At 53.1% G+C, this 115,343-nt stretch carries 101 protein-coding genes, 3 tRNA genes and 1 other annotated feature (2 of these 105 cut by a window edge); of the genes, 66 read left to right on the top strand and 38 right to left on the bottom strand.

The window, feature by feature from the left end; translation table 11 throughout:
* The 27 genes from wbaP to wzzB form a co-directional block, all read left to right on the top strand.
* Positions 1-1,124: the 3' portion of an undecaprenyl-phosphate galactose phosphotransferase WbaP gene (gene wbaP / locus RAC60_RS08430; RefSeq protein WP_039338133.1), read on the top strand. 310 nt of this gene lie to the left of the window's left edge; the window shows 1,124 of its 1,434 coding nt (coding positions 311-1,434); the start codon falls outside the window, past its left edge; the stop codon is at positions 1,122-1,124.
* A gap of 274 nt (positions 1,125-1,398) precedes the next feature.
* The gene (locus RAC60_RS08435; protein WP_033740498.1) at positions 1,399-2,538 is read left to right on the top strand and encodes a polysaccharide export protein; all 1,140 of its coding nucleotides are present in this window, start codon (positions 1,399-1,401) and stop codon (positions 2,536-2,538) included.
* 9 nt (positions 2,539-2,547) lie between these two features.
* Positions 2,548-2,982, top strand: a complete 435-nt coding sequence (locus RAC60_RS08440) for a protein-tyrosine-phosphatase (RefSeq protein WP_006119871.1) — start codon at positions 2,548-2,550, stop codon at positions 2,980-2,982.
* 12 nt (positions 2,983-2,994) lie between these two features.
* Positions 2,995-5,172, top strand: a complete 2,178-nt coding sequence (wzc, locus tag RAC60_RS08445) for a tyrosine-protein kinase Wzc (RefSeq protein ID WP_033740496.1) — start codon at positions 2,995-2,997, stop codon at positions 5,170-5,172.
* Between the two features lie 246 nt (positions 5,173-5,418).
* Positions 5,419-6,555, top strand: coding sequence for an EpsG family protein (locus tag RAC60_RS08450; protein ID WP_006119869.1), 1,137 nt, complete (start codon positions 5,419-5,421; stop codon positions 6,553-6,555).
* Positions 6,556-6,683: 128 nt separating this feature from the next.
* A complete protein-coding gene (locus RAC60_RS08455; RefSeq protein ID WP_033740494.1) occupies positions 6,684-7,601 on the top strand; it encodes a glycosyltransferase in 918 nt (305 codons plus the stop codon).
* Positions 7,602-7,682: 81 nt separating this feature from the next.
* Positions 7,683-8,435, top strand: coding sequence for a glycosyltransferase family 2 protein (locus RAC60_RS08460; RefSeq protein WP_110268230.1), 753 nt, complete (start codon positions 7,683-7,685; stop codon positions 8,433-8,435).
* 46 nt (positions 8,436-8,481) lie between these two features.
* Positions 8,482-9,516 carry a glycosyltransferase family 4 protein gene (locus RAC60_RS08465; RefSeq protein WP_375093326.1) on the top strand — a complete coding sequence of 345 codons (1,035 nt, stop codon included), beginning with the start codon at positions 8,482-8,484 and terminating at the stop codon, positions 9,514-9,516.
* An 88-nt stretch (positions 9,517-9,604) separates the two neighbouring features.
* Positions 9,605-11,815 (top strand): phage tailspike protein, encoded by a 2,211-nt coding sequence (locus RAC60_RS08470; RefSeq protein ID WP_375093328.1) that lies wholly within the window; start codon positions 9,605-9,607, stop codon positions 11,813-11,815.
* A gap of 150 nt (positions 11,816-11,965) precedes the next feature.
* Positions 11,966-13,228: a colanic acid biosynthesis pyruvyl transferase WcaK gene (wcaK, locus tag RAC60_RS08475; RefSeq protein WP_375093329.1), complete on the top strand. Its 1,263-nt coding sequence runs from the start codon at positions 11,966-11,968 to the stop codon at positions 13,226-13,228.
* Positions 13,229-13,232: 4 nt separating this feature from the next.
* Positions 13,233-14,456, top strand: a complete 1,224-nt coding sequence (locus RAC60_RS08480) for a glycosyltransferase (RefSeq protein WP_039338129.1) — start codon at positions 13,233-13,235, stop codon at positions 14,454-14,456.
* Entirely contained in the window at positions 14,453-15,793 is a 1,341-nt protein-coding gene (locus tag RAC60_RS08485) for a lipopolysaccharide biosynthesis protein (RefSeq protein ID WP_033740483.1), read from the top strand. The genes RAC60_RS08480 and RAC60_RS08485 overlap by 4 nt, the downstream gene beginning before the upstream one ends.
* A gap of 268 nt (positions 15,794-16,061) precedes the next feature.
* Complete coding sequence (gene galF, locus RAC60_RS08490) at positions 16,062-16,958, top strand: UTP--glucose-1-phosphate uridylyltransferase GalF (protein ID WP_006119858.1); 897 nt, start codon at positions 16,062-16,064, stop codon at positions 16,956-16,958.
* Positions 16,959-17,007: 49 nt separating this feature from the next.
* Complete coding sequence (gene galE / locus RAC60_RS08495; protein WP_033740479.1) at positions 17,008-18,021, top strand: UDP-glucose 4-epimerase GalE; 1,014 nt, start codon at positions 17,008-17,010, stop codon at positions 18,019-18,021.
* A gap of 483 nt (positions 18,022-18,504) precedes the next feature.
* Positions 18,505-19,581, top strand: coding sequence for a UDP-N-acetylglucosamine--undecaprenyl-phosphate N-acetylglucosaminephosphotransferase (gene wecA / locus RAC60_RS08500; protein WP_375093332.1), 1,077 nt, complete (start codon positions 18,505-18,507; stop codon positions 19,579-19,581).
* A gap of 143 nt (positions 19,582-19,724) precedes the next feature.
* Entirely contained in the window at positions 19,725-20,810 is a 1,086-nt protein-coding gene (rfbB, locus tag RAC60_RS08505; RefSeq protein WP_375093334.1) for a dTDP-glucose 4,6-dehydratase, read from the top strand.
* A complete protein-coding gene (gene rfbD / locus RAC60_RS08510; RefSeq protein ID WP_375093336.1) occupies positions 20,810-21,697 on the top strand; it encodes a dTDP-4-dehydrorhamnose reductase in 888 nt (295 codons plus the stop codon). The genes rfbB and rfbD overlap by 1 nt, the downstream gene beginning before the upstream one ends.
* A gap of 59 nt (positions 21,698-21,756) precedes the next feature.
* Positions 21,757-22,635, top strand: coding sequence for a glucose-1-phosphate thymidylyltransferase RfbA (gene rfbA, locus RAC60_RS08515; protein ID WP_375093337.1), 879 nt, complete (start codon positions 21,757-21,759; stop codon positions 22,633-22,635).
* Positions 22,636-22,637: 2 nt separating this feature from the next.
* Entirely contained in the window at positions 22,638-23,177 is a 540-nt protein-coding gene (gene rfbC, locus RAC60_RS08520; protein ID WP_375093339.1) for a dTDP-4-dehydrorhamnose 3,5-epimerase, read from the top strand.
* 118 nt (positions 23,178-23,295) lie between these two features.
* Complete coding sequence (locus RAC60_RS08525; RefSeq protein WP_375093340.1) at positions 23,296-24,510, top strand: oligosaccharide flippase family protein; 1,215 nt, start codon at positions 23,296-23,298, stop codon at positions 24,508-24,510.
* Positions 24,498-26,357 carry an asparagine synthase (glutamine-hydrolyzing) gene (asnB, locus tag RAC60_RS08530; protein WP_375093342.1) on the top strand — a complete coding sequence of 620 codons (1,860 nt, stop codon included), beginning with the start codon at positions 24,498-24,500 and terminating at the stop codon, positions 26,355-26,357. The genes RAC60_RS08525 and asnB overlap by 13 nt, the downstream gene beginning before the upstream one ends.
* The gene (locus RAC60_RS08535; protein ID WP_375093344.1) at positions 26,354-27,103 is read left to right on the top strand and encodes a glycosyltransferase domain-containing protein; all 750 of its coding nucleotides are present in this window, start codon (positions 26,354-26,356) and stop codon (positions 27,101-27,103) included. Before asnB ends, RAC60_RS08535 begins: the two co-directional genes overlap by 4 nt.
* Positions 27,104-27,970, top strand: a complete 867-nt coding sequence (locus RAC60_RS08540) for a glycosyltransferase family 2 protein (RefSeq protein ID WP_375093345.1) — start codon at positions 27,104-27,106, stop codon at positions 27,968-27,970.
* On the top strand, positions 27,967-28,992 hold the full coding sequence (locus RAC60_RS08545) for an EpsG family protein (protein WP_375093346.1): 1,026 nt from the start codon (positions 27,967-27,969) through the stop codon (positions 28,990-28,992). Before RAC60_RS08540 ends, RAC60_RS08545 begins: the two co-directional genes overlap by 4 nt.
* A gap of 11 nt (positions 28,993-29,003) precedes the next feature.
* Positions 29,004-29,789 (top strand): galactosyltransferase-related protein, encoded by a 786-nt coding sequence (locus tag RAC60_RS08550; protein ID WP_375093347.1) that lies wholly within the window; start codon positions 29,004-29,006, stop codon positions 29,787-29,789.
* Positions 29,790-29,922: 133 nt separating this feature from the next.
* The gene (gene gndA / locus RAC60_RS08555; protein WP_375093349.1) at positions 29,923-31,332 is read left to right on the top strand and encodes an NADP-dependent phosphogluconate dehydrogenase; all 1,410 of its coding nucleotides are present in this window, start codon (positions 29,923-29,925) and stop codon (positions 31,330-31,332) included.
* A 104-nt stretch (positions 31,333-31,436) separates the two neighbouring features.
* Positions 31,437-32,453, top strand: coding sequence for an LPS O-antigen chain length determinant protein WzzB (gene wzzB / locus RAC60_RS08560; RefSeq protein ID WP_375093350.1), 1,017 nt, complete (start codon positions 31,437-31,439; stop codon positions 32,451-32,453).
* Positions 32,454-32,585: 132 nt separating this feature from the next.
* Here the strand turns inward: wzzB and RAC60_RS08565 are convergent, their stop codons facing one another.
* The 12 genes from RAC60_RS08565 to hisL form a co-directional block, all read right to left on the bottom strand.
* A complete protein-coding gene (locus RAC60_RS08565; protein WP_375093352.1) occupies positions 32,586-33,881 on the bottom strand; it encodes a succinylglutamate desuccinylase/aspartoacylase family protein in 1,296 nt (431 codons plus the stop codon).
* 106 nt (positions 33,882-33,987) lie between these two features.
* Positions 33,988-34,785, bottom strand: a complete 798-nt coding sequence (locus tag RAC60_RS08570; RefSeq protein ID WP_058708396.1) for an ABC transporter substrate-binding protein — start codon at positions 34,783-34,785, stop codon at positions 33,988-33,990.
* Between the two features lie 67 nt (positions 34,786-34,852).
* On the bottom strand, positions 34,853-35,329 hold the full coding sequence (locus tag RAC60_RS08575) for a YbaK/prolyl-tRNA synthetase associated domain-containing protein (protein ID WP_375093353.1): 477 nt from the start codon (positions 35,327-35,329) through the stop codon (positions 34,853-34,855).
* A gap of 73 nt (positions 35,330-35,402) precedes the next feature.
* The gene (hisIE, locus tag RAC60_RS08580; RefSeq protein WP_006119834.1) at positions 35,403-36,014 is read right to left on the bottom strand and encodes a bifunctional phosphoribosyl-AMP cyclohydrolase/phosphoribosyl-ATP diphosphatase HisIE; all 612 of its coding nucleotides are present in this window, start codon (positions 36,012-36,014) and stop codon (positions 35,403-35,405) included.
* The gene (gene hisF / locus RAC60_RS08585) at positions 36,008-36,784 is read right to left on the bottom strand and encodes an imidazole glycerol phosphate synthase subunit HisF (RefSeq protein WP_006119833.1); all 777 of its coding nucleotides are present in this window, start codon (positions 36,782-36,784) and stop codon (positions 36,008-36,010) included. The genes hisIE and hisF overlap by 7 nt, the downstream gene beginning before the upstream one ends.
* Complete coding sequence (hisA, locus tag RAC60_RS08590; RefSeq protein WP_033740446.1) at positions 36,766-37,503, bottom strand: 1-(5-phosphoribosyl)-5-[(5-phosphoribosylamino)methylideneamino]imidazole-4-carboxamide isomerase; 738 nt, start codon at positions 37,501-37,503, stop codon at positions 36,766-36,768. The genes hisF and hisA overlap by 19 nt, the downstream gene beginning before the upstream one ends.
* Entirely contained in the window at positions 37,503-38,093 is a 591-nt protein-coding gene (hisH, locus tag RAC60_RS08595; RefSeq protein WP_006119831.1) for an imidazole glycerol phosphate synthase subunit HisH, read from the bottom strand. Before hisH ends, hisA begins: the two co-directional genes overlap by 1 nt.
* Positions 38,093-39,160, bottom strand: coding sequence for a bifunctional histidinol-phosphatase/imidazoleglycerol-phosphate dehydratase HisB (gene hisB, locus RAC60_RS08600; RefSeq protein WP_324021243.1), 1,068 nt, complete (start codon positions 39,158-39,160; stop codon positions 38,093-38,095). The genes hisH and hisB overlap by 1 nt, the downstream gene beginning before the upstream one ends.
* Before the next feature lie 2 nt (positions 39,161-39,162).
* On the bottom strand, positions 39,163-40,233 hold the full coding sequence (gene hisC / locus RAC60_RS08605; protein ID WP_033740442.1) for a histidinol-phosphate transaminase: 1,071 nt from the start codon (positions 40,231-40,233) through the stop codon (positions 39,163-39,165).
* Positions 40,230-41,537, bottom strand: a complete 1,308-nt coding sequence (gene hisD, locus RAC60_RS08610) for a histidinol dehydrogenase (RefSeq protein WP_006119828.1) — start codon at positions 41,535-41,537, stop codon at positions 40,230-40,232. The genes hisC and hisD overlap by 4 nt, the downstream gene beginning before the upstream one ends.
* 3 nt (positions 41,538-41,540) lie before the next feature.
* The gene (gene hisG / locus RAC60_RS08615; protein WP_006119827.1) at positions 41,541-42,440 is read right to left on the bottom strand and encodes an ATP phosphoribosyltransferase; all 900 of its coding nucleotides are present in this window, start codon (positions 42,438-42,440) and stop codon (positions 41,541-41,543) included.
* A gap of 52 nt (positions 42,441-42,492) precedes the next feature.
* Positions 42,493-42,613 (bottom strand) — a sequence feature (His leader region).
* Positions 42,589-42,636 (bottom strand): his operon leader peptide, encoded by a 48-nt coding sequence (gene hisL, locus RAC60_RS08620; protein WP_100396937.1) that lies wholly within the window; start codon positions 42,634-42,636, stop codon positions 42,589-42,591. Its footprint overlaps the feature before it by 25 nt.
* 178 nt (positions 42,637-42,814) lie before the next feature.
* Here hisL and RAC60_RS08625 point away from each other — a divergent pair, with 178 nt between their 5' ends.
* Positions 42,815-43,642, top strand: a complete 828-nt coding sequence (locus RAC60_RS08625; RefSeq protein ID WP_006119826.1) for an SDR family oxidoreductase — start codon at positions 42,815-42,817, stop codon at positions 43,640-43,642.
* A gap of 46 nt (positions 43,643-43,688) precedes the next feature.
* Here RAC60_RS08625 and RAC60_RS08630 read toward each other — a convergent pair whose 3' ends face one another.
* From RAC60_RS08630 to puuD, 3 genes are read right to left on the bottom strand one after another with little or no spacing between them, the layout of a single operon-like run.
* Positions 43,689-44,966: an NAD(P)/FAD-dependent oxidoreductase gene (locus tag RAC60_RS08630; protein WP_375093357.1), complete on the bottom strand. Its 1,278-nt coding sequence runs from the start codon at positions 44,964-44,966 to the stop codon at positions 43,689-43,691.
* Between the two features lie 27 nt (positions 44,967-44,993).
* Complete coding sequence (puuR, locus tag RAC60_RS08635) at positions 44,994-45,551, bottom strand: HTH-type transcriptional regulator PuuR (protein WP_054633493.1); 558 nt, start codon at positions 45,549-45,551, stop codon at positions 44,994-44,996.
* Complete coding sequence (puuD, locus tag RAC60_RS08640; RefSeq protein WP_058701597.1) at positions 45,548-46,309, bottom strand: gamma-glutamyl-gamma-aminobutyrate hydrolase; 762 nt, start codon at positions 46,307-46,309, stop codon at positions 45,548-45,550. The genes puuR and puuD overlap by 4 nt, the downstream gene beginning before the upstream one ends.
* Before the next feature lie 210 nt (positions 46,310-46,519).
* Here puuD and RAC60_RS08645 point away from each other — a divergent pair, with 210 nt between their 5' ends.
* The 3 genes from RAC60_RS08645 to RAC60_RS08655 all read left to right on the top strand — a co-directional run bounded on the left by RAC60_RS08645 (position 46,520) and on the right by RAC60_RS08655 (position 49,675).
* Complete coding sequence (locus RAC60_RS08645) at positions 46,520-47,938, top strand: glutamine synthetase family protein (protein ID WP_172677646.1); 1,419 nt, start codon at positions 46,520-46,522, stop codon at positions 47,936-47,938.
* 224 nt (positions 47,939-48,162) lie between these two features.
* Positions 48,163-48,327, top strand: a complete 165-nt coding sequence (locus RAC60_RS08650; protein ID WP_006119821.1) for a hypothetical protein — start codon at positions 48,163-48,165, stop codon at positions 48,325-48,327.
* The gene (locus RAC60_RS08655; protein ID WP_375093359.1) at positions 48,317-49,675 is read left to right on the top strand and encodes an APC family permease; all 1,359 of its coding nucleotides are present in this window, start codon (positions 48,317-48,319) and stop codon (positions 49,673-49,675) included. Before RAC60_RS08650 ends, RAC60_RS08655 begins: the two co-directional genes overlap by 11 nt.
* Before the next feature lie 41 nt (positions 49,676-49,716).
* On the opposite strand, the gene ygbI is transcribed toward RAC60_RS08655, so the two are convergent.
* Positions 49,717-50,484, bottom strand: coding sequence for a DNA-binding transcriptional repressor YgbI (ygbI, locus tag RAC60_RS08660; RefSeq protein ID WP_375093361.1), 768 nt, complete (start codon positions 50,482-50,484; stop codon positions 49,717-49,719).
* A gap of 264 nt (positions 50,485-50,748) precedes the next feature.
* Here ygbI and ltnD point away from each other — a divergent pair, with 264 nt between their 5' ends.
* From ltnD to RAC60_RS08685, 5 genes are all read left to right on the top strand, one after another.
* Positions 50,749-51,654: an L-threonate dehydrogenase gene (gene ltnD / locus RAC60_RS08665; RefSeq protein ID WP_033740433.1), complete on the top strand. Its 906-nt coding sequence runs from the start codon at positions 50,749-50,751 to the stop codon at positions 51,652-51,654.
* A complete protein-coding gene (gene otnK / locus RAC60_RS08670; RefSeq protein ID WP_324030608.1) occupies positions 51,654-52,916 on the top strand; it encodes a 3-oxo-tetronate kinase in 1,263 nt (420 codons plus the stop codon). The genes ltnD and otnK overlap by 1 nt, the downstream gene beginning before the upstream one ends.
* Positions 52,909-53,535, top strand: a complete 627-nt coding sequence (locus RAC60_RS08675) for an aldolase (RefSeq protein ID WP_006119816.1) — start codon at positions 52,909-52,911, stop codon at positions 53,533-53,535. The genes otnK and RAC60_RS08675 overlap by 8 nt, the downstream gene beginning before the upstream one ends.
* Positions 53,535-54,320, top strand: a complete 786-nt coding sequence (locus RAC60_RS08680; protein WP_039338095.1) for an HPr family phosphocarrier protein — start codon at positions 53,535-53,537, stop codon at positions 54,318-54,320. Before RAC60_RS08675 ends, RAC60_RS08680 begins: the two co-directional genes overlap by 1 nt.
* A gap of 128 nt (positions 54,321-54,448) precedes the next feature.
* Complete coding sequence (locus tag RAC60_RS08685; protein WP_054633499.1) at positions 54,449-55,804, top strand: GntP family transporter; 1,356 nt, start codon at positions 54,449-54,451, stop codon at positions 55,802-55,804.
* A gap of 45 nt (positions 55,805-55,849) precedes the next feature.
* Here RAC60_RS08685 and sbcB read toward each other — a convergent pair whose 3' ends face one another.
* Complete coding sequence (gene sbcB / locus RAC60_RS08690) at positions 55,850-57,271, bottom strand: exodeoxyribonuclease I (RefSeq protein WP_375093364.1); 1,422 nt, start codon at positions 57,269-57,271, stop codon at positions 55,850-55,852.
* A 197-nt stretch (positions 57,272-57,468) separates the two neighbouring features.
* Here sbcB and dacD point away from each other — a divergent pair, with 197 nt between their 5' ends.
* The 3 genes from dacD to tmaR all read left to right on the top strand — a co-directional run bounded on the left by dacD (position 57,469) and on the right by tmaR (position 60,378).
* Positions 57,469-58,626, top strand: a complete 1,158-nt coding sequence (dacD, locus tag RAC60_RS08695; RefSeq protein WP_172913000.1) for a serine-type D-Ala-D-Ala carboxypeptidase DacD — start codon at positions 57,469-57,471, stop codon at positions 58,624-58,626.
* 209 nt (positions 58,627-58,835) lie between these two features.
* Positions 58,836-59,891 carry an FUSC family protein gene (locus RAC60_RS08700; RefSeq protein ID WP_033740425.1) on the top strand — a complete coding sequence of 352 codons (1,056 nt, stop codon included), beginning with the start codon at positions 58,836-58,838 and terminating at the stop codon, positions 59,889-59,891.
* Positions 59,892-60,051: 160 nt separating this feature from the next.
* Entirely contained in the window at positions 60,052-60,378 is a 327-nt protein-coding gene (tmaR, locus tag RAC60_RS08705) for a PTS system regulator TmaR (protein WP_033740422.1), read from the top strand.
* Positions 60,379-60,450: 72 nt separating this feature from the next.
* Here tmaR and RAC60_RS08710 read toward each other — a convergent pair whose 3' ends face one another.
* Complete coding sequence (locus RAC60_RS08710; RefSeq protein WP_324030366.1) at positions 60,451-61,509, bottom strand: LacI family DNA-binding transcriptional regulator; 1,059 nt, start codon at positions 61,507-61,509, stop codon at positions 60,451-60,453.
* A 92-nt stretch (positions 61,510-61,601) separates the two neighbouring features.
* Positions 61,602-62,516: a ketopantoate reductase family protein gene (locus tag RAC60_RS08715; protein WP_324030368.1), complete on the bottom strand. Its 915-nt coding sequence runs from the start codon at positions 62,514-62,516 to the stop codon at positions 61,602-61,604.
* Between the two features lie 269 nt (positions 62,517-62,785).
* Here RAC60_RS08715 and RAC60_RS08720 point away from each other — a divergent pair, with 269 nt between their 5' ends.
* The 6 genes from RAC60_RS08720 (at position 62,786) to RAC60_RS08745 (ending at position 67,391) form a co-directional block, all read left to right on the top strand.
* Positions 62,786-63,808, top strand: a complete 1,023-nt coding sequence (locus RAC60_RS08720; protein ID WP_054633503.1) for an LLM class flavin-dependent oxidoreductase — start codon at positions 62,786-62,788, stop codon at positions 63,806-63,808.
* 460 nt (positions 63,809-64,268) lie between these two features.
* Complete coding sequence (locus RAC60_RS08725) at positions 64,269-64,751, top strand: type VI secretion system tube protein Hcp (protein WP_039338087.1); 483 nt, start codon at positions 64,269-64,271, stop codon at positions 64,749-64,751.
* 31 nt (positions 64,752-64,782) lie between these two features.
* A complete protein-coding gene (locus RAC60_RS08730; RefSeq protein ID WP_375093367.1) occupies positions 64,783-65,265 on the top strand; it encodes an Hcp family type VI secretion system effector in 483 nt (160 codons plus the stop codon).
* A 36-nt stretch (positions 65,266-65,301) separates the two neighbouring features.
* Positions 65,302-66,138 (top strand): hypothetical protein, encoded by an 837-nt coding sequence (locus RAC60_RS08735; RefSeq protein ID WP_324030372.1) that lies wholly within the window; start codon positions 65,302-65,304, stop codon positions 66,136-66,138.
* Positions 66,139-66,804: 666 nt separating this feature from the next.
* Positions 66,805-67,056 (top strand): SymE family type I addiction module toxin, encoded by a 252-nt coding sequence (locus RAC60_RS08740; protein WP_033740409.1) that lies wholly within the window; start codon positions 66,805-66,807, stop codon positions 67,054-67,056.
* 65 nt (positions 67,057-67,121) lie between these two features.
* Positions 67,122-67,391, top strand: a complete 270-nt coding sequence (locus tag RAC60_RS08745) for a hypothetical protein (protein ID WP_033740406.1) — start codon at positions 67,122-67,124, stop codon at positions 67,389-67,391.
* A 125-nt stretch (positions 67,392-67,516) separates the two neighbouring features.
* On the opposite strand, the gene RAC60_RS08750 is transcribed toward RAC60_RS08745, so the two are convergent.
* Positions 67,517-67,592, bottom strand: a tRNA-Asn gene (locus RAC60_RS08750).
* A gap of 305 nt (positions 67,593-67,897) precedes the next feature.
* Here RAC60_RS08750 and RAC60_RS08755 point away from each other — a divergent pair.
* Positions 67,898-69,019 (top strand): Gfo/Idh/MocA family oxidoreductase, encoded by a 1,122-nt coding sequence (locus tag RAC60_RS08755; protein ID WP_324030373.1) that lies wholly within the window; start codon positions 67,898-67,900, stop codon positions 69,017-69,019.
* A 72-nt stretch (positions 69,020-69,091) separates the two neighbouring features.
* Here RAC60_RS08755 and RAC60_RS08760 read toward each other — a convergent pair whose 3' ends face one another.
* From RAC60_RS08760 to RAC60_RS08775, 4 genes are all read right to left on the bottom strand, one after another.
* Complete coding sequence (locus tag RAC60_RS08760; RefSeq protein ID WP_039338083.1) at positions 69,092-69,922, bottom strand: glycosyltransferase family 8 protein; 831 nt, start codon at positions 69,920-69,922, stop codon at positions 69,092-69,094.
* Positions 69,923-69,939: 17 nt separating this feature from the next.
* Positions 69,940-71,322, bottom strand: coding sequence for a D-arabinono-1,4-lactone oxidase (locus RAC60_RS08765; protein WP_375093371.1), 1,383 nt, complete (start codon positions 71,320-71,322; stop codon positions 69,940-69,942).
* A 64-nt stretch (positions 71,323-71,386) separates the two neighbouring features.
* A complete protein-coding gene (locus RAC60_RS08770; RefSeq protein ID WP_039338080.1) occupies positions 71,387-72,034 on the bottom strand; it encodes a TetR family transcriptional regulator in 648 nt (215 codons plus the stop codon).
* Positions 72,035-72,181: 147 nt separating this feature from the next.
* Positions 72,182-72,808: a LysE family translocator gene (locus tag RAC60_RS08775; protein WP_289367368.1), complete on the bottom strand. Its 627-nt coding sequence runs from the start codon at positions 72,806-72,808 to the stop codon at positions 72,182-72,184.
* A 261-nt stretch (positions 72,809-73,069) separates the two neighbouring features.
* Here RAC60_RS08775 and RAC60_RS08780 point away from each other — a divergent pair, with 261 nt between their 5' ends.
* Complete coding sequence (locus RAC60_RS08780) at positions 73,070-73,540, top strand: Lrp/AsnC family transcriptional regulator (RefSeq protein WP_324030379.1); 471 nt, start codon at positions 73,070-73,072, stop codon at positions 73,538-73,540.
* Positions 73,541-73,810: 270 nt separating this feature from the next.
* Here the strand turns inward: RAC60_RS08780 and RAC60_RS08785 are convergent, their stop codons facing one another.
* Together RAC60_RS08785 and RAC60_RS08790 are read right to left on the bottom strand one after the other, a co-directional pair.
* Complete coding sequence (locus tag RAC60_RS08785; RefSeq protein WP_324030381.1) at positions 73,811-74,212, bottom strand: hypothetical protein; 402 nt, start codon at positions 74,210-74,212, stop codon at positions 73,811-73,813.
* 249 nt (positions 74,213-74,461) lie between these two features.
* Positions 74,462-74,537 (bottom strand) — tRNA-Asn (locus RAC60_RS08790).
* A 203-nt stretch (positions 74,538-74,740) separates the two neighbouring features.
* On the opposite strand from RAC60_RS08790, the gene RAC60_RS08795 reads away from it, so the two are divergent.
* The 3 genes from RAC60_RS08795 to RAC60_RS08805 all read left to right on the top strand — a co-directional run bounded on the left by RAC60_RS08795 (position 74,741) and on the right by RAC60_RS08805 (position 77,446).
* Entirely contained in the window at positions 74,741-74,989 is a 249-nt protein-coding gene (locus tag RAC60_RS08795) for a hypothetical protein (protein ID WP_152607496.1), read from the top strand.
* 37 nt (positions 74,990-75,026) lie between these two features.
* Positions 75,027-75,374, top strand: coding sequence for an HNH nuclease YajD (gene yajD / locus RAC60_RS08800; RefSeq protein WP_033740398.1), 348 nt, complete (start codon positions 75,027-75,029; stop codon positions 75,372-75,374).
* 272 nt (positions 75,375-75,646) lie between these two features.
* Positions 75,647-77,446, top strand: coding sequence for a DNA/RNA non-specific endonuclease (locus tag RAC60_RS08805; RefSeq protein WP_133745348.1), 1,800 nt, complete (start codon positions 75,647-75,649; stop codon positions 77,444-77,446).
* 302 nt (positions 77,447-77,748) lie between these two features.
* Here the strand turns inward: RAC60_RS08805 and fdhA are convergent, their stop codons facing one another.
* Positions 77,749-78,936, bottom strand: a complete 1,188-nt coding sequence (fdhA, locus tag RAC60_RS08810) for a formaldehyde dehydrogenase, glutathione-independent (protein WP_058708382.1) — start codon at positions 78,934-78,936, stop codon at positions 77,749-77,751.
* A gap of 581 nt (positions 78,937-79,517) precedes the next feature.
* Between fdhA and RAC60_RS08815 the strand changes: the two genes are divergently transcribed.
* Positions 79,518-80,882 (top strand): MFS transporter, encoded by a 1,365-nt coding sequence (locus tag RAC60_RS08815; protein WP_033740394.1) that lies wholly within the window; start codon positions 79,518-79,520, stop codon positions 80,880-80,882.
* A gap of 201 nt (positions 80,883-81,083) precedes the next feature.
* Here RAC60_RS08815 and RAC60_RS08820 read toward each other — a convergent pair whose 3' ends face one another.
* From RAC60_RS08820 to glyA, 9 genes are all read right to left on the bottom strand, one after another.
* The gene (locus tag RAC60_RS08820; RefSeq protein WP_033740392.1) at positions 81,084-81,842 is read right to left on the bottom strand and encodes a 3'-5' exonuclease; all 759 of its coding nucleotides are present in this window, start codon (positions 81,840-81,842) and stop codon (positions 81,084-81,086) included.
* A complete protein-coding gene (locus tag RAC60_RS08825) occupies positions 81,842-83,725 on the bottom strand; it encodes a DUF294 nucleotidyltransferase-like domain-containing protein (protein ID WP_324030387.1) in 1,884 nt (627 codons plus the stop codon). Before RAC60_RS08825 ends, RAC60_RS08820 begins: the two co-directional genes overlap by 1 nt.
* Before the next feature lie 60 nt (positions 83,726-83,785).
* A complete protein-coding gene (locus tag RAC60_RS08830; protein WP_375093374.1) occupies positions 83,786-85,444 on the bottom strand; it encodes a BCCT family transporter in 1,659 nt (552 codons plus the stop codon).
* Between the two features lie 155 nt (positions 85,445-85,599).
* Positions 85,600-86,460 (bottom strand): formyltetrahydrofolate deformylase, encoded by an 861-nt coding sequence (gene purU / locus RAC60_RS08835; protein WP_033740385.1) that lies wholly within the window; start codon positions 86,458-86,460, stop codon positions 85,600-85,602.
* A gap of 66 nt (positions 86,461-86,526) precedes the next feature.
* On the bottom strand, positions 86,527-87,201 hold the full coding sequence (locus RAC60_RS08840; RefSeq protein WP_033740383.1) for a sarcosine oxidase subunit gamma: 675 nt from the start codon (positions 87,199-87,201) through the stop codon (positions 86,527-86,529).
* The gene (locus RAC60_RS08845) at positions 87,194-90,214 is read right to left on the bottom strand and encodes a sarcosine oxidase subunit alpha family protein (RefSeq protein ID WP_324030391.1); all 3,021 of its coding nucleotides are present in this window, start codon (positions 90,212-90,214) and stop codon (positions 87,194-87,196) included. Before RAC60_RS08845 ends, RAC60_RS08840 begins: the two co-directional genes overlap by 8 nt.
* Before the next feature lie 12 nt (positions 90,215-90,226).
* Positions 90,227-90,514, bottom strand: a complete 288-nt coding sequence (locus RAC60_RS08850; protein WP_033740381.1) for a sarcosine oxidase subunit delta — start codon at positions 90,512-90,514, stop codon at positions 90,227-90,229.
* Between the two features lie 11 nt (positions 90,515-90,525).
* Entirely contained in the window at positions 90,526-91,779 is a 1,254-nt protein-coding gene (locus RAC60_RS08855; RefSeq protein WP_375093465.1) for a sarcosine oxidase subunit beta family protein, read from the bottom strand.
* 85 nt (positions 91,780-91,864) lie between these two features.
* Entirely contained in the window at positions 91,865-93,130 is a 1,266-nt protein-coding gene (gene glyA / locus RAC60_RS08860; RefSeq protein WP_324030393.1) for a serine hydroxymethyltransferase, read from the bottom strand.
* A 313-nt stretch (positions 93,131-93,443) separates the two neighbouring features.
* Here glyA and RAC60_RS08865 point away from each other — a divergent pair, with 313 nt between their 5' ends.
* From RAC60_RS08865 to RAC60_RS08900, 8 genes are all read left to right on the top strand, one after another.
* The gene (locus RAC60_RS08865) at positions 93,444-94,820 is read left to right on the top strand and encodes an L-serine ammonia-lyase (RefSeq protein ID WP_054633517.1); all 1,377 of its coding nucleotides are present in this window, start codon (positions 93,444-93,446) and stop codon (positions 94,818-94,820) included.
* A 335-nt stretch (positions 94,821-95,155) separates the two neighbouring features.
* Positions 95,156-96,304, top strand: a complete 1,149-nt coding sequence (locus RAC60_RS08870; protein ID WP_324030395.1) for a GlxA family transcriptional regulator — start codon at positions 95,156-95,158, stop codon at positions 96,302-96,304.
* A gap of 209 nt (positions 96,305-96,513) precedes the next feature.
* A complete protein-coding gene (locus RAC60_RS08875; RefSeq protein WP_033740378.1) occupies positions 96,514-97,491 on the top strand; it encodes a dipeptidase in 978 nt (325 codons plus the stop codon).
* A gap of 38 nt (positions 97,492-97,529) precedes the next feature.
* Positions 97,530-98,057, top strand: a complete 528-nt coding sequence (locus tag RAC60_RS08880; protein WP_033740376.1) for a DUF5943 domain-containing protein — start codon at positions 97,530-97,532, stop codon at positions 98,055-98,057.
* 93 nt (positions 98,058-98,150) lie between these two features.
* Positions 98,151-100,214 (top strand): dimethylglycine demethylation protein DgcA, encoded by a 2,064-nt coding sequence (gene dgcA, locus RAC60_RS08885; RefSeq protein ID WP_375093379.1) that lies wholly within the window; start codon positions 98,151-98,153, stop codon positions 100,212-100,214.
* 65 nt (positions 100,215-100,279) lie between these two features.
* On the top strand, positions 100,280-102,238 hold the full coding sequence (locus RAC60_RS08890; RefSeq protein ID WP_324030399.1) for a (Fe-S)-binding protein: 1,959 nt from the start codon (positions 100,280-100,282) through the stop codon (positions 102,236-102,238).
* Positions 102,238-103,473, top strand: a complete 1,236-nt coding sequence (locus RAC60_RS08895) for an electron transfer flavoprotein subunit alpha/FixB family protein (protein ID WP_324030400.1) — start codon at positions 102,238-102,240, stop codon at positions 103,471-103,473. The genes RAC60_RS08890 and RAC60_RS08895 overlap by 1 nt, the downstream gene beginning before the upstream one ends.
* Positions 103,463-104,254: an electron transfer flavoprotein subunit beta gene (locus RAC60_RS08900; RefSeq protein WP_033740372.1), complete on the top strand. Its 792-nt coding sequence runs from the start codon at positions 103,463-103,465 to the stop codon at positions 104,252-104,254. The genes RAC60_RS08895 and RAC60_RS08900 overlap by 11 nt, the downstream gene beginning before the upstream one ends.
* Before the next feature lie 48 nt (positions 104,255-104,302).
* Here the strand turns inward: RAC60_RS08900 and RAC60_RS08905 are convergent, their stop codons facing one another.
* Positions 104,303-105,568 carry an aromatic ring-hydroxylating dioxygenase subunit alpha gene (locus tag RAC60_RS08905; RefSeq protein ID WP_054633523.1) on the bottom strand — a complete coding sequence of 422 codons (1,266 nt, stop codon included), beginning with the start codon at positions 105,566-105,568 and terminating at the stop codon, positions 104,303-104,305.
* A gap of 361 nt (positions 105,569-105,929) precedes the next feature.
* Here RAC60_RS08905 and RAC60_RS08910 point away from each other — a divergent pair, with 361 nt between their 5' ends.
* Entirely contained in the window at positions 105,930-107,057 is a 1,128-nt protein-coding gene (locus tag RAC60_RS08910; RefSeq protein ID WP_375093381.1) for a 2Fe-2S iron-sulfur cluster-binding protein, read from the top strand.
* 290 nt (positions 107,058-107,347) lie between these two features.
* On the opposite strand, the gene RAC60_RS08915 is transcribed toward RAC60_RS08910, so the two are convergent.
* Positions 107,348-107,423, bottom strand: a tRNA-Asn gene (locus tag RAC60_RS08915).
* Positions 107,424-107,926: 503 nt separating this feature from the next.
* Here RAC60_RS08915 and RAC60_RS08920 point away from each other — a divergent pair.
* The 6 genes from RAC60_RS08920 to RAC60_RS08945 form a co-directional block, all read left to right on the top strand.
* Positions 107,927-108,850: a sugar ABC transporter substrate-binding protein gene (locus tag RAC60_RS08920; RefSeq protein ID WP_033740368.1), complete on the top strand. Its 924-nt coding sequence runs from the start codon at positions 107,927-107,929 to the stop codon at positions 108,848-108,850.
* A 31-nt stretch (positions 108,851-108,881) separates the two neighbouring features.
* Positions 108,882-110,366, top strand: coding sequence for a sugar ABC transporter ATP-binding protein (locus RAC60_RS08925; protein WP_375093383.1), 1,485 nt, complete (start codon positions 108,882-108,884; stop codon positions 110,364-110,366).
* A gap of 23 nt (positions 110,367-110,389) precedes the next feature.
* Positions 110,390-111,415, top strand: coding sequence for an ABC transporter permease (locus tag RAC60_RS08930; protein WP_369974382.1), 1,026 nt, complete (start codon positions 110,390-110,392; stop codon positions 111,413-111,415).
* Between the two features lie 603 nt (positions 111,416-112,018).
* Entirely contained in the window at positions 112,019-112,936 is a 918-nt protein-coding gene (gene nac, locus RAC60_RS08935) for a nitrogen assimilation transcriptional regulator NAC (protein WP_006119661.1), read from the top strand.
* Positions 112,937-113,139: 203 nt separating this feature from the next.
* On the top strand, positions 113,140-114,099 hold the full coding sequence (cbl, locus tag RAC60_RS08940) for an HTH-type transcriptional regulator Cbl (protein ID WP_006119660.1): 960 nt from the start codon (positions 113,140-113,142) through the stop codon (positions 114,097-114,099).
* A gap of 137 nt (positions 114,100-114,236) precedes the next feature.
* Positions 114,237-115,343 carry the 5' portion of an NAD-dependent succinate-semialdehyde dehydrogenase gene (locus RAC60_RS08945; protein ID WP_375093386.1) on the top strand. It continues 351 nt past the right edge of the window, so 1,107 of the gene's 1,458 nt are visible here — the first part of the coding sequence; its start codon is at positions 114,237-114,239; its stop codon lies off the right edge, out of view.

Consider the following 115,343-nt stretch of genomic DNA (forward strand, 5'->3'; position numbering starts at 1 on the left):
TCACGGCACTGTCTCAGTGGCAGATGTCCCGTTTTGTCTGGCTGCTGACCTGGCTTATCACGCTGGTGATTATTCCTGTCTGTCGCTCCGTTTTTAAACGCGTCTTAAATAATTATGGCCTGTGGAAAAAACAGACCATCATTATCGGCAGCAGTAAAAATGCCCAAGAAGCGTGGGAAGCGCTGCAAAGTGAAGAAGTCATGGGATTCGATGTCATTGCCTTCTACGACGTTGATGGGACCTGCCCTCAGGATGTCATGTCGGGCGTTCCTGTTCTGCGCGACGAACAGGACGTATGGAAGCTGACCAATGCGGACACCCAGTTCATCGTGGCGGTGGAATTCGAGCAAAGCCAGTACCGTGATATGTGGCTGAAATCACTGGCTATGCACAACTGTCGCTCCGTTTCTGTCATTCCGACGCTGCGCGGCGTACCGCTGTACGGTACCGATATGGCCTACATCTTCAGCCATGAAGTCATGATCCTGCGCGTGCAGAATAACCTGGCTAAGCGTACGTCACGCTTCCTGAAGCGCGTATTCGATATTGTTGGCGCACTATCTATCATCGTCATGCTGCTCCCCGCGCTGCTGGTGCTGGGTTTTCTGGTCGGCCGGGATGGCGGTCCACCGATTTATGGTCATGAGCGCGTGGGCATGAATGGCCGTAAATTCAAATGTCTGAAATTCCGTTCGATGGTGATCAACTCCAAAGAAGTGCTTGAGGAAGTGCTGCGTACCGATCCGGTCGCCCGTGCTGAGTGGGATAAAGATTTCAAACTTAAAAACGATCCACGCATTACCAAAGTCGGCCACTTCATTCGTAAAACCAGCCTGGATGAGCTGCCGCAACTGTGGAACGTCGTTCGGGGTGATATGAGTCTGGTAGGACCGCGTCCTGTCATCGAAGACGAGCTGGCACGCTACGCCGGTGACGTGGATTACTACCTGATGGCCAAACCCGGCATGACCGGACTGTGGCAGGTCAGTGGTCGTAACGACGTAGATTATGAAACGCGCGTCTATTTCGATTCCTGGTACGTGAAAAACTGGTCGTTGTGGAACGATATCGCCATTTTGTTCAAAACCGTCGGTGTCGTGCTTAAGCGTGATGGTGCTTATTAACCGCAGGAAAAAGGTGCCAGCCTCTCTCTGACAGCACACGACAGGGGAGCGGGTTGGTACATTTTTCTAAAAAAAAGCGGTACGGCATTGATAAACAGCCATGTTCTGCTTTGCTTTATTTCTTTCTGGGTAAAGCGCGTGATCGGTAAAAGACAGGAGCTAAGAATAATGAACGACATGTTCAGTGCCTGAGTCAGGATAGTTTACTTTTTTTGAGCGCTTACACAGCGGCGTACTTGCCTCTATCAAACATTAACTGATAGCGAAGATCTAAATGATTACAATGAAAATGAAGATGATACCTGTTTTGGTATCTGCCACGTTTATGGCCGGCTGTACCGTCGTGCCGGGGCAAAATTTATCCACTTCGGGAAAAGATGTCATTGAGCAGCAGGACAATAACTTTGACATCGACAAGTACGTTAACGTGTATCCGTTAACGCCGAGCCTGGTGGAAAGAATGCGTCCTAAGCCACTGGTAGCACAAGCCAACCCGTCACTGCAAAATGAGATTCAGAACTATGAATACCGTATCGGCATTGGTGATGTGCTCACCGTGACCGTATGGGATCACCCTGAACTCACCACGCCCGCTGGTCAGTACCGCAGTGCAAGCGACACCGGTAACTGGGTCCATTCAGATGGCACCATTTTCTACCCTTATATTGGTCGGGTCCGTGTCGCAGGCCGGACCGTAGGGGAAGTGCGTAATGAGATCGCGCGTCGCCTGGCACAGTACATCGAAAGTCCTCAGGTTGACGTCAGCATTGCTTCCTTTAAGTCACAGAAAACTTACGTAACCGGTGCGGTGACCACCTCAGGTCAACAGCCTATTACCAACGTTCCGCTTACTATCCTGGACGCAATTAACGCCGCGGGCGGACTGGCTGCGGACGCCGACTGGCGCAACGTGGTTCTGACGCATAATGGCCGCGAACAGCGCGTGTCATTGCAGGCGTTGATGCAGAATGGCGATCTGAGCCAAAACCATCTGCTTTATCCGGGTGACATTCTGTATGTGCCGCGCAACGACGATCTGAAAGTCTTCGTTATGGGTGAAGTGAAACAGCAGGCCACCCTGAAGATGGATCGCAGTGGCATGACGCTGGCGGAAGCGCTGGGCAATGCGGCGGGCATGGATCAGACCACGTCGGATGCGACCGGTGTCTTTGTTATCCGTCCGACACGCGGCACAGACCGCAACAAGATCGCCAATATTTACCAGTTGAACACCAAAGATGCTGCATCAATGGTGATGGGTACCGAATTCCAACTCGAACCTTACGATATCGTCTACGTGACCTCGACGCCGCTGACGCGTTGGAACCGCGTGATATCGCAGTTGATACCAACCATAGCCGGTGTTAACGATGCGACGCAGGCCGCACAACGCATCCGCAACTGGTCGAACTAAGGTTTCGCCATGATTAAGTCTGTGTTAGTCGTCTGCGTAGGCAACATCTGCCGCTCTCCTACCGGAGAGCGCCTGTTCAAACGTGCGCTGCCGCAACTCTCTGTCGCCTCAGCCGGTCTGGGTGCCCTCGTCGGGCACGCGGCGGATAAAACCGCCTCTGACGTCGCGGCCGATAACGGGTTGTCACTGGAAGGGCACGAGGCCCAACAGTTAACGGCCAACCTGTGTCGGGAATATGACCTGATTCTGGTGATGGAAAAGCGCCACATTGAACAGGTTAACCGCATTGACCCGGCAGCGCGTGGCAAAACGATGCTGCTTGGGCACTGGCTCGATCAGAAGGAAATTGCGGATCCGTACAGAAAAAGCCGTGAGGCCTTTGAAGAGGTTTACGGGTTACTGGAACACGCCACTCAGAAATGGGTCAGCGTTTTAAGCCGATAGTTGGGATTATCCATGAATAGTAAAAATAAAGTCATGACCGCGCCACGCGAGGAATCGAATGGATGGGATCTGGCACACCTTGTGGGACAGCTGATTGATCACCGGTGGGTGATCGTCGCTGTGACCGCTTTTTTCATGCTGGTGGCAACCCTTTACACCTTGTTTGCAACACCCATTTACAGCGCCGATGCGATGGTTCAGGTCGAGCAAAAGAACACCAGCACCGTTCTGAATGAACTGCAAACGCTGATGCCGACCACGCCTGCTTCTGACACTGAGATTCAGATTCTGGAATCACGCATGGTGCTGGGCAAAACCGTTCAGGACCTCGGTCTGGACGCGGTGGTCTCACAGAACTATTTCCCGGTTATCGGTAAAGGTCTGTCGCGCCTGATGGGCAATAAACCGGGCGAGGTCGCGGTTTCCCGTCTGGAGATCCCACGCACTATCGACAAACGCAGCGTTAAGCTGGAAGTGACCGGAAAAGACAGCTACACCGTTTCGGCTGACGGGGATGAGCTGTTTAAAGGAAAAGTCGGGCAGTTTGAAAAACACGGTGATGTCAGCATGCTGGTCAGCGATATCAATGCTGAACCCGGCACCACATTTACCGTCACCAAACTGAACGAGTTGCAGGCGATTAACAGCATCCTGTCTAACCTGACCGTCGCGGATAAAGGAAAAGATACTGGCGTGCTGGGCCTGCAGTATGTGGGTGAAGACCCGGATCAGATCAGTAAGGTGCTGAACCAGATCGTCAACAACTACCTGTTGCAGAACGTTCAGCGTAAATCTGAGCAGGCGGAGAAAAGCCTGGAGTTCCTGAAAACGCAACTGCCTGAAGTCCGTGCCAAACTGGATCAGGCTGAAGATAAGCTGAACGCCTTCCGCCGCGCGAATGAATCCGTTGACCTCTCACTGGAAGCGAAATCGGCACTGGATTCTTCCGTCAGCGTACAGAGCCAGCTTAACGAGCTGACCTTCCGTGAAGCCGAAGTGTCGCAGCTGTTTACCAAAGATCACCCGACCTATCGTGCGCTGCTTGAGAAGCGCAAAACGCTGGAAGATGAGCAGGCTGAGTTAAACAAGAAAATTGCGCAGATGCCGAAAACCCAGCAAGAGATTCTGCGTCTGACCCGCGATGTGCAGTCAGGCCAGGAAATCTACATGCAGCTGCTTAACCGTCAGCAAGAGCTGAGCATCAGCAAGGCCAGTACCGTGGGTGATGTTCGCATCATCGACCAGGCGGCCACCGCTAACGCACCGGTAGCACCGAAGAAGCTGTTGATTATCGCCGCCAGCTTTATCCTGGGCCTGATGGTTTCCGTGGGCGTGGTTCTGCTTAAAGCCCTGTTGCATCACGGCATCGAAAATCCAGAACAGCTGGAAGAGCTGGGCATGAACGTCTATGCCAGCGTACCGCTCTCCGACTGGCAGCGTAAGAAAGACACCGAAGCGCTGGCACGTCGTGGCCACAAGGTGAAAACCGATCCGCATGACACGCTGCTGGCGCTGGGTAACCCGACCGATCTGTCCATTGAAGCGATTCGTAGCCTGCGTACCAGCCTGCACTTCGCCATGATGGAGGCGAAAAACAACATCCTGATGATTACCGGGGCCAGCCCGGGCATTGGTAAAACCTTTATCTGTGTCAACCTGGCGACGCTGGTGGCCAAAGCCGGTCAGAAAGTGCTGTTTATCGACGGTGACATGCGCCGGGGTTATACCCACGAACTGCTGGGTGCTGATAACAAATCCGGGCTGTCAAACGTCCTGTCCGGCAAAACGGAGTTTAGCCCGGCCATGATTCAGCAGGGCGCGTACGGATTTGATTTCCTGCCACGTGGTCAGGTGCCGCCGAACCCGTCGGAGCTGTTAATGCATCGCCGTATGAGTGAACTGCTGGACTGGGCAAGCAAAAACTACGATCTGGTCCTGATTGATACACCGCCGATTCTGGCCGTTACCGACGCCTCCATTATCGGCAAACTGGCCGGTACGTCGTTGATGGTGGCGCGTTTCGAAACTAACACCACGAAAGAAGTGGATGTCAGCTTCAAACGCTTTGCCCAGAACGGTATCGAAATTAAAGGGGTGATTCTGAACGCCGTGGTACGCAAAGCCGCTAACTCTTATGGTTACGGCTACGACTACTACGACTACGAATACGGTAAACCCACGAAAAGCTAAGCGCTAAGTGAGAAGGGGCGGGTTTCACCGCCCCTTTTGATCGCTGGCTTGCGATGACGACACGCAACGATTTGCACAGATGATTCTGGATAGAACGCACAATAAGCGACGATCTCACGTCAATCATCAGAATTCATCATCAACATGCCCTGGTCTTTCACGCAGACCCGCTGAGACAGCCCCCTGGAAGGGCATCAGCGCTGGCCACTGTTGGCATGTGAACTTGTGGATTTAAGGAATCATACCATGGCTCCATATTGGTCAATATCAGGGTTTTTGCTGCTGCTTTCGCTGTTCGAAATCCTGGTTAAAAAAGACGAACGCACAAATTATGCTTTAACCTGGCTGCTCTGTATTGCTGCCATGATTTTGATTGTTTTCGGCGGTATTCGCGGTCTGGGCACCGGCATGGATGACTTTCAGTACCGGAGTTTCTTCGAGGACTTCGTACGACGCATTCAGATTAACGGCTTTTTTAATACCGTCGCTTTTTTCCGTTACGAACCGCTGATTTTCGCCATGGCCTGGCTGACCAGCCTGTTTTCGCACAATGCCAGCGTCTTTCTGTTTGTGTTTTGTGCCATTGCAGTTTCCATAAATACTTACTTCTTTAAGAAGATGTCACCCTATCCGGTGCTGGCGCTGGCGCTGTATTCCGCGCACATCTTTATTAACAAAGACATAAACCAGATTCGCTTTGGCCTGAGCTCCGCGCTGTTCCTGGGTGTGCTGTGGTCCATTTACCTCAAGCGTTACTGGTGGGCATTTACCTTTTTTATTCTGTCATTTATGAGCCACAATACCGCCGTTATGGTGGTGACGCTGGTGCCGTTCCTGTTTATTCGTGACTGGCGCTGGTGGCCGGTGGTTATCATTCTCTTCAGTCTGCCGCTCTCCGTTGTCGGCGGTTCCAGCTTTATCGCGCTGATTGCCGGTCATCTGGGGTCGCTGGGTGAAAGGGCATCGGGCTATAACAATGACCCGTCCTACGCAATGGATGGCAGTATCCTGTCAGTCTCGAACCTGAAAAACATCATGCTGGTGTTTATCTTCTTCTATTTCATGCTGACGGAAGAGCTGAAGCGCGAAAATTACGCCCAGTACCGTCTTAACTATCTGCTGATTTTAAGTTTTGCTATCGGCGGGGCGATCAGGATCTTCCTGTACAACTTCCCGTCGGGTTCACGTCTGTCCAACTATTTGCAACAGGTCGAGCCGATTATCCTGACCTCGCTCATCTTTCAGGCCAGGCGCGTCTGGAAGCCCGCACTGTTTGGCATGCTGGTTTTCTTCCTGCTCTATTACCTCTACTACAACACCATTTCCACCAAACAGGCGGTTGTCGGCTACGAAGTGGCGCAGGAGTTTTGGTTGACTCGCTAATCAACCCGGCGATCGTCCTCCCGTGAAAGGCGTCACGCAGGGGCGGTTGCCAGTCAGAACACAGGTTTTTCTTCGACCTTTGTCGATTGAATTGTTTATTTTTGAACTATTTTAATGAGGTGCTGGCAATGAAGGACATTCGTTTCTCCATCGTAATTCCGGCTTATAACGCGTCAGAATCGATTGTCACGACGCTGGATTGCGTTAAAGCACAGACGTATCGTCATTTCGAGGTCATCATCGTTGATGACAAATCGGCGGATGCCGCCGCGCTCGCCGAGGTGGTTCGCAGCGAGCGTTACCAGGACCTGGACATCAACCTGGTGTTGTCAGAGGTCAAGCTGAATGGCGCAGGTGCGCGTAACAAAGGCATTGAACTGGCCACGGGCGACTATGTCAGTTTCCTGGATGCCGACGATGAATGGCACGCCGATAAGCTGCTGCAGGTCACAAAAAAAATTGCCGAACTTGAGGCGCAGGGCAAAGACAAGACCATTATCTTCAGTCAGGTGAATATCTATCAGGACGGCGCGTTCCTGAAAGTCATGCCAATGCAGCCGCCTGCTGAAAATGAAACGGTGGCGGAATATCTGTTCGGTTGTTATGGCTTCATTCAAACCAGCACGATTGTGCTGAAGCGTGAAGATGCCGCCAAAATTCAGTTCGATGCGCGCTTTATTCGCCATCAGGATTATGACTTCTGTATCCGTGCCGATCGGATGGGTTACCGGTTCGAGATGATTGACGCGCCGCTGGCTAACTATCATCTGGTGACCTCGTTCGGTTCAAAGCACAAAGGGGAATCGGTCAAATACTCCCTGTTCTGGCTGGATACCATGAAGCCGCACCTTACCGCACGTGATATTCACACCTATAAAGCCTTTAAGCTGCCGCTGCGCTACAAAATGGACGGCAACGCCCTGATGGCGAGCGTGAGTTTTGCCCGCTATTTCTTGCTCACTAATAAAGACAATCGCACCTACTTCCTCAACCGCGTGAAAGACAAGCTGAAAGCGCGTTTTGGCGGTGAAAAGGCACTTTCCTGATTCTCTTAAATGTTGTGACGTTTCTGTGCTGCCGGAAGCCTCTCCCGGTCGCTCCGTCTTTTTATTTATTCAGGTATGAAAATGACTAATCACTCTGGTACCGTTGGCATCGTGATGCCTATGTATAATGCCCGCCAGACGGTATTACGCGCCGTGCAGTCCGTGTTAAATCAAACCTATCAGGACTGGCACCTCTATCTGATCAACGATAAATCCACCGATGACTCCCTCGCCTGGGTAACAGAACAGTGCCAGGATCCGCGTATTACGATTCTGGACAATGCCGTGAACATGGGCGCAGCCGAAACCCGCAATGTCGGCTTGCGCACGGCCAAAGAAGAGATCATTGCTTTTCTGGACAGCGATGATGAATGGCACAGTGATAAACTGCGTCAGCAGATGCAGGCGATAGCCGATGGGGATAATCTGGTTATTACCGAATATCATTATAAAACCCGCAAAGCTGACCACGATATCCGCTACTCGAAGCCGTATTTACAGCAGGACAACTTCGTAAAAAAACAGTACCGTGTCTGCTTCTCTTCCGTGTGCTTTCGCCGTCCACCAGGCGGTATTTTTTTCCAGCGCAAAGGTCATGAAGACTTCCTTTTCCTCTACGAACTGTTTAGCCGTTATAAACAGGCCAGGATAATTCAGACAATTCTGGTGAATTATTATGAGCTGGGCGATTCTCTGTCGCGTAATAAAAATAAAGCCGCGAAATGGCACCTCGAACTATTAAGAATTATCTATAAAAACAATCCGTTAAAAATCTATTACTATTACGCTTGGTATATGGTGAACGGTGTGCTTTTTAGCCTGAAACACCGTTAAGCCGATCGGCAGGATTGTCTGTAAACTTTGAGGTGGATAACGTTTCATGAAAAAAATCGTCCTGGTGATCAAAGACGCTTACTCGTATGCCGGCACCGAGAATATCTGTAACTTTATGTCGGAATGCCTCGGTGATGAGCACGACGTCACCATTTACTCGCTGGAAGGGCACGGTCAGCCGTTTTACCCGTTTGAAAAGGTTAAGCGCATCGTCAGCTTTGAAGGGGAAAGTAACCCGATTAAAAGTGCGGTGGCACGTATCCAGCAGGAAGGCTTTGATACCGTGTTTTTGATCAGCATGGGCCGCCTGAGCGTGATGTTTGCGTTCTGGAATCTGATGACGTTTAAAAAGAAACGTTTCAAAGCCTATGCCTGTGAGCACGTGGCCATCAACTCCTTTAACAAGCCCATTAAATTCCTCAAATTCCTGCTTCTGCGCTACTACGACCGCGTGATTGTGTTGACGGATAAAGATCATCAGGTCTTTCAGCGCTGGCACATTCCCAGCCAGACCATCCCCAACCCGGTCGTATACAAAGCCTGGCAACGCACCTCGCGTCATCGCCAGGCACTCGCAGTCGGCCGTCTGGACAATCAAAAGGGTTTTGACCTGCTACTGGATATCTGGCGCGACTTTGCCAAAGCCCATCCAGACTGGACCCTGGTCATTGCCGGTGACGGCGAGCTGCGCCAGCAGCTGCACGATCAGGCTGCCGTGCTGGGCATCACCTCCAGCGTGAAGTTCGTCGGCAAAGTCAGCAACATCAACGACTACTATCGCGACAGCGATATGGCGCTGATGACCTCGCGTTATGAAGGTTTACCGCTGGTTTTGCTGGAAGCCAAATCGTGGTCGTTGCCGGTGGTGGCGTATGACTGCCCGACGGGTCCTCAGGAGATCATCAATCACGGTGAAGACGGCTTCCTGGTGCCAATGAACAAGAAAAGCGAATTTCTGGCGCGGATGGAGCAACTGGCGAGCGATGATGCCTTGTTCTACGCCATGAGCGAAAAAACCCAACACACTGCGCTGAAATTTGACGGCAAACAGATTAAACAAAGCTGGCTGGCGCTGGTGTAAACGGGCTGGAGATGCTCATTTTTGCTGTGCCTCATGGGACACCTTTTATGGCTGAGTTTACAGCCTTCATGACGACGGGATTTACTGCATGAAAAGAAGAGAAGTCTTGCAAACCGCAGCCTCCGCCCTTGTCGGTGCGCTTTCCGTGAGCACGTTTTCCAGTTACGCCGCCAAAAATACAGGTCTGGCGCTGAAATCGGTTGATGCAACGGCGATCCCGAAAGGGGATGTTCCCATTCTTACCCCTGAAAATGTGTACGCCATGCCACCGCAGTTTTGGCAAAATTTTCAGGGCAAGCTGTGGATTGGCAAAGCAGGCAGCGATGCCCGCCAGCCCGGTAACCTGATTCCGGTCTTTTTGCGTGATGCCAACGGCAATCTGGCGCAAATCACCCAGCCGATTACGCTGAACAAAGGCAATTTTGATCAGTTCGTCAAAGACAATGCGGCGCTTATCGCTAATCCGTCGCACGCCATGGCGCTGGAGGACAGCAACGGACAGACCGTATTCAACATTCCGGATGTCAGTCAGCCGGGTCAGGCCGCTTTTAGTCAGCGTCTGGCGCAGCCTGCCGGTTATCAGCTCATCGGGGAAATTCCTTCTGTCGATGATCTGCGTAAAACGCGGCCGCTGTTTGAAGGGGCAAAGATTAAGCTGAAGAGCTGGCATCCCGGCCTGGAAGTAGGCGGGGGCGAGTTTGTTGGCAGTTTTCAACCCGCTCAGGACGATCAGGGCGTGATTTTCAGCGGCGACGGCTTTCACTGGCGCCGTGTGGTGGATGACTATAACCGGCTGTCGCTGTTTGACTTCGGCGCGATCGCCGACGGCAAAACCGACAGCGCGCCCGCCATTAAAGCCATGTATCAGTGGTCGCAACAGAGCGATCAGCCTATCTGTGTCCAGTTCCCGGCAGGCACCTTCTTCGTGACAGGCTGTGACTTTGGCGAAGAACAGCGTCGCTTTTTCCGTATCTCCGGGGCCATGGTCAACTTCGGCTACTTCCCGGCGACCACCATCGTTTCTGATGGTCAATCCCCGTTTGTGTTTGAGGTCAGCGCCCGCTGGGTGGAAATCTCCAACCTGATTTTCAATGGCAATACCGATACGAAGCCGAACAGGCAGGGCCTGTTCCGTAATACCTGTCCGGGAGGACAATTCTTCCGGGGGGCCTGTCTGCGTTTCAACAACGTTGGTGGCACCGCGCTGAGCCTGCTGGATACGCTGGACTGTAAAATTGACCAGTGGTACGCCTCGGCCTGTACTGGTGATGTCATTCAGGCCGGCTGGTCAGGACAGAAGAAGGGCAACTGGGATCACAGCACGGCGATTGAGCTTTCCAACTTCAATGCGCAGCACTGTAAAGGTGGCAAGGTTCTGAATCTGCCGCGCTGCAGTCAGTCGCTGATTCATAACGGCTGGATTGAACACTGCGACAATCCCGGCGATATCTCCAATGGTCAGTGGATTATTGATGCGCTCAGTCTGGAAGATTGCAAAAACCCGCTTATCGCCTGGCACTCGCGCCTGAATACGCGCCAGACCAACCTGCAGTCGGGGAGCTGGATTGATAACTCAGAGCAGGGCGATCGCTGGTTAAGCGCCTGGGAGATGGGATCGACCCGCGTTGAATCCTACGGCGTCGCGATTGATGGCAGCCTGAAATACAACTATCTCACTTCGCGCTGGTTGCTGGAAAACAACACCAGTCAGCCCGTGTGGTACGAACTGGCTAACCTTTATTCTCCTACTGTCGGTGACTCGTGGGAAATCGAGGTCTTCGGCCAGTCGCAGTTTAACAACGGCACGGACAGCGAACCGCTGATGAATCTGATCGACGGCAGAAACACCGGTGGTCGCGCGGTGATTCATGTACAGCGTAAGAAAGATCATGCTGAAGCCAGCTGGTCAGCGGAAGGCAGCAGCCCGGTGCTGGACGTGCGTTACGTGGCGAAAACCGACACCGATACACAGGTCTTTATCAGGCTGGCAGGCTGGACGCCTTCTGCTGCCATCATGATCAAAAGCACCGCGAAGGACCGTTTTGTGACCGGCCGCTGCGCACGGGTCGATGCCAAAATGGCTAAAGCTACGCCCGACAGTGGCAGCCATGCTGCACCGCAGCGCTTTAGTCTGCACAACGGCAAAGCGGGCGTCGGCGCAAATGAGCAAGGCGATCTCCTGCTGGCTTCCCGCGCGCTGTCGGCTGACAACGTGGATACCCGTAAACCAGAAGGTTTCGTGTCGGTGGTCATTAACGGTAAAACCGTTGCCTTGCCCTATTTTGCCATTAAAGCGTAATTGAGAGAGGGCTGCCCTTAGCGGCAGCCAGGGCCAACAGGATCTGGGCTGTTGGCGTGCACGTTATTGCTGTTTTTTATCAGTGTTCATTTTGCCCGTTTCGGAACTGGGCGGTTGTCAGAATTAGAAAAAATTTAATTCGGAGTTTTTATGAAAATTTTATTGGTGGGTAACCATACCTGTGGGAATCGTGGGGATGGCGCGATTCTGCGTGGACTGATTGATTCAATTCAGGCCGCGCGCAACGATGTCGATATTGATGTGATTAGCCGTTATCCAACCAGCTCCGGTTATCTGCTTCAGCAACATATTCAGCAGGACAAGCTGTTCCTGCATAACAACTCCTCGGGGAAGGGCCTGATTGGCTCGGTCAAACGTAAGGTAGCGAACCGCCTGATGCCCAACATCATGATGGCACACCTGGGTAAGGGCGGTCCTTACAAGTCATTTTCCGTGCCGCCGCACCTTAAAGCCTTTACGGAAAGCCTGAAGGATTATGATGCCATCATTCAGGTAGGTGGCTCATTCTTTGTCGACCTCTATGGCGTAACGCAGTTTGACCATGCGCTTTGTGCTCTGTTAGCTAAAAAACCTATTTACCTGATTGGTCACTCGGTCGGTCCGTTCCAGAATGCGCGCACCAACCAACTGGCAAATTTTGTGTTTGATCGGGTGGACAAGCTTATTCTGCGTGAATCGGTCAGTCTGGATCTGATGAAGCGGGATGGCGTTACCAGCTCGAAAGTGGTGGCCGGTGTGGATACCGCGTTTCTGGTTCGTGCCCGTGAAGTGGAAAATCCCAGCCACAGCCTGCAACACTGGCAGAGCGTGATCCGCTCGCGTAAAACCATTGCCATCACGGTACGCGAACTGGCCCCCTTTGATAAGCGTTTGGGCGTCACGCAGCAAGACTATGAAGCCGCATTTGGCCGGGTGATTAACGCGATGATCGCGAGCGGTTATCAGGTCGTCGCCCTGTCTACCTGCACCGGTATCGACAGCTACGCCAAAGATGACCGCATGGTCGCGCTGACCCTGCGTGACCACGTGCAACAGTCTCAGCATTATCACGTCGTGATGGACGAGTTTAATGACCTGGAACTGGGTGTGCTGCTCAGCGAGTGTCATCTCACCATTGGTACCCGTCTGCACTCTGCCATTATCTCGATGAACTTCGGCACGCCTGCCGTAGCGATTAACTATGAGCACAAATCCATGGGCGTCATGAATCAGTTAGGCCTGCCGCAGATGGCGACCGATGTGCAGAGCCTGATGGACGGTTCCCTGATCGATAAGGTGCAGAGCGTCCTGGCCGACTACGACGCGATCAAGCAAAACGTTGCTGCTGCCGTGGCGCACGAAAGGGAAGTGGGTAACCGAATCACTGAAGAGATTCTAAACGTAATAGGATGATGTGATGAAACTGACTTTTTTCACGATGCGTTTCCCGGTTGCCTCTGAAACATTTGTTCTGAACCAGGTCACTCATTTTATTGATGCGGGCTATGACGTTGAGATCATCTCGGTATTTCCGGGGGATCTGGTCAACCGGCATGGCGCGTTTGATGAGTACGGCCTGGCAGCAAAAACGCACTACCTGCTGCCAGAAGAAAAAGTGTCGCTGACGGACAAGCTGGGACAACGCCTGAAACTGGTTTTGCCTAAAATCACCCGGGCATCCTTATTACGTTCGCTTAACGTGCGCCGCTATGGCGCACAGTCAAGCAAACTGCTGCTTCCCGCCATTGTCGCCAATGCGCGTCAGACCTATGAAGCGGATGTGTTCCTGGTGCACTTCGGCTATGCCGGTGCGCTGGCAAATAAACTTCGCGAACTGGGTATTCTGAAGGGCAAACAGGCCACCGTTTTCCACGGCGCGGATATTTCGCGTCGTCACATTCTTGACGAGCACAAGCAGGATTACCGCAACCTGTTTCAGCAGAGCGAGCTGATGCTACCGATCAGCCATCTGTGGCAAAACAAGTTGATCGAAATGGGCTGCCCGCCCGAAAAGATTCACGTTACCCGTATGGGCATCGAGCCAGAGAAATTCAACTTCCAGCCGCGCGACGGTTTTCACACGCCGCTGCGTATCGTGTCTGTCGCCCGCCTGACAGAGAAGAAAGGCCTGGATGTCGCGGTCAAAGCCAGCGCCATGCTTAAGCAGCGCGGCGGTCAGTTCCAGTACACGATTATTGGTAACGGCGATCAGGACAAGATGATGCGTGACTTCATTGCGAACGAATCGATGCAGGATTGCGTCACCATGCCAGGTTTTAAACCGCAGGAGGAGATTCGTAAGGCGCTGAGTGATGCCGATATCTTCCTGCTGCCGTCAAAAACCGCCGCCGATGGCGACATGGAAGGTATTCCTGTCGCGCTGATGGAGGCGATGGCGGTTGGGCTGCCGGTGGTCTCCACCTTCCACAGCGGTATTCCTGAACTTATCGAAAACAACGTTTCCGGCTGGCTGGTCAAAGAAGATGACGCTGACGCGCTGGCCGACACCTTACTGAAACTGTCCCAGGGCGAGGTAGACGTTGCCCCCGTTGTTGCGGCCGCCAGACAGAAAGTGGAAACCGAGTTTAATCAGCATATCGCCTACCGCGAGCTGGCACAGATTCTGGAGCAAATGGTTTGAGTGGAATAAAGTCACAGGCGATTTGGTTGTTTGGCAGTACCTGTTTTTCAGCCGTACTGCAGGTCGCGCAACTGAGTTTTCTCGCCCGTAAACTCGAAACCCATGAACTGGGGCTGCTGGCCATTATCAACGCCATTCTGGCGGTGGCGGGCGTCCTGCAGGACATGGGAATGAGCAGCTATCTGGTACACCGCCAGGACATCACGCGCCGCGAGCAGAGCACGATCTATTGGGTTAACGTCGGTATTAGTTTCTGTACCGGCCTGGTTATGCTGGGCATTGCTTTCCCGGTTGCCTGGTTCTATCACCTTCCGGCGTTAACCGGACTGATTATGCTGACCAGTCTCAACTTCCTGGTACTCGGTCATCTGTCTCAGTATCAGGCGCACTATATCAAAACCAAACGCATGGTTTCGCTGGCGAAAATTGAGATGGGCACGAAGCTGTTCGCCTTTCTGTGTGTTGTCGCCATGCTGGAGTTTACGTCGCTCACCGTCGCAGCAGCGATTCTGGGCCTGTTTATCAATGCGTTCACCCGTATTTTGTGCATGATTGCGCTTGGAGAGAAGTCCTGGCGGCCTACGCTGGAGTTCGACAAACAGACCTTTTTTAACGCGGTACGCTACGGAATTTACCAGCTCGGTTCGCAGACGATTAACCAGTTACGCACTCAGGCTGATGCGCTGGTGGTGGGTAAAGTGATGGGCGCTGACATGCTCGGTGTTTACTCACTGGCGAAAGAGCTGGTGCTGCAACCGCTCAAGCTGGTGTCGCCCGTGATTAACCGCCTGGCGCTGCCGCGCTTTGCCGAAAAGCAGCACGATCCAGAGCAGTTGAAGAAACTGTTCCTCAAGGGCACGCTGGTGATTATGTTGTTCAGCAGCGCGATGTATCTGGCTATTGGTATTTTGTCACCCGTCATTGTTCGCGTGCTGTATGGTGCCTCACATGAGCAGGTTTACCATCTCATTCCGTTGATGCTGCTGTTTGGCATGCTGCGCCCGATGGGCGGTCTGACTGGTGCTATTTCCCAGGCTAACGGTCGCACCAACGTGGAGTTCTACTGGAACATCGTCGCGAGTCTGGTGGTGGTGGCGGTACTGGCCACGACCTTTATCTGGCCGAACGTCCTCTATGTCGCGCTGACGCTGTCGATTTCGCAGGTGTTAATTTCCGCCCTGGCGCATCCGTTCTTTATTAAACCGGTCATTGGCATTCGTTTTATACCCTATGCCCGACAGTGGGTGTCGGTCTCCGTACTGTTTGCGGGACTGATGCTGCTGGTCAATCACTTCAACCTTTTCGTGATGCCGGAATGGTTTGAACAGTGGCTGTAAGTGTCATTATCACGGGCGACTTCGGGTCGCCCGTGTCGTTTTATGGCTGGTCTTAAAAAGGGCAAAGGATGTTGCATTCGGACCGCCAGACACTCGCTTGTCTGTGAGATTGCGCTTTATTTCCAAACGGCGAAAACCCAGGGAAAATCCCGAATTTGTAAGATTTCACAGCGAGTTAGTGTGGGCTTTTCAGATAAAGATTATACTTCCTTTTCCGGTCCATCCGGCATAATTGACGCATGTCTTCACTTCATTAGATGGAATAAATATGACCAAGCTTAAAGCAGTAATCCCGGTTGCGGGTCTCGGCATGCATATGCTTCCGGCGACCAAAGCCATTCCGAAAGAGATGCTGCCTGTTGTGGACAAGCCAATGATTCAGTACATCGTTGACGAGTGCGTAGCTGCAGGTATTAAAGAGATTGTGCTGGTCACCCATGCGTCCAAAAATGCGGTGGAAAACCACTTCGATACAACGTACGAACTTGAAGCGTTGCTTGAAGCGCGCGTGAAGCGCCAGCTGTTGAGTGAAGTACAGTCAATTTGTCCGCCAGGCGTGACCATCATGAACGTACGCCAGGCGCAGCCACTGGGTCTGGGACACTCCATCCTCTGTGCCCGTCCGATGATCGGCGATAACCCGTTTGTTGTCGTTCTGCCTGATGTCCTGCTGGACGATTCTACCGCTGACCATTTACGTTATAATCTGGCGGCCATGGTGGCGCGTTTTGAAGAGACCGGTCATAGCCAGGTTCTGGCGAAGCATCTGACCGATTATGACCTGTCAGAATACTCGGTGATCACGACGGAACAACCGCTGGAAAACCCGGGCGACGTCAGCACCATCAGTAACTTCGTTGAGAAACCAGAGCATCCGGCTGAGTTAAACTCAGACCTGGCGGCGGTAGGGCGCTACGTCCTCTCTGCCGATATCTGGCCAGAACTGGAACGCACCGAACCGGGCGCATGGGGACGTATTCAGTTAACGGATGCGATTGCCAGCCTGAGCAAGAAAAAAACGGTCGATGTGTCCCTGATGACCGGGCACAGCTTTGACTGTGGACGCAAGTTGGGTTACATGCAGGCATTTGTCTCGTACGGTTTACGAAACAATGCGCAGGGCCGTGATTTCCGCGAAGCGATCAAGCATATTCTGGCGAAGTAATCACTGTATAATTCGCCGCGGTTAACGCGGCAGAAAGGGAGAAGTTGAGATGGCAATTTTGGTTACAGGCGGCGCGGGTTACATCGGCTCTCATACCGTACTGGCGCTGCTGGAGCGCGGTGACGACGTCGTCGTCCTGGATAATCTGTGCAATGCCTCGCGTGAGGCGATTAACCGTGTTGAGAAACTCGCCGGCAAGAAAGCCACCTTTATTGAAGGTGATGTCCTTGACCGCGCCTGCCTGCGCGACCTGTTTGCCTCTCACCGTATTTCTGCCGTGATTCACTTCGCCGCACTTAAAGCGGTGGGTGAATCCACGCGTATGCCGCTTGAATATTACGAAAATAACGTTGCCGGTACCGTTGTTCTGCTGGAAGAAATGCGTAACGCTGGCGTCTGGAACTTCATTTTCAGTTCCTCTGCCACCGTTTACGGCGCTAACGCGCCGGTACCTTACGTTGAAACTACCCCAATTGGGGGGACGACCAGCCCGTACGGCACCTCCAAGCTGATGGTCGAATTCATTATCCGTGATTTTGCCAAAGCCGAGCCGAAGTTCAAAACCATTGCGCTTCGCTACTTCAATCCGGTTGGCGCGCATGAATCGGGTGAGATCGGTGAAGATCCGTCAGGCATTCCAAACAACCTGCTGCCCTACATTGCCCAGGTCGCTATCGGTCGTCTGGATAAGCTCGGTGTGTTTGGCGGTGACTATGATACGCCAGATGGCACCTGCCTGCGTGACTACATTCATGTCGTTGACCTGGCGGAAGGCCACCTTAAAGCGCTGGATCATCTGGACAAAATTGAAGGTTATAAAGCCTACAACCTGGGTGGTGGCAAAGGCTTCTCCGTACTGGAAATGATCAAAGCCTTCGAAAAAGCCTCGGGCAAACCGATTCCGTATGAAATCAAACCACGTCGCGATGGCGATCTGCCGGCGTTCTGGGCGGATGCGTCGCTAGCGAACCGTGAACTGGACTGGCGCGTGACGCGGGGAATTGACGCGATGATGCGCGATACGTGGAACTGGCAGTCGAAGAACCCGGAAGGGTTTCGTTAATATTACTCATTAGCATTTGTAAAATCCCATATCGTTCGATGCTAACAAGCAGCCGCACGTATGGGATGTTCCTGTATTGTCTTTAAACCGTTCACATCATTGTAAGCACTCACCTGTTAAAAAATGGACTTAGTTATTTTTGCCCATAAATCAAAAATCTAGGGCGCTTTCAACCCATCCCGCTTGCCACAGAAAACAAAATCTGTTGATTAAATGGTCAGATTTCAGATGCCAAATCTTGTGTGATCAGAAAATTGTCAAAAAGTGGCGCTTTAAACCTTGTCTCAAAGCCAGGATAGTACGAGAATCGTAAGGTTTTTTATCGATTCAGCCAGGTTCTCGAAAATAATAACCGGGCAAGACAACGCCATTTTGTAATGCAGTCTATGCTTAACGATGGCTAAAACTATGTTCACGCAAGTGGTAGCGATAGCCAGGGGCGGTAGCGTGGTTAAAATATGACAACTCAGCAGTGGTGCATACATGCAAGAGATCGTTTGTGTTTTTCTAAGTGCATTCGCGTTGCTATTCATTGCGCGCAAGGTCGCTCGCAAAGTCGGACTGGTCGATAAGCCTAACGACAGAAAGCAGCATAAAGGACACATTCCCTTAGTTGGCGGCGTTTCGGTCTACTTATCACTATGGATTTTATACATCATGCAGCCAGGTTGGCTGCCTGATTTCACCATATATATGTTCTGCGCCACCGTACTCTTAACTGTAGGTGTGATGGATGATCGTTTCGATCTGCCTGTTATGCCTCGCATCATGATACAGGCTTTAATGGCGTGCATCATGATGTGGAACGGGTACTATCTCTACTCTCTTGGCAATGTTTTGTTCGGTTTTCAGCTTGTGCTGGGGATGTTTGGCTATGCGTTTACGCTCTTTGCCGTCATCGGGGCAATTAATGCTTTCAACATGGTCGATGGCATTGATGGTCTGTTAGGCGCATTATCATGCGTAACCTTTGGGGCCTTGGGGATTATTTTTGAACTTGGGGGGAATCCAAAGCTCGCGTTATGGTGCACCTGCCTTATGGCGGCCTGTCTGCCTTATATTTTACTGAACCTTGGTATTCCATGGGGTAAAAAATTTAAGGTCTTCATGGGCGATGCAGGAAGCACGTTAATTGGCTTTACAGTAATTTGGCTGCTTATGATAGCAACTCAGGGAACTGAAGCGGTAATGCGGCCTGTTACCGCTCTCTGGTTGATAGCGGTTCCTTTGATGGATATGGTAAGAGTGATGAGCTCACGTATCAGACGTGGTTGCAGCCCTTTCAGGCCAGACAGAGAACACCTTCACCATCTATTGATGAGAGGTGGACTGACCGGACGCGGTACTCTCGCCGTCATGGTTTGCTGTGCGGCTATGCTCGCAATGATTGGAATTGCAATGGATAGCATTGGCATGGGTGATTGTTGGCAACTACTGGCATTCATTGGTCTGTTCTTCTCCTTTAATGCAGCCATCAACAAGTCAGCAAGATTTCATAGAATAAACTCAATTAATCTCTCAAATCAGAACGAAAATGAAGCATTAGCAGATAAATTCTGAACTTACATTTATTTTGGCTAAGATGCGGCACTTTAGATGTAGCGAAGACTAAATTTAACACACAAAGTAAATTGCATTCTGAGCCAATTAATTAGAGATTGGCTCAATATGTTGAACTTGAAATAATATTCTGGATAGCAATCGTGAAAATTTTAGTGACTGGTGGTGCAGGTTTTATTGGATCCGCGGTAGTTCGTCATATAATTAAGAATACGCAAGATAGCGTTGTAAACGTTGACGCACTAACCTATGCAGGTAATCTTGAGTCACTCAAAGATGTTGAGAACAGTGAACGTTACAGTTTTGAACATGCAAATATCTGTAATTCAAGCCAAATGGCTTCTGTGCTGGAACGCCATCAACCCGATGCAATTATGCACCTCGCTGCAGAAAGTCACGTCGACCGTTCAATATCTGGACCTGCAGCATTTATAGAAACTAATATTGTAGGGACATACACTTTACTGGAAGCAGCACGTCAATACTGGCTCAAGCTTGATGAATCGAAGAAAAACGCTTTTCGCTTTCACCATATCTCAACGGATGAAGTCTATGGTGACTTACCTCATCCCGACGAAGTAACAGAATCTCAACCACTTCCCTTGTTTACAGAAAACACATCGTATGCACCAAGCAGCCCTTACTCTGCATCAAAAGCATCCAGCGATCATCTGGTAAGAGCATGGACACGCACCTACGGTCTACCTTCCCTTGTCACCAATTGTTCTAATAATTACGGTCCTTATCATTTTCCAGAAAAACTTATCCCTCTCGTCATACTTAATGCGCTTGAAGGTAAATCATTACCTGTTTATGGCAAAGGCGACCAGATTCGTGACTGGCTGTATGTTGAAGATCATGCGAGAGCGCTCTATACAGTTGTGACATCTGGACAAATAGGTGAGACATACAATATTGGCGGTCATAACGAAAAGAAAAATCTCGATGTTGTATTCACAATTTGCGATTTATTAGATGAACTCGTGCCCAAAGATTTGTCTTACCGTGAGCAAATCATCTATGTAAAAGACAGGCCTGGACACGATCGCCGCTACGCTATTGATGCGAGCAAAATTGGAAACGATCTAGATTGGAAACCTCAGGAAACCTTCGAAAGTGGTATCCGTAAAACAGTAATGTGGTACTTACACAATACTGAATGGGTTAACAATGTGAAAAGTGGTGCATACAAAAGCTGGATAGAAGATAACTACGGAGAGCGTCAGTAATGGATATCCTGCTTTTGGGTAAATCAGGGCAGGTGGGCTGGGAACTACAAAGAGCACTTGCGCCACTAGGTAATGTTGTTGCGCTTGACAGGCATTCGCAAGGGTATTGTGGTGATTTAAGTCAACCTGATGCTATCGCGCAAACTATCAGACAGCTCAAGCCGCACATCATAGTTAATGCTGCGGCTTACACGGCAGTCGATAAAGCAGAATCTGACAGTGAACAAGCTTACTTATTAAATGCTGACTGCGTTGAAGTTATTGCAAAAGAAGCTGAAAACATCAATGCATGGGTTGTGCATTACTCAACAGATTATGTTTTTTCGGGCCAGGGCGAAACGCCGTGGCGCGAAAGTGATATCACGGAGCCTGTTAATATTTACGGTGCAAGTAAACTGGCGGGTGAAAAAGCGATTCAGATGCACAGCACCAGATATCTGATTTTTCGCACAAGTTGGGTCTATGCAGCAAAAGGAAGTAATTTTGCTAAGACAATGCTGAACCTTGCAAAAAACAAAAAAGAGCTGTCCATCATCAACGATCAGTTTGGCGCACCTACAGGTGCGGAGTTACTGGCCGACTGTACAGCTCATGCACTTCGTGTTGCCGTTTCCCAACCCGAGGTTTGCGGTATATATCACCTGGTAGCGGGCGGTATCACCACGTGGTTTGATTATGCATCATTAGTATTTTCCGAAGCGCGTAACAACGGTGCCGTGCTTGAACTAGAAAGCGTTAAAGCGGTTCCAACCAGTGCTTATCCGACGCCAGCTCCCCGTCCAAATAATTCACGACTAGATAATACTAAATTTCAGCGGACATTTAAGCTGAATTTGCCTGAATGGGAAATTGGTGTTAAGCGTACGCTGAAAGAACTATTAAGTTAAAAATTTGATAATCCGCTAATGCCTGAGATCAGGCATTTTGTGCTTAAAGAGAAAAATATATGGAAAAGCGTAAAGGCATAATTCTTGCGGGTGGATCTGGAACCCGACTCTACCCTGTAACAATGGCTGTCAGTAAACAGCTACTGCCAATTTATGACAAGCCTATGATCTACTATCCGCTTTCTACGCTTATGCTGGCCGGGATTCGAGACATTTTAATTATAAGTACGCCTCAAGATACACCGCGTTTTCAGCAATTACTTGGTGATGGAAGTCAGTGGGGCATCAATTTAGAATATAAGGTTCAGCCTTCTCCTGATGGATTAGCACAAGCATTTATTATTGGCGAAAGCTTTATTGGAAACAGCAACGTCGCATTAGTATTAGGTGACAATATATTTTATGGCCATGATTTGCCAAAGCTTATGGAAGCTGCTATTGAAAAAGAAAATGGTGCGACTGTTTTTGCCTATCATGTAAATGATCCAGAACGATACGGCGTTGTTGAATTTGATAAGCAAGGCACGGCAATAAGCCTGGAAGAAAAACCTGATACACCTAAAAGCAACTACGCGGTCACTGGTTTATACTTTTATGACAACGATGTCGTCGAAATGGCTAAGAATCTTAAACCTTCTAATCGTGGTGAACTTGAAATCACCGATATTAATCGTCTCTACCTTGAACAGGGACGCCTGTCTGTAGCCATGATGGGGCGAGGTTATGCGTGGCTCGATACAGGAACGCATCAGAGTATGATCGAGGCAAGCAATTTCATTGCGACAATAGAAGAGCGACAGGGGCTGAAAGTATCTTGTCCTGAAGAAATCGCTTTCCGTAAAGGGTTTATATCAGCTGAAAAAGTTGAGAAATTGGCTAAACCACTTTTAAAAAATGCGTATGGGCAATACTTGATGAAAATGTTGAAAGGCTATTAAGCATGAAAGTGATTGAAACTGAAATTCCAGATGTGCTTATTTTTGAACCACAAGTTTTTGGAGATGAGCGCGGGTTCTTTATGGAGAGCTTTAATCAGAAAAAATTTGATGAAGCGGTTGGGCAAAAGATTGAGTTTGTTCAAGACAACCACTCTAAGTCTGCTAAAAACGTGCTTAGAGGATTGCATTATCAAATTCCACCCTACTCTCAAGGAAAGTTAGTCCGTTGTGTTACGGGCGAAGTCTATGACGTAGCCGTCGACATACGTGAGAATTCCTCATACTATGGGAAGTGGGTAGGTGTGCATTTATCGGCTGAAAACAAGCGTCAGTTATGGATTCCTGAAGGGTTTGCACACGGTTTTTTAGTTTTGAGTGATTCTGCAGAGTTCTTATACAAAACGACAAATTATTATCATGCAGAAAGTGACAGAGGTCTGATGTGGAATGATCCTGACATCGGTATTCAATGGCCTTTAGTGAACTCACCTCTGCTGTCTGATAAAGACCGCAATCAACCTGGTTTTAACAAAGTGCCTTAAAAGCATACGAAATAAAACAAACTAATCAGCTGATAGTTTAGAAATGAATTGTCAGCTGGTTAAAAAAACTCAACGCTAATATAAATAATTAATTTTATGCGAAATATGAGATAGCAGTATGGGGCATTACAAGAAAATAGTTTTTGATAATTTCTTTCTGGCTGTCCAGTTTTTATTTGGTGGTTTGACAGTATTTTATGTGTCGCCAATGATTATTAAAATTATTGGTGTTTATGATTATGGAAAACTGGCAGTTTTTTTAAGTCTGGTTACATATATGTCAGTAATAATCCAGTATTCCTTTAATATGACTGGTCCAAAACTGATAGCGGAAAATAGTGATAAAAAAGAATATATTTTTAATGTAATATTGTCAGCGAAAGGTGCTTTGTTTTTGCTGGTGACCTTTTTATTTTTTGTGTATTTTTTTATTAATCATGAAAAATATAGTCTGGTCTATCTTTTGTTTCTTATTATGCCATTTTCATGGGTTTTAAATAGCGCATGGTTTTTACAATATAATGGTAAGTTTTTAATCAGTAGTGTTTGCTCCATCTTAGGCTCTATAGCAACATTTATTTTTGCCTACTTTTTTTTGAAAAAAAGTGATGGCTATGCTGTAGCTATCATGTGTCTGGTTTTGTCGGCAGCAATTAATGGTTTATTAACTTTTATTTTTTCTGTCTGGAATATAGATAAAATAAGAATTTTAAAACCATTCGGTGTAATTAAGGATGGTCGCGATATTTTTATATCGCAGATGATTTCGGCACTGTACACAATGTCAGGTGTTTTAATTGTCTCGTATTTTTACGGTTCGGCTCAGAGTGGTGTTTATGCCGCTATTGAAAGATTCATGAACCTTTTTATTTCATTAGGAATATTAACACATGTGGCGGCGTATCCTAAGTTGACTGTAATTTTTAATAAGGACTTTAAAAAATACAGGGGTACAGTCCTGTTCGTTGTAGGCGTTTATACATTATTCTCTCTTGGTATCTTATTAGGACTGTTTTTATTTGAGGCTCAAATAGAAAATTATATATTTGGTAGTCAATACGAAGATGCATATAAAGTTTTGTACTCGGCTGCGTTTTATATTTTTTTTGGTATTTATGGTCCAGTTATAACCGGTTATTTAAATCTTATTAATGAAAGTAGCAAAATAATCAAAATAAATATATCGATAACCATCATTTCCATGTTGTTGGGTGGTTTCTTATTGAGGTTTTTAGGCAGTGAAGGTTGGTTGCTGGGGCTTGGCTTGGCTCAAATTATCAATGTAATATATTTCATAAGAATATTTTTCCGGAGATCGTCATGTGTGGGATAGTTGGATTTATTGGTGAACACAAAAACAAAAATATTATTGCTAATATGCTGGCTACTATTAAACACAGGGGCCCTGACTCCGATGGTATTTGGCATGACGATTCCTGCAATTTATTTTTAGGTCACACCCGTTTATCAATTGTAGATTTAACCGCATCCGGTCATCAACCTATGGTCAGTGATTGTGGCAATTACGTGTTAACCTTTAATGGCGAAATTTATAATCACATTGAACTTCGCAATAAATTGTCAAATACGCTGCCATTAAATTGGAGGGGGATGTCAGATACCGAAACTTTATTAAAGTGTATTATAGAGTGGGGTTTAGTTAAGACACTTGAAAACCTGACGGGGATGTATGCCTTTGCGCTATGGGATGTTCGTAAAAGAACGTTAAGTTTAGCACGGGATCGCTTGGGTGAAAAGCCACTATATTATGGATATGTGGGTGGGTCTTTTATATTTTCATCGGAATTAAAAGCGATAAAAGAACATCCGGACTTCAGTGAAGAAATAGACTGGGATTCCGTTAACGGGTTTCTACACAAAAACTACATATCATCACCCAACTCAATATATAAAAATATTAAAAAATTAAAAGCTGCACACTACTTGCGTGTCACGTACGAAGATATTTTGGCAAAAGCTGATGTTCAGCCTGTTTGCTATTGGTCAGTCTCGTCTTCATTAACTGATAATAATAATTACGAAAAAAAAGACTACAATAAATCTTTAGAAGAATTAGACGTTATATTAACCAATACTATAGCGCTACAGTCTATTGCTGATGTAAAAGTGGGTGCTTTTTTATCAGGAGGTATTGATTCAAGTGCTGTTGTTGCATTACTTAAAAAGAATAATCAAAACGTTACTACTTTTTCTATTGGAATGCCTGATAAAGAATTCGATGAATCGCAACATGCTATCGAAATCGCAAAATATCTCGGAACCACACATTTCAATTATAATATCACCCCAGATGAAGCTCTTAATATAATTGATAAAATCCCAAGGATTTGGGATGAACCTTTTGCGGACAGTTCTCAAATACCTACTTTTATGGTGAGCCAATTTGCACGGGAGCATGTGACAGTAGCTTTATCCGGAGACGGTGGCGATGAATTATTCATGGGTTACAATCAGTATCCTCTGTTAAAAAAATTATGGGAAACAAATGCATTATCGGTGCTACCTGTAGCCAAAGTTTCAAACACCCTCAAAAGATTAAAAATAAAAGGCTTAAATCCCTATTTACAAAGAGCTGAAAACTTATCGCTGGCATGGAATTTTAAAGAGCCATATCAACTCAATGATTTTTGGATGGATAAATACAGAAATTCAGAATTTCCTATGTTAAATAATCCGCAACGTTTCTCGGATCCTGCACCGAAATTTAAAGATGGAATAACATCAGTCTGCCTTCACGATTTGAATTATTACCTTCCAGATGATGTGTTAACGAAAGTGGACAGAGCATCCATGGCTGTTAGCCTCGAAACGCGCGCGCCATTTCTTGACCATAAAGTTGTTGAGTTTGCATACCACTTACCAACACAGTACAAAATAGATCATAAAGTACAGAAAAAAATTCTTAAAGATATGCTCTACAAATATGTGGACAGGACGTTGATTGATAGACCTAAGCAAGGATTTTCGCTGCCAATGAAACGTTGGCTGAAAGTCGAATTAAAAGACTGGGCTTACGATAGATTAAAATCATTACCGTCGGACAAGTTTAATGGCAGTGCTATAGAAAAAATGTGGTACGAGCATCAAAATGGACTTAAAGATAATAGCGAAAAAATCTGGGGCCTTTGTAATTTAGCTAATTTTCTGGTAAAAAAATGAATAAGATTGCCGTTTACACTTGTGTTACTGGTGGATACGATAAAATTAAAAAGCCAGCTGTTATTAACAGTAACATTGACTATTTATGCTTTAGTGATACCAATATTGATGTGCCTTATCCTTGGAAATTAATTCAAGTTAATGAAGAAGCAAAATTCTCAGGACTTGATAAGAAAACCATCAATCGTAAGGTTAAAATTACACCACATATTTTTCATTATTTTGATAATTACGAGTTAACAATTTATATTGACGGCAATATAGAAATCTTAAGTGATTTGTCATTGTTGGTGGAGACAGTGACAAGTCAAGATGAAAAAATATTCATGTACGAACATTTTGCTCGTAATTGTTTATATGAAGAAGCCATTGAATGCTTATTGATCGGCCATGACTGGCAATGGAATATTTACAGACAGATGAGAAAATATAAACAGTCTGGATTTCCTTCTCATTATGGTCTCTATGAGTGTTCTATCATTATTAGAAAAAAAGACACATCCATCAATATGTTAATGGACGATTGGTACAAAGAATATTTGAGTGGGGTAAAGCGCGATCAATTATCCTTAATGTATGTGGTTTGGACCAACATGTTCAGAATTAAGAGTTTGGGCAAAAGTGATGCGAGGTTCCTTAAAAAGGATTTTAATTTGGTACCTCATAAAGCCTCTAATTCGAGTTTAAAAAGGCGCATTAAAGCAAAACTAAACAAATGTATGCATTCTTTAGCAGGTGGATTTTAAATGTATAATAAAAAATTTGGCATCATCATAGTCTTTTATCACCCTGAAATAGAAAATGTAGAGACTGCTCGCAGGCTAAGTGAAAAATATGATGTTGTCATTGTTGATAACAGTGAAAAGCCACAAAATTATACATTGCCCTCTGCAACAGTTATCAATTTGAATGGAAATCAAGGAATAGCAACAGCATTAAACAAGGGCCTTACCTATTTAATAGAAAAAAATTATGAGTTTGCATTTTTGTTAGACCAAGATAGTGAACCCGAAGATGATTTAATAGTATCTTTAATAGAATATATTGAAAGTACTGATGAGAAAACCTGTCTGGTATCTCCTTCGTATTTTGATAATGCAATCAATAAAAATGCTGAGTTTATTGTCTGTGAAAAAGACAGAATTGTCAGGCAACCCGCAGTAGGCAATGAGCCTATTCAGGCTTCTTATGTTATAACGTCTGGCTCAATGATTAGGCTCTCAACTATCCAACATATCGGTTTTATGCTTGATAAACTGTTTATCGATTTTGTGGATATTGAATGGTGCCTGCGTGCAAGGCATGCAGGGTATCAGATAGTAGGATTACCCTGGTTGAAAATGAGTCATGAGATTGGTGGTAAGCCGGTTAAGGTTCTGAATCGGACGTATGTCAATCATTCACCCATTCGACATTATTATTATTTCCGAAACGTTTTTCATCTATTAAGAATGAAACATATTCATTCTCAATGGAAGAAAATGGAAGTTATTAAACTGGCTCCGAGGTTCTTGGTATATGCTTTTTTCACTGAAAAACCTCTTCAGCACACCTCTCATATGTTGAAAGGTATTTGGGATGGAATATGCGGTCGGTCCGGTAAAAAAAGATGACTACAGATAATAAAAAAATAATATTAATTTTATATTTCCTTCTTGCTATCGCTGTATTTATCTTTTTTGACTTTACAGATTCACCTGATTTTCAATCCTATCTTAATTGGTATGAATCTTCGATAAACCTGTCATACCTTGACACTTGGGTCTTGTTAAAAGATCCGGGCTTTTATTTCCTATCAAATTTTTCTTATTTTTTAAGCTTAGGAGTCTTGGGTGTAATATTTATTTTGTTTACTATTTCGATTAGTACAAAAATGCTTGTTGCTTATAGATTTCTCAATGCAGAAATGTTTTTTTGGTTTGGTGTGTTATATCTATCCAGATTATTTATAATTCATGACTTAATACAATATCGTGCTGGTGCTGCCATTGGTCTGGGCTTTTTATCTTTCTTTTTCTATTTGAATTCATACAGGTTGCGAGCCGGTATGTTTTTTTTAATCGCTGCTTCAATTCATCTTTCGGCGATACTAATATTGGTAGTGATTCCACTTCATTCGTTTTTGAGAAAAAGACAAAGCGCTAACCTTTTCAATTTTATCGTTATCTCATTTATACTATCCTTTTGCGTGGTTCTCATCGATCCTTACAGGCTGTTCATGGGACTAATGGCAAAAATTCCTTTTTTGCAAGAAAGGATTGCACCCTATGTAGATGGTTCATATCAAACATCAGCTATCCCTTTATTTAACACGTATGTTTTAATCAAAATTTCAATTTTTATATTTTTTCTGCGTTGGATTTATCTGAATCAAGATAAAGAGCTTGTTAGAAATAATTATTTGCTTTTTTTGTCATTTTTTATATCTTTTTTTAGCTTGGTGCTGGGTTGGTTTTTTAGAGGAAATGATTCTTTAGCAATAAGGTTATCTGATTTTTATTGTATATATGATGTTCTGTTTTTTGTGCTCGCGCTAAATGTTTTTGCTGAGTCCAGTAAGCCTTTATATCGGTTATATATTTTGATAAGTGCAGCTATCTTTTTATATTCATCTGCAAAATTAATTCTTCATTAAATGGCCATTTTATGAGTGTTTTTATTTCTGTAGTTTCACATAATCATGCTGACATGATTATGAAGACAGTTTTTTTTCGGGATCTCGCAGCAAATTATAATCTTGTTTTAAAAAATAATACTGCTAAAGATAGTAAAGTGTTAAATGGTTTTTGTAAAATTAACAAAATACATCTTATAGATAGTGATTATGGGCTTGGGTTTGGAAGTAATAACAATGTCAACTTTAAATATTGTGTTGACGTTCTCGGTATGCAAGACGATGACATATTTATTCTTATCAACCCCGATGTTTCCATAAATACTAAAAGCATAGAAGATTTAATAGCGTTAATTGGTAAATATGATTCTGACGTTGCAGGGATCTCTCTTTTTAAAGACGAAAGTTTTAAAAATAGAGATTTATCAATACGTAAATATCCTACTTTTATATCATTCTTTTCATCATTAGTTGGTATTAAAAGAGAATGTTATTTTGCCAATTTTTCTGCTAATGAAGAGGCGGTGGATATGGAGTGGGTCGCAGGCTCTTTCATGGCATTTAAATCATCATCTTACAGAAAAGTGCAGGGTTTTAATGAAAATTATTTTATGTACTGCGAAGATATTGATATCTGTTACAGAGCAAAATCACAAGGGATGAAACTCTTGTATTTCCCTCAAATAAAGGCTTTGCATATGGCTCAGCATAACAACCGTAAAATTTTTAGTAAGCATTTTTTATGGCATCTGACCAGTGCGTTGAGGTTTATACTAAGCAAGCATGTCAAATCTTACGTAAATTCTTCTATCAAATAAAACGTGTTTTTGACTGTTTTTTCTATCTATTTTTAAGCGTTCGCTCTTTTTTTTACTAAGATGTATCCTTTAGGGTATAATTTTAACCATATTTTAATCGCGCCTGGCGCGAAGAGCACAGAAGGAGTCAAAAATGTCTAAGCAACAAATCGGCGTTGTAGGTATGGCGGTAATGGGCCGTAATTTGGCACTTAACATTGAGAGCCGCGGTTATACTGTTTCAGTTTTTAATCGTTCACGTGAAAAAACGGATGAAGTGATTGCTGAGAACCCTGGCAAGAAGCTGGCTCCATTTTATTCTGTTGAAGATTTCGTCGATTCCCTTGAGAAACCACGTCGCATCTTGTTAATGGTGCAGGCTGGCGAAGCTACCGATAAGACTATCGCTTCACTGACACCGCATCTTGATAAAGGCGATATTTTAATCGATGGCGGTAATACTTTTTATAAGGATACTATTCGTCGCAATAAAGAACTTTCCGATCAAGGTTTCAATTTCATTGGTACAGGTGTATCGGGTGGTGAAGAAGGCGCGCTTAAAGGCCCCTCAATTATGCCTGGCGGTCAAAAAGAAGCCTATGAGCTTGTTGCACCTATTTTAAATAAAATCGCTGCCCGCGCTGAAGATGGCGAAGCATGTGTAACCTATATAGGTTCTGATGGCGCAGGCCATTACGTTAAAATGGTTCATAATGGCATTGAATATGGTGATATGCAGTTAATCGCAGAAGCCTACTCTCTGTTAAAAGGTGCACTGAACTTAACAAATGAAGAGTTAGCCGACACCTTTACGGAATGGAATAATGGTGAATTAAGTAGCTATCTTATAGACATTACTAAAGATATATTCACCAAAAAAGATGAAGATGGTAATTATTTAGTTGATGTCATTTTAGATGAAGCAGCTAATAAGGGGACGGGGAAGTGGACGAGCCAGAGTTCTCTTGACCTCGGTGAGCCGTTATCATTAATCACAGAATCTGTATTTGCTCGCTACCTTTCTTCTCTTAAATCTCAACGTGTCGCGGCTTCTAAAGTTTTAAGTGGGCCAGTAGCCAAAAATTTCACCGGAGATAAAGCCGAATTTATTGAAAAAGTTCGTCAAGCTTTGTATTTGGGCAAAATTGTTTCTTATGCTCAAGGCTTCTCTCAACTAAAGGCTGCATCAGATCAATATAACTGGGATCTGCAGTATGGCGAGATTGCCAAAATTTTCCGTGCAGGTTGTATTATCCGTGCTCAATTCCTTCAGAAAATTACTGATGCTTATTCCGCGGATGTAAATATTGCTAATTTACTTTTAGCGCCTTACTTCAAAAAAATTGCTGATGAATATCAGCAAGCACTCCGTGATGTTGTTGCTTTTGCCGTTCAGAACGGAATCCCAACACCAACCTTCTCGTCAGCAGTTGCATATTATGACAGCTACCGCTCAGCAGTTCTGCCTGCTAATTTAATTCAGGCACAACGCGACTTCTTTGGTGCGCATACTTATAAACGAATTGATAAAGAAGGCGTTTATCACACTGAATGGCTTGAGTAAATAATATATGAAAGCCTCTTATTCATGAGAGGCTTTTTGTATGCTAATACTCTTGAGTATTAACCAATAACTGTAGGTAATTCAACTGAATTAATGAATTTATTATGAATAAAAATGATGAAAATGATAATTTCTCATCCCAAAATGGTTTTTTTGTGAAAGCCAGGGCTGATGAATCTGGAATTGATCTAATTGATTTGATTATACAGCTTTGGCGTGGGAAAGTTGTTATTTTTACAGCGATTATTATTTCTATCTTTATTAGTTTGATTTATCTTCACGTTGTAAAAGAAAAATGGGTTTCTACTTCAGTAGTAACCCTTCCTGCAGCTGGGCAAGTAGCAAATTATAATGCTGCTTTAAGTATAGTTTATGCTGATTCCCCACAGGATAAACCTTCACTTACGGGACTTCAAAACCAATTATTCAACCGCTTTACTGCTTCTATGAGTGCTTTATCAGCAGCTCTTAATAATCTTGAAACGCCACTCTCACTGACAATAAGTCCAGTTAAAGGGAGCGACGATGCCATAAGCATTTCATTTGTAGGACATACTGCAAAAGAAGCTCAAATGCAACTAACGCAATATATATCTCAGATTAATAATGAAGTCGTTAAAGATTATGGCGATGATATCAAAAGAAATTTAAGTGTAAAAACACGTGAGCTTACTAATACTCTGGATACATATACTCAAGTAGCATTGAACCAGAAACAGCATCGGCTTGATGTTATCAAGCAGGCTTTAAAAATTGCTGATGCGTCTAATGTAGGTAAGTTGCAAGTAAATCAGGCAGAGTTTCTGTCAGATGATACTTTATATTTATTAGGCAGTGATGCTCTTAATGCTATGGTTAAGAATGAAAATTCAAAACCTCTTGATTTTAGTAAAGAATATTATGAAGCACAACGGGCTTTGCTTGCAGTGACTCATCTTAAAATCGAAGTTGAGAACTTACAATCTTATCGTTATATTTCTCAGCCAGACCTTCCATTTAAACGCATGAGTCCTAAGAAGGGCTCTACTTTAATTCTTGCTTTTTTAATTGGTGCTTTATTGGGTTCAGTTATTGTTATCGGCCGCAACGCTCTTCTTAGCAATCGTCATCGGGAACGATAAAAAATAAGGCTGGTCTAAATTTTAGATCAGCCTTATTTATCACTTTGCTCTCAATCAATTTTCGAGGTGAAATTGATTCAATTTTAACAATAATTTATTAGAAAATATAATAGCATCTAATTTTATCCGGGTTTAAACCAACAACTCCCCACTCCTCACCGCCTTATCGCCCGCCAGCCTTAACACCAGCATGCCTGCCGTCGCAAATCTGGCCCAGTGTCGCGCGTATAGCACGCCTCCAAATTCTGCGACCAGCGGCGTGATGTGGTCGGTGACAGGATCAACAATCTCCGCAACCACTTCCCCTGGACGGATTCGCGCGCCCAGCGGTTTGCGATACAGGATTAGGCCCGATACCGGTGAGTGAACATATTCACAACCCGCCAGCGGCGTCGGGGGATTTTTAAGCGGCGGCATTAAAGCCGACGTGCCTTCAGTGTGTCGCTGCTTGATAATACTGCCTTCTTCTGCGGCCTGCGCCACACCAGGCGCACCCAGTCCGGTGCCGCTCTCATCCACACCGACCACATCCTCGCCGCCGCTCACCACCGACACCAGCTCATCACCGCCAATCACCGGCGCAGCGACTTCAACGGACACGGACGTATCGGCCGCAGAGATATAGCCGGATTCCTGCAACGCGTTAATGATCGCATCTGCGTCCTGCTCAGCCTGTTCAGGCGAGACATCACGTACGCCACGTAGCTCCAGCGTTACCGGCAGCAGGCCGCGCGGCATCGGGAATGTTTCACCAAATTTTTCAGCCAGCGTCAGCCAGGGTTCACAGCAGGCTTCGTCGAAGGGCTCACCCCCCGATATCTGTGCCAGTAGCTGCACTTCACTGCCCAGCCAGCGTGCTAAGGGTTCGATATCCGGCCATGCATGTGGCGTGGTGTAAAGGTGTGGAACCGCCTCCCAGTCACAATGCAAATCAATCATCAGATCGGCCTGACTGGCCATGCGCATCAGCGTATAACGCTGGGCTTCCAGTTCAGTTTTGGCGATTGTGTCACGGTAGTAACGGTCAATCGCATCACGAATCAGCTGCCGGTTCTGACTCTCATTCTGGGTCAGCGTCTCGGCCAGTTCCCCCGCCAGAAGTGCACCCAGAGACGGGAATTTGCGGTTAAAATCCTGGCCGGACTGTGCGTGGAAGCGTCCCAGATGCGTACCGTGCCAGTGTTGGCTCAGGGCCAGCGGATTGGATACCGGTATCAGGGAGAAAAAAGCTTTGAGTCGTCCGGCAGATTCCAGCGCCTGTAAACGCTGCTTAAGATACCAGGCCACCGCCATCCCCGGGATCTCGTCGCCATGTAAGGAAGCCTGAATATAGACCTGGCGACTGTGATCATCGCCAAAATGAAAACTGATAATTTCACGCTGGGTGCCGAGAGAGGCGCTTAACAAAGGGTGATGTTGTTGGTACATACCGTGTTAATGTCCTTTTGTCGGTTCAGGGGCGGACAAATGCCGCCCATAAAGTCATTGAGTATAGTCATGCAGACGGAGGAGGGGGAAAAAGCCTGCACTGACGTTACGGTTGAATGGAAATATCCGTGGCGAAATATTTCTTTTGCAGTTTGTCAAAGGTGCCATTTTTCTTAATGGCAGCGAAGGCATCATCCAGCGCAGTTTTCAGTTCGGTATCGCCTTTACGCAGGCCAATCGCCGTGCCCGGCCCGATGATCGGGTCTTTCACAATCGGCCCGGCCAGTTCAAACGCGCTGCCCTGAGGTTGTTTGAGAAAACCGTTTGCCGCCTGAGCCGCATCGGTAAAGACCGCATCAAGGCGCCCGGCCACCAGATCACTTTCAACCTGCGCCTGATCGCCATAGGGCACGACCGTCACGCCAAAAGGTTGCCATTTTGCCCGGGCATAACGCTCCTGCACAGTGCCTTGTTCTACGCCTACGGTTTTGCCTTTCAGCGATTCCGGGGCGGGCAACAGGCCCGACCCCTTACGCGCGATAAGCTGGGTATGCGTATCGTACAGCGGCACGGTAAAGTCGATTTGCTTCAGTCGCTCTTCGGTGATGCCCATATCAGACAGAATGGCGTCGAATTTACGCGCTTTAAGCGCCGGAATCATCCCGTCGAACTGGCTTTCCACCCAGACACATTTGGCCTGCATCTGCGTGCACAGCGCGTTACCTAAATCGATATCAAAGCCGACCAGCTTCCCCTGCGGTGTTTTGGATTCAAAAGGGGGATAGGTGGGATCAACAGCGAAGCGAACCTGCTCAATTTTCGCCTGGGCGCCAAACGCGCAGCCAGCCAGGAGGGCCAGCGCTAACGCTTTGTGTAAACGGGTTTTCAGAGAAGTGATTGCCATCGTTTTCGGTCTTCTGTTGTCGTAATAGTGTATTACGCAGAGTACCTTTCACCCGGGATGATGGCAATTAGAGGATGATTTTCAGAATGTTAGCCTGGCAAAGGCCACGGTAATCCTGTGTATTCAGTACGACAGACTGGTCGAGTACGCCGGCGTTAAAGGCAATCTCGTCATAGCGCTCAAACAGCAGCGGGTCGACCACCACAGTTAAATCAGGATGAAAGCTGAACGGGGGAATCGCACCAAATACGCAGCCGGTCAGCACATCGACCTCTGCGGGCGAGGCAAGGGATGCCCGGCGTCCGCCTACGGCTGAGGCGACTTTACTGAGATCGGCCTGCTGATCCGCAGGCAGTACCGCCAGAACATGTTGTTTGACGCCATTGCCTTTCACATGACACACCAGCGCCTTTGCGCCCTGTCCGACTGCCGTGCCGCGAATTTTGGCAACGGCTTCACATTTGCCGGTTGCCTCATGCTGCATCAGGCGGTAACGCGCGCGATGCTGGTCGAGCAGAGCAATGAGTTTTTCATGCGTAGTCACGGTAAAATCCTTACAGGTCAAATGGACGGGAAAGGCTGCTCAGCAAACCGTCGAGCAGCCGTAACGCAGTCTGTCACTTATGACGGGCGCGCAGGTTATTGATGATGGTGCTGAGATCCAGATCCTGATCCTGCAGCAGTACCAGCAGGTGATAGATCAGATCGGAGGCTTCGTTCGTCAGTTCCTCACGATCGTTCACCGTGGCAGCCAGCGCGGTTTCCACGCCTTCTTCACCGACCTTCTGCGCAATACGTTTGGTGCCGCTGGCATAGAGTCTGGCAGTGTAAGAACTTTCCGGGTCGGCCTGCTTACGGGACGCCAGCAGTTGTTCCAACTGATAGAGGAACGTCCAGTCAGGCGCAGCAGGGGAGAAGCAGCTGGAGGTGCCCAGATGGCAGGTGGGGCCAATCGGGTTGGCCAGCACCAGCAACGTGTCGTTGTCGCAGTCAGGTGTGATGCTCACGACCTGTAGAAAGTGTCCTGAGGTCTCGCCTTTGGTCCACAGACGGTTTTTGGTGCGTGAAAAGAACGTCACGTTGCCGTCCTGCAGCGTTTTTTCCAGCGCCGCCTGATTCATATAACCGTGCATCAGAACTTCACCAGAAACAGAGTGCTGGACGATGACCGGCATCATGCCTTGGGTTTTTTCCCAGTCTAACCGGGCCAGTTGTTGTTCAGTTAACACGCACGAATCTCCACACCGTTGTCGATCAGAAAGCGTTTCAGCTCGCCGATATTAATAATTTGTTTGTGAAAAACCGACGCCGCCAGCGCGCCATCGACATTGGCCTGCTCAAAGGCTTCAAGGAAGTGAGTCATGGTACCCGCACCGCCAGAGGCGATCAGCGGTACCTTGCAGACATCACGTACCTTCTTCAACTGCACCAGGTCATAACCGTTGCGCACGCCGTCCTGGTTCATCATGTTGAGGACAATCTCGCCTGCGCCCCGTTTCTGCACTTCCTGCACCCAGTCCAGCGTTTCCCACTGGGTCACGCGGGTGCGGGATTCGTCGCCGGTATACTGATTAACATGGTACTTCCCGCTGGCGTCATCAAACCAGGTATCAATACCGACCACGATGCACTGGACGCCAAAGCGGTCGGCCAGGCGGGTGATCAATGAAGGATCGGCCAGCGCAGGGGAGTTAATGGAAATTTTGTCCGCACCAAACTCCAGAATCCGCGCGGCATCTTCCGGGGTTTTGATGCCGCCTGCCACGCAGAACGGAATGTCGATGACTTCGGCAACGCGCGCAACCCAGCTTTTATCCACTACGCGGTCGTCCGATGAAGCGGTGATATCGTAAAACACCAGCTCGTCCGCACCTTCTTGCGCATAGCGCTGCGCCAGCGGCACGATGTCGCCAATAATTTCGTGGTTACGAAACTGAACGCCTTTTACCACCTGACCGTCACGCACATCGAGACAAGGAATTATCCGTTTTGCCAGCATGCTATGGCCTCCGAAACTGTAAATTTGCCTTCCAGTAGCGCACGTCCGACGATCACGCCCTGAACACCGCTGCCGCGAAGGGCGGCAACGTCACTGAGTTCACCAATACCGCCTGAGGACTGAAACGCAATCTGCGGAAAGCGTGCGGTCACTTCTTTATACAGATCCACGTTCGACCCGCTGAGCGTACCATCACGGGAAATGTCGGTGCACAGAACATGCTTCAGCCCGACAGGCTGGAACTGTTCAATGACCTCTTCGAGCGTAACGCCCGCAGCTTCCTGCCAGCCGCTAATCGCCACCTCTTTGCGGTTGGTCGCATCAATACGGACGTCCAGCGCCAGCACAATCGCGTCCGGGCCAAACTCGGTAAACCAGGCTTTCACTTCCTCGGGCTGTTTGACGGCGGTCGACCCTACCACCACACGGCTGGCACCCGCGTCCAGTAACGCTTTAACGTCTTCCCGACTGCGAATGCCGCCGCCAACCTGGACCACCGCATCCACGCCGTTAAGCAGGCTTTTCAGTAAGGTAATCTGGCGTTTCGCCGGATCTTTAGCACCGGTTAAATCCACAAGGTGCAGTACCGTTGCGCCCTGGCGTGCGTAATCCTGTAAGCGGGGTAACGGATCGCTGCCGTAATCGCGCTGACGGGCATAATCACCCTGATGCAGGCGCACAACCTTGCCATCAATTAAATCTAATGCGGGGATAATCATTACATCTCCAGGAAGTTTTTCAGCAACTGCGCGCCGACTTTGCCAGAGCGTTCCGGGTGGAACTGCACGCCAAAGAAGTTATCTTTCTGTACCGCGGCCGTGAACGCCTGACCATAGTGACACTGCGCAATGGTGCTGGCATTTACGGGCATCGCAAAGCTGTGTACGAAGTAGAAGTAGCTGCCTTCATCAATGCCGCGGAACAGATGATTACCGGCCTGAGCGGTGATCTGGTTCCAGCCCATGTGCGGTAACGGCAAACCCTGCGTGTCCATCAGTGACACGGGCTGGTCGATAATGCCCAGCGTGGGCACACCGCCATTCTCTTCGCTGTGGCTGCCCAGCAGCTGCATGCCCAGGCAAATACCCAGCACCGGCTGCGTACAGGCCTTGACCAGCTCAATCAGCTCACGCTCCTGCAGTTGGTTCATGGCCGCCTGCGCGGTGCCAACGCCGGGCAGAAACAGCTTATCGGCGCGCAGGACGACATCCGGATGGCGACTGACCTCTGGCGTATAGCCCAGACGTTCAACGGCCCACTTTACCGACGACAGGTTGGCACAGCCTGTATCCAGGATCACCACGTTCATTACAGCACTCCTTTAGAGCTCGGCAGGGTATTTCCCTCAACGCGAATCGCCTGACGTAAGGTCCGGCCAAAGGCTTTGAATAAACTTTCCACGCGGTGATGATCGTTTTTCCCTTTGGTTTTCAGGTGCAGGGTGCTCATCATGGCGTAGGACAGGGAACGGAAGAAGTGCTCGACCATCTCGGTGCTCAGATCGCCAACGCGCTGATAGCTGAATTCCGCTTTAAATTCGATATGTGGACGACCAGAGATATCCAGTGCACAGCGCGCCAGGCACTCATCCATCGGCAGCACAAAGCCAAAACGGCCAATGCCGCGCTTATCGCCCAACGCTTTCAGCAGCGCTTCGCCTAATGCCAGACCGGTATCTTCTACCGTGTGGTGATCGTCAATATACAGGTCACCGTTGACGTCGATGTTCATGCGGAAGCCGCCGTGCACGGCAATCTGGTCCAGCATATGATCAAAGAAGCCGACGCCAGTGTTGATCTTACTGCCGCCTTCGCGGTCCAGCCACAGTTCCACGCGGACCTGGGTTTCTTTGGTGTTGCGTTGGACCAGCGCGTAGCGGTCGCGCTGCGTCAGCTGCTGCTGAATCGCTTTCCAGTCCTGACCTTCTGCGCCATAGCGAATGCCCTGAATCCCCATATTTTCCGCCAGCTGAATATCGGTCTGGCGATCGCCAATCACATAGCTGTTGGCCGTATCAAGGGCGCCTTCAGCCAGCCAGGCCTCAACCATCTGGGTTTTCGGCTTACGGCACGCGCAGCGGTCTTCAGGCTTATGGGGACAAATCAGCACATCGCTAAAACGAATGCCCTGCGATGACAAAATCTGCATCATCAGCGTGTGTGGGCCATCGAAGTCCGCCTGTGGAAAACTGTCCGTGCCCAGACCGTCCTGATTGGTAATCATCACCAGCTGATAGCCTGCGTCCTGCAGCGCCAGCAGTGCAGGCACGACGTCCGGCTCAAACGCCAGCTTATCCATCCGATCCACCTGAAAGTCCTGCGGCGGTTCCGAGATAATCGTGCCATCGCGGTCAATAAAAAGGGTCTTCTGACTCATGCTTACTCCAGAGATAAGGCTTGCAGCGCGGCGATCAGGCGTTCGCACTCGGTGCGGGTTCCCACCGAGATGCGCAGACAACCTGCGAGGCCGGGGTTCTTGTTTTGATCACGCAAAATAATGCCCTGATCCCACAAGGTTTTAAACACCTTTGGTGAATCGGTAAAGCGCACCAAAATATAGTTGGTTTCGCTGGGGAAGACCTGCTCCACAACGCGAATTTGCGGCAACTGTTCAAACAACCAGCTACGGTTGGCATTCAGCTCATCGACGTGCTGGCGCATTAAGGCAATCCCTTCGTCGCTCAGTGCCTGGCCCGCCACGTCGGCGACCGGCGTCGCCAGCGGATAGGGCGCAATCACCTTCATCAGCAGGTCGATAACCGGTTTATTCGCCAGCGTAAATCCGCAGCGCAGACCGGCCAGCGCGAAGGCTTTCGACAGGGTGCGCAGGATGACAAGGTGCGGATATTCGCGCAACCAGCCCGCCAGCGTCGCCTGTGGACAAAATTCAATATAGGCTTCATCCGCGACGACCAGCGCTTTGCCGGCGGTCATCGCCAGTAGCTGACGGATAGCGTCCTGATCAATCAGGTTGCCCGTGGGGTTGTTCGGGCTGCACATATAAACGACTTTCACACCGTCGAGCTGTTCGGCAATCGCGGGCAGGTTCAACTGCCAGTCTTCACGTGCCGGCACGGTACGGTACTCAATGCCGATGGTTTCCGCGCTGACGCTGTACATACCGTAGGTCGGTGGGCAGAACAGAATCGCGTCTTTGCCGGGCTCACAGAACGCCCGCATCAACAGCTCAATGCCTTCATCTGCGCCGCGGCTGACCAGCACCTGCTCAGGAGACAGGCCCGCGTAAGCCGCATAACGGGTGATTACCTGCTTCGGCTGGCACTCCGGGTAGCGGTTCAGGGTTTGCTGCGACAACTCAAAGGGCACCGGCAGCGGAAACTCGTTAGCATTCAGCCAGACATCACCGTTGCCGCCCAGACGGCGCGCCGACTGATAAGGCGTCAGCGCACGCACATTGGCGCGGGCCAGTTGTTCAATATCCTGACTCATGCTTGCTCCTTGAGCGCGGTGACGCGCAACGTGACGGCATTTTTGTGGGCATCCAGCTGCTCCGCGGCGGCCAGGGTTTCAATGGTGGCGGCGAGATCCATAAAGCCCTGCGGCGTCAGTTCCTGTACCGTCATACGTTTCTGGAAGTCGGCCAGCCCCAGGCTGGAGCAGGTCGCGGTATAACCATAGGTAGGTAGCACATGGTTCGTGCCGGAGGCATAATCGCCTGCAGACTCGGGCGACCAGTCGCCCAGGAACACGGAGCCTGCGCTGGTGATTTGCTCAACCAGGTCGCGCGGCGTGCGGGTTTGCAGAATCAGGTGCTCCGGACCATAGCGGTTGGAAATCGCCACACACTGTTGCAAATCGCGGGCCACGATCAGGCGGCTGCTTTCCAGCGCCTTACGGGCCGTGGCGGCACGCGGCAGCTGCGCCAGCTGTTGTTCGACAGCGTCAGCCACGCGCTCAGCCAGTCCCTGTGAAGGCGTCAGCAGAATCACCTGAGAATCCGGCCCGTGTTCCGCCTGAGACAACAGGTCGGACGCCACGAACGCGGGCGTGGCACCGTCGTCGGCGATCACCAGCACTTCTGACGGGCCCGCGGGCATATCGATAGCCGCGCCATCGAGGCTCTGGCTGACCTGACGTTTGGCTTCGGTGACCCAGGCGTTGCCCGGTCCGAAAATTTTAGCCACTTTCGGCACGGTCTCGGTGCCGAAGGCCAGGGCGGCAATGGCCTGCGCACCGCCCACCTGAAATACTTCTTCTACGCCACACAGCTGGGCCGCATAGAGAATCTCGTCGGCAATCGGCGGCGGTGAGCACAGCACCACGCGGCCGCATCCGGCAATACGTGCCGGTGTCGCCAGCATCAATACGGTGGAAAACAGCGGGGCGGACCCCCCGGGAATATAGAGGCCGACCGATTGCATCGGGCGCGTCACCTGCTGGCAACGCACGCCCGGCTGGGTTTCGATATCCACGGCTGGCAGAATCTGCGCACGGTGGAAAGTCTCGATATTGGCGACCGCCACCGCCATTGCCTGTTTGAGTTCATCACTGAGACGATCGCTGGCAGCCTGCATCTGCTCAGCGGTCACGCGAAAATCCGTCAGCTCAACCTTGTCAAAGCGCGCGCTAAAATCGCGCAGAGCTGCGTCGCCTTCGCTTTTCACGCGCGCCAGAACGTCACGCACAATCTGACTGATGCTGTCAGAGGCAGACAGCGCCGGGCGTGCCAGCAGCGCCTGTTGCGCCTCCGCGCTGCACGCCTGCCAGTTCACGGGTGTCATGATTTTGCTCATCGTTTACTCCAGCATTTTTTCGATTGGCAGCACCAGAATCGAACTGGCACCCAGCGCTTTGAGTTTTTCCATGGTTTCCCAGAACAGCGTTTCGCTACTCACCATGTGCATTGCCACACGGCTCACATCGCCCGCCAGCGGTAACACGGTTGGACGCTCGGCGCCCGGCAGCAGGCTAATGACTTCTTCCAGACGCTCGCTCGGTGCATGCAACATGATGTATTTGGATTCACGTGCTTTAATCACGCCCTGAATACGGGTCATCATTTTATCGATCAGCTCCTGCTTGGCCGCGGGCATGTCGCCGTCGCGCTGAATCAGCACGGCTTTAGAACGATAGATGACTTCCACTTCACGCAGACCGTTCGCTTCCAGCGTAGCACCGGTGGAGACCAGATCGCAGATCGCATCGGCCAGGCCGGCACGCGGCGCCACTTCGACCGAGCCGTTCAGCAGACAGGATTTAAAGGCGATACCTTGCTTGTCGAGATACTGTTTTAACAGGTGAGGATAGGAGGTAGCGATGCGGGCATTGTTCAGGCACTGCGGGCCGGTGTAAGCGTCATCAACCGGCATGGCCAGTGACAGACGACAGCCGCCAAAGTCGAGGCGACGCAGTGTGAAGTAGCGAGGATCTTCCCCCTGTGCGCGGCGCGTCAGTAACTCTTCTTCCAGCACGTTTTCGCCGATAATGCCCAGGTCGACCACGCCGTCCATCACCAGGCCCGGAATATCGTCATCGCGCACGCGCAGAATATCGATAGGCATATTTTCAGCGAAGGCGATCAGACGCTGTTGCTGAAGATTGATTTTGATCCCGCAGCGCGCCAGCAGCTCGCGTGAATCATCGCTTAACCGACCTGATTTCTGCATAGCTATGCGTAAACGGCTATTGTCTAACATTGTTCCTGTCCCCTTAATTAACCTGTCCTGAATGCGTATTTTGCGTCAGCCCATAAAAAAACCCCCGGAAGACGATCTTCCGGGGGTTCTCTTGCGTTCGCACCACTGGAAGATCCTAGACGTCTTCCAGCACACATCGCCTGAAAGACTAGTCAGGGTGATGGTGGTGATGATGGTTGAACTGAACGCGTGTCATAAAATTCTCGATAATGAAAAGTTATTCATTTGTGTGGAATTAACCTAACGAAGATAGTTGAAATTGGCAACTCTTTTTTAATGTTGTTCTTCGCAAAGCACAGAAACACTTTGCACTGGTTTGCAACTCAGGGGCAGCTTAAGATGGCTGAATCTTGACGTTCGCAGCAGGAGACAATATGAAAAAGGTCGCAATTGTAGGACTCGGCTGGCTGGGCATGCCGCTTGCGATGGCGCTGACCGCGCGAGGCTGGCAGGTGACCGGCAGTAAAACCACGCCGGATGGCGTAGAGGCGGCCCGTCGCTGTGGTATCGATGCGTTTCAACTTGAACTGACGCCCGAACTGGTCTGTGAGGCCGAGGACCTGGAGGCGCTGTTTGACGTGAATGCGCTGGTTGTCACCTTGCCCGCCAGCCGCACGGCAGAGGGCGGCGACGCCTATGTGCAGGCAGTACAAAACGTGGTGGATACCGCGCTGGCGCGCAATGTCCCACGGATCATCTTTACCAGTTCCACCTCCGTCTATGGCGGCAGCGCCGGTATCAAAACGGAGAAAAGCCCGCTTCAACCAGAAACCACGGCAGGCAAAACGCTGGTGGACCTGGAAAACTGGCTGCACGACTTACCCGGCACCAGCGTCGATGTATTGCGTCTGGCCGGGCTGGTGGGCCCGAAACGGCATCCCGGTCGCTTCCTGGCCGGCAAACAGGATTTACCCAATGGATCGCACGGGGTGAATCTGGTGCATCTGGATGATGTGGTGGAGGCGATTATGCTGCTGCTGCAAACGCCAAAAGGCGGCAGGACGTTTAACCTGTGTGCGTTGAAACATCCGTCCCGCGCCCATTTCTATCCCTGTGTGTCGCGCCAGCTGGGCATGACGCCGCCCACCTTTGAACCGCAGACGCACGACGACAGCGGTAAGTTGATTGACGGCGCGCGTATCTGTCACGAGCTGGGCTTTGAATACCGCTACGACGATCCGCAGAAAATGCCGCTGGAGTGAGTGTGGCTTTCCCCTTAGCGGGGAAAGCGTCGTGTTCTGTTCCTGATCACACGCCGAGTCGGTCGCGTAAGGCATACCAGGCGGCACCCATGGCCGTCAGCGGCACTTTAAATCGCCGTCCGCCAGGGAAGGGCAGATGCGGAAGCTTCGCGAAGGCATCAAAGCGCTCAGCATCCCCACGTAACACTTCGCTTATCAGCTTGCCGGAAAGGTGCGTGCAGGTCACTCCGTGGCCGCTGTCGCCCTGCATAAAGTAGACGTTTTTTTCCAGCCGACCAAACTGTGGCATGCGCGACAGCGTCAGCAGAAAATTTCCGCTCCAGGCGAAATCAATCTTCACGTCCTGCAACTGCGGAAAGGTGCGTAGCATTTTAGGCCGGATCATCGTGATCACATCGCCAGGCTCGCGTGCCCCATAAACCACACCGCCACCATAGAGCAGCCGGTTGTCGGCGGTCAGGCGGAAATAGTCCAGCAGATAATTGGAATCTTCTACCGAATAGTTGTTGGGTAACAGCGCTAATGCCCGGTCACGGGACAGCGGTTCGGTGGCGATGATTTGCGAGCCGCACGGCATGCTTTTGCGACTCAGGCGCGGTTCGAGTTCGGAAGGCAGATAAGCATTGCCGGCAAAAATCAGAAACGTGGCGCTGACTTCTCCCTGTGCCGTTTTTACCCGATTAGGTGAACCGTAGCTGACGCTTAACGCGGCGGACTGTTCATAGATACGACCGCCGTGGCGACGAATGGCTTCGGCTTCTCCCAGCGCCAGATTCAGCGGATGCAGATGTGCGCCGCGTTTGTCGAGCAGCCCACCTACATAGCGCTCTGAGCCGATCTCGCGACGAATGCCGCGCTCATCTAACAGTTCAAGCTGGTCGTTACCGTAACGCTGCCAGGCGGCTTTTTGACTGGCCAGGTGCGCCATCTGACGGCGGTTAAACGCGGCGAAGATACCGCCCGGGCGGTAATCGCAGGCGATCGCGTAACGGTCGATACGATCGCGAATAATATCACCGCCTTCAAACATCATACTGCCCAGCATTTTCGCGCTGTCTTTGCCGTAGCGTTGTTCAATCACATCCACGTCGCGGCTGTAGGAATTCACGGCCTGGCCGCCATTGCGGCCGCTGGCACCATAACCAACGCGAGCCGCTTCAAGCAGCACCACATCGTAACCCGCTTCGGTTAAAAACAGGCCGGCCGATAAACCCGTAAAACCGGCACCAATAATGCAAACGTCACACTGGATGCTTTCCTGCAGCACCGGCCAGGGCGCATGGGGGTTCCGTGTGGAGGTGTAGTAGTTTTCTACGTAATTCATATCAAGCTCCTTGGCGAACGTCCCTGATTAAAAATTGGCGGGCGTATGGGCGCTGACGATGCGACAGGGCACATCGGCCTGGTTGGTAAAACTGTGCGGCAAACCCGTATCGATCACGTAACTTTCGCCGGCCGTCAGATGAAATTGCTGACCGTTAACTTCCAGTACGATGCGCCCTTCCAGCAGGGTGCCGGTCTCTTCGCCCGCATGGCGTAACTTTTCGCCGGTGCTGGCACCTGGCTGGTAAGTTTCCAGTAACATGCCTAACGCCCGGGTTTTCGTGCCGTTATCAACCAGTTTAAGCGAAACGCCCTGACTGCCGATTTCCAGCAGATCTTCAGGCCGGACCACCACTTTGGGCGCGTCCTCAGCATGCGGCTCCGAAAAAAACGCAGACAAAGACAGGCCATAAACCTTCAGCAACTTTTGCAGCGTGCTGACCGCCGGGCTGACCTTATCCTGTTCGATAGTACTGATGGCGCTGTGGGTCAGTCCGGCCAGTTCCGCGACGCGCCGTTGTGACAGTCCCATGGCCTGACGGATCTGCGCCAGGCGGCGTCCCGGAGCCTGAGCCGCATCATTCATACCTTTTTCCTCTGGTGATAGTGCAGGGCGGCCTGAATAAAGCCGTCAAACAGCGCAAAGGACGGCGTGGCGGGTTTCAGCTGCCATTCAGGATGCCACTGTACGGCAAGGGCGAAAGGATGCGCTGGCAGGCTGACCGCCTCAATCAGACCATCGGGCGCACGGGCCTCAACGTGCACCTGCGGTCCCGCTTCACGAATGCCCTGGTGATGAACGGAGTTGACGGTGATCGACGCACGCCCCAGCAGCCTGTCCAGCAATCCTCCCGGTGCAATCTGGATGGCATGAGCGGGTGCGTAAGTTTGTTCAGGTGAGGCATCCTCGTCTGCATGGTGGCGCTGAAACTGCGGATGGTGGTCAAGGTGGCGATACAGGGCACCGCCGTTGGCCACGACCAGCTCCTGCATGCCCCGACATATGCCCAGCAGCGGCACCTGTTTACCGACAGCATGCGTAATAAGGTTAAACGCCAGGCGATCGCGGCCGGCATCTGCCTCCGGCTCTTCGCCTTCTTCGCCATACAGCCAGGGCTCCAGATGGCTGGGGCTCCCGGTCAGCAGAATGCCATCCAGCACAGCCATAGCGTTTTCTGATAGATGCGGGGCAGCCATAAGGTGATGGGGCAGGGCAAGCGGCACGCCGCCCGCCAGGACGATGGCATCAAGATATTTGTTGTGGACAGACTGAACCGGGTGGCCCTGATTGTGCGTCTGGCACATCACTACGCCAATCAAAGGCTTGTCAAAAATAATGCCCATCTTTCCCCCTTAACTGCTGTTCGAAATATTTGACGAAAAGGGCATGTCTGATGGTTAAGTGTGCAATATTTTGTCAATCTAGCAATCCATTGGTCGATCTTCAAACAGATTTGTTACATTTGCACACTTTTTACGTTAGAGCTATGTTAGATGAGTGGCGGTTTTTTTGAGCATTACGCACTCCCATTTTTGTGGTCAAAGGCGGATGAAATCATGACTAACCTGGTAGAAGTAGAAGACTTCACGCTTCACAGTGAAGAGAGACGAACCAGCGCGTTCCAGCAAGAAGTGAAAAACTGGCTGGAGCGCCATCCTGAAACGCAGTATGTCGATATCTTGCTCAACGATTTAAATGGTGTTTTTCGCGGTAAGCGCATCCCGGTTTCGGCCTTAGCCAGGCTGGAAAAAGGCTGCTACTTTCCCGCCTCGGTTTTTGCCATGGATATTCTCGGCAATACCGTCGAAGAGGCCGGTCTGGGCCAGTCGCTTGGTGAACCCGATAACCTCTGCCTTCCCGTCCATGGCACGCTCGTCCCCTCCGCCGCCGATCCGCAACACATTGCACAACTGCTGTTAACCATGTGCAACCAAGATGGCACTCCCTTTGACGTTGAACCCCGAAATGTTCTGAACCGGCTGTGGCAACAGCTGCGTAATCGTGGACTGTTTCCGGTGGTAGCGGTAGAGCTGGAGTTCTATCTGGTCGATAAAAAGCGCGATGCAGAAGGCTATATTCAACCGCCCTGTGCGCCAGGCAGTGACGATCGCAACAGACAAAGCCAGGTTTACTCGCTGGATAATCTCGATCACTTCGCCGATGTCTTGCGTGATATCGATGCGCTGGCCCGTCTGCAGGGCATTCCTGCGGATGGCGCGCTGGCGGAAGCCTCGCCGGGGCAATTCGAAATCAATCTCCATCATACCCGTGATGTGCTGAGCGCCTGCGACCATGCTATCCAGCTCAAGCGCCTTATCCGCCAGGTGGCAGAGAACCACGGCATGACGGCAACGTTTATGGCAAAACCCTATGAGGACTATGCCGGAAGCGGGATGCACGTCCATATCAGCATGCTTGATGCCGCTGACCATAATGCCTTTGCCTGTGATGACGGAAGCGATTCCCCGCTGCTGAAACGCACGCTGGCGGGCATGATTGACCTTATGCCTGCTTCCATGGCGCTGCTGGCCCCCAACGTCAATGCCTTCCGTCGTTTTGTGCCCGATGCCTACGTTCCTTTGCAGGCGTCGTGGGGCCACAATAACCGTACGGTAGCGTTGCGTATTCCCTGTGGCGATCTGGAAAGTCGCCGCATCGAGTACCGGGTAGCCGGGGCGGATGCGAATCCTTATCTCGTCATGGCTACCATTCTGGCCGGCATGTTGCACGGCCTCGATACGCAATTGCCGCTGCCACAGCCGGTTAAAGGAAACGGCCATGAAGCGGAAGGGCTGGCGCTGCCGATTCGGCAGAGCGATGCACTCTATGCCTTCGAAAGCAGCTATCCTTTACAAAAATTACTGGGTGAGAAATTTGCCAAAGTGTGGTTTAGCTGCAAAAATTATGAGCTTATGCAGTTCGAAAGATTAATCACTGCCACCGAAATTGACTGGATGCTGAAAAACGCCTGATTAAAATTTTGCATTCTATGCGACAACGTCTTGAAATAATGCGTTGGGTTAGGGCAAAATACGCCCCCTGCAAATTCAGAACATAACCGACGCTCACCGCGCCGGTTATTTTTTTGCATATTGTTTTTAACGCGTAGCATTTAGCTGACACCAACGAGGCCGGGCACGCACCCGGATAGATAAACACTGAAAACACGCAGCCGCGTGAGATTGAGGATGTAAAGATGGGGATGTTTAACACTCTGCCAGCCCAGGCTGGTACACGTTTCCGTGATGACTACGGCGCCGCGCTGGCCGCCAGCCTTACTCCCTGTCGCTTAATGCGCAGTTTCCTTGTGAATCAACCCAGCCAGGTTGCTGCGCAAGGAGGACTGAAGCATGTCGCTTAATACCTCTGCCGCACCACAACGTGCCCAACTGAAAAAAACGCTGACGTTACTTCCTGTTGTCATGATGGGCTTAGCCTACATGCAGCCGATGACCCTGTTTGATACCTTTGGTATCGTATCGGGCCTGACGGACGGTCACGTTGCCACCGCTTATGCTTTCGCCCTGATTGCGATTCTGTTTACCGCCTTGAGTTACGGTAAGCTGGTACGCCGCTTCCCATCTGCGGGCTCCGCTTATACCTATGCTCAGAAGGCCATCAGTCCGCACGTCGGCTTTATGGTGGGCTGGTCATCGCTGCTGGACTATCTGTTCATGCCGATGATCAACATTCTGTTGGCTAAAAACTATTTTGAAACCCTGGTGCCAGGGATCCCGTCGTGGATTTTCGTGGTGCTGCTGGTGGGCTTTATGACGCTCTCCAACCTTAAGGGCATCAAAACGGTCGCTAACTTCAACAGCGTGATTGTCATCCTTCAGGTGGTGGTCATGGTCGGTATCACCGCGATGGTGATTTACGGCGTGGCGCACGGCGAAGGTGCGGGAACAGTGGTAAGCAGTAAACCGTTCTGGTCTGAAAACGCCCATGTGGTGCCGATGATCACCGGTGCGACGATTCTGTGTTTCTCATTCCTCGGTTTTGACGGCATCAGTTCGCTGTCAGAAGAAACGAAAGATGCAGAACGTACCATTCCGCGTGCGATTTTCCTGACGGCGCTGATTGGTGGCCTGATGTTTATTGTCGCGTCGTACTTCCTGCAACTGTATTTCCCGGACATCTCGCGCTTTAAAGAGCCGGATTCGTCGCAGCCTGAAATCATGCTGTATGTGGCCGGTAAAGCGTTGCAGATCGGTATCCTGATCTTCTCTGTGGTCACGGTACTGGCGTCCGGTATGGCAGCGCACGCAGGCGTTTCACGTCTGATGTACGTGATGGGCCGTGATGGTGTGTTCCCGGAGCGTTTCTTCGGCTATATCCATCCAAAATGGCGCACGCCGTCCCTGAACGTGATTCTGGTGGGTGCCGTAGCGTTGATGGCGATCAACTTCGATCTGGTCACCGCGACTGCGCTGATTAACTTTGGTGCGCTGGTTGCGTTTACCTTCGTTAACCTGTCAGTGATTGCGCAGTACTGGGTACGTGAAAAACGGAATAAGACCCTGAAAGATCACGTCCAGTATCTGGTTCTGCCGATGATGGGTGCCCTGACCGTGGGTGCACTGTGGGTTAACCTGGAGCAAAGTTCTATGGTGCTGGGACTGATCTGGGCCGCGATTGGTATTGTTTACCTGGCCTTTGTGACGCGCAGCTTCCGCAATCCCGTTCCACAGTTTAGCGAAGAAGTGTAATCCCCCGGCCCTGCTCATTCACAGAGCAGGGCCGTTTTCTGTCAGCTTTTACTTGCCAGCAGCAGTTCCCAGCTTCCTGCCTGTAAAGCATTCCGTCCTGCGGCATTTAACTGATCATCTGTCACAATCACATCAAACTTTTCCAGCGGTAAGGCCAGCCACGTCGCGATTTTATCGTATTTCGAGCTGTCGCTGAGCAGCACGCGTTTGCTGCTGACGTCACACACGGCCTGTTTAACCGCTACCTTGTCTTCATCCGGCGTAAACAAACCGCGCAATCCCCAACTGGAAGTGGAGACAAAGGCAATGTCAATTGCCAGTTGCCGCAGGTGGCGTGCGGCTGCATCGCCAATGCAGGAACGGTTATCCCGACAGACGGTGCCACCGGTATGAATCACCCGGCAGCGGCTCGCCTCCATCAGCAAATTGGTCACCATAAAATCATTGGTGACCACTAACAGGTCCTCCCTGTCGGCAATTTCCCGCGCCAGCGCCAGTGTGGTCGTACCGGCATCCAGATAAATACAGCTGTCAGGCGGAATCAGCTGAGCGGCCAATTTGCCGATAGCGTTTTTTTCTTCATTACACAGCGCGGTCTTGGTCAGGTGCGAGGGTTCGCTCGCCAGGCGGTTAGCGGAGCGCACGCCACCGGAAACCGACAGCACCGCGCCCTGTTCCTCCAGCTTCTGCACGTCCCGACGAATCGTCATGTGTGACACGCCAAAACGCTCGGTCAGTTCGGCGATGCTCATTACGCCGCGCTCGGCCACCAGTGCCAGAATCTGTTGATGACGCTCAACGGGGATCATATACACCTCGGTTTATCATTTTTTCACATTGTAGGGGATGCCTTCACAAAGACGCACGGAAAATTTGCACCAGATCCCCTTTGCTGGTGGCGATTTGACCGCGATACCTGGTAATAACAGTTACGTGGCTGATGTGAATAAATGTTCAACTGCGGCCTTTTGAAGTTAATTTATGTGAAATACGGCACGTTTTTACCTGCACTTTCCTGCCACTATTACCAGCAGAGACCAAAAATTCACTTAATTTAACAAGGGAGGCCACCGATGCCCGCTTCAAAGATCTGTGTCATAGGTTTAGGCTCAATGGGAATGGGCGCGGCGCAGTCCTGCATCCGGGCTGGGCTGGCGACATGGGGCGTTGATCTGAATCCGCAGGCCTGCGAAACGCTGCGCCAGGCAGGCGCGCGTGACGCGCAGTCGTCGGCTCATGCCTTTGCCGAACACCTGGATGCTGTCCTGTTGCTGGTCGTGAATGCCCGGCAGGTTAATGCGATTCTGTTTGGCGAGCAGGGGCTGGCGGCCAGGCTGAAGCCGGGCACGGCGGTGATGGTATCCTCCACCTTGTCCGCGCAGGATGCGCAGCAGATCGCCGCCAGACTGGCGGACTGTCAGTTGCTGATGCTGGATGCGCCAGTGTCCGGCGGGGCCGCCAAAGCCGCCAGTGGCGAGATGACCGTGATGGCATCCGGGAGCGATGCGGCCTTTGCGGCTTTGCAACCGGTACTGGATGCGGTCGCCGCAAAGGTTTACCGCGTCGGCACGGAAATCGGTCAGGGATCGACAGTCAAAATCATTCATCAGCTGCTGGCGGGCGTGCACATTGCCGCCGGGGCCGAAGCCATGGCGCTGGCCGCCCGCGCCGGGATTCCGCTCGATACGATGTATGAGGTGGTCACTAACGCAGCGGGCAACTCATGGATGTTTGAAAACCGTATGCGCCATGTCGTCGACGGCGACTATCGACCGAAATCCGCAGTGGACATCTTTGTCAAAGACCTGAATCTGGTCGCCGATACGGCGAAAGCCCTGCATTTCCCGCTACCGCTGGCCTCTACCGCGCTGAATATGTTCACTGAGGCCAGCAATGCCGGTTTTGGCCGCGAGGATGACAGTGCGGTGATTAAAATCTTCAGCGGCATTACGCTGCCCCAGCGCGAGGAGGCGATGTGATGCGCTTAGGGGTGATTGCCGACGATTTTACCGGCGCAACCGACATTGCCAGCTTTCTGGTGCAGAACGGGCTTTCTACCATTCAGTTTAACGGCATCCCAGAACAGACAACGGTCCCGGATGCCCAGGCCATTGTGGTCAGCCTGAAATCGCGATCCTGTGCGCCTGCGCTGGCCGTCAGTCAGTCGCTTGCGGCGCTGCGCTGGCTGCAGGCGCAAGGCTGTGAGCGCTTTTATTTCAAGTACTGTTCCACGTTCGACAGCACCGCTGCGGGTAACATCGGTCCGGTGACGGATGCGCTCATGGCCGCGCTGAATGAGACGCTGACGGTGATCTGCCCGGCATTGCCGGTCAACGGACGTACCGTTTATCAGGGCTACCTGTTTGTGGGGGGACACCTGCTGTCGGAGTCCGGCATGCGCCATCATCCTGTCACGCCGATGACCGACAGTAACCTGCTAAGGCTGATGGCGTGTCAGAGCACGGGAAAAGCCGGGCTTATTCCGTTAGCCACGGTCGAGCAGGGCGCAGGCGCGATAACAGAGCAACTTGAACACCTGCGTGCTCAGGGCGTGAATTATGCCGTAATCGACACGCTTACTGAGCAGCATCTGCTGAATCAGGGCGAAGCGCTGACGTCGATGCGGCTGGTCACGGGCGGCTCCGGGCTGGCAATCGGCCTGGCGCGCCAGTGGTCAACATCTGGCTGCGACGATGGTCAGGCGCAGCGCGCGGGCTATCCGCAGGGGCAGCGGGCCGTGGTGCTTTCGGGTTCCTGTTCACCAATGACCAACCGCCAGGTCAACGCGTATCGCCAGCAGGCACCCGCCCGGGAAATTCACGTTGAGCGCTGCCTCAACGATGAACAGTACGCCGGGGCGCTGTGCGACTGGGTCGTTGAGCATGCCGACGGGCCGCTGGCCCCGATGCTCTTTGCCACTGCGGATGCGCAACAGCTGCAGTCGATTCAGCAGCATTTCGGTGCACAGCGCAGCAGTGAGGCGGTAGAGCAACTGTTTGCTCAGGTGGCGAGAGATCTGCAATCCCGCGGCTGGCAGCGCTTTATCGTGGCGGGCGGCGAAACTTCGGGCGTGGTCGCCCAAAGCCTGGGCGTGACCGCCTTCCATATTGGTCCGGTGATTTCGCCCGGTGTGCCCTGGGTCAGAGATATCCAGCAGCCGCTGTCACTGGCGCTGAAGTCTGGCAATTTTGGCGATGAGCAGTTCTTCCGCCGCGCACAAACGGAGTTTTCACATGACTGAACAACAGGCCCGCGAAGAGATGGTCAGACTGGGTGCCTCGTTCTTCCAGCGTGGTTACGCCACCGGCTCGGCCGGTAATCTGTCGCTGCTGCTGGACGACGGCACCTTACTGGCAACGCCCACGGGTTCCTGCCTGGGCGAACTGGATGCGGAGCGTCTGTCTAACGTGACGTTACAGGGGGAGTGGATAGCCGGGGATAAACCGTCGAAAGAGATCGCCTTTCACCGGGCGCTATACCTGAATAATCCGGACTGTCGGGCGGTGGTTCACCTGCACAGTCACTACCTGACCGCGCTTTCCTGCCTGCAACATCTGGACAGCCAGAACTGCATCCGCCCGTTCACGCCCTATGTGGTGATGCGGGTAGGCGATGTACCGGTGGTGCCTTATTATAAACCGGGTGATGCGCGGCTGGCGGAGGATCTGGCGCTGCTTGCCCCGCGTTACCGCGCCTTCCTGCTGGCAAACCATGGTCCGGTGGTGGTCGGCAAAACCTTGCGCGAAGCGGCGGATAATACCGAGGAGCTGGAAGAAACGGCGCGTCTGATGTTTACCCTGGGCGATCGCGCCATTCGTTATTTAACCGCCGACGACGTCGCTGAACTCAGGAGCCGGTAATGCCAAAGTTTGCAGCTAACTTATCTACCCAGTTCAATGAAATGCCTTTTCTGCAACGCTTTGCCGCGGCGGCACAGGCGGGCTTCAGCGCGGTCGAGTTTCTGTTTCCCTACGAATATCCGGCTGAGCAACTGAAAGCGCTGCTGGCGGATAACGGGCTTAAACTGGTGCTGTTTAACACCGCACCGGGCAACGTTGACGCGGGGGAATGGGGCGTTTCGGCTATTCCCGGACGGGAAGCCGACGCGCGCGCAGATATCGACCGGGCGCTGGCATATGCACGGGCGCTGGATTGCCCACAGGTGCATATCATGGCCGCAACGGTGCCGCCGGGTGCCGATCGCCAGCGCTATGTCGAGACATTCATCCGCAACATGCGCTACGCGGCAGAACGATTTGCCCCGTATAACATCCGCTTGTTGATCGAAGCCCTTAATCCCACGACCAAACCGCACTATCTCTATGCCAGCCAGTATCAGACGCTGGAGATGGTCGACCTTATCGACCGGCCCAACGTATTCACCCAACTGGATCTGTTTCATGCCCAGATCGTGGACGGCAATCTCAGCCATCTGATTCGCCATTACGCCGGACGTTATCGCCATGTGCAAATCGCCGCCGCGCCCAGTCGACATGAACCTGACGAGGGCGAGATCAACTACCCCTGGCTGTTCAGCCTGTTAGATGAGGTGGGCTACGACGGTTGGGTCGGCTGCGAATATTTCCCGCGCGGCGACACCGTAGAGGGGCTGAGCTGGCTGGCGCCCTGGATGAAAAACCGCTGAGTTAACGTGAAAAAATCACACCGGTGCTGCGGTACCGGTGCCATTCTGCTCGTCTCTGAAACGGAGCGGCACCAGGTTGAGCTTTAACGAAAAAACGCGAAAAAAGATAACTATTCCAGAGGTTTACTATGACGACTGCGTTGCTGTTAGCCATTGCGACCGCCAGCATTGTGATATTGCTGTTGCTGGTCATTAAAGCCAAAGTCCATCCCTTTGTTGCCCTGTTAATTGTCAGTCTGCTGGTGGCCATCGCGACCGGTATTCCGGCTGAAAAAATCATGGAAACCATTATCAGCGGGATGGGCGGACTGCTGGGGCATATCACTATCATTATCGTGCTGGGGGCGATGCTGGGGGCCATTATCGAAGCCTCTGGTGGCGCAGAGTCGCTGGCCCAGCGTTTCAGCAAAACGCTGGGTTTGAAACGTACCGTTGCCGCCCTGACGATGGCTGCCTTTATTTTAGGCATCCCGGTATTTTTTGAAGTGGGCTTTATCATTGTCATTCCGCTGATCTACGGCTTTACCAAAGTGGCGCGGGTGTCCCCTCTGAAGTTTGGCTTACCGATGGCGGGCGTCATGCTGACTGTGCATGTGGCGCTGCCGACGCACCCTGGCGCCGCCGCCGCCGCGGCCATTTTGCATACTGATATGGGCTGGCTGATGATGCTGGGAATTCTGGTCTCGGTGCCGGTCGGTATCCTCGGCTATTACGTGGCAAAGGCAATGAACCGTCGGCAGTACCACCTGTCGGTTGAGGTACTGGAACAGTTGCAGATGGCGAAGCCGGAAGGGGTACAGAAGAAAAATGAACCCGCACCGCCGGGCGCGCTGACCATCAGCGGTTTGATCGTCGTCCCGATTGTGCTGATCGTGGCAGGCACGCTGTCGCACTCGCTGCTGACGGAAGACAGCCTGCTGCGCAAGGTGATGACGGTTATTGGCACCCCGCCGATTGCGCTGCTGATCGCCCTGGGACTGGCCGCCTGGCTACTGGGCCTGCGTCGTGGCTGGAGCAAGGACAAGCTGGAGGACCTGACCGGTCGCGCCATTCCGGGATCGGCCAGCGTGATTCTGGTGGCGGGCGCGGGCGGGGCGTTTGGTAAGGTACTGGTGGAGTCCGGTGTCGGCAACGCGCTGGCGCGGGCGCTGGAAACGCTGCATTTGCCCCTGATTCCTGCCGCGTTTATTCTGTCGCTGGCGCTACGCGCTTCGCAGGGCTCGGCAACCGTGGCGATCCTCACGACCAGCGGATTACTGACCCAGGCCGTGACTGGCATAGATGATATGCACCGTGTACTGGTCACACTGGCGGCGTGCTTCGGCGGTCTGGGCCTGTCGCACGTGAATGATGCAGGTTTCTGGGTGGTAACGCGCTATCTGGGCCTGTCGGTGGCGGACGGTTTAAAAACCTGGACGGTACTGACGACCCTGATGGGGCTGAGCGGCTTTGCCCTGACCTGGGCGCTGTGGTGGGTAATCTGATATACAAACCGGGAGGGCGACAGGCCTTCCCGGTCTGCCGGGACGTCAGGACACTAGTTCCTGCGCGTACCGGTACAACGCTTTAAGCAGAGACAGTTTTTCCGCGTCCCCTTCGTGCAGGCTGGCCAGCGATTCCAGCTCCATCAGAAAAGCCTGCACTTTTTCTGGATTCAGAACCTCACGGCGATGCTGAAGCCAGCGCTGCTGTTCGGCATCATCCAGCGTACCGGGGAAATTACGGGCGCGATAACGAAACAGCAGTTTTTCCACCCGCGGGCTGTCAAATGTCAGATTGAGCGCAGGCAGATTGGCAGGCGCGGTCTGGCGGATGATGTTCATTCCGGCGCGGTCGGCATCGCTAAAGAAACCGTCATAGAGCTGCGTGTCGACATCCTCTGACGGCGCAAAAGGTTCCGCCTCAGCAAAAATAGCCACCAGTTTTTCACGTACGTCAGGATGCTGACGCAGCGTGGCCAGATTATCCAGGCAGAACTGACGATCAATACCCAGCCGCCCGGCATCTTCCGGACGCAAGGTATTAGCGGGTGCCAGCACCGGACTCTTATTGATGTGCACCAGTTTCACCGGCACGGCAGGCTGATCGCCCAGCTCGCTTTTAGGTGTGTACAGGCGCTCGCGCAAACTGTCCGCATCCAGCGTCAGCAGGGGCGCAATATCCCCGGCCAAATCCACCACGATCAACGCATTGCGGTTGTCCGGATGCCAGGCAAGCGGCACCACCCAGCTGGTATTGCCGCGCGCCGCGCCAAACATGCCAGAAACATGGACCAGCGGCTTCATCTGCGGGATGTCGATCAGGGTCATCAGTTTGTTTTTGTTGCGATGCGTAAACAAAAACTCAAACAGTTTTGGCTGTTTTTCTTTCACCAGTCTCGCCATTGCCAGCGTGGCATAGACATCCGACATCGCATCATGGGCGTTTTCGTGCGCCACGCCGTTGGCTTTGGTCAGATGCTCCAGCCGGAAGCTGGGAAAGCCGTCATCATTCTCTGGCCAGTTGATACCTTCCGGGCGCAGCGCATAACAGGCGCGCATCACGTCCAGCAAATCCCAGCGGGAATTACCGTTTTGCCAGCTCCAGCCGTACGGATCGTAGAAGTTGCGGTAAAAGATATTGCGCGTCACTTCATCGTCAAAGCGCACGTTGTTATAACCCACGACGCAGGTTTGTTCGGTGGTAAACAGCGCATGAATACGGGCAGCAAACTCGGCCTCGTTCACGCCCCGGGAGGCGGCTAATTGCGGCGTAATACCGGTGATCATGACCGCTTCAGGCTGGGGCAGGTAATCATCCGGTGGGCTGCAGTAGAATACCTCTGGCTCGCCAATCGGATTGAACTCGCTGTCGGTGCGCAAACCGGCAAACTGTGCCGGACGATCCCGTTGCGGGCTGGTGCCGAAGGTTTCGTAATCGTGAAACAAAAAAGTGAATTCAGAGGCGGGCACGTCGCTGTCCTGTCTGCAAAAAATCAACGTTCAGGATAGTCGTCTGCGTGCCTGAGTACAACTGCCAGGGCGCAGGCTGTTGAATGGTGCGCAGCAGTTCATACTTTTTTTCAATTTATTTAAACCTTATTAAGGGTTTTGCCGTAAAACGTCCCGCTGTTCATGTCCGTTTTACTTGCTCAACTAAGGATGAAGTGTTGAAAAGGCGTCTGTTAATTACCGTAACTGTTTTTTGGGCTTCGCTGGCACAGGCCGACGATATGCCATTTCCTGTGACGCCACCGGCGATTGATGCAGCCTCCTGGGTGCTGATGGACGCCACCACGGGGCAGGTGCTGACCGCGGGCAATCCCGACGAGCGCCGGAATCCCGCCAGTCTGACCAAGCTGATGACCGGCTATGTGGTCGACCGCGCGATCGACCAAAAGAAAATTACCCGCGATGACATGGTGACGGTGGGAAAAGATGCCTGGGCAGCAGGCAATCCGGTCTTTAAAGGCTCCTCACTGATGTTTCTTAAGCCCGGTGATAAGTTAAGCGTGCGTGATCTCAGCCGCGGCGTGATCATTGATTCAGGCAATGACGCCTGCGTTGCGCTGGCGGATTACGTGGCCGGTAGCCAAGACAACTTTGTTAAGTTAATGAACCACTACGTGGAGAAACTGGGGCTGACGAATACCCATTTCGAAACCGTACACGGTCTGGATGCGCCGGGGCAATATTCCAGCGCACTGGATATGGCAAAACTGTCGCGCGCCATTATTGATGGCGAGCCCGATTTCTATGCCATGTACCGTGAAAAAACCCTCACCTGGAACGGCATTACCCAGAACAACCGTAACGGCCTGCTGTGGGACAACAACCTGCACGTCGATGGCCTGAAAACGGGCCATACTGAAACGGCGGGCTTCAATATTATTGCCTCCAACATTGTGGGGCAGCACCGCCTGATTGCCGTCATCATGGGCGGGAAAAGTGCGAAAGGGCGTGAAGAGCAGGCGCGCAAGCTGCTGGTCTGGGGCCAGAATACGTTTGATACCGTACAACTGTTCCATGCCGGTAAGAAAATTGGCAGTGAACATGTCTGGTACGGTAATCCGCACCAGGTTGACGTGGGCACGGCAAACGATGTTTATCTGTCACTGCCGCGCAGCGAAATCCCGAACGTCAAAGCCAAATACGTGATCAACCGTACCGATCTGGAAGCGCCACTTAAAGCCAATGAGAATATTGGTGAAATCCAGGTGATGGACAAGGACAAGCAGATCGCCAGCTATCCGCTGGTGGCACTCACCGCCGTTAACGAGGCGGGCGTAGTGAGCCGCATCACGGACTACCTGAAACGCAAGTTCTAATCGTTACGTCCCTGCTTCGCCTTCGCGGGGCAGGGATGAACCTGCTATCGTGCGTCATGTGTTGTCGTCGTGGTGAATTTTGCTGATTTCCGGGGCAGGGTTGTTGATAATGGTCCGCTCAACGCTGTACAAGCGAAAACATTGACGGCGCGCCAGGATCGGCAGGGCGCGACGCGTAGAATCATTTTTTTACCAGCGGACAAGCGACTTTGCGCTCTGATAAACCCATCTCAAATCTGGAATTCTGGTTATATCGTCATTACCGCAGCGTGCACGGGTTACGCATCGCAGTGGCGTTTCTGTGTGCGTTTCTGCTTGTCCGCGTCACGGGCATTCCCGAAGGCACCTGGCCTTTGATTACCCTGGTTGTGGTGATGGGGCCGATCTCAACCTGGGGAAACGTCTTCCCGCGCGCCATTCAACGCATTGGCGGAACGATTGCCGGGTCAATCTCTGGTCTTATCGCCCTCAGGCTGGAGATGATTTCGCTGCCCGGCATGCTGGCATGGTGCGCAGTGATCATGTTTATCAGCGGCTATCTGACGCTGGGGAAACACCCTTACATGGCATTGCTGATTGGCATCACGCTGTGCGTGGTTGTAGGCGCGCCAATGGGGGATTTCACCGTGGCGATGTGGCGCGGTGGCGATGTCATTTTAGGATCGTTACTGGCGCTGTTATTTACGGCCATCTGGGCGCAGCGTGCGTATATTCACTGGCGTATTCAGCTGTCAGATACGCTGGCAGAAATGGCCAAAATCTACCATGCGGGGTTTTCCGCCAACCTCGTGGAAAAGCCCCGGCTGAACAAACCGCTGGGCAAACTGCTCACCAGCGTGGTGAAAATGCGTGCCCTGCTGGAGCCGTCCAGTAAAGAAACCCGCATCCCAAAATCGGTGTTTGAAGCGATACAGACGTTGAACCGTAATATGGTGTACACCATTGAGATGCAAATTAATGCCTGGTGGGCATCACGCGAAAGTCATCTGATCATGCTGAATGCTCCGACGTTACGCCGCACGCAGGAGATGACCGAAAACGCGCTGCGAACCTTATCGGTCATGGCTGTGAAGGGGGAAACCTACGACATCATCGCGGCCAATCATGAGTTAACGGAAATCGTCAAAGAGCTTAAGCAGTTGATCGCTGACGGGAGTGACCGTCTGGAAGAAGCGCCGATTTATGGCTATGTCTGGCTGAGTCTGGAGCTGGCGAAGCAACTGGAACGCATGACGGATTTGATGCGCCTGGCGCTGCGTAAATAATCACCTCAGACAATGACTTAATGCGAAACCCGGTTTTTTTGCGCTAAGATAAGAGCCAGTCCGAATTTAGCTGTGAGAATTGCCCACAAGGCTGGCTGGCCGCTAAGCTGATCGTTTTGACTCTCTCCCTGCTTTAGCAGGCTTAAAGAAAGGTGCCATCATGGAAAATGCCAAGCAATCATTTCAGGACGTACTTGAGTTTGTCCGTACGTTCCGCCGCAAGAACAAACTGCAGCGTGAAATCGTCGATAATGAGAAGAAAATTCGTGACAACCAAAAGCGTGTGCTGCTGCTGGATAACCTGAGCGAATACATCAAACCCGGCATGAGCGTTGAGGCGATTCAGGAAATCATCGCCAGCATGCGTGCTGACTATGAAGATCGCGTGGATGAGTACATCATCAAAAACGCTGACCTGTCTAAAGAGCGCCGCGAGCTGTCTAAAAAGCTCAAGACCATGGGCGTGGGCGAGACGAAAACGCCATAAGGCAACGCGTATTATCGCGGATAACCAGCCCGCTCCAGCCATCCGGTTGGGCGGGTTTTTTTGCGTCCGCGATCAGCGGGACAGCTTGCGGGCAATCTGCTGTAACTGACGGGCCAGCGCGGATAAGTCTGCGTCTTTGCTGGCCGGCGCGGCGGTGGTTTCCCGTACGACCAGTACCGGCTCCAGCGTCCGTGACGCGACCGCTTCTCCCTGCAGCGCGGCCAGCGCCTGCTCCACGCTCGTGGCACCCAGTTGCTGGAGATCCTGACGAATCGTGGTCAGCGGCGGCTGGTACCAGGCGCTTTCTGCCGTGTCATCGTAGCCGACAATGGAGATTTCAGCCGGAATCGCCACGCCATGCTGATGCAATGCCCGCATGGCACCCAGCGCCATTTCATCATTCGCTACCAGCAGCGCCTGGGGCAGCGCGTCCGGTAACTGAGACAGCATAGCCTGGTAGCCCGACTGGGCACTCCAGTCGCCGCGCAGCACACAACAGGGAGACAGACCGTGACCGGCCAGCGCCTGGCGCCAGACCGCTTCACGCTGACGGGCCGATACCGAGCGAACCGGACCATTCAGCAGGCCGATGTGCGTATGTCCGAGCGCGACGAGATGCTCAACTGCGGCCCGCGCCCCTTTTTCATTGGAGTACTGGCAATGAGACACAACGGCGTGCGGTTCAGCATCCAGAAACAGTACCGGTTTTTTGCCACACAGATGACGGATTTTTTCCGCGTCGGCGGCCTCAAGCGGCATATTAATCAGCACGGCATCAACGCGCTGCGCCATCAGTTCATTCACCGTGGCTTCGGCATCGTCCGCGCTGTCCATGGCAATGACTAAATGGTAGCCGGCTCTGGCGGCGCGCTGCTGTATTGCCGAGGCAATCTGCGCTGGGGCCATTAACGCCAGATTGCTGGTGGCCAGGCCAAGGGTCCGCGTGGCTTTACCCGCTAACTGCTGCGCAACCCGATTGGGAACGTAGTTGAGCTGTTGCATCGCCGCTTCCACTTTTTCGCGGGTACGGGGAGAAACCTGCTCAGAGCGATTAAGCACACGAGAAACGGTTTGATAGGAAACGCCCGCCAGTTGGGCAACATCATCAAGGGTCACAGAGCGGGACGTCATTCTTCCTCCAAAAGATGAGGCAGCGAGTGTAACAAATTTCCGTTACCCACGCGTCGTGCAACGGCGTGGCTGCGTGCTCATCACATCCGTGTTTAACGGTTCTGTTGATAGATCTGCAGGTTGACATTGACCGCGTTCAACAGCGGTGCAGTGATGCCATGACGGCTGGCACGTAACAGCAGGTCGCCAATGATCGGGTCGGCTTCAATCGCAAAGCCCTGGGTCAAATCACGATACATTGAGGAGGTCATCGGCGTCGACGGGTCGTTCAGCAGCGCGTAGATTTTGGCGGTCACGGCCGGGCGCGGTTGGTAGCCCTCAGCACAGATAATCTGCAGCACTTCGCTATAAATGCCCTGAAGCAACAACTCGCCGCCTGGCTGGTTCAGCACCTGTTGCGTATTCCCCCGCGCCAGGCAGCACACGGCACCGAGCGTGCTCAGCAGCAGCCATTTTTCCCATAATTCACCGATAATGTTGTCGGTAAAAACTGTGTCGACCACACTGCTGCGAAGGGCAACATCAACCTGCTGAAGCCGGGCATCATTATTACCATCCAGCGCGCCGTAACAGATCTGGTGCAGAGGCGTTAACTGCACCACATGGCCCTGGTCGTTCAGCGTGGCGTTAATTTTGCACAGCCCACCGAGCACCCTGTCGGCACCAAAGTGGGTGACCAGCGTATCAATATGCCGCATGCCATTCAGGATCGGCATGATCAGCGTGTGCGGACCGACAGCCCGCGCAATGTCCTGGATGGCCTGATCCAGACCGGTGCTTTTGACCGTGATGATGATTAAGTCGTAATGCGTGTCCAGGCTGTCGGCAGTGATCAACGTCGGATGCAGCGTTTCCTGCCCTGATGGGGTCTGCAGCACCAGGCCCGTTTGTTGTAACTGACGGAAACGGCCTTCACGGACCAGAAAGGTCACATCCTGTCCGGCCTGCATCAGCCGCGCACCAAAATAACCGCCGGTTGCACCCGCACCTACCAGTAAAATACGCATCCCTTTTCCCTCTGTTAAACGCGCCTGTCCAGATGCAGGACAGAAAGTTTAGTTATGCGTTAAAACCCATTCTGCCCGCAAGCATTATTACATTCCGCATGGGCACAGAATCGCGCATTGATCGTGTTCCATTGAGCGCGACCTATGTCAAAAATCTTGAATATAGTGCTTAAGTATATTCACTATCCCTCATTACATGGCTGGCGTAACCTTATTTCATCGATGTTTATCATGCGAAAGCACCCGTCTTTCGCCAGGAGATGTTACAGATGAAAAAGATTGGTTTTCTCTCATTTGGCCACTGGACGCCCTCGCCGCAGTCCGCCACGCGTTCTGCCCAGGATGTGTTGCTGCAATCTATCGACCTGGCCGTCGCAGCGGAAGAACTGGGCGCGGATGGGGCCTATTTTCGTGTGCACCACTTCGCCCGTCAGCTCAGCTCGCCGTTCCCGCTGCTGGCTGCGGTCGGTGCACGCACCAAAAAAATTGAAATAGGGACTGGCGTGATCGACATGCGCTATGAAAATCCGCTTTATATGGTGGAGGATGCCAGCGCTGCGGATCTGATTTCCAACGGTCGCTTACAGTTGGGACTGAGCCGTGGTTCACCCGAGCAGGTGATTGATGGCTGGCGTTACTTCGGCTACGTGCCGCAGGAAGGCGAGACGGATGCGGACATGGGCCGTCGCCATACGGAAGTGTTCCTGGATGCGCTGCGTGGCGAAGGCTTTGCTAAACCGAATCCCCAGCCAATGTTCCCCAATCCACCGGGCTTGCTGCGTCTTGAACCGCTGTCGGAAGGCTTACGTGAGCGTATCTGGTGGGGCTCGGGTTCCAACGCCACCGCAGTATGGGCAGCGAAAATGGGCATGAATCTGCAAAGCTCGACGCTGAAAGATGATGAAACCGGCGAGCCGTTCCACATCCAGCAGGCCAAACAGATTCGCGCCTACCGTGACGCCTGGAAAGCGGCAGGGCATCAACGTGAACCGCGGGTTTCCGTCAGCCGCAGTATCTTCGCGCTGGTGAATGATATGGACCGCGCTTACTTTGGTCGCAGTGGTCAGGATCAGGATTCCGTCGGTTTTCTGGATGAGAAAACCCGCGCCATTTTCGGTCGCAGTTACGCGGCTGAACCCGAAAAGCTGATCAAACTGCTGGCAGAGGATCAGGCGATTGCCGAAGCGGACACCTTGCTGCTCACCGTGCCGAATCAGTTGGGCGTGGAATATAATGCCCATGTGATTGAAGCGATTCTGAAGTATGTCGCTCCTGAATTAGGCTGGCGTTAAACGCTAACTGATTCTGTGAGAATAAGGCCCCCGCGCAGTCCGGATTGCGCGGGGTTTTTCATTCTTTTCCATCCTGATGTCCTGTCTTCTCTCCCGGTTACGTAGCAGTGAATACCGTTTTTTTATTTTAAAAAACTATTTCGTCGCGACACAATTTCTTATTAAGAATAATTCTTTCGGATTTATCTCAATAAAATCATGCGCGTTGTAAATTAATTGACATGAACTCATGTTAATTTTATTAATGAGTAAAGGGCGTAGAAAGAATCGTTGCCTGATTAACTATCCCTAATTGCTGCGTGAATAACGCAGTCATCTTTTTATTTCCACTTTATAGCGAACAGAAATGACAGGCCGGTGCTTATCCTGAATTTAAGATGGCACTGATGCTGACGAAATGTCTCAGCCTGGCGATGTGCATCGTGCTTTTTGTCCCACCCCAAACTAACCGGAAAAAAGAATGGCGATCGATATTTATTTGAAAGTTGAAGGCACCACAGGTGAATCACAGGACAGTAAACATAAAGGATGGACCGACGTACTCTCATTTGAGTGGGGGGCTTCACAACCCGGCAATATGGCTGTTGGCGGCGGTGGTGGCGCGGGGAAAGTGAGTTTTAACGATCTGCGGATCAAAGCCTTAATCGATAAATCCACGCCAGCCATTCTTAAATACTGTTCCAGCGGAAAGCATGTTTCAAAAGTTGAACTGTCGGTTTGCAAAGCTGGCGGTAGTCAGATTGAGTACACGAAAATTGTGCTGGAAGATGTTCTGGTCACCGCAACGAATTTCAACGGTATCGGGCAAAGTGACACTATTGTTGTGGACTATGCCTTTCAGGCATCTAAAGTTTCTACCAGCTATTGGGAGCAAAGCGCCAGCGGGACTAAAGGTGCGGAAAGCAAAGCCGGTTGGGATATTAAACAAAATAAAGAGAGCTGAGTTAATCTGCCCGTAAATATAAAGGTGAAAAATGGCTATTGATATATTTTTGAAGATAGACGGGATTGAAGGTGAGTCGCAAAATGCGAATCATAAAAAATGGATTGATGTACTTTCATTTGACTGGGGCGCGCAGCAGCCAGGGAATATGGCCGTTGGCGGCGGTGGGGGAGCAGGTAAAGTAAATTACCGCGATTTAACCGTTGAGGCCTTAATTGATAAGGCCACGCCTGCATTAGTGAAATATTGCGCCAGTGGTAAACATCTGCCGAAAGTTCAGCTGTCCGTTTGCAAGGCGGGTGGACAGGAAGTGGAGTATACCCGCATCACACTTGAGGATGTCCTGGTGACACAGACTGACTTCACCGGCGTCGGGCACGCGTCAACACTGGGTATGCAATATTCCTTTCAGGGCAGCAAAGTGGCACTGGAATACTGGGAACAGGCTTCTCAGGGAACGAAAGCCGCTTCTGTACAGATGGGCTGGGATATTAAACAAAATAAAGAAAACTAATGACTTCGTCGCGCGGCATCAAAAAGTGAGGGCGTTATGGCATTTCCAAAAGTGAGTCTTATTGAGGGCCTGACTACGGACCCTCGTTTTAATCCTGCGGGTTCCGCTAACTTTCTGTCCAAAGAGGTGCTTGATGAAGCGCTGATTTTAGTCAGATCGTTTGAACCAGCGGAAATCGCCCGGCTGAGTAAAACCGATACCAGCCAGATTGCTTATGCGATGTCGAATTATAAAGAAGATAATAACCGTCGTTATAAAACCTGGAACGAAGAGTCGGCTTCAGCCAGGAGGCCTGGCGGAGAAATTCGGCACCTTGACAATCGTATTGGCGGCGTCAGAGTTCAGCAGGCAAGTTCGATTGCGACAGGTGCGATATCAAGCTCTACTGGCGCTACAGGTGTGGTTTTATGGTCCGCTTACCAGGGTCTTGGAAGTATTATTGGACGGGGCTCTCTTCCTGTACTGGCGGCACTCTTTTCTGCGGCAGGCGCCTACTTCGTCAACAAAAAAACCGTTGCCGTTAATCAGATGGCTGCCCATATCAAAGCACTCGCGGATCTCTTTAATACTGCACATGAAGCCTTTGAAGACTTCAAAACAGAAGCGGAGCGTAAACGCGCTAATTTTAAACCCGACGATCAAATGCGTACGCCCCTCACCTTTGAGCAAACCGTGGCATCCCATAACGCCTGGCCCCAGGATCATGCGCGGGACATGACGCCCATCCTTCAGCAATTTATCCGCCATGAATATCAGCGTGTGGAGCTGTATGGCACAAGTGCCGAGTTTGTGAAGGTTTTTTTTAAAAACCAGGCACCCCTTTCTCTTTCACGCACGCAGTACAGTAATCTGATTAACTTAAAATTCCCGTAAGGAATGGCGAAAAGCTGTCTGAAGGCAACGCTATTCAGACGGCAAGCCCGCTTAGCGTACCGGACGGTGAATTCACGTCTTGATAAAGGTAAGCAGACTGACCACCTTACCGGTTAAAGCATACGCCGTGGATTTTGCGTTTACCGACTCACTTCTCAGATAAGTTACCCTGCGCGGATAAAGGTTATCCCGCGCTTTTCCGCCCGGGTAAACGGTATTGCTTTGCGCCTGCCAAAAGTCAGGCTTCAGGTCCCACCATTCACATCAACCATTCGCGCATACGGCGTGTCAGTTGGCGCGCCGTATGCGTTGGAGGCGCATTAACAGTCGGCCGCAGGGCCGGACGGGACAGACAGCAGAATATTGTCAACGTTATGCGAGTTAGCTTCCACGTCCTGACTTGTTGTCATCCGCTAAAATCGTTATGGTTTACAAGCGTTTGTCAGACCCGATAGCGGGACCAGCCCAGTAAGAAAACCTCCCGATATCAGCGCGTCGGCACTCTTGTAACTCATTGATGTCTTGCAGACATAAACAGTAAGCGGGCTGTCTGAAGGCGCAAACCCGGTGCTGGTGCACCAGAAGCAGATACAGCCTCATCCGGCCTGTATCGCGTCAAATGGCCTCGCGAATGATGGACTCACCTTATTGACCAGGAGCTTGCAAATGACGATGAATGCCCGATCTTCTGACGCTGCACTTACGGCGGCCTCATTTAAAACCCAGCGACATTATACAGTTGGTTATGTACCTAAATTCGGGGACACCAGCACACCTGCACTGAACATTAGTGGCAAATGGTTACGTGAATTGGGATTCGAGACGGGGACGAAGGTAAGGGCAGAGATCAGCAAAGGCTGTATCGTGTTGCAGGTCGAGACACCGGAGTCAGAAGAGAACCTTTCCCGAGCGCGTTAAGGGTTGTGTTGCTCTCACCACCGTTTATAGTTACAGAATCAACCGCCCCGTTTAAGGAGCCTGACATGCCACATTACTGTTTTTTCCAAAAGGGTAAGCAGATTGTCGTGCTGGAAAAATCGTCTACAGACAACGCTACCCAGCTCATTGCGCAGGGCTATGAAAAGCAATTTGAGGAGGTGAGTGCGTCCAGTGAGAAAAAGGCACTCGCTCGCTTTGCGGATATTCGCCGACGTAACCAGGCGGATTACGAGGACTTCCTGGCGGGGGCGGCAACGATGCCGATCATCGATGGCTTACGCGCGGTAGCGGGTTTTATCGTAGGTAAGAAGTAGCGCAGCCGGAGCAGCGCCTGCGTTAAGTTCCCTGCGCTATAACGCGACCTGGATTGTTGCGTATTTCAGGCCATTCCCAAAACAAAAAGCCCGCTCAGGTTTCCCTGAGCGGGCTTCTCTAAATCTGGCTCCTCTGACTGGACTCGAACCAGTGACATACGGATTAACAGTCCGCCGTTCTACCGACTGAACTACAGAGGAATCGTTTGAACGGGGCGCATATTATCGACGTCGTGCAGGCTTGTCAAAGCTCTTTTTCATAAAAGTGTCTGATTGCTGAAATACTCGCCAACTCTGTGCGTTGTGCCGTATCGCTAACGCTAACAAGCGGCTTCACAGGGTTTCTTATTGCGTAAACAGAAACCCAAACCGCGTAAAACATCGCATTGGACTGGACAGTAACGATTGTTCTTTATGTTCGTCACATTTATTTCATTTTTAGTTTGAAATGCTCATAAATGGAATTTAAATTTCATTTCAACTTTCGCTGTCCGCCCGGAGTCCAAATGAACAAAGTCAGAATCGGCATGATCGGCAGTGGCTACATTGGCCGCTGTCATGCGATTGCTTATGCCCAGGCCCCTGCGGTGTTTGCGTTAAAAGGGCAGATTGTCCGTGAGATGCTGGCAGAGGTGAATCCGGAACTGGCGGCAAAGCAGGCCGCCACCTTTGGGTTTGCCCGCTCAACCGGTGACTGGCGTGAGCTGGTGTGCGATCCCAATATTGATGTGGTGGATATCTGTGCGCCCAATTTTCTGCACAAAGAGATGGCGCTGGCTGCGATTGCTAACGGTAAACATGTCTATTCCGAAAAGCCACTTTCCCTGACCGTGGCGGATGCCCGGGAAATGGTGGAAGCCGCGGCAAAGGCTGGCGTGAAAACGCTGGTGGGCTTCAATTACATGAAAAACCCCACCAGTCAGCTGGCGAAAGAGATTATTGCCCGAGGCGAAATCGGCGAAGTGGTGCACTTTTATGGCACGCACAATGAGGACTATCTGGCAAAACCTGACACTCCGCTCGACTGGCACTGCCAAAAAGCGCTGGCCGGACTGGGCGCCCTGGGCGATCTGGCTGCGCATATCGTTAATATGGCGCATTATCTGGTCGGCAATATTGTGGAAGTCAGCGGCGATATGATGACGGTCATCAGGTCGCGTCCTGACCCGAAAGATCTCAGTCGTCAGTTACCGGTTGAAAACGAAGATCAGGCCAGCGCATTGCTGCGTTTCCAGAACGGGGCGCACGGCGTGATTGAAACCTCGCGCATTGCCTGCGGAGCCAAGATGGGCCTGACCTATGTGGTGACGGGCACTAAAGGCACGCTGCGCTATACACAGGAACGGATGGCAGAGCTTGAACTCTATCTGCATGATGAACCCGCAGGGCGTCAGGGCTTCAAAAGGATTCTGACCGGGCCTGCTCATCCGGATTACGCCAGTTTCTGTGTGTCAGCAGGCCACGGTATCGGCTTCAACGATCAAAAGACCGTGGAAATACGCGATCTGATTAATGGCGTCGCCGCAGGCGATCGTATGTGGCCGGATTTTGCCGAAGGTTTGCAGGTACAAAAGGTGCTGGAGGCGATTGCGCGGTCCGCCACAGAGCGGTGCTGGCAGGAAGTCTGATAGTAGTTACAGCATACTTTAATGCACAGACGGGAACCTGTGCGCCTGCGGACAGGCAGGCGCACGTTGTTATCAGCAGTCAGATGCTTTGTCCCACCACAGCTTGTCCATCGCGTAATAGCGGTCACGCTGGCTCACCGGCTGTGACAAATCCCGCTCCCAGGGCTTCGCCAGAATGTAGTGCAGGTTCTTCACCTCTTTACATTCCCACAACGTATCGTGCTGAAAACGAAGCGTTTTTAGCGCGTTATAAATATAGGAAAGGGGCAGCCATTTATCTTTAAAAGCTTCGTTGAGCAAGTCCTGTTCTGAGAAGGCATAGGCGCGCAGGTCATCAATAGCAGCAATACGCGCTTCAAGATCGTTAAAGACAGCCTCATCCGGTTCCAGCACCAGGAATCCACCGTTCAGGTAATAATCCACATGAGCCGGCGGCGTCTGCTCGCGCTCCTGCCAGGTATAGTGGCAGAACTCGGGCTCCCAACTGTCAGGATAGGACTCAATCTGATTGGGATTACAGCGGCAGGCGTGGCAGGCGGCCAGCACGAAGTCACCCAGGTCCAGTGTAAACAGTTCATCCATATTCTTTAAGATGAGCATGTCAGCATCCAGGAAGACCACGCGCCGATACTCGGTCAACTGCCAGGCGCGCAGCTTAGTCCAGACCTCGCCAAAGCGTTCAGAGGCATAATGCTGATTCAAATCATTGTCCGGATAAAGCGGATCAACCCGGCGGATAATACAGCCCTCATCCCTGAGGGCTTCACACTCGCTGTCACTGATAGCATTGGTGGCCATCACAAGCAGTGGCCAGCGTGTTTTCGTCTGTTGCAGTGATCGGTGCAGCGCTTTCACGCCCACCAGATAATCCGGTTGTGTCAGTAACGTTACCCAGGCAAACATAACATCCCTTTTTTAAATTATTCAAACAGTGCAGCGGTATAGACGTTGCTGAAGCGGTGGTGCGGATCAAGTTGTTCACGCAGGGCACGAAAGCGGTCCCAGTGTGGATAGAGATCCCGCCAGTGGTAGAGCGAGGCATCGTAATATTTACCCCAGTGCGGACGCCCACCTTCTTCGGCCAGCAGTTTCTCCACCTCGCTTAAAAAGTGCAGGCCGGCCTCAGAAAGCGATCCATCATCCGCGTAATAAACGACAAAGCCAAAGAAGCAGGTGGGCTGGTCGAAGGCGGGGCTCAGCCAGGCGGATGAGGCACCGGTGCAGCGCAGGATAATCGGATAGTGCATGTGCGGACGATTTTCGGCATACCAGCGTTTGAGCTTGCTGATGATCGCCGGCGTGCGCGCCAGCGGAACGCCAATTTCAACGTTGATCTGCGGCACGGCGATACCGCGACAGAACAGTTGGTAGATGTCGCCTGTGACATCGGTAAAGTCGCGAAAGCGAGTCACAGTGCGGAACTGTTTGCCGCCTTTACCGTGAATCTGCGTATCGCGATGCATGTGCTCCAGCGTCTGTTCGATAGTATCGTTCAGGCTGTCATCACCTTCATCGGCATGTTCTACTACTTCGCGTCCTGACTGCTCGTAACGCTGGATCTCATCGTAGCTGGCCTGATGTGCATTCCAGACGTGCATGATGTTATCGTCAACAAACCACCAGGCCTTACTGAGTGCATAATCCTCATTCCAGCGCAGCAGATCGCTTTCCAGGTTGTCCGCCGAAACCGCATTCTTGTGGCAGGTGAAGATGCGGAACGGTTGGGTGCGCAACGTCACTTCGGTCACGATGCCCAGGGTGCCGAGCGACACCAGCGCCGCCGCAAAATCGTCGTCACCGCGCGACAGCTCCCGTATGGATCCGTCACTCAGCACCAGACGGATCTGCTCGGCTTCATCCGCAATGGAGCTTTGCTGCAGACCCTGGCCGTGAGTACCGGTTGCCATCGCACCGGCCAGCGTCTGCACGGAGATCACGCCCGGCGAAGAGGCCAGCATGCGGTCCATGTCTGTCAGGGTGCTGTAGATCTGTTCGAGCGGTGTGGCGCCTGCAAACGTAACGCTGTGAGCATCGCTGCGGAGCAGGCCGGTAAAGGCGCTCAGATCCAGCAGCAGATCGTCGGGATGCACAGCCAGCATTCTGCCGGGTGAGTAGGTTTTGCCAATAACGCGCACTGTGTTGTGAGTGTCGCGCAGTAACTGCTGCAAAGCCGCCTCATTGGCAGGGCGTTTTACCTGCTGTTGTGTACCAATCGGCGCGTTTTGCGCCCAGTTCCAGAGTGTATTGTCATGAGGTTCACGCTGCGTCTGGCGAAGCGGATAAAGGCTGGCGTCTCTGCTCAAGCTGCTTTCCTTACTTAAGTGATATTGTTATTACCACTTAAGCATAGACTATCCTTTTCAGCGCTCAGGACGCGTGGCGTGAGCAACCGATGTAGCGCAGCGTTGCCGTGACGGCGAGCTGGCGATTACGACGGATGATCTCGTCTTCATTTTTGTCCCGACTAAACAGCGTATTGAAGGTGAAGCGGTTGGAGACCTGATGCACACAAATACTGCTGATCAGGCGATGGACGTCCAGTGTCTCGATCTCTTTGATGAACAGTCCCTGCTGCTGTCCCCGGCTCAGAATATCGTCCAGTAAGTCCAGCGCACTGCGGTTCAGCTGGCTCAGACGGGCAGACTGCGAGATGTAGCGGCCGCGAGACAGGTTCTCCATACAGATCAGACGCACAAAATCCGGGTGGGAAACATGGTAATCGAAGCTGGCTTCAACCAGTTTTATGATGGCCTGCTCAGGGGCGAGCGAGGCCAGATTCAGGCCAGTTTCATGCTCCCTGATCTGCTGGTAAACCTGTTCCAGCGCATCGATATAGAGCTGTTCCTTATTGCCAAAATGGTAAACCACCATTCGTTTAGTCGTCTGGGCATTTTCAGCAATTTGCTCAAGACGGGCGCCTTGCATACCAAACTCAGCAAAGGTCGTCAGTGCGCTCGCAAGAATGCGCTTTTTAAGTCCTTCAGGATCATTTTTGCGTTTCGTAGTGTCTGACATAGTGCTCAACAGGGCGCCTGGTAACGAGAAGGTAAGGGCAAGATGTTACCACAGCGGATCAGGGCTGTTACTTATACCGAGAGCAAATGAAGATTAATCAGTCTGTTCTGACGTCGCACGGGAGGCCGTGTCACCTCGGTCACGGCATTAAAGCGTTTTCAGTATCATACCGATGGCGGCCAGCAGCATGATAACGCCGACCGATTTAAACATGATGCGCTGTGCACGTTGGCTGGTCAGTAATGCGCGAACGCTTACTGCCGCCAGAATAAACATGGCCCCGACCATCAGCAGTACCGCTGCGGTAACGGGCACCAGTCTGGCTGCCCAGAATGTTAAGGATATGCTCTCCAGCGATATCACAAGCGGTAATATGGCCAGATAAAACGCGATTGTTTTCGGGTTGCCCAGTGTGATGGTCAGGCCTGACAGCCAGGCAGAAGTCAGTTGCTTGTGCGTCACCTTTTGGTCCAGCGTGATGGAATGCGGCTGATAAGACCAGAACTGCCAGGCCAGAAAAGCTAAATAGAGCGCCGCAGCCCAGTTAATCAGTGTAAACAGTCCGGTATAGGTATGAGCGACAACGGCCAGGCCAAATACGGCGAGCGTCAAATAAAATAAATCGCCCATTATCACGCCTGCAAGCGCAGCAAAACCCGCCAGAGAGCCCCCGTTAAGGGTACGGGCCACGATCGCTGTCATGCCCGGGCCGGGAATGGCCGCGGCCAGACCCAGCGCCAGTATATAAGGCAGTAATTCTGTTATCGCAGGCATCGTCTTTCCTTCATAAATGTTATGTCGGGATAAAATCCAGACAGGCTGGCCATGAAAAGCGGCACGACGAAGACAACCCGGACTCGTCTGCCGCCTTAATCTGCCCTGTCCGGCCATTTCTTTTGATCTGCACCTTGTACAGCACCTGAAAACAGTATGTCCTGGCGAGACAGAAATAGGCTGTCTCAATCACATTCATTTATCGTATTCTTTGCAAGAATTAACCTCATAAACGAAATGTAGCGAAAGGAATTGACCGGTATGCTGCTTGATAAGACAGAAATGAAAATCCTGCGTGTTTTACAGGACGATGCCCGTATTACTAATCAGGAACTGGCTGACAAGATTGGTATGTCTGCCTCACCGTGCTGGCGTAAAGTGCGCAGGCTGGAAGAGCAGGGCGTCATTCAGGGGTACCGGGCTGTACTGGACCGCAAAAAAATCGGCGCCGGGGTCATGGTGTTTATTCGTGTGGTTATTGATTGCCACAGCGAGGATGAGGCAAAAAAATTCGAGCAACAGGTCACGGCGCTGGATGATGTGGTGGCCTGCTACAGTATCGGTGGTGATGCCGATTTCCTGCTACAGGTTGTGGCGAGCGATCTGGAAACTTATGCGGAGTTCGCCATGTCTGTAGTACGCAGATTGCCGCGCATTAAAGAGATGCAAAGTATGTTTGTGCTTAAAGAGATCAAACCGCTGACCGCTTATCCGGTTAAAAATACACGCTGATATGACTGGCTGAATCTTATGCAGCATCTGTGATGCAGCCGGACTCAGCCGCGTTGAACGTAGCGTTGACGCGACAGTTATAAAGAACAGGAAATGACGGAAAAGCCGGGATGCCATAAAAGGCTTTTTGAAGTTTCTGGCGTGGGCAGAGCTAATATCAGGCAACACAATGGGCATTCATTCCGCGAAACTCTGCGCCTTTATCGCTGTGATTTGAAAAACACGCCATTGACCATGGCGTGTTAATGGTTCAGAAAACTGAATGCTGTTTTAAGGTGCCCGCCCGATTTTTTTCGTGCCTTTCGTGTAGTAAAGATTGTGGTATTGACCATTTGAATAAATCACCACGAATCTGCGCGCGCCGACATAAGCGCCAAAACTGTTTTTTGCATTAATCACGCCGGGGATGACCCAGCCAAACATCAATTCTTCTTTATCTTCGGGCACATTCATTACCCAGGTATATCCTTTAAAAGGTTTAAAAAAACGATAATGCGCGCTGTAAGGATCTTTCAGATGATAATAAAACGTATTTTTGACATCCGTTTTATAAGTGTCTGGCAGCGTACCGTAACTGGCAAGCTGCACTTGTAGTGGATCGGGTTCATGAGAACGGGCTACACATCCTGTCAATATCATCGTTAAAGCAAAATACAGCACACGCTTTCTCATTAATCGCCTCAAGGGTTAATATTTTTGTTATAAGGCGAAACACTAGCACCCGGCGTATATTTCGGTCTATAAACCGTTGATAAACGAGTGTTTTATATTAGCGAACAGCGAGTGAATGGTTTAATACTGGAGAGCGAAGCGGTTTATCTTGACAACCCGGTGTTGACTGAAACGACTGTTCGGGCGCAGAGAGAGTTTAAGAGACTAACAAAAACCCGCTCCTGTTTCCCTGAGCGGGTTTTTCTAATCTGGCTCCTCTGACTGGACTCGAACCAGTGACATACGGATTAACAGTCCGCCGTTCTACCGACTGAACTACAGAGGAATCGTGCTACAGGGCGCATAGTAATGGACTGATCTTACTGAGTCAAAGCGGTTTTCGCGCCGGACAGTCTGTTTGCTGAAGGATTCAGCATTCTGGTTGTTTCAAGCGCAACTTTGCGCATTCCTGCTCTTCTTCATCCATAAAATGGTTTTATCACAGCACCCATGCCGGACAGGTGAGTGCGACCCGCATCATTGATGCCTATGCAACAAAGTAAACGGATTAGCCTGACCATCCTGTTCCAGGCGGCCCAGGATGGCAAAGCCCAGCTTTTGATAAACGTGCATAGCCTGCTTTTGTTCATACACGTCGAGTGCATTCGCGCCACAGGTTTCCACAGCATATCGGTAAGCGATAGCGTGCTACGTCTTCCTTACCACAGCCACAAACGCACCGCAGAAGGCTGGCGTTGCGCCATCCACGGACGTAGTATGCAGCATTCGTCCCTGTAGCTTGTCTCAAACACTCTTTATCACAGGTAATATCGTCATGGCGTTGATTCCAAAAAACTACTCACGGCTTGAAAGTGGCTACCGTGAGAAAGCCCTGAAAATCTATCCATGGGTTTGTGGGCGCTGTTCGCGCGAGTTTGTCTATTCCAACCTGCGTGAATTAACGGTTCATCATATTGATCACGACCACACCAATAACCCGGAAGATGGCAGTAACTGGGAATTGCTGTGCCTGTACTGCCACGATCACGAACACTCGAAGTATACGGAAGCTGACCAGTATGGCACCCGGGTTGTGGCGGGTGAGGACGCGCAAAAAGACGTGGGCGAAGCCACCTATAATCCCTTTGCGGATTTAAAGGCAATGCTGGATAAGAAAAAGTAAGACTGAAGGCCCGGACGTGACCTTTGCGTTCGCGCCTGACAGCGGCCAGACGTGCATCCGTTTTTATGCGCCTGCTATCCACTCCCTCTCTGACTGTTCGCCGCTTATCCCCCAGGGGCAAAGCCCTTCCGCACGAGGCTGAATCAACAGCCTGGTGATGTCGTTCGCCTCTCAGTGCAAAAGTGCAGTATGCCCGTTGATATGCTCACCTGCCGCGTACTCCGTTTTAAACAGCTATGGTTAAAGGGGCACCGTCGACCATGGAGAAGTGAATGAACGAGCAACTGCAAGCACAGATTGCCGCAAGGCTGGCGTTGACAGCCGGACAGCGGCAACAGACGCGCACGGCGCTGAGTCAGGGTCTGCCAGCGGAACCTGATTCACGACGCGCACAGCGTTATGCCTTTCAGCAACGCGCCAGACAACAGGTCATCATCGGCACGAATGATTTGCTGCCCGTCTCTTTTTTGCAGCAGGGGCTGAGCGCCGCCAGGGCGGTGGCACTGGTCAGGGAAGATGGCGTACCCAAAGGCAGTGGGTTTTTAACCTGGGGCAACCTGTTTGTCACGAATCACCATTTGTTACCTGAACCGCCTGAAAAAGGCCGTATTACGCTTCAGTTTGGCTACCGCCAGGGGGAAGCGGGTGAGATGATTCAGGGACGTCTTTTCAGTGTGGATGCGGAACGCTTCTGGCTCACCAGCCCGACCGAAGCATTGGACTGCACGCTGATCGCGTTAGGCGACGCGCTTGACGACAGTGGCGAGCAACCGCTGCCGCTGGCGCTCAATGACCGCAACGATAAACATGCGTTGGGCATCCACCTTAATCTTATCCACCATCCCGGCGGTGCGCCGCAGCAGGTCTCGCTGCGCAATAATGCACTGTTAGCCCGTCATGAAGAGTTTTTGCACTACGAAGCCGACAGCGAAGGTGGCTCGTCGGGCGCACCCGTTTTCAATGACAGCTGGCAGCTGGTGGCGCTTCATCACGGCGGCGTGGAAGAGAACGGAAAATGGGTCAATGAAGGCATCCGCATCAGCGCGCTTACCGACTGGCTTAAAGGCGCGCTGCCGACGTTACCTGAAGCCTGGCAATCGTCGCTGATGCAGGCGCTCAAGGCTGAGCCTGCAGCGGAACAGGTGTTGCCCAGTGCCGCTGCACCCGATGAAAATTACGCTAATCGCGACGGTTATCAGGCGGGCTTTCTGTCGGGCACGCATGTTGATGTCGCCGGCATTATCGCGCCACGCGCCAGTGAAGTCGCACCGCTGCGTAATGGGCGCAGCGGTGCAGAAGCCACGCTGGATTATGAGCACTTCTCGCTGATCATGAGCGCAGGGCGGAAGCTGGCCTTTTTCACAGCCACCAATATTGATGGTGCGCGCTACATCAATATTGACCGCGGCAGTGGACAACCTTCGCTGCTCCCTGAAGGCGACCGCTGGTATGAAGACAGCCGTATCGACAGTCGCTATATCACCGGCCAGGCGTTCTATAGTGAATTCAGCCGCTGGTTTGATCGGGGCCATCTCACCCGCCGTAGCGATCCTACCTGGGGCACTGCGGCCGAAGCAGTGCGCGCCAATAAAGACACGTTTCATTTTACCAACTGTTCACCGCAGCATTTTCGCTTTAACCAGAGTGTGCAGTACTGGCAAGGTGTTGAGCGCTACATCCTGGAATATGGTGTGTTAAAAACCAAACAGCAGATTAGCGTGCTGACCGGACCGGTACTTAACGATCAGCACCGGCAATACGGGAACTTACAGGTGCCGCTGATGTTCTGGAAAGTGGTACTGCGCATCGGGCCGCAGGGCACGCCGCAGGCCACCGCACTGCTGGTCAGTCAGGATAAGTTGCTGGACGAGCCGCGCCGCGTACTGCCGCTTCAGCAGCCGGAAGCGGTCCCGCAGGTGGACGAATACCGCGTTTCGATTCGTTCACTGGAAACACTCACCGGGCTTGATTTCAGCGCGTTCCGCGACTGGGACAGCTGGCAACCCGATCCCAGCCTGCTGGCCGATCCTGTGCAGGCAAAGCTGATTATGAGCTGGTCTGAGGTGTTATAAAGGGACGGCGGCAATCGGCTGAATGTAAGGGACATCACACTGCCCGTTCTGGTGTTCCGAACGGGCAGGATTCGCATATTGTCGGCACTGACGTATCGGCCGGCACCGGGTTGGCAGGCTTGCCCGCCAGCAACGCCCTGAGCAGTATGCCAGCCTGAGATTCAGCCGGACGATCGCTGCATGTGTTCGCGGTTCGCCCTGTCTAAACCATGACATTAACCCGACGGGTTAACCGCGCCACTGGCGGAAAGAAGACAGTAAGCCGATGCCGCGACCTGTCCCGGCATCGGGGCAGACAAGGCCTACGCCAGCAAACCGTGTGGATCCAGGACATATTTGGCGGCCACGCCGGCATCAAAGCTGGCATAACCCTCGGCCGCCTGTTCAAGGGGCAGCACTTTGGCGTTCACAATTTTCGCGATGGGTAACCGGTCATGCAAAATTGCATTCATGAGCTGGCGGTTATATCGCAGCACTGGCGTTTGTCCGGTGTGCAGGGTTTGCGCCTTTGACCAGCCCAGGCCAAACTTCAGGCTCAGGGATCCTTCACGGGCTGCCTGCTCCTGAGCGCCCGGATCGTCTGTTACATACAGTCCCGGAATACCAATCTTACCGGCCACCCGGGTGACAGCCATCATGCTGTTCAGGACAATAGCCGGCTGCTCTTTACCCGAATGGCCCCGCGCTTCAAAGCCGACCGCATCAATCGCCGAGTCGACTTCCGGCACACCTATGATATCCGCGATCATTTCACCCAGGCGATCGTGTTTGCTCAGGTCGACGGGCACAAAGCCCATTTTTTCTGCATGCGCCAGGCGATCCTGATTGAAGTCACCAACCATCACGACCGCTGAACCCAGAATTTGCGCTGAGGCTGCCGCGGCCAGGCCAACCGGGCCCGCGCCCGCGACATAGGTCATCGAACCGACGCCCACGCCCGCCGTGACCGCACCATGAAAGCCAGTCGGCAGAATGTCTGACAGCATGGTCAGATCCAGAATTTTTGCCAGCGCCTGATCCCGGTCAGGAAACTTCAACAGGTTAAAATCGGCATACGGCACCATGACATATTTTGCCTGTCCGCCAACCCAGCCGCCCATATCGACATAGCCGAATGCGCCGCCAGCGCGTGCCGGATTAACCGTCAGGCACACGCCGGTATCCAGTTCCCGGCAGCAGCGACAACGTCCGCAGGCCACGTTGAAGGGGACAGAGACAATATCTCCCACGTTAAGCATTTCAACGTCGGTGCCTTTTTCAATGATTTCGCCGGTAATTTCATGCCCCAGCACCATGCCCGCCGGTGCGGTGGTGCGTCCACGTACCATGTGCTGATCGGAGCCACAGATATTGGTTGACAGCACTTTGATGATGACCGCGTGATCGATTTTTTTACCCGCGGGGCTGACGAATTTCGGATCGGCAATATCCATCACTTCAACCTTACCGGGCCCCTGATATACCACACCTTTATTGGAAGCGTTTCCCATAGTAATGTCCTGTCTGGCTGATTAAGAGGTCTGTCTGGCAGCGCGGTATCATGCATGTAGGGTGAGGTACTTACCGGTCTGCAAAGGCAGTGTAAGCAAGTCAGTGATGGTTAAATGATCTGACAACGACATCGGGACGGGAAAAAACGCAGAATGGCGACATCAACAGAAATAATAAAAACAGATCGCCATTGTGCAATAAAGCCTGTCCGGACATCCTGTCGAAAATAAATAAAATGATTTTATTAAAAACGACCTGTAATTATCTGTCGGCGACAACGTCGCTTATTATATAGGCTTTTCCTATGCCGTTATTTCACGTCAGACAATGCTATGATAAAAATGAATTAGCTCACGCGTTTTGACTTCATTTTTTTTCAGGCGGTCAGGTTTTAATTAAGGGTTGCAATAACCCGGCATTTACGAAATAACGCGTCAGAATATCGTGCCTGAATACCCTGCGATCGTTATCGCCAGAGGATTACCGTATCGCTGACGGTTATTTCTGGCATATCGACCGCAATATATCATCAACCGCAATGGTCGCTGAGTGTTAATCATTACGTAGAAGGAACAGGACAATGAATATTGTTACGCCCGCGTCGCCCGCTACGCTCAGAAAGGTAACCGCCGCTGCCGCTATAGGTAATTTTGTCGAGTGGTTTGATTTTGCCGTTTATGGTTTCCTGGCCACGATTATTGCCCAAAACTTTTTTTCACAGGCACTTCCGCAGACCGCCTTATTACAGACGTTCCTGGTGTTTGCCGTGGCGTTTGCCTTGCGGCCATTAGGTGGGGTGATATTCGGTATGCTGGGGGATAAATATGGGCGTAAACGTATCTTATCGTTGACGGTACTCATGATGGCGGGCGCGACCACGCTGATTGGCCTGCTTCCGACCGACAGGCATCTGGGGATCATGGCCCCGATTCTGCTGACGCTGGCCCGCTGTATTCAGGGATTTTCGGCAGGAGGGGAATATGCCGGAGCCTGCGCCTATGTGATGGAGCATTCACCGCCACGTAAACGCGCCTGGTACGGAAGCTTTATCACGGTCTCGACGTTTTCTGCTTTCGCGGCTGCGGCAGTTATCACTTTTCTGTCAGACGCCGCGCTGGGCCAGGATCAGATGCGCGCGTGGGGCTGGCGTATTCCTTTTCTGATTGCGGCCCCGCTGGGGCTGGTGGGGATTTATCTACGCATTCGTATGGAAGAGACGCCTGCTTTCCGGGCTGCACGTCGCGAAGAGGCGGGAACACATGCGGCACTTGCTGACACGTTACGCCAGCAGACAGGAAACATCCTGCGGCTGGGGGCCTTTATCGCCTTAACCGCGCTGACGTTTTATATGTTTACCACCTACTTCTCGACCTTTCTCCAGTTGCAGGGCCACTTCAGTCGGGCCTCGGCCTTGCTGGTCTCCTTCCTCGCGCTGCTGTTTGCGGCGGGGCTCTGTCCGGTAGCGGGAGCGCTTTGTGACGGGATAGGCAGAAGAAAGACAGTGGCTGTCACGGGCGGATGGGTGATCGTAAGTGTCTTACCGGCCTGGTGGCTGGCCAGTTCGGGCCCGCTCTGGGCCGCCATCCTCGGGGATATGCTGTTAGCGACGGGGGCGGTGTTTTCGGGCGTCGTGACGGCCGCGTTACTCTCCGAAGTCTTCCCCACGCGGGCACGGTATACCGCCTCTGCCATTACCTACAATCTGGCCTATACGCTTTTCGGCGGCACCGCACCGCTGGTGGCAACCTGGCTCATTGACTACACAGGCAATACGCTGTCACCGGCCTTTTATCTTGTTGCGGTCGCGGTGCTGGCGCTGGCGGGCGGACTGAGCTTGCCCGAAACCTCACGTATTTCTTTGCAGGATGACGCCGCACATCCGCATTCGCGGCAACAGGGTGCGGTAAAGCACGTGGGGACGGTCGCCCGCAAGGAGCCGGTGTGAGGCATAACACCAACCGGGCACCCGCCCGGGTTAACTTCTGATGGCCTCGCTGGCGGCGCATAAAACTGCGACATAAGCATTCCTCCGCATAACGAGGGCCGGCATCGGCGCGAAGTAGGCCACGGACTGTGCAGCATCGCAGGGGAAGTGCTTATCACCCATTGCGGTGTCAACACGTCAGAGAAAGCGTGACCCGACGGGTCACCCAAGATCGCCAAGCAACGTGCTGGCTGAGAAATGATGCGCAATCTGCGCCTGTAACAGTTCGGCGCAGCCCAGCGCATCGGTCAGCGCGTTGTGGGCCGGATAGTGCGGCAGATGATAACGGGCCCGACAGTCAGACAGGCGCAACGACAGTCGGGGGCGCGGTCGCCACCATTTCTGTCGCCAGCCGTTTTGCCGCTGTGCCGCAATAACGCGCGCCTCCAGCGCCAGCGTATCGATACAGGGGAACACAATGCCTTCGCCAATGCGCTTTTTAAATGCTGCATCCAGAAAAGGCTGTTCGATCCCTTTGTGATGGACCACCATCACGTTTCCCGCCATCATTGCCAGCAGCCTGAGCAGCACAGCATTCAGGTCCGGGGCGCGGGCAATTGCGGAATGTGTGATGCCGTGAATAACCACCGACTCTGTTCGCAGGTCGGCACGCGGATTCAGTATCCAGTGCTGGCTGCCCTGGATACGGATGCGCGACAGGCTCATCGGCAGTAAACCGATACTGACAATATCATCATGCTGAGGATTCAGGCCGGTGGTTTCAAAATCCATCGCCAGTAAGGGAACGTCGGACAACGGTGTATCGGGTGACGGCATGCCAGACAAGTAGTAGTTTTTCAGCGCGGCATGGCGCGTTTCCCTGGCCCGTCTGGCGAGGACGGCGGGCCAGTCCTGCGGCAGCACGCTGTCCTGGCGGGCGCGAACACACGGCGACAGCAATGCTTTATTGATATGCAGCATTAAACGCTCCGCCCTGGCTGATAGCGATATTTTAAAAATTTTTGCGCATTGCTGAGGATCTGAAAGGCATCCTTCAGATTCTTGCGCTCAAAGTCAGACAGATTAAGCGGTTCAATCCGGTTGTCCGGTTCCTGGCCGTTCTCCACATCCTGCGCCTGGTGGCGGATGCGCACCATCGAAATAAACTCCAGCGCATCCCGCAGATCCTGACCGCGTCCGTGGGGCAAAATGTCGGCCTGCATAATCGTCTGCAGCCGATCAAAGGAGTTATGCGCCGTTGCGCCCGCCGCCAGCGCATGCACACGAATCAGATCGGCCAGCGGGGCCGTTCCGCGCCGTTTCATATCAATGGATTGCGTATGCTGGCCGGAGGGCTCCATCACAAAGTTTTTAAAGAACCCCAGCGGCGGCTTTCGCAGCAAGGCATTGCGCGCCAGACAGGCGAGAAAACGGGCGTTGTGCCGCGCTTTGTGTCTGATACGCTGGTTAAGCTGTTCTCCCCATTCCACCAGGCCCCAGACGGCGTCCAGGTCGAAGAAAATCGCGCTGTCCAGCAGCGATTGCGGTGAGGGCGAATCGATCCACTCATCAAAATAGCGTTCCCAGACGGAGAGCGGCTGACACCAGCGGCTGTTTGTCGCCATGATATTTCCCTTGCAGTAGCGATAGCCGCAGGCGTCCAGCCCGTCACTCACGCGCCGGGTCAGCGCCATAAAATAGGGCGCATGGCGCAGTGGGTCATAACGGTTATCCAGGATCAGGGCATTATCCTGATCGGTGACGAGCAGTTGCTCCTGGCGGGCCATCGAACCCAGGGTAATAAAGCAGTAGGGGACCGGCGGCGGCCCCAGTTCCGCCTCGGCCAGCGCCAGCAGGCGCTGCGTGAAACTGCGACCAATGACCGCCATGGCGCGGCCAGTCATCTGCGAGTTGGCATCTTCACGTACGATGCGGCTGAAACAGGCACGCACCTCGTTTTTCAGGGCGCTCAGTTCGTCCGGGCGCTGGCAGTGAAAAATACGGCTGACGATAAACAGGCTGTTTTGCGATTCGTAGCGGATAATGTCCGATTGTGAAATCACGCCGACAGGACAGCCGTTTTTCATCACCGGCAGATGATGAATATTGTGCTGCATCATGGTCAGCATCGCTTCAGACACCAGCTGATAATGTTCCACATGGTTCAGCGGTGCGGTCATGATCGCCTTCACCGGTGTCTCAAACCCGAGTCCACCCGCGATGACCCGCTCACGCAGGTCTTTATCCGTCACGATGCCGGTCAGCGCCGGCCTGACGGCGGGGTTAACTTCTGCCATCGGCGTCACGATCAACAGCGAGGAGACATCCTCTTTACTCATTTTCACCGCGGCGTCGCGCACCGTGGCCCGGCTGTCGAGGGTAACGGGCGGTCGGCTAATCAGCGCCTCAATGCGGGAGGCCATCAGGCCGTTAGCCTCTTCTGTGCGCGCCACGGTTTGCCGGAGACGGGTGCGGTCCTCCACTTCCACTAAATCGGCAAATTCCTCGTATTTGCGAAACAGCGCATTAAAAATCGGGGCCGGGATCAGGTAAGTCAGCGTATCTTCCAGCGCGGTCACCGGAAAGCGTACGCTGTTTTCGCGCAACAAACCAAATTCGCCAAAATAGCCCCCGGCCGTCAGTCGGTTATACAGATCGCCATTGCGTCGGTAGATTTCCACCGCGCCGCTGCGAATCACATACCAGGCATCGACAGGCTGGCCAAAGGTGAGAACAGGCGTTCCGGCTTTGAAATAGCTGACCTCAATGTGCGCGGCGATGCGCGCCAGCGCCGTGAGCGGTAAGGTGTCAAACGGCGGATAGCGCTGAATGAAGTCGATAATTTCCTGATGGGCTGACTGCACGGTGACCTCCTTTTCTGCCACAGCGGACAGCCTGACCTGCGCGGTCCGCTCAACGCTGACTTATTGATTACGCACCGCAGGGGCAGAACGTGCCAGCCGCGGTTCTGACATCAGTCCTTTCACCACCGCGACTGAGGCGATCAGCAAGACCAGTGCGAACGGCAGCCCGGTCGAGACCACCATCGCCTGTAGTGCATCCAGCCCACCGCCGAGGATCAACGTTATCGCAACCAGCCCTTCAAACACGCACCAGAACACGCGTTGTGAAGTGGGAGAGTCGATCTTGCCACCGGAAGCAATAATATCGATGACCAGCGTGCCCGAATCCGCCGACGTCACAAAAAACACCACCACCAGAATAATCGCCACCACGCAGGTGATTTTTGCCAGCGGCAACGTATCCAGCATGGTGAATAACTGCAGCGGCAGAACAGCATCGGCAATGCTCTGATAGCCTTCGGTGAAATACTGATAAATGGTGGTGCCGCCCAGCACCGTCATCCACAGCACGCAGGCCAGTGACGGCACCAGCAGTACCGAGATCATGAATTCACGCACCGTGCGACCACGCGAGATGCGTGCAATGAACATCCCGACAAAGGGTGACCATGAGATCCACCATGCCCAGTAAAACGAGGTCCAGCCTGCGGCAAAATTGCTGTCAGGGCGGGCAACCGGATTCGACAGGGCGGGCAAAAACGCAAGATAGGAAGCCAGGTTTGAGAAAAAACCGCTAAACAAAATCAGGGTAGGGCCGACCACAATGATAAACAGCAGCAGTAACCCAGCCAGAATCATGTTGGCTTCAGATAACCGCCGTACGCCGACATCCAGCCCGGCCACCACCGAAAAGGTGGCAATCGCGGTGATGACGATCACCAGGACAATCTGCGTAGTTTGTCCTAATGGCACATCAAACAGAAAATTCAGGCCGGACGCCGCCTGGGAAGCGCCCAGCCCCAGCGAGGTTGCCAGACCAAACAGCGTCGCCAGTACAGCCAGGATATCAATGATGTGTCCCGGCCAGCCCCACACCGCGTCGCCCAGCAGCGGATAAAACAGCGAGCGGATCGTCAGCGGTAAACCTTTATTGAAAGAGAACAGCGCCAGACCTAATGCCAGAAAGGCGTAAATGGCCCAGGGATGCAGCGCCCAGTGAAAAATCGTGGCGGCCATCGCCAGCTGCTGCGCATTGTCGGCCGCGCCAACTGCACCATTCAGGGGAGCCCAGTCGGTACGTACACCGTTTTCCACGACGGTGCCACCCATTGAGCTGGAGAAGTGCGACAAAGGCTCGGAAACGCCATAAAACATCAGGCCAATGCCCATTCCGGCGGCAAACAGCATGGAGAACCAGGTCACGTAATTGTAGTCAGGGCGGGCCAGCGTGCCGCCGAGGCGCACTTTACCGAGGGGGGAAATAATCAGGCCGAGACAGAGAAGAACAAAAATATTTCCGGCACTGATAAAGAACCAGTCGAGTCGGGTGGTCAGCCAGTTCAGCATTCCTTTAAACAGCGGTGCCACATCACTTTGAAAGACGAGCGTTAAAACGATAAAGGCAATAATGATCATCCCGGAGAGAACAAATACCCGGTTGTGAATATCCAGACCGAAGGAGCCAACATTTACCACGATATTGTCCTGCCCCACCTGATAATCAGTATCATAAGGTGCGACGTCCCCGTCAGGCAGCATGGGATCTCTGGCGTCTGCCATAATCATTTCCTCGCGATTTGTTCGTTGTTGTTAATGCCATCCTCAGCACGCCGGGCTGGCTCTGTTTTAGTTAACGGACATCGTTTCGCTCATCCCTGACAATCCCTGTTTTCCTGTGGTGCAAGAGTGCGGCTATCAGTCGCCTTTCCTTTCATTCAGCTGAACACCACCGTACGTTTTCCGCTTAAAAACACCCGTTTTTCGACGTGATAACGCACGGCATTAAATAACGTTACCCGCTCAATATCCTGTCCACGACTAATCAGGTCATCCGGATAAAGGGCGTGATCGACGCTCTGAATGCCCTGGGTAATAATCGGCCCTTCATCCAGATCGTTATTCACATAGTGGGCAGTGGCGCCGACCATTTTTACCCCTTTTTCCCAGGCCTGATGGTAAGGGCGCGCGCCTTTAAAGCCCGGCAGCAGGGAGTGATGAATATTGATGGCTTTTCCGTCGAGTTTTTCGCACATGGCAGGTGACAGGACCTGCATATAACGGGCCAGCACTACCAGGTCGATATGATGCTGCGCCAGCAGCGCCATAATGCGGGCTTCCTGTTCGGCGCGGTTCGCGTTATTTACCGGCAGATGGTAATAAGGAATACCGTGCCATTCGGCCAGGGAACAGAGATCGGGATGGTTAGAAATGATCAGCGGGACATCAATATTGAGCTGGCCGGTGCGGTGACGAAATAACAGATCGTTAAGACAGTGATCGAATTTAGACACCAGAATAGCGACGCGTTCGCGATGCTGCGGCGGCGTGAGTTGCCAGTGCATTTCAAAGGGCATCACGCGCGGCGTGAAATTATCCCGAAAAAGGTCGGTACTGAAGGGGGAGGCGGGTGAAAAGGCAACGCGAATAAAAAAACGGTGACTGACCCTGTCATCAAAAGAGTGTATTTCATTGATGTAGTGACCGGACTCTGCCATGAATCGGGTCACAACATCCACGGTACCCAGTTTACTCGGGCAACTGGCGGTAAAAATCCATGAATCGGGCAGCGCGCTCATGGGCAGCTCCTGTGAAGAAGAGAAACGCGTGCCGTCGGAAACGCGTCCGGCCGGCACAACAGGGCATTACTTCGTAATGGTCAGGCCATATTCACGACTGGCATCCTGTAACCACAGCCAGATGTAGTCGGCGAAGCTACGACGGACGACCAGTTCCCAGCGGTCTTCGCCGGTCCGGCGGATCAGTGCGCTGCTTTTAGCAAATACCGAACCTGCGACTTTGCCCACCGGGAACGCACGGGGATGAAGATCCAACACCGTGCTTTTCTTCAGCACATCAATGGCATGTTTGCCGGAGAGCGTCAGTATCGTCTGTCCGCCGCTGACGTTGACCACGGAGTAGTGACCGTCAATCTCTGCGCGCAACGCTTTTTCCACCGGAAACAGCTGATCCATTGGCAGAACCACCAGCCATTCGTCGGGACTCAGCCAGCGCACAGAAATGTCGCCCTCTTCACAGGAGGTAAGGGGGACGGTGGGCAGCGCTACACCCAGCACCGTCAGGCAACCCCGCATAAAACTCCGGTTCTGCTGTGAACCGCGCAGCACCAGATGGCCCAGCAGCGCCTGTTCGCGCAGCTGAACGCCACCGGGCTGCGCATGGCTGGCCGCCAGCTTGTCCAGCCCGACGTGATGCAAAGGGGATTCGGCGCGTACCTGCGCAGGCGCACACTGATCCATGACCGCCACCTGTCTGACAGTCTTTGCCGGTTTGGTTTCAGGTAAGAGGGTTTCAGACATGTTGACGTTCTCCTTTCGGATCGATAAAGATCGTGCTGCAGATTTCCGCTTCGACCACCCGGCCATCGGCCAGCGGGTAGAATACGGTTTCGCCCATGCGAGACAGCCCGCCTTTGATAAAGCCCATGGCGATGCTGCGATTCAGGTTAGCGCTCCAGTAGCTGGAGCTGATGTGGCCCAGGATATCCATCGGGACAGGCTGAGCAGGATCGGCCACCGCCTGCGCGCCTTCCGGCAAGACGATCATAGGATCGCGTGTTTTCAGCCCGACCAGCTGTTTGCGCTGGTCACGTACGCAGTCAGCCCGCGCCATGCCGCGTTTGCCGATATAGCTGAACGGTTTTGTGTCCGCGACGCACCAGCTCATATTGAGATCGTGCGGCGTCACCGAGCCGTCGGTGTCCTGACCGGCAATGATGAATCCCTTCTCGGCGCGCAGGATATGCATGGTTTCGGTGCCGTAAGGCGTCAGATCGTATTTTGCGCCGTGCGCAAAGAGTTTCTCCCAGACGTACAGGCCGTAATTGGCCTGTACGTTGATCTCAAACGACAGCTCACCGGTAAAGGAGATACGGAAGAGTCGTGCCGGTACGCCCGCTATCTTGCCTTCCTGCCAGTCCATAAACTTAAAGGTCTCTTTGTCCAGCGAGACGTCGCTGCACAGTTCAGCCAGTAAATTGCGGCTGTCGGGGCCGGATACGGTCATCGTGGCCCAGTGATCGGTCACGCTGGTAAAGAACACTTCCAGCTCCGGCCATTCGGTCTGATGGTACAGCTCCAGCCATTCCATGACGTGTGCCGCGCCGCCGGTGGTGGTGGTCATCAGGAAGTGGTTTTCCGCCAGGCATGACGTCACGCCATCGTCGAACACCATGCCGCTTTCGCCGCACATCAGACCGTAACGGCATTTGCCGACGCCCAGTTTGGCCCAGGCGTTGGTATAAACACGGCTGATAAACTCACGGGCATCTTTGCCCTGAATATCAATTTTGCCCAGCGTGGACGCATCCAGAATACCCACGCCATTGCGCACCGCACGACATTCGCGATCCAGCGTCTGTTGCATCGTTTCGCCGGCACGCGGGTAGTACCAGGGGCGCTTCCACTGGCCGACATCCTCGAACATCGCACCTTGCCTGACATGCCACGGGTGCATGGCGGTGAAGCGTTTGGGTTCAAACAGTTCACCACAGTTACGCCCCGCGATAGCGCCAAAGGCGATCGGCGTATAGTTCGGACGAAATACCGTGGTCCCGGTCTCGGGGATGCTCTTGCCCATCACTTTGGCGGCAATCGCCATGCCGTTGATATTGCCCAGCTTTCCCTGATCGGTACCAAACCCCATTGCCGTATAGCGTTTAATGTGCTCAATCGCTTCAAACCCTTCCCGCGTTGCCAGAGCGATACCGGCGGCCGTAACGTCATTCTGCAAATCCACAAACTGCTTGGGTGCGCGGCTGATCGGTTTGATGTGCGGAATATGGAACAGGGCGGCGGGCGGATATTCCAGCCACTTTTTCACGTCGGGCAGGGCGACCTCGACCGGCGTCAGGCCCAGCTTCAGCGCAGCGTCCTGTCCGGCATTGATGCCTTCCTGCAGCACGTTATCAAGCGCATAGCGCCCGTTGATGCCGCCTGCCGTCAACTGCTTCTGATGTGTCGGCCCGGGCAGGAAACCCGTCACGTCCGTGTTCCAGACCGGACGGCTGCCGGTATGGCCCGCCAGATGAATGACCGGGCTCCAGCCCCCAGAGCTGGCTACGGTGTCGCAGGTGAGGGAAAAGGGCTTGCCGGCGATCGCCTCACCTTTTTTATCCAGGGCGGCAATCGTGACGCCGCTGACGCGCTTTTTGCCCTTTACTTCAATAACGGCACTGCCGGTGATGATTCGAATACCGCGGCCACGAACAGCGGCGGCCAGTTCACCTTTGGTCACGGTTCGGGTATCTACCACGGCGACCACCTCGCGTCCCGCATCAGCCCAGTCGAGCGCGGTTCGGTAAGCGCTGTCATTGGTGGTCATCAGCACCAGTTGGTGCCCGGGCACCACGCCATAGCGGTTGATGTAGGTGGAGATGGCAGAAGGGATCATGCAGCCCGGTACATCGTTATGGCTAAACACCAGCGGTCGCTCCTGGGCACCGGTGGCCAGCACGACCCAGTGTGCCCGGACGCGGTGCATACGCTGGCGAACCTGTGCCGCCGCAGCGCGATCGCCTTTGTAGTCGGTTCGGTTCTCGTTAACGGTAAGAAAGTTATGGTCGTGATAGCCATTCACCGTGGCGCGCGTCAGCAGCGTCACCTCCGGCATCGTCGCCAGTTCCGCCACCACCTTGTTGACCCATTCCATCGCCGGTTTGCCGTCAATCTGTTCCCGGCTGGCAAGCAGATGGCCACCGAATTCATCCTGCTCATCCGCCAGGATGACGCGGGCGCCGCTGCGACCGGCGGCGAGTGCCGCCATCAGGCCCGCAGGCCCGCCGCCCACAACCATGAGATCGCAATGCTGGTTCATGGCGTCATAGATATCGGGATCTTTCTCGCGTGGCGCGCGACCCAGACCGGCGGCTTTGCGGATGAATTTCTCATAGGTCGGCCACATCGATTGCGGATACATAAAGGTTTTGTAGTAAAACCCCGGCGGCATCACTTTGCCGCCAAGGTTGCCTACCAGACTCATCAGGTCGGATTCGACAGACGGCCAGCCGTTGGTGGCCGAACAGACCAGGCCGTCATAAAGGGCCTGCTGGGTAGCGCGCACGTTTGGCACCTGCGTGGCTTCTGTCGCGCCAAGCTGTAGCACTGCGTTCGGCTCTTCAGCGCCGGCGGCGACAATGCCGCGTGGACGGCTGTATTTAAAACTGCGACCGACAATATCAATGCCGTTGGCGAGCAGGGCGGAGGCGACGGTATCGCCTTCATAGCCCTGATACGGCTTGCCATTCCACGTAAAAGTCAGCGTACTGGAACGGTTAATTCTGCCGCCGGACGGCAGGCGATTCTTCTGGCTCATGCGCTCCGCTCCTTACGCGTGTTCACGGGATTCAGGCTGTTCGTTGAGTGTGTAAACCTGTTTGATCTCATAAGTCTGGGTATCACGTACCAGATTAAAGAATTTGCGGCATCCCGCGCTGTGCACCCAAAGTTCGTGATGTAATCCGCGCGGGTTTTTACGGAAATAGAGAAAGGTTCCCCACGCTTCATCACTGCACTGATCCGGGTTAGCAGGCCGCGCGATATGCGCCTGGCCACGGGGATGAAACTCTTCTTCTTCGCGATACTCACCACAGTGAGGACAGTAAATGTGCAGCATGTTGTCACTCCTTAGTGGGCTACGCCTGCGGCGCCATGTTCATCGACCAGCGCACCAGTATAAAACCGGGACAGGGCGAAGGGTTCGGCAATCGGGTGCGGCGTGCCGTGCGCTAACTGATGGGCAAAAAGGTTGCCGGAGCCAGGCGTAGCCTTAAAGCCACCGGTGCCCCAGCCGCAGTTAAAGAACAGGTTGCGCACCGGGGTGGACGAGAGAATCGGGCTGGCATCCGGGCAGGTGTCGACAATGCCGCCCCACTGACGGTTCATGCGGACACGGCTGGTGCACGGAAACAGCTCAACAATCGCCTGAATGGTGTGTTCGATGACGCTGTAGGAGCCGCGCTGACCATAGCCGACCCAGCCATCAATACCTGCGCCGATGACCAGATCACCTTTATCTGACTGACTCATATAGCCATGCACATGGTTGGACATGACGACGGTATCCAGGAAGGGCTTGATCGGCTCGGAGACCATCGCCTGAAGCGGATGGGATTCAACCGGCAACTCAAAGCCGGCCATTTTGGCCATCACGCCAGAGTTACCGGCGGTGACGCACCCCACACGATCCGCTTTAATTACGCCGTGGTGGCGGGTTTTGACGCCGGTGATTTTGCCGTCACTGATTTCCATATCAATGACCTCGCAGTTCTGAATCAGATCGACGCCCAGGCTGTCCGCCGCACGGGCATAACCCCAGGCCACCGCATCGTGACGGGCATTGCCCCCGCGCCGCTGCACCGACGCGCCCAGTACCGGATAGCGCGCATCTTTGCTGCAGTCCAGTGCGGGGATCTCTTTCTGTAACTGGTCGCCGTAAACCATCTCGTTGTCGATGCCCTGCAGGCGATTGGCATTCGCCAGTCGTTCATTGGTGCGCAGGTCCTGCAACGTATGGCAGGTGTGATAAACCCCACGCTGAGAGAACATCTGGTTGTAGTTCAGCTCTTGTGACAGGCCTTCCCATAATTTCATGGCGTGCTCATACAGCGCTGCGGATTCATCCCACAGGTAGTTGGAGCGGACAATCGTTGTGTTACGGCAGATGTTGCCGCCGCCAAGATGGCCTTTTTCCAGCACCGCCACGTTGGTGATGCCGTGCTCTTTCGCCAGATAGTAGGCGGTAGCCAGACCGTGCCCCCCGCCGCCGATGATAATAACGTCGTAGCGTTTCTGCGGGGTGGGGTTGCGCCAGACTTTCTGCCAGTTCTCGTGATAGCTCAGACTGTGCCTGAGCAGGCCAAATCCTGAATAGCGTTGCATCATTTCTACTCCAGTAACTCTCGCGCGTGGGCGAATTGACAGACGATAAAACCGCGCCGCCGACCGAAGCCGGTGGCCGCCTGGCCTAACGGTAAACCGGGAAGTCCGCGCACAGGGACAGCACCTGCTGCTTCACCTGAGCAATCTTCGTCTCCAGCATGTCGGCGTTGTTCATCACATCCAGGATGTCGGCAATCCAGCCGGCCAGCATGCGACAGTGCGCTTCGCTGAAGCCGCGCGTGGTAACAACCGGCGCGCCAATGCGCAGACCGGAGGTCACAAACGGGGATTGTGGATCGCCGGGAACGGCATTTTTGTTGACGGTAATGTTGGCGCGTCCCAGCGCCGCATCGGCCGCTTTACCGGTCAGCCCCTGTTTAATCAGGCTGAGTAAAAACAGGTGGTTGTCGGTGCCGCCTGAGACCACATCGTAGCCACGCGTCATAAACACGTCGGCCATCGCGCGGGCATTGTTGACCACGCGACGCTGGTAGTCGGTATAGTCAGGCTGCATGGCCTCTTTAAAGGCGACGGCTTTGGCGGCGATCACATGCATCAACGGACCGCCCTGGCCGCCCGGAAACACGGCAGCGTTGAGCTTTTTCTCCAGCTCGGGGTTGGTTTTTGCCAGAATCAGGCCGCCGCGCGGACCGCGCAGGGTTTTATGCGTGGTGGTAGTGACCACATCGGCATAGGGCAGTGGAGTGGGATAAAGGCCCGCCGCGACCAGGCCCGCCACATGCGCCATGTCGACAAACAGCCAGGCACCGACCTTATCGGCAATGGCGCGGAAGCGCGCCCAGTCCACGACGCGTGAGTAGGCCGAGAAACCGGCGACGATCATTTTCGGCCGATGTTCCAGCGCCAGCGCTTCGACCTGTTCATAATCAATTTCGCCGCTGGCTTCATTCAGGCCGTACTGCACGGCACGGTAAATTTTGCCGGAGAAGCTGACATGGGCGCCGTGCGTCAGATGACCGCCGTGCGCCAGGCTCATGCCCAGAATGGTGTCGCCCGGCTGGCACAACGCCATATAGACCGCCGCATTCGCCTGCGAGCCCGAATGGGGCTGCACGTTAGCGTAATCGGCACCAAACAGCGCACAGGCACGTTCTGTTGCCAGTTTTTCGACTACGTCGACATATTCACAGCCGCCGTAGTAGCGCTTCCCCGGATAGCCTTCTGCATATTTATTGGTCAGTACCGTACCCTGAGCCTGCATCACGCGCGGGCTGGTGTAATTCTCGGAGGCGATAAGCTCAATATGCTCTTCCTGACGCACCGCTTCCTGTTCAATGGCCTGCCACAGTTCACTGTCAAAGCTTTGAATATCGTCGCGCTTCGCAAACATGCTTTTCTCCTTGCCCGGATAACCACGCAGCGCCTGCTTTGGGCCTGAACCGTTCAGGGCAGCGGTAGAGTGAATGTGGGAGGGATAATAACCAGCGTCACCGATGCCGGAATGTTTGGTAGCGCCCCGGCGATGTCAATTTGCGACATACCCACGCAAGGCGGACACATTGAACGGTGAGGAACGGCAGAAAGGGCAAAACATGGCGAATTCATCGCCAAATACGTCGTTATCCGGCATCTCTTGTTTTTCATCCGCGCAGATAATGCGGCTGTCATTCACTCAACGGCAGGCATAAGCCCGGGAGCGCAACATGAGTATCAGTGTCTTCGATCTGTTCAAAGTCGGAATTGGTCCCTCCAGTTCACATACCGTTGGCCCTATGCGCGCGGCACAACGCTTTGTCGAACCGCTCGGTCACCGTGAGGATCGTGGGATGATTTACCGCATCAAAGTCGAACTGTTTGGTTCGCTCAGCGCCACCGGGCGCGGGCACAGTACGGATAAAGCGGTACTGATGGGGCTGATGGGCGCCTCACCCGATACCGTCGATCCCGCTACGATCAACAGCACGATACAGGCGATTGATGAAACCGGCTCCCTCACGCTGCCCTGGGGAGAAAACATTGCGTTCGACAGCCATGAGGACCTGCTGTTTGTCGATGATGTGCTCGCTTACCATCCGAACGCGATGCGTCTGAGCGCGTTTTACCGCAACGGGCAAAGCCGTTCGACCGTGTATTACTCCATTGGGGGCGGATTTGTGCTGGATGAGGATGAGGCGCTGGCGTCGGCACATCGGGTGCCACAGTGCACGCTGCCCTACGACTTTAACAGCGGCGCCGCTTTGCTGGCACACTGTGCGGACCGGCAGTTACGCATCAGTGCACTGATGCTGGAGAATGAAAAAGTCTGGCGCACGGAGGCCGGGATTCGGACCGGTCTGGCGCAGATCTGGCAGGTGATGCAGCAGTGCATTGCCAATGGTCTGGAAAATGAAGGCATCCTGCCGGGAGGGCTTAACGTGCGCCGACGAGCGCCCATGCTCTACCGATCGCTGTGCCGCGCCTCAGCGGAAAATGTGATCAGTTCAACCCTGTCGGCGATGGACTGGATCAACCTCTATGCGCTGGCGGTCAATGAGGAGAATGCGGCAGGCGGGCGTATGGTTACCGCGCCCACGAACGGGGCGGCAGGTATTATCCCGGCGGTACTGATGTACTACATGAAGTTTGAACCCCAGGCGCGCGAAGACGATGTGGTCGATTTTCTGCTCGCGGCGGCGGCGATCGGCGCACTGTGCAAGAAAAATGCTTCCATTTCGGGGGCCGAAGTCGGCTGCCAGGGTGAGGTGGGGTCCGCCTGTGCTATGGCAGCAGCCGGCCTGACCGAGGTGCTGGGTGGCACACCCGAGCAGGTCGAAAACGCCGCCGAGATTGCGCTGGAGCATAATCTCGGTCTGACCTGCGATCCGGTTGGCGGGCTGGTGCAGGTGCCGTGCATCGAACGCAATGCCATTGCGGCAATGAAAGCGATAAACGCGGCACAGATGGCGCTGCGCGGCGACGGTCAGCACTTTATTTCGCTGGATAAAGTGATTCGCACCATGCGCGACACCGGACGGGATATGCAGGATAAATACAAGGAAACCTCGCGCGGCGGGCTGGCGGTCAACGCGATTGAATGTTAACGATGTGTTGGTTTTTGGTTACTTGTGCTTATGGGTTCGAATAAAAAACAGCCAGAAAAACACGTCACAAAACAGTGCAATAAAACCGTCATATGACTAAAACGGTTCAGCGAGTGCACCGTTATGAAGCCTGCCTGCGTTGAGAGGGCAGCAATGATCAAATCTGTGAAGCTGAACAAACATTTGTTTCGCTTATGTTAACTATGTGTCATTTTTGCGTCTTGCGACCTGGTGACGAATGGCATGGCTGTTGCTTACTCTATAGGTGTTGGAAAGCAGTTGGGTGAAATACCCCTGGGTGATGTTCCTGTTAAGCCTAATAGAGGTCAGCGCACATGTTCGATACAGACGCAATTCATAAACGTTCCTCTACTGAAAATAAAACGCGCAGCGTAGGCTTTTTGCTGGTGAATAACTTCACCATGATCGCGCTGGCAACCGCCGTTGAACCCTTACGCATGGCGAACCAGCTGAGCGGCAAGGAGCTGTACAGCTGGTATACCGTCAGTGAAGAGGGCGCGCCCGTTGTCGCCAGTGACGGGATTGCCATTACACCCGACCATTCGATGGCGAACGTGCCGGCACTGGATGTCATGATTGTGGTCGGCGGTGTCAACATTACCCGCAGCTATTCCAGTCGACAGATTGGCTGGCTGCAAAGTCTGGCGCGCCGTAAGATCCTGATTGGTGGCATCTGTACCGGCCCGTACCTGCTGGCGGAAGCGGGGCTGCTGGATGGCTATCACTGCAGCGCCCACTGGGAATGCATAGCCTCCATGCAGGAAGCCTATCCCCGCGTGATCTGCACCAATCAGCTGTTTGTGATTGAGCAGGATCGCATGACCAGCAGTGGCGGTACTGTACCGATGGATATGATGCTGACGATGATTCAACGGCATTTTGGCCATCAGCTCACCGCCGCCATTTCAGAGATGTTTATCTGCGACCGGGTCCGCAACGAGTCCGACTACCAGCGTATTCCCCTGCGCCATGTACTCGGCACCGCCCAGCCCAGCCTGGTCGAAGCCGTTTCCCTGATGGAGGCCAATATCGAAGAGGCCATCGATCTGGATGAACTGGCCGGATACGTGGGCCTGTCCCGGCGACAGCTGGAACGGCTGTTCCAGAAATATCTGCACTGTTCGCCCTCACGTTACTACTTAAAGCTGCGTCTGTTCCGCGCCCGTCAGTTATTAAAACAAACCTCCATGTCGATTATTGAAATTGCGCTGGCCTGCGGTTTTGTTTCCACGCCGCACTTCAGTAAATGCTATCGCGAACACCTTGGCGTGCCGCCGCGTGAAGAGCGGCGCGGCGTTCACAGCCAGGGAAGCGGCAAAACGCTGACGCAGTTTTTTATGGCCGACCTGCCCGGGCTGACTAACTGGCAGCAGGAAAGCACCGTCTCCACCTCCCTGCGTATTCTGAACGAAGCGCGGTTTGAACCCACCTTTGGCTCCGTCACGCTGCCGGGCAATCTCTGACGCCTGTCTTACCCCACTGCGTCAGCAAAAAACAGCCTTTCGGGGCTGTTTTTTGCTTCGGGTCCCGCAACATATTGCCGTTTTTCTGTGCCCTGAACTGCGCCAGCGGTCAGGCAAGTGACGTTTTCAGAACAATTCTGCCCGCGCGTAAACCCTATTCTGTTTTCATCAGGCCGCATCCGGTTATGACGTAAACCAGAGAGGAAGATATGAACGCGACTGAATTGCATGATTCTGCGATTGTCATTGATGGGTTGGTCATTGCGAAGTGGGACAGAGCGCTGTTTGAAGATATGCGCCGCGGCGGACTCACCGCGGCCAACTGCACGGTATCCGTGTGGGAGGGCTTCCAGAGCACGGTGAATAACATCGTCGAGATGAATCACCTGATTGCGCAAAACGCCGATCTGGTCACCAAAGTCACCACGACGCGCGATATCCGCCGCGCTAAGGACGAAGGCAAAACCGGGATTCTGCTGGGCTTCCAGAACGCCCATGCGTTTGAAGACCAGCTTGGCTATATCCAGGTGTTTAAAGAACTGGGTGTCGGTGTGGTGCAGATGGCCTATAACACGCAGAACTTGGTCGGTACCGGCTGCTATGAGCGTGACGGCGGCCTCTCGGGCTACGGCCATGAAGTCGTGGCGGAAATGAACCGCGTCGGCATGCTGTGCGACCTGTCGCACGTCGGCGCGCAAACCTCGAAAGAGGTGATCCTCGCCTCGAAAAAACCGGTGTGCTACTCACACTGCCTGCCGTCAGGTCTGAAAGATCACCCGCGCAATAAATCGGATGAAGAGTTGAAGTTTATTGCCGATCACGGCGGCTTTGTTGGCGTCACCATGTTTACCCCGTTTTTAAAGAACGGTATTCACTCCACCATCGAGGATTATGTCGAAGCCATCGACTACATCTTTAACCGGGTCGGGGAAGACCAAATCGGCATTGGCACCGATTTCACCCAGGGACATGGCCAGGCATTTTTCGAATGGCTGACTCACGACAAAGGCTACGCCCGCCAGTTAACGGACTTCGGCAAGATCATCAACCCGGAGGGCATTCGTACTTTGGGCGAATTCCCGAATTTAACCGCCGCCTTGTTACGTCACGGCTTCACCGAAAAGCAGGTGCGTAAATTTATGGGCGAAAACTGGCTCAATCTGCTGGCCAATGTCTGGAACGAGTAAATCCGTTACCCATTCCTGTGAACACGTGAGGTTAAACCATGGCACATGCGCCTGAAATGCCTATCAGCGTCGATGATGAAACCGGCGTCTGGACCACCGATGCGTTACCGATGTTGTACGTACCGCGCCACTTTTTTGTGAATAACCATATGGGCATCGAAGAGGAAATTGGTGCAGAACGCTATGCCGCGATCCTCTACAAAGCGGGCTATAAATCCGCCTGGCACTGGTGTCAGAAAGAGGCCGAACTGCACGGTTTTTCGGGTGAGGCGGTGTTTGAACACTACATGAAACGCCTTTCTCAGCGCGGCTGGGGCTTTTTTACCACCGAGTCGCTGGACCTGAAGCAGGGGACCGCGCGCATCCGGCTCGATCACTCCGCGTTTGTGTATCAGTACGGCAAAGTGAACCGTAAGGTGGACTACATGTTTACCGGCTGGTTTGCCGGTGCCATGGACCAGATCGCCGAAAGCCTGGGCTACAGCGTAAGAACGCAGGCGGTGCAGACGCAGAGTGCGGCGGAAGAGGGCTGTGATTACGGTATCTTCACCGTTTCGCCGCGCTAAACACGCACGCGCCGCAGCCTGCTGCGTAAGACGCATGACCTGAAGGAACCGCTGGCTGGCGGCGGGCTATCAGAATTACGTGAAGGTGAAGCTATGTCACAGTTTGATCTGCTGTTTGAGCCATTGAAGATAAATAAACTGACTATCCGCAACCGCATTGTCAGCACGGCCCATGCCGAGGTGTACGCCACGGATGGCGGAATGACCACCGATCGCTACGTGAAATACTATGAAGAGAAAGCGAAGGGAGGATGTGGCCTCTGTATCTGCGGCGGCTCAAGCGTCGTGTCCATCGACAGTCCGCAGAGCTGGTGGAGCTCGGTCAACCTGAGCACTGATCGTATCATTCCGCACTTTCAGAATCTGGCCGATGCCGTGCATCAGCACGGCAGCAAAATCATGATTCAGATTAGCCATATGGGTCGCCGTTCACGCTGGGATGGGGAAAACTGGCCGAATCTGATGTCGCCGTCCGGTATTCGTGAACCGGTGCACCGCGCCACCTGTAAAACGATCGAGGAAGAGGAGATCTGGCGCGTCATTGGCGATTTCGCCAAAGCGGCGGTGCGGGCGAAAGCGGGCGGCCTGGATGGTGTCGAGTTATCGGCCGTGCATCAGCATATGATCGACCAGTTCTGGTCGCCGCGCGTCAATAAGCGCACGGATGAATGGGGTGGCAGCTTTGAAAAACGGATGCGTTTTGGCCTTGAAGTCCTGACTGCCGTGCGTGACGCGGTGGGGCCGGACTTTGTGGTGGGCATGCGCATCACCGGCGATGAGTTCCATCCGGACGGCCTCAGCCATGAGGACATGCGCCAGATTGCCGCGTACTACGATAAAATCGGCCTGGTCGATTATTTCGGTGTGGTCGGTTCCGGCTGTGACACCCACAACACGCTGGCTAACGTGATCCCCAACATGAGTTATCCGCCCGAGCCGTTCCTGCACCTGGCGGCAGGCATTAAAGAAGTGGTCTCGGTGCCGGTGATCCATGCGCAGAATATTAAAGATCCCAATCAGGCACAGCGCATTCTCGCCGCGGGCTATGTGGACTTTGTCGGCATGACGCGCGCCCACATCGCCGATCCGCACCTTATCGCCAAAATCAAAATGAATCAGGTAGACCAGATTCGTCAGTGCGTCGGGGCGAACTACTGTATCGACCGTCAGTATATGGGGCTGGATGTGCTGTGTATTCAGAACGCGGCCACCTCGCGCGAGTACATGGGGCTGCCGCATATCATTACCAAAACCGACGGCCCTGTGCGCAACGTCGTGGTCATCGGCGGCGGGCCTGGCGGACTGGAAGCCGCACGCGTGGCAGCCGAGCGCGGTCATAAGGTGACGCTGATCGAGCGCGCCAGTGAACTGGGCGGGCAGATCACCATTGCCGCCAAAGCGCCGCAGCGCGACCAGATGGCGGGGATTACGCGCTGGCTAGCGATGGAGCTGGCGCGCCTTAACGTTAACGTTATGACTGATACAACAGCGGATACGGCGATGATCCGGGACCTGAATCCGGATGTCTGCATCCTCGCTACGGGTGGACAACCTTTCCTTGAACAAAATCCGGAATGGGGCGCAGCCGACGGAAGGGTGGTCTCCAGCTGGGACATTCTCAACGGCGTGGTGGAGCCGGGCAAAAACGTACTGGTGTACGACGCCATCTGTGAATTCTCTGGCATGTCCGCCGCCGACTTCCTGGCGGCACGCGGCGCGTTAGTCGAACTGGTCACTGGCGACATCAAACCCGGCATTGGCATCGGCGGCACGACGTTCCCAACCTACTATCGCAGCCTGTATGAAAAAGCGGTCGTGATGACCGCTGATCTGGCGCTGGAGAAAGTGTATCGCGAAGGCGAGAAGCTGGTGGCGGTGCTGGAAAATGAGTATACCGGCCAGAAAGAGGAGCGGGTGGTCGATCAGATCGTGGTCGAGAACGGCACGCGTCCTGATGAGGCGCTGTACTACGCGCTGAAAGCCGAATCGCGCAACAACGGGCAGATTGATGTAGAGGCGCTGTTTGACATCAAACCGCAGCCGGTGTTGTCGCAGCCGGGCAGCGGCATGATCCTCTGGCGCCTGGGCGACTGCGTGTCGCAACGCAATGCCCACGCCGCGATTTACGATGCACTGCGTCTGTGTAAGGACCTGTAATTCGCCGTCGTTGACGTGCAGCCCGCGCGCTGCACATCGCAGAAATTGTCTGGTAAGGGCACATCATGGTACTCGATCGGTTACTTCCCTGGTTACTGCTTGGCGCAGTGATACTCGCCCTCATCGGTATGGTCAGGCGCATGCTGCTCTGGCGGCGCGGGCAGCCTGAAAAGGTGGCCCTGCTGAGCGGTTTGCTGGCCATGCCACGGCGCTATCTGGTCGATCTGCATCATGTCGTGGCACGCGATAAATACATGTCGCGCACCCATGTGGCGACCGCAGGTGGCTTTGTCCTGTCAATGTTACTGATTCTGGCGGTTCACCTCTTTCGCATCAGCAGCGTACTGGTCAATGGCGTACTGGCGGCCGCGCTGGTTGTCATGTTTACAGGCGCGCTGTTTGTCTGGTATCGCCGCCGCAATCCGCCCGCCCGGCTTTCGCGTGGCCCCTGGATGCGGCTGCCGAAAAGTCTGCTGGTGTTTGCGTTCACCTTCTTTATCACCACATTGCCGATCTCGGATCGGTTTGGCGAGGCCGGACGCTGGGCGCTGGCGCTGCTTCTGCTGGCGGGCATCATCTGGGGACTGGGTGAGATGGTGTTTGGCATGGCCTGGGGCGGACCGATGAAACATGCCTTTGCGGGCGCACTGCATCTGGCTTTTCATCGCCGGCCGGAACGCTTTGGCGGCGGACGTTCAACCGGACTCAAAAGCGTCGATCTCAATGCGCCGACGCTGGGCGTCGAAAAACCGGCGGATTTTAAATGGAATCAACTGCTCGGATTTGACGCCTGCGTCCAGTGCGGTAAGTGCGAAGCAATGTGCCCGGCATTTGCGGCGGGTCAGCCGCTAAACCCAAAAAAGCTGATTCAGGACATGGTGATCGGCATGGCAGGCGGCAACGATGCCCGTTTTGCGGGCAGCCCTTATCCCGGTGTACCCGTCGGTGAGGCCTGCGGCCAGCCGCATCAACCGATCGTCGGGGGGCTGATTAAAGAAGAGACGTTATGGTCCTGCACGACCTGCCGCGCCTGCGTTGAGGAGTGCCCGATGATGATCGAGCACGTTGATGCCATTGTCGATATGCGCCGTTTTATGACGCTGGAAAAGGGGCAAACACCAGGCAAGGGCGCGGCAGTGCTGGAAAACCTCAGTCTCACTGACAACCCGAACGGCTTTAATCCGCGCAGCCGTACGCACTGGGCGGCTGACCAGAACCTGCCGCTGATGCGCGACGTGAAACAGACCGACGTGCTGTTCTGGGTATCGGACGGCGCGTTTGATATGCGCAGTCAGCGTATCCTGCGCGCCTTCGTCAATATTCTTAAGGCCGCCAATGTGCGTTTTGCGGTGCTGGGCGATGAAGAACGGGACAGCGGCGATGTGGCGCGGCGGCTGGGCGATGACGCTACATTCCAGCACCTGGCGAAAAGCAACATTGCGACGCTGCAACAGTATCGTTTTAACCGCATCGTCACCACCGATCCGCATGCCTTTCACTGTCTGAAGAATGAATATCCTGAACACTATCCGGCTGGCACGCAGCCCGACTACGAGGTGCTGCACCACACGACATTCATCAACGAACTGGTTAAGGCACAGCTCCTGGACCTGAAGGATTACAAGGGCGGCAAGGTGACCTGGCACGATCCCTGTTATCTCGGCCGCTATAACGGTGAATATGCCGCTCCGCGCGAAGTGCTGGCGGAGCTGGGGATCACGCTGTCTGAAATGACCCGATCCGGCTTTCGTTCCCGCTGCTGCGGTGGCGGAGGCGGTGCGCCGGTGACGGATATTCCTGGTGAACGCCGTATCGCCGATATGCGCATGGAGGATGCCAGAGAGACCGGGGCGGAACTCATCGCTGTCGGTTGCCAGCAGTGTACCGCGATGCTGGAAGGCGTTGTCGGGCCACGTCCGGCGGTAAAAGACATCGCCGAACTGGTGGCTGAGGCGCTGAGCGAACCCAAAAAACCGCTGCCCGCGAAAATCCGCGACCGCCAAATTGCTGTGGAGGTTATCTGATGGAAACGATCATACGTCGCGATCCGCGCCTTGAGTGGATCAGCCGCAACCGCCTGCATCCCGACCATGCGGAGCGGTGTCAGCCGCCGGAGAGCCGCGGCCCGTCAGGGTTGCTGCGCAAAAACCCACACGTCGTGGGCTTTACCGGCCCGACTGGCCTCAGGCGCATTGACCGCGAGAACGGTAATGCCTGCGTGCAGCTCGCCAGCCGGCGTCTGGCCGGGGCTGATCATCCGGTCGAACGGCCGCTGTATCGTGTGGAGCAGCCCGATTACTGCGTGGCCGTGGTGCTCGACATGTCCGGCGGACGCCTTACCCGCCACGATCGCGATATTCTGGGCCAGGCTCATCAGCTGATCCAGCATGCTGGTGGCGCTGGCGTGGTGATGGCCGTGGTGTTTGGCGAGCATCGTGAAGGGGACTTTGCGACGGCCGGTGTGGATCGCCTGCTGCATCTCAGCGGCGAGCACTACACCGGCTACCGCCCGGAGCAGCGCATTCATGCACTGATGGCGGTTGAAAAAGAGTGGGCACCGCGTTTCTGGCTGTTCCCGGACAGCGTCGCGGGCGGCTTCGAACTTGGCTGCCGGTTTGCCGCCCGCACGGGCGAACGGCCCGCAACCCAGGTCTGGCGCGTAACCGGGGAAACCTGCACCAGCCGTGCCGCAGGCGGCAGCGCGGACATTACCCGACCGCTTGCGCGCGTGATGTTGCTGGCGGAGGAGTGCGCCGAACCGATCGACGACACCCGGCATGAGGTCTTGCCGGTCAGCATCGGGCCATTGAGTATCCGGACAAAACGTATTGAGGACTGCGGCCTGATACCGGTCGATCCGGCTGCGGTGCCGCTGGGCGAAGCGGAATTCATTCTGTCGGCAGGTAATGGCATCGGCAACTGGGAACAGTTTCATGCCACGGCCGCGCTTCTCGGGGCCACCGAAGGCGCAAGCCGTGTCGTGGTGGACAGCGGTCATATGCCGCGTTTCCGTCAGGTAGGGGCCACCGGCACCTGGGTCACGGCACGGGTTTATGTGGCGGTGGGCATCTCCGGCGCGGTACAGCATTTACAGGGCATTGCGCAGTGTGACCGGGTGATTGCCATTAATACCGACCCCGGCTGTGATATGGTCAGCCGCGCCTCGCTCAGCGTGATTGCCGACAGTGATGAGGTTCTGGCAGCGCTGGCACGGCGGGTGCGTGACTGGCGCAAAGAGGAGTTACATCATGCAGCATAATGTGCAACACAGCGGTTGCCGTATCACCGCGCTGGTGTCGGTGGGCAGGCATCCGGAATCCGGACGCGCCCGTCGGGCAGAACAGGACGCCCGCGCGGTAGAGCTTGGGCTGACGCTGGCGCAGGACACCCTGGAAGTCCTGCATGCGGGCGATCCGCATGATGCGGCGCTGCGCAGCTATGCCGGGATGGGCGTGGAGGCGCTGCGCGTGCTCGCCATGGACGAACAGGGCGACGCGGTGGCGGTATTGAGCCATTACCTTAGTCAGGATCAGCCGGACGTGATCCTGACCGGCGGCCGGTCGGAGCGGGGTGAGTCGTCCGGTATGCTGCCTTTTCTGCTGGCGGAAGCGCTGGCGATGCCGGTGGTGGTCGGCGTGGCGGAAATCGTCAGCCTGAACGGCACCGATGCCGAAGTATTACAGGCACTGCCGCGGGGACAGCGCCGGTTGCTACGCATTGCGCTGCCGTTTATCGCCAGCGTCGACATGGCCGCCTGCGCACCGCGTCAGGTCGCCTTTGGTCCGGCAAGCCGGGCGACGATTATGGCGCAGCCGGGCATTGAGGTGCGGGATGCGGCAAGAGCGGAATGGCAGATTGCCCCGGCGGTCAAACGGCCGAAGCGTCTCAAAAAGATCAAAGCCAAAACGGCTGCTGACCGCTTTAAAGCGGCAACCGCCAAATCACAGAGCGACGGCGGAAAGGTTTTGCAAAATAAACCGGTAGAGGAAATGGCGCAGGCGGTCTTTGATCTGCTGCTGGAGGAGGGAGTGATTCGCTAGGGCAACGCTGATCCTGCCTGGCTTGATCCTCGCCAGGCAGGAATATCATCAGCCTTTCACGTTTTTGAGGATGGTTTCGCTGTACCAGTCGATAAAGTTAATCACGCCGAACTCATAGGTTTCCGAATAAGGGCCCGGTTGATAGCCGACAGAGTTAATCCCACGCTGGTTTTCTTCCCCCAGAACGCGATCCTGCTCATTGGTCGCATCCCAGACGGCACGCAGTTTCTCGGGATCAAAATCTTCACCCGCCACCGCGTCTTTATGCACAAACCATTTGGTGGTGACCATCGTTTCCTGCGCCGAGAGGGGCAACACGCGGAACACAATAAAGTGATCGCTCTGCATGTGGTTCCAGGAGTTCGGCAGGTGCAGGATGCGCATGGAACCCTGATCGTGACTCAAAAAGCGCCCCATGAGTCTGGTGCAGCCTTCGCGACCATCTATGGTCATCGCCTTCGTGCCCTCTTTCAGCGGCATCCGCACGATGCGGTTACGCAGGCCAAAGCTCTGGTGGCGATGGGGAATTCCCTGTTCGTCCCAGCGTGCGGCCTGTTTATTGTAGTAATCGTGGAAGCTCTGCGGCGCGCGCGGATCGTTGGTATCGTCCCACTCCAGCAGGCTGTTCAGCAGTTCAGGATGACTTCCGGCGCAGTGATAGCACTCGCGATTATTCTCCAGCACCAGTTTCCAGTTCGCTTTTTCGTACATGTGAGATTCTGCCGCCAGTTTGGTGTTTTCCACGTCATAGGGCGCCATGTATTCGTCCAGGGTGGCCAGAAAGGCATCAAAGTCAGACTGTGGCGGCGCATCAGCCAGACAGACAAAAATAAAGCCGCCGGCGGTTTTGCAGTGCGCCTTTTTCAGCCCGTGCTGCTTCATATCAAATGCCTGATTCATTTCCGAGCCGGCAAATAACAGATTGCCTTTCAGGTCGTAGGTCCACTGATGATAGGGACACACCAGATTCGCCACTTTGCCGCGCTCTTTTGAGCAGAGTCGGGAGCCGCGATGACGGCAGGTATTATGAAAGGCGTTAATGTTACCTTCCGCGTCCCGCAAGACCAGCACCGGGTTCTGACCCACCTCAAGGGTGAAGTAGTCCCCTTTTTTCGGGATTTCACTGCTCATTCCGGCAAACAGCCACTCTTTCTGAAAAATCGCCTCCATATCAATGCGAAACAGAGTCGGGTCGTTATAAAGCGCCTGCGGCAGCGAGTAGTTGGGCTGACGCTTTTCGAGCAAATCGCGTATGCGGTCGTTCGCATCGACAAGGCTTGTACAGGTGATATTCAGCAGATCGTTATGGCTCATAGTGATCTTCCCGCGCGGTTAAGGAGAGTGTTTTGCGCCTTTCCAGGCGTAACAGGATGCCAACCACCCAAATTTTCCGTCAGGCCAGACGTTGATACACGCGTAACGGCTAAGGGTGACGTCCATGCTGCACGGGTTACGCGCACGCCAATGTTCTGCCAGCGACATCCATCCTCTCTGTTAAAGACGTGCGCGCGAAATTTCTTAGCGGGACGGTTTTTTTAAGCATTTCCGTGTCGCGAATAACTAAATGCTGAAACAGGGTTAAACGGAAAATCAGGCTTACCGGCTCAAAAGCCTGTTGCGATGTCGCCAGTCAGACAGGCAATTGAACTCTCCACTTCTGATGGGAATGAAACGTATGTCAGACCGAAATATCACCGTACTGAATACCAATGCTTTTGAGCCTGTCACAACACAAACCTGGACCAATGGCCGCCATGCGGTGCGCTGCGTGAAGGTGATACAGGAAACCCATGACGTGAAAACCTTCTGCTTTATGGCAGAGCAGCCGGTAATGTTCTTTTTCAAACCGGGGCAGTTTGTCACGCTGGAACTGCTGATCGAGAATGAAACGGTTTTCCGCTCCTATACCATCTCCAGTTCGCCCTCCGTGCCTTACAGCTTCTCCATTTCGGTAAAACAGGTGCCGGGCGGCGTGGTCTCGAACTGGTTACATGCCACACTGCGCGAGGGCATGAATCTGGCAGTACATGGTCCGGTAGGGCAGTTCAACTGCATCGACTATCCCAGCAACAAGGTGCTGTACCTCTCTGGCGGCGTGGGCATTACGCCCATGATGTCGATGGCGCGCTGGTATTTTGATACCAATGCGGATGTGGACATGGTGTTTGTGCACAGCGCACGAACGCCGGAAGACATTATTTTCCGACGCGATCTGGAAAACATGACGGCGCGCATCCCCAATTTCAGACTGAGCATCATCTGTGAGCGGTACGAATCGGGCCAGTGCTGGTCCGGCTTCAGCGGTTTCCTCAATTTGGCGATGCTGCAAATGATTGCTGCGGATTTCAAGGACCGCGAGATTTTCTGCTGTGGCCCGACGCCGTACATGCGTGCGATTAAAACGTTGTTACAGGAAGTCGATTATGACATGACGCGCTATCACGAAGAGTCGTTTGGTGCTACACCAGAGGTCGTGCAGGAGCAGGTCGAACAGGAGGCCGAAGAGGCCGCTGAAATGGCCGACGCGCTGTGCAGTTCAGAACTGCTTAGCGTGGCATTCACCCAAAGCGACAAGAGCGTCAGAATCGCCCCCGGCGAAACCGTGCACGCCGCCGCGGCCAAACTGGGACTGCATATTCCAAAAGCGTGCGGCATGGGCATCTGCGGCACCTGTAAGGTGAAATGCCTGGACGGCGACGTCGAAATGAACCACAACGGCGGCATCACCGATGAGGATGTGGAAGAGGGCTACATTCTGTCGTGCTGTAGCATTCCAAAGAACAATATCATCGTTGAATTTTAATGACGATCCGCATCGCCGTCTGGCGCACGCTCAGCGCGAGCACGTTTGCTGTGCAGTGCGCAACGGTGACGCAGCCTGAACAGGGGTAAAGCGCCGTTCACCGCAGCGGATAGACAGATACAGCGCCGGTGACAGGGCTTATTCTCCTTCTTGCTGGCCGTCCTCACTCTGCATCGACGCCTCACTCCCGCGTTAGGGCGGTCGAACGGGACATATGTCCTGCAAGCGTTCACAAAAGCGCACCAAACAAAAAGCCCGCTCAGGTTTCCCTGAGCGGGCTTTTCTCAATCTGGCTCCTCTGACTGGACTCGAACCAGTGACATACGGATTAACAGTCCGCCGTTCTACCGACTGAACTACAGAGGAATTGTTGGAACGGGGCGAATAGTAGCGGCGTCAGTACGGGATGTCAAAGCACTCTTTAACGGTTTGCGTTCAAGTGCGTGTAAAAGCAGCGCATTGGCGAAGAACTGACGCATTCGCTTGCTTTTCAAACTGCTAACAGGATCTCACTTTAAACCCATTTCCAGGTAGATGTTAGACGCATGTCAAATTTTTGTTATTTGACGATATCAAAACACTTGTTTCAGTGCTTTTATGATAAAAATTTCAAAAACGTAATTTATGGAATAAATAAACTGTTTGCGGCGACAAAATGGAATGTTCTGAGATGTGTCCGTGTCGCCTTCAACGCATGTTTATTGAAATCATGAAGATAAGAAAAGTGGTGGGGGTGTCAGAAAAGCGTCAACGTAGTCGTCTTACCTCAAATTTTCCATTAAAAACGCCAGCGAGGCGGTATGAATGTAAAAAATATTTTTCATTCAACAGGTCAGTCGCTAGCAAGTTAACAAATAAGAAGGGTCCCTATGAACATCAAAAAAACGATTGTTGCTTCACTGTTAGCCTGCATGTTGCCCGCCGCTGCGATGGCGAAAGATATTTCCGTGGGGGTTTCGATGGCGATGTTTGACGATAACTTCCTGACCATTGTGCGTAACGCTATACAAAATGAGATGAAAAAGGATGACGTAAAAGGCCAGATTGAAGATGCCAAAGGCGATGTCGCGCAGCAACTTCAGCAGGTACAAAACTTTATTGGTCAGGGCGTCGACGCCATTATTGTTAACCCGGTGGACACCGACGCGGTGAAACCGATTATCGATCAGGCATCTAAGGCGGGTGTGGCGCTGGTGTTCGTCAACCGCAAACCCCAGGCGCAGTTGGGTGACAAGATGGCGTTTGTGGGTTCTGACTCCGAACTGGCGGGCCGTCTGCAGATGGAAGCGCTGGCAAAAGCCATGAACGGAAAAGGTAACGTGGCTATTTTGCTGGGTGATTTGGCGAACGAATCCACCCGCGAGCGCACCAAAGGGGTGGAAGCGGTCGTGGCGAAATACCCGAATATTAAAGTGGTACAAAAGCAAACGGCGAAATTTAGCCGTAACGATGCGGTGGACGTCGTGAGTAACTGGATGACCGCCGGAGACGATATCAACGCCATCGCGTCAAACAACGACGAAATGGCCATCGGTGCCATTCAGGCGCTGGGTAAAAACGATAAACATATTCTGGTCGCCGGTGTCGATGGTACGCCCGATGCGCTGCAGATGATTAAGAACGGCAAAATGGTCGCCAGCGTGTTCCAGGACGCAAAAGGACAGGGTGAAGGTGCCGTTCAAACGGCGGTTAAGCTCGTCAAAGGTGAGAAAGTGCAAAAGATCGTCGATATCCCGTTCCAGCTGATCACCAAAGACAACTACACCAAATACACCAGCATGAACCAAAAATAAACGTCCTGAACCTGTGGAACGGAGGTGATGTATGACCGCGTTTGCGCTTGAAGCCGAAGGCATCAGCAAGTTCTTTCCGGGCGTGAAGGCACTGGATAATGTGTCGTTACGTGTGCGTCCGGGAACGGTACATGCGTTGATGGGTGAAAATGGCGCGGGCAAATCCACTTTAATGAAATGCCTGATCGGGATGTACCGTCCCGATCAGGGCTCCATTAAAATTAAAGGGGAGCCAGTGCAGTTCAGGGACACCATGGATGCGTTACGTTCCGGTATTTCCATGATTCATCAGGAACTCAACCTGGTGCCGCATATGACCGTCGCAGAGAATATCTGGCTGGGACGGGAGCCGGTGAAGTTTGGTTTTGTCGATCACGCCCGACTGAATGAAGAAACCCAGCAGTTGTTAAGCCGCCTGAACATCAGACTGAAAGCCGATCGGCTGGTGGGCGAACTCAGTATTGCGTCACAGCAGATGGTGGAGATCGCCAAAGCGGTGTCCTGGAACTCGGACATCGTGATCATGGACGAGCCCACCTCCGCCCTGACTGAAACCGAGGTCGCCCATCTGTTTACCATCATTCGTGATCTGCGCGAGCAGGGCAAAGCCATCGTTTATATCAGTCACAAAATGGATGAGATCTTCGCCATTACGGATGAAATCAGCGTGTTCCGCGATGGCAACTGGGTGGGCAGCGACAGTACCAGCGCATTCACGCGTCAGTCGCTGATTACCAAAATGGTCGGACGTGAGCTGACGCAGCTGTTCCCGAAATTCAATAATGCGATTGGGGAAGAGGTGCTCACCGTTCGTCATCTGAGTTGTCAGGACCGCTTTTCCGACGTCAGCTTTGGCGTGCGCCGTGGGGAAATTCTCGGTGTGGCGGGTCTGGTCGGTGCCGGACGCAGTGAAGTGATGGAAAGCCTGTTTGGCATGGTGCCTTTCGACAGCGGCGAAATCCTGATTGATGGTGTGCCGGTCGCTATTGATTCGCCGTCGGTCGCCATCGAAAAAGGAATGGCGTTTCTGACAGAAGATCGCAAGAAGTCCGGGTTGTTTTTGGTGTTGTCGGTGTTAGAGAACATGAGCATCGTCAACATGCCTGAATACAGCGGTAAAGGCGGTTTTGTCAGTCATGTGAAAATGGCTCAGGACTGCATGGATCAGATCCGCCGTCTGAATATCAAAACCCCCACCATGGACCAAATCATCAATAACCTGAGCGGAGGGAATCAGCAGAAAGTCCTGATTGCCCGCTGGCTGCTGGCTCAACCCAAAATCCTGATTCTTGATGAGCCGACCCGTGGAATTGACGTCGGGGCGAAAGCAGAGATTTACCGTTTGATCAGTGAACTGGCCAACCGTGGAGTTGCCATCATTATGGTGTCGTCAGAGCTGCCGGAAATTCTGGGCATGAGTGACCGTATCATGGTGATGCATGGTGGGCGCATTACCGGCATCCTCGATAAAGACGAGGCCGATCAGGAAACTATTTTGTCGTTAGCATCCGAATGAGGCGCGAAACCACGATGAGTAATATGAAAGCAACGGCCACGCAGGCTCCTCAGCATCAACCCTCTTTTTTTGCGCATTTACGTCAGAAACTGCCAAAAGATACCGGCATTTTTGTCGTGATGGTCGGCATTGCGTTGATTTTCGAAATGTTTGGCTGGTATGTGCGCGATCAGTCTTTTTTGATGAACACCAATCGTCTGATTCTTATCGTCCTGCAGGTTGCCATTATCGGCATCATTGCTGTGGGCGTGACCCAGGTCATTATTACCACCGGTATCGATCTGTCCTCCGGGTCGGTTATCGCGCTCACTGCCGTGGTAGCCGCCAGTCTGGCGCAAACTTCAGATACGCTGACTCCGATGTTCCCGTCACTGGTGAACATGCCCGCGGTGGTGCCGATTGGGGCCGGCATTGGGGTAGGGTTATTGTGCGGTCTGATTAACGGCGTATTAATTACCCGTACCGGTATTCCCCCGTTTATTGCCACGCTGGGCATGATGGTGTCGGCCCGTGGACTGGCACAGTATTACACCCAGGGTAACCCTATCAGTTTTCTCTCTGACGGGTTCACCTCGATTGGCCAGGGCGCAATGCCGGTCATTATCTTCCTGGTGGTTGCGCTGGTGTTCCACATCGCACTGAAACATACCCGCTACGGCAAATACGTGTACGCCATCGGCGGTAATATGACCTCGGCCAAAGTGTCCGGTATCAACGTCAATAAATACCTGATTATTGTCTATACCATCGCAGGCGCGTTGTCCGGCCTGGCGGGCGTGGTACTGGCAGCGCGCGTCAGTAGCGGCCAGTCGAGCATGGGCGTGGGCTATGAGCTGGATGCGATTGCCGCGGCGGTTATCGGCGGCAGCAGCCTGATGGGCGGCGTAGGGCGCATTACCGGCACGCTGATAGGCGCGGTGATACTGGGACTGATTAAAAGCGGCTTTACGTTTGTCGGGGTAGATGCGTATATCCAGGATATCATCAAAGGCATCATCATCGTCGCCGCAGTGACCATCGATATGCGACGCAACCGTGCCAAACGCTGAATACGCTGCCGCCTTGGCGCTGTAACGGCGCTGGCGGCAGGCGCTTATCCCGGTCACATCGTTCACCCTGCGCCCGGGACTAAGCGCCACCGCCGCCTTGCTACATCACAAATGCGTTTGCGTCGTCCCGTTTCGCGATCCTGTTAAAAGAAAAAACAGGGTAGTAAACGTTTCGGTTATTTCTTTTAACTAATGCGCCTTTGCACGTCTGCCGGGCCGCAATAACGCCGCCCCGGCGGTCTGCTAAACCTGTTACGTTTCCCGCCTTTTACGGATAAACCCTGCCCCGGAGAGGTGGGAGGATTTCCCGGTCGTCAAGCCTCATCCTCGGTGAAGATTGCCTGTTAACCATCCCTGCACGCTGGTCTGTCATGTTGCGCACTATTGCGGTGCAGGGCGACATGAATGGGAAAAGCAGGTCTGGCAGTCGTCCGGGATTACCTCTTTAGAGGTAACAGGAAACGCTTTTTTATCCGACTGTTAGAAAAATTTTCAAAGATATTTTGCAAACTGAATAAACCTGGTCTGCATCTTGCAATTCCCTCTTATGCAGGCTGGTAAGTAGCGACCAGCCAGACACCTTGACGTAGCGACGGAGGCAAGATGAACTTAAGACGGCTGAAATACTTTGTGAAAATCGTCGATATCGGTAGCCTGACACAGGCAGCAGAAGTGCTGCATATTGCTCAGCCTGCATTGAGCCAGCAGGTTGCTACGCTGGAAGGCGAGCTGGAACAGCAACTTCTGAACCGGACCAAACGCGGCGTCACACCGACCGAAGCTGGTAAACTGCTTTACAGCCATGCACGCGTCATTCTGCGGCAGTGTGAGCTGGCCCAGTCTGCGGTGATGAATGCCGGTCAGGTGGTGGAGGGGCAGGTGTCAATCGGTCTGGCACCGGGCACGGCGGCATCCGCGTTAACTATGCCGCTTCTGCAAACCGTACGGGAACAGTACCCGGATATCATGATTTACCTGCATGAAAACAGCAGCAGTGCGTTGAATGACAACATCATCAGCGGGCAACTGGATATGGCGGTGCTGTATGACCGCGCCCCCACGGCGGGCATCAACAGCGTGCCCCTGCTGAAAGAAGATCTCTATCTGGTCGGCGCAACCGCCTGCCCTGGCGCCAACGTCGATCTGGCCGAGGTAGCCCAGATGAGCCTGTTTCTGCCGCGTGATTACAGCGCCGTGCGCCAGCGGGTTGATGAGGCTTTCTCACTGCGCCGCCTGAGCGCGCGCATTATTGGCGAGATCGAATCGCTTTCGACGCTCACCGCCGCAATATCCAGCGGGATGGGCGTGACCGTGTTGCCTGAATCGGCGGCCAGAGCGCTGGTTGGTTCAACCCAGGCCTGGATGGCGCGGATCACCAGCCCGACCATCAGCCTGCCGCTGTCACTGAATCTTTCGCACCGCTTGCCGTTATCGCCACCCGCACAGGCCGTTAAAAATATTCTGCTGTCGCTGCTCAACAAGCCACTGACTGAAAAACGCGAACTCACGCTGGTCAGCTAAACACAGCGTTCTGTTTATCCCTCTCAAGCAGGGCGCGTAAAACCGCGCCGCTGCCTTTTCTCCTCTTCTATGCTGTCCTGTCTGTGCGTCCTGCCGCCGGCTATATGCTTCAAACGCATAAATAAATCTTTTTTATTATTTCAGGTTATCGATAAGCGTTTTTATTATCGAATGATCAGATTGCGTAAAGAGAGGTAAATATTTTGAATTTCCAGCAACTTAAAATTATTCGCGAAGCCGCGCGGCGGGAGTTCAACCTCACGGAGGTCGCCAGCACGCTGTTTACCTCGCAATCAGGCGTCAGCCGTCATATTCGCGATCTGGAGGATGAGCTTGGCGTCGAAATTTTTGTCCGCCGTGGCAAGCGCCTGCTTGGTATGACGGAGCCGGGCAAGGCGCTGCTTACCATCGCCGAACGCATTCTCGATGAAGCCGGTAAAGTGCGTCGCCTGGCCGATGTCTTCACGAACGAATCCAGCGGCATTCTCTCTATCGCCACCACACACACGCAGGCCCGGTACAGCCTGCCGCCGGTCATCAAGTCCTTTCGCCAGCTTTATCCTAATGTCCGGCTTGAACTTAATCAGGGATCGCCGCAGGAAATTGTGAATATGCTACTGGCCGGTGAGGTGGATGTCGGGATTGCCAGTGAAATGCTGGCGAATAATAACAGCCTGGCCGCGTTTCCCTGGTTCAGCTGGCACCATGCACTGCTGGTCCCGCGCGATCATGAACTGGCACAACAGCAGCCGGTCTCACTGAATGCCCTCAGTCAGCATCCGTTAATTACCTACCGGCAGGGCATTACCGGCCGCTCCCGGGTGGACAGCGCGTTTCAGCGCGCCGGCTTAAAGCCGGATATCGTGCTCAGCGCTCAGGATTCCGATGTGGTGCGCACCTATGTCAAACTCGGGCTGGGCGTCGGTATTCTGGCCGATCAGGCCTGTGAAAAAGAGCCGGGCGGAGAGCTGGTCCGGCTGGATGCCACTCACCTGTTCGACGCCAACACCGTCTGGCTGGGCCTGAAACGGGGACAACTGCAGCGCAATTACGTCTGGCAGTTCCTTGAGCTGTGCAACGCGAATCTGTCGCTTGAAGAAATTAAAGCGCAGGCGCTCTCTACGGCAGGCGATGATGAGCCCGTAATCGACTTTCAAATCTGACTCCGCGTTGCGCCCTGACGGCATAAAATTTTTTTTCGGCCGTCATTCGCCATAGCGAACGCTTTCTGGCTGCCAATAACAACATCCTGCGCTTCCCCCAACCGATAAAGTGAAGAGAACTGAAAAAGGGGGATGCGATGTCACGTATACAACTGAAAGATCACACACTACTGCGCCAGCAGGCGCTGTTTGCCGGTGAATGGCAACACGGTTATCAGGGCGCAACGCTCGCCGTTAACGATCCGGCTACGGGCGAAACGCTGGCTAGCGTACCGGCGTTAGGTCGCCAGGAAACGGAGGCGGCAATTGCCTGTGCCGAATCGGTCCGCCATGCATGGGCGACAACCCCCAATGCCACCCGTGCGTCGCTGCTGGAAAAATGGCATCAGCTTATTCTTGATAACGCTGACGATCTGGCCATCATCATGACGGCAGAACAGGGCAAGCCGCTGGCGGAGGCGCGCGGTGAAGTGCTCTACGGTGCCAGTTTTGTGAAATGGTTTGCGGAAGAAGCGCGTCGGATTTATGGCGACACCATTCCCGCCCCAACGACCGACCGGCGCATTATTGTCCTGAAACAACCGGTTGGCGTCGCGGCAGCGATTACGCCCTGGAATTTCCCCATCGCAATGATTACCCGCAAAGTCGCACCGGCACTGGCGGCAGGCTGCCCGATTATCGTTAAACCGTCTGACCTGACGCCGCTGTCTGCACTGGCACTGGCCGTGCTGGCCGAGCGCGCGGGTTTCCCGGCAGGCGTTTTACAGGTGCTCACCGGCATGCCGACAGACATCGGCGCCGCGCTGACCGAAAGCCGTCTGGTGCGTAAAATCTCGTTCACCGGCTCAACGCGCGTGGGCCAGCTGCTGATGAAGCAGTGCGCTGACAGCATTAAACGCCTGAGTCTGGAGCTGGGCGGCAACGCGCCGCTTATTGTCTTTGACGACGCGGATATCGAGATTGCCGTCGCAGGCGTGATGACCAGCAAATTCCGTAATGCGGGACAAACCTGTGTGTGTGCCAACCGTATTCTGGTGCAGCGTAACATCTATGAACGCTTTGCCGCCCGACTGCTGGACGCGGTGGCGACCCTGAAGGTCGGGGATGGTTTTGCCCCTGGCAGCACTATCGGGCCGTTGATCAATACCTCCGCGGTGGAGAAGGTCAACGGGCACATTGATGATGCGCTGCAAAAAGGCGCAACGCTGTTGACCGGTGGCATCAGCAACGACCCCGGTACGTGG

The organism is Pantoea sp. BR_17, from assembly GCF_041955125.1.
GTDB lineage: Bacteria > Pseudomonadota > Gammaproteobacteria > Enterobacterales > Enterobacteriaceae > Pantoea > Pantoea stewartii.

Excerpts from the sequence above, each read along its gene's own strand:
- RAC60_RS08435 (WP_033740498.1), top strand. The coding sequence starts at position 1,399 with ATGATTACAATGAAAATGAAGATGATACCTGTTTTGGTATCTGCCACG.
- RAC60_RS08440 (WP_006119871.1), top strand. The coding sequence starts at position 2,548 with ATGATTAAGTCTGTGTTAGTCGTCTGCGTAGGCAACATCTGCCGCTCT.
- wzc (WP_033740496.1), top strand. The coding sequence starts at position 2,995 with ATGAATAGTAAAAATAAAGTCATGACCGCGCCACGCGAGGAATCGAAT.
- RAC60_RS08450 (WP_006119869.1), top strand. The coding sequence starts at position 5,419 with ATGGCTCCATATTGGTCAATATCAGGGTTTTTGCTGCTGCTTTCGCTG.
- RAC60_RS08455 (WP_033740494.1), top strand. The coding sequence starts at position 6,684 with ATGAAGGACATTCGTTTCTCCATCGTAATTCCGGCTTATAACGCGTCA.
- RAC60_RS08460 (WP_110268230.1), top strand. The coding sequence starts at position 7,683 with ATGACTAATCACTCTGGTACCGTTGGCATCGTGATGCCTATGTATAAT.
- RAC60_RS08465 (WP_375093326.1), top strand. The coding sequence starts at position 8,482 with ATGAAAAAAATCGTCCTGGTGATCAAAGACGCTTACTCGTATGCCGGC.
- RAC60_RS08470 (WP_375093328.1), top strand. The coding sequence starts at position 9,605 with ATGAAAAGAAGAGAAGTCTTGCAAACCGCAGCCTCCGCCCTTGTCGGT.
- wcaK (WP_375093329.1), top strand. The coding sequence starts at position 11,966 with ATGAAAATTTTATTGGTGGGTAACCATACCTGTGGGAATCGTGGGGAT.
- RAC60_RS08480 (WP_039338129.1), top strand. The coding sequence starts at position 13,233 with ATGAAACTGACTTTTTTCACGATGCGTTTCCCGGTTGCCTCTGAAACA.
- galF (WP_006119858.1), top strand. The coding sequence starts at position 16,062 with ATGACCAAGCTTAAAGCAGTAATCCCGGTTGCGGGTCTCGGCATGCAT.
- galE (WP_033740479.1), top strand. The coding sequence starts at position 17,008 with ATGGCAATTTTGGTTACAGGCGGCGCGGGTTACATCGGCTCTCATACC.
- wecA (WP_375093332.1), top strand. The coding sequence starts at position 18,505 with ATGCAAGAGATCGTTTGTGTTTTTCTAAGTGCATTCGCGTTGCTATTC.
- rfbD (WP_375093336.1), top strand. The coding sequence starts at position 20,810 with ATGGATATCCTGCTTTTGGGTAAATCAGGGCAGGTGGGCTGGGAACTA.
- rfbA (WP_375093337.1), top strand. The coding sequence starts at position 21,757 with ATGGAAAAGCGTAAAGGCATAATTCTTGCGGGTGGATCTGGAACCCGA.
- rfbC (WP_375093339.1), top strand. The coding sequence starts at position 22,638 with ATGAAAGTGATTGAAACTGAAATTCCAGATGTGCTTATTTTTGAACCA.
- RAC60_RS08525 (WP_375093340.1), top strand. The coding sequence starts at position 23,296 with ATGGGGCATTACAAGAAAATAGTTTTTGATAATTTCTTTCTGGCTGTC.
- asnB (WP_375093342.1), top strand. The coding sequence starts at position 24,498 with ATGTGTGGGATAGTTGGATTTATTGGTGAACACAAAAACAAAAATATT.
- RAC60_RS08535 (WP_375093344.1), top strand. The coding sequence starts at position 26,354 with ATGAATAAGATTGCCGTTTACACTTGTGTTACTGGTGGATACGATAAA.
- RAC60_RS08540 (WP_375093345.1), top strand. The coding sequence starts at position 27,104 with ATGTATAATAAAAAATTTGGCATCATCATAGTCTTTTATCACCCTGAA.
- RAC60_RS08545 (WP_375093346.1), top strand. The coding sequence starts at position 27,967 with ATGACTACAGATAATAAAAAAATAATATTAATTTTATATTTCCTTCTT.
- RAC60_RS08550 (WP_375093347.1), top strand. The coding sequence starts at position 29,004 with ATGAGTGTTTTTATTTCTGTAGTTTCACATAATCATGCTGACATGATT.
- gndA (WP_375093349.1), top strand. The coding sequence starts at position 29,923 with ATGTCTAAGCAACAAATCGGCGTTGTAGGTATGGCGGTAATGGGCCGT.
- wzzB (WP_375093350.1), top strand. The coding sequence starts at position 31,437 with ATGAATAAAAATGATGAAAATGATAATTTCTCATCCCAAAATGGTTTT.
- RAC60_RS08565 (WP_375093352.1), bottom strand. The coding sequence starts at position 33,881 with ATGTACCAACAACATCACCCTTTGTTAAGCGCCTCTCTCGGCACCCAG.
- RAC60_RS08570 (WP_058708396.1), bottom strand. The coding sequence starts at position 34,785 with ATGGCAATCACTTCTCTGAAAACCCGTTTACACAAAGCGTTAGCGCTG.
- hisF (WP_006119833.1), bottom strand. The coding sequence starts at position 36,784 with ATGCTGGCAAAACGGATAATTCCTTGTCTCGATGTGCGTGACGGTCAG.
- hisA (WP_033740446.1), bottom strand. The coding sequence starts at position 37,503 with ATGATTATCCCCGCATTAGATTTAATTGATGGCAAGGTTGTGCGCCTG.
- hisH (WP_006119831.1), bottom strand. The coding sequence starts at position 38,093 with ATGAACGTGGTGATCCTGGATACAGGCTGTGCCAACCTGTCGTCGGTA.
- hisB (WP_324021243.1), bottom strand. The coding sequence starts at position 39,160 with ATGAGTCAGAAGACCCTTTTTATTGACCGCGATGGCACGATTATCTCG.
- hisC (WP_033740442.1), bottom strand. The coding sequence starts at position 40,233 with ATGAGTCAGGATATTGAACAACTGGCCCGCGCCAATGTGCGTGCGCTG.
- hisD (WP_006119828.1), bottom strand. The coding sequence starts at position 41,537 with ATGAGCAAAATCATGACACCCGTGAACTGGCAGGCGTGCAGCGCGGAG.
- hisG (WP_006119827.1), bottom strand. The coding sequence starts at position 42,440 with ATGTTAGACAATAGCCGTTTACGCATAGCTATGCAGAAATCAGGTCGG.
- RAC60_RS08625 (WP_006119826.1), top strand. The coding sequence starts at position 42,815 with ATGAAAAAGGTCGCAATTGTAGGACTCGGCTGGCTGGGCATGCCGCTT.
- RAC60_RS08630 (WP_375093357.1), bottom strand. The coding sequence starts at position 44,966 with ATGAATTACGTAGAAAACTACTACACCTCCACACGGAACCCCCATGCG.
- puuR (WP_054633493.1), bottom strand. The coding sequence starts at position 45,551 with ATGAATGATGCGGCTCAGGCTCCGGGACGCCGCCTGGCGCAGATCCGT.
- puuD (WP_058701597.1), bottom strand. The coding sequence starts at position 46,309 with ATGGGCATTATTTTTGACAAGCCTTTGATTGGCGTAGTGATGTGCCAG.
- RAC60_RS08650 (WP_006119821.1), top strand. The coding sequence starts at position 48,163 with ATGGGGATGTTTAACACTCTGCCAGCCCAGGCTGGTACACGTTTCCGT.
- RAC60_RS08655 (WP_375093359.1), top strand. The coding sequence starts at position 48,317 with ATGTCGCTTAATACCTCTGCCGCACCACAACGTGCCCAACTGAAAAAA.
- ygbI (WP_375093361.1), bottom strand. The coding sequence starts at position 50,484 with ATGATCCCCGTTGAGCGTCATCAACAGATTCTGGCACTGGTGGCCGAG.
- ltnD (WP_033740433.1), top strand. The coding sequence starts at position 50,749 with ATGCCCGCTTCAAAGATCTGTGTCATAGGTTTAGGCTCAATGGGAATG.
- otnK (WP_324030608.1), top strand. The coding sequence starts at position 51,654 with ATGCGCTTAGGGGTGATTGCCGACGATTTTACCGGCGCAACCGACATT.
- RAC60_RS08675 (WP_006119816.1), top strand. The coding sequence starts at position 52,909 with ATGACTGAACAACAGGCCCGCGAAGAGATGGTCAGACTGGGTGCCTCG.
- RAC60_RS08680 (WP_039338095.1), top strand. The coding sequence starts at position 53,535 with ATGCCAAAGTTTGCAGCTAACTTATCTACCCAGTTCAATGAAATGCCT.
- RAC60_RS08685 (WP_054633499.1), top strand. The coding sequence starts at position 54,449 with ATGACGACTGCGTTGCTGTTAGCCATTGCGACCGCCAGCATTGTGATA.
- tmaR (WP_033740422.1), top strand. The coding sequence starts at position 60,052 with ATGGAAAATGCCAAGCAATCATTTCAGGACGTACTTGAGTTTGTCCGT.
- RAC60_RS08710 (WP_324030366.1), bottom strand. The coding sequence starts at position 61,509 with ATGACGTCCCGCTCTGTGACCCTTGATGATGTTGCCCAACTGGCGGGC.
- RAC60_RS08715 (WP_324030368.1), bottom strand. The coding sequence starts at position 62,516 with ATGCGTATTTTACTGGTAGGTGCGGGTGCAACCGGCGGTTATTTTGGT.
- RAC60_RS08720 (WP_054633503.1), top strand. The coding sequence starts at position 62,786 with ATGAAAAAGATTGGTTTTCTCTCATTTGGCCACTGGACGCCCTCGCCG.
- RAC60_RS08725 (WP_039338087.1), top strand. The coding sequence starts at position 64,269 with ATGGCGATCGATATTTATTTGAAAGTTGAAGGCACCACAGGTGAATCA.
- RAC60_RS08730 (WP_375093367.1), top strand. The coding sequence starts at position 64,783 with ATGGCTATTGATATATTTTTGAAGATAGACGGGATTGAAGGTGAGTCG.
- RAC60_RS08735 (WP_324030372.1), top strand. The coding sequence starts at position 65,302 with ATGGCATTTCCAAAAGTGAGTCTTATTGAGGGCCTGACTACGGACCCT.
- RAC60_RS08740 (WP_033740409.1), top strand. The coding sequence starts at position 66,805 with ATGACGATGAATGCCCGATCTTCTGACGCTGCACTTACGGCGGCCTCA.
- RAC60_RS08745 (WP_033740406.1), top strand. The coding sequence starts at position 67,122 with ATGCCACATTACTGTTTTTTCCAAAAGGGTAAGCAGATTGTCGTGCTG.
- RAC60_RS08755 (WP_324030373.1), top strand. The coding sequence starts at position 67,898 with ATGAACAAAGTCAGAATCGGCATGATCGGCAGTGGCTACATTGGCCGC.
- RAC60_RS08760 (WP_039338083.1), bottom strand. The coding sequence starts at position 69,922 with ATGTTTGCCTGGGTAACGTTACTGACACAACCGGATTATCTGGTGGGC.
- RAC60_RS08770 (WP_039338080.1), bottom strand. The coding sequence starts at position 72,034 with ATGTCAGACACTACGAAACGCAAAAATGATCCTGAAGGACTTAAAAAG.
- RAC60_RS08775 (WP_289367368.1), bottom strand. The coding sequence starts at position 72,808 with ATGCCTGCGATAACAGAATTACTGCCTTATATACTGGCGCTGGGTCTG.
- RAC60_RS08780 (WP_324030379.1), top strand. The coding sequence starts at position 73,070 with ATGCTGCTTGATAAGACAGAAATGAAAATCCTGCGTGTTTTACAGGAC.
- RAC60_RS08785 (WP_324030381.1), bottom strand. The coding sequence starts at position 74,212 with ATGAGAAAGCGTGTGCTGTATTTTGCTTTAACGATGATATTGACAGGA.
- RAC60_RS08795 (WP_152607496.1), top strand. The coding sequence starts at position 74,741 with ATGCAACAAAGTAAACGGATTAGCCTGACCATCCTGTTCCAGGCGGCC.
- yajD (WP_033740398.1), top strand. The coding sequence starts at position 75,027 with ATGGCGTTGATTCCAAAAAACTACTCACGGCTTGAAAGTGGCTACCGT.
- RAC60_RS08805 (WP_133745348.1), top strand. The coding sequence starts at position 75,647 with ATGAACGAGCAACTGCAAGCACAGATTGCCGCAAGGCTGGCGTTGACA.
- fdhA (WP_058708382.1), bottom strand. The coding sequence starts at position 78,936 with ATGGGAAACGCTTCCAATAAAGGTGTGGTATATCAGGGGCCCGGTAAG.
- RAC60_RS08815 (WP_033740394.1), top strand. The coding sequence starts at position 79,518 with ATGAATATTGTTACGCCCGCGTCGCCCGCTACGCTCAGAAAGGTAACC.
- RAC60_RS08820 (WP_033740392.1), bottom strand. The coding sequence starts at position 81,842 with ATGCTGCATATCAATAAAGCATTGCTGTCGCCGTGTGTTCGCGCCCGC.
- RAC60_RS08830 (WP_375093374.1), bottom strand. The coding sequence starts at position 85,444 with ATGGCAGACGCCAGAGATCCCATGCTGCCTGACGGGGACGTCGCACCT.
- purU (WP_033740385.1), bottom strand. The coding sequence starts at position 86,460 with ATGAGCGCGCTGCCCGATTCATGGATTTTTACCGCCAGTTGCCCGAGT.
- RAC60_RS08840 (WP_033740383.1), bottom strand. The coding sequence starts at position 87,201 with ATGTCTGAAACCCTCTTACCTGAAACCAAACCGGCAAAGACTGTCAGA.
- RAC60_RS08845 (WP_324030391.1), bottom strand. The coding sequence starts at position 90,214 with ATGAGCCAGAAGAATCGCCTGCCGTCCGGCGGCAGAATTAACCGTTCC.
- RAC60_RS08850 (WP_033740381.1), bottom strand. The coding sequence starts at position 90,514 with ATGCTGCACATTTACTGTCCTCACTGTGGTGAGTATCGCGAAGAAGAA.
- RAC60_RS08855 (WP_375093465.1), bottom strand. The coding sequence starts at position 91,779 with ATGCAACGCTATTCAGGATTTGGCCTGCTCAGGCACAGTCTGAGCTAT.
- glyA (WP_324030393.1), bottom strand. The coding sequence starts at position 93,130 with ATGTTTGCGAAGCGCGACGATATTCAAAGCTTTGACAGTGAACTGTGG.
- RAC60_RS08865 (WP_054633517.1), top strand. The coding sequence starts at position 93,444 with ATGAGTATCAGTGTCTTCGATCTGTTCAAAGTCGGAATTGGTCCCTCC.
- RAC60_RS08870 (WP_324030395.1), top strand. The coding sequence starts at position 95,156 with ATGTTCGATACAGACGCAATTCATAAACGTTCCTCTACTGAAAATAAA.
- RAC60_RS08875 (WP_033740378.1), top strand. The coding sequence starts at position 96,514 with ATGAACGCGACTGAATTGCATGATTCTGCGATTGTCATTGATGGGTTG.
- RAC60_RS08880 (WP_033740376.1), top strand. The coding sequence starts at position 97,530 with ATGGCACATGCGCCTGAAATGCCTATCAGCGTCGATGATGAAACCGGC.
- dgcA (WP_375093379.1), top strand. The coding sequence starts at position 98,151 with ATGTCACAGTTTGATCTGCTGTTTGAGCCATTGAAGATAAATAAACTG.
- RAC60_RS08890 (WP_324030399.1), top strand. The coding sequence starts at position 100,280 with ATGGTACTCGATCGGTTACTTCCCTGGTTACTGCTTGGCGCAGTGATA.
- RAC60_RS08895 (WP_324030400.1), top strand. The coding sequence starts at position 102,238 with ATGGAAACGATCATACGTCGCGATCCGCGCCTTGAGTGGATCAGCCGC.
- RAC60_RS08900 (WP_033740372.1), top strand. The coding sequence starts at position 103,463 with ATGCAGCATAATGTGCAACACAGCGGTTGCCGTATCACCGCGCTGGTG.
- RAC60_RS08905 (WP_054633523.1), bottom strand. The coding sequence starts at position 105,568 with ATGAGCCATAACGATCTGCTGAATATCACCTGTACAAGCCTTGTCGAT.
- RAC60_RS08910 (WP_375093381.1), top strand. The coding sequence starts at position 105,930 with ATGTCAGACCGAAATATCACCGTACTGAATACCAATGCTTTTGAGCCT.
- RAC60_RS08920 (WP_033740368.1), top strand. The coding sequence starts at position 107,927 with ATGAACATCAAAAAAACGATTGTTGCTTCACTGTTAGCCTGCATGTTG.
- RAC60_RS08925 (WP_375093383.1), top strand. The coding sequence starts at position 108,882 with ATGACCGCGTTTGCGCTTGAAGCCGAAGGCATCAGCAAGTTCTTTCCG.
- RAC60_RS08930 (WP_369974382.1), top strand. The coding sequence starts at position 110,390 with ATGAAAGCAACGGCCACGCAGGCTCCTCAGCATCAACCCTCTTTTTTT.
- nac (WP_006119661.1), top strand. The coding sequence starts at position 112,019 with ATGAACTTAAGACGGCTGAAATACTTTGTGAAAATCGTCGATATCGGT.